This is a genomic window from Parahoeflea halophila, assembly GCF_900220985.1.
GTDB classification, from domain to species: domain Bacteria; phylum Pseudomonadota; class Alphaproteobacteria; order Rhizobiales; family Rhizobiaceae; genus Hoeflea; species Hoeflea halophila.
This window is the reverse complement of record NZ_OCPC01000002.1, coordinates 111138-226480: the sequence shown is the minus strand read 5'-3', so window position 1 is coordinate 226480 and position 115343 is coordinate 111138. Positions and strand designations below refer to the sequence as shown.

Sequence of the window (115343 nt, the reverse complement as noted above, 5' to 3'; positions counted from 1 at the left end):
AGGGCATTTGCCGGGCGCAACGCCTGAGGCGCCGCCTCTCCTGCCGGCTTTCCGGCGGCATTCCGATCAAGCATTCTTCCTTTATCCGAACGGACCACTTTCATGACCGCACCTCGCACACTCTACGACAAGATCTGGGACGACCACGTGGTCGACGAACAGGAGGACGGTACCTGCCTGCTCTATATCGACCGGCATCTGGTGCATGAAGTGACCAGCCCGCAGGCGTTCGAAGGCTTGCGCAGCATGAACCGCAAGGTACGTGCACCACAGAAAACGCTCGCCGTGGTCGATCACAACGTTCCGACCTCGCCGGACCGGGCGCTCGGCATCAAGAACGAGGAAAGCCGCATCCAGGTCGAGGCGCTGGCCAACAACTCGGCCGAGTTCGGCGTTGAGTATCTCAATGAGAACGACAAGCGCCAGGGCATCGTCCATATCGTCGGTCCGGAGCAGGGCTTCACCCTGCCGGGCACCACGATCGTCTGCGGCGACAGCCACACCTCGACCCATGGCGCATTCGGCGCGCTCGCGCACGGCATCGGTACCTCAGAGGTCGAGCACGTTCTGGCAACCCAGACGTTGATCCAGAAAAAAGCCAAGAACATGCTGGTCGAGGTCAATGGCGAACTGCCCGAGGGCGTGACCGCCAAGGATATCATCCTCGCCATCATCGGTGAGATCGGCACCGCCGGCGGAACCGGCTACGTGATCGAGTTTGCCGGTGAAGCCATCCGCGCGCTGTCGATGGAAGGCCGCATGACGGTCTGCAACATGACCATCGAGGGCGGCGCCCGCGCCGGCCTGATCGCGCCGGACGAAAAGACCTATGCCTATTTCAAGGACCGGCCGCGCGCGCCCAAGGGCAAGGCCTGGGATATGGCTGTCGAATACTGGAAGACGCTGCCGTCGGATGAAGGCGCGCACTACGACAAGGTTGTCCGCCTCGACGCCGCCGCGCTGCCGCCGATCGTCTCCTGGGGCTCGTCGCCCGAGGATGTGATCTCGGTCACCGGAGTGGTTCCGAACCCGGACGACATCAAAGATGAATCCAAGCGCAGCTCGAAATGGCGGGCGCTCGACTATATGGGCCTCAAGCCCGGCACGCCGATCACCGATATCAAGATCGACCGTGTGTTCATCGGCTCGTGCACCAATGGCCGCATCGAGGATCTGCGCGCCGCCGCCGCAGTCGTCGAAGGCAAGAAGGTTGCGTCCAGCGTCTCGGCGATGATCGTGCCGGGTTCGGGCTTGGTCAAGGAACAGGCGGAAGCCGAAGGCCTCGACGTGATCTTCAAGAATGCGGGCTTCGACTGGCGCGAGCCGGGCTGCTCGATGTGCCTGGCGATGAACGACGACCGGCTGAAGCCGGGCGAGCGCTGCGCCTCGACCTCGAACCGCAACTTCGAAGGCCGCCAGGGCTTCAAGGGCCGCACCCACCTGGTTTCGCCGGCGATGGCGGCCGCCGCGGCCGTGGCCGGCCACTTCGTCGATATCCGGGAGTGGAAATAGAGGTCAGACCGGCAGGCGGTTGCAAGCTCGGAGTAAGCTCCGCCTGTCTGTCCCCTTGGCTTCATCCCGGATTTCCTCATCCTCGGGCTTGACCCGAGGATCCACTCCGTGACGTCTCATTGTCCGCAAATCGTTGAAGCATCGCGGAATGGATCCTCGGCTCGGGGGCCGAGGATGACGAAGGAGAGCACGCCGCTTTTCATTGCCCTACCAGACACAGAAGAACCCGCCGGTCACCCGGCGGGTTCGTTCGTCTTGGGGGCTAGGGTGTGCTCGTCTCGTCAGCTCAGATGCAGATGTGCCTCGATGGCGGCTGCGATAAAGGCGTGGCGGGCCTTGCGGGGTTCCGCGCCACCATTGATGACTTCCTCGCAGGCGAGCTCCGCGTCGTGAAAGCGGCTGCCGTGGATGCCCGGCCAGTTGCGGTGCAGCAGCTTCTTCGCTTGCCGGGCGGTCCTCACCGTCCGGTGAAGGCCTGTCTCGGGGTCATCGATGGTGATCGGCGTGTTCCAGGCTGTTGATCGCATGAGACTACCTCCTTTGACGTGCAGGACCAGTGTCTGCCTATCCCGGACTGAGGTCACGTCAATCCGGCGGAGATGGTTACGCTGTCATTGCCGGATGGGCGCAAGCAGCTGCAACATGTGCCGGAACGGCACAGATCGGTGTCAATGGTAATGAATGGCGTTCAGGCCGAGGGCGGAATGGTGCCGGGGGGTGGCTGTTTGCCGGCGTTTGCCCGTGCGGACGTCTCCACACCAGGGCGGATGCCCGAACGCCGCTGCGCCATGCTCAAGATTGCATCAGTGCCGGATGACGCAGACACCGCTGCTGTCGCCGCAGCTGCTGGTGTTGCTGTCGACAATGATGACCTTGGGGCCGGACCGGACAAAGGTGCCGCCGCCGGAGCTGTCACGCTTGACGCGGATCTCCACGTGGTCGCCATCGCGCCTGATCTTCGTTGACGGCTGCTTGAGCGGCGACGATGCCGACTGCCCGGGCAGTCTGATCCGCGAACTCGACCTGCCGTCATCCCGGTCGATGATGATGACGGTGACGTCCTTGTCGCGCAGAAGCTTCGATGTGCCCGACGGGGGCTTGAGCTCGATGGCCAGTGCAGTCGTTGCAAGCCCGACACTTGCGGCGAAGATGATGGCCGCCTGGATCGGCCGGCGGCCTGGATTGAGCCCCGGCTTGCGCGAGAACAACTTGACGGTCATGGCGGTTTCCTTTCAGCAGGCTTCAGTGCATGCAGCATCGAGGCCGGTGGTGGTCCGTGAGCGGGTCAAAACAACCCTTGCAGCCAATCTGGCCAATATTGTGCACCAGCGGCAAAAGGGTGTCACGCTGCGCCAGCTTCTATCGCCGGTTAAGGTTAAGCCGGCTCGGGGGCGTCGCGAAGCGAGCCGCCCGCTGCGACCTTTGTCAGGCTTGACCGGAGCACGGCTTTGACCCAAACATTCAGCCCATGGACACGCCCAAGAACATCGACATCTCGCTGTTGCGCCTCAAGGATGCGCATCAATTCTCGCCGCTGCTGGCTGCTTATGTGCAGTCGCTCAAACGCGGTGCGCCGCGCAGGCCGGATGATTATTACGCCGAAACGCTGCTGCAGGACCGCGTTGCCCAGATCTTCGGCGCCCGGCTCGACGGCGAGCTGGTCGGGTTCGTGATCTTCTACGATCTGCCGGATCCGGTGACGGGAATGCGGTGCGGCCAGGTCGACCATCTCTATGTCAGCCATCTGCACCGCAAGATGGGCATTGCCCAGGCGATGATCGACATGCTGGCCGAGGAGAGCGACGCCCATGGCTGGTCGCGAATCATCCTCAATGCGCCGCGGCTGCCGGAAGAAGGGCGCAAGCTCTACGAGAAGCTCGCTACCAAGGCGGATTTTTCCAGCTGGGAACTGCGTTTCGACCATTCGAGCTGAATTTTTTGCATTGCAATCAAACCGGCGAAATCTGAAAGCGTGGCCTGATGCCGCGCTTTCTTGCGCTGTTAAGTATTTTGAATCGTTTGAAGCGCTATGGAGGGAAAAATCCCGTCTCGCTTTCGACCAAAGCCGTGCTGTCGAGCGCGATGGGGGCTTTGACGCGGTGCATATAACGCACTAAAACCTCCGCACAGCCGCCGTGCTCGGTATCGCACAGATGCGTGCGGCTCTCCTTGAGGGAAAGAAGGACAGGGTCCCGATGACCAATGTGACGCAGAACCGGCCTTTGTCGCCGCACCTGAGTATCTACAAGCAAATACCCACCATGGTGATGTCAATCATGCACCGGTTTACCGGTATGGCACTCTATGCAGGCACGCTGCTGGTGGCGTGGTGGCTGGTGGCGGCGGCTTCCGGCGAGGCGACGTTCGACTGGGTCAACGGCATTTTCGGCTCGCTGCTCGGGCGGCTGGTGCTGTTTGGCTACACCTGGGCGCTGATGCATCACATGCTGGGCGGCATCCGCCATTTCATCTGGGACACCGGCCGCGGCTTCGATCCGGCGACCTCGACCAAGATGGCCTGGGCAACCCTTGCCGGTTCGATCACGCTGACGATCCTGATCTGGATCGCCGGCTACGCAACCCGGCTGTAGGAGGCAGACATGGACAGCAAGAACATGCGCACGCCGCTTTCCCGGGTCCGCGGCCTTGGTTCGGCCAAGGAAGGCACCGATCACTTCTGGCGCCAGCGGCTGACCGCCGTTGCCAATGTGCCGCTTCTGATCTTCTTCGTGCTTTTCATCGTAGCCTATAATGGCGAGCCCTATGCCACGGTCGCAGGCGCACTGTCCAATCCGCTGGTGGCGGTGCTGATGGGGCTGGTGGTGATTTCCGGTGTCATTCACATGAAGCTCGGCATGCAGGTCATCATCGAGGACTACATTCATGCCGAGGGCATGAAGGTGAGCCTGCTGATCCTCAACACATTCTTTGCAATCGCAGTGGGCGCGGTGTCGCTGTTCGCGGTTCTCAAACTCGGCTTCGGAGGCTGACAGACCATGGTAATGACGTCGAGCGTCAACATTGGCGGACGCGCCTATTCGATTGTCGACCACGCCTATGACGTGGTCGTTGTGGGCGCCGGCGGCGCCGGGCTTCGCGCCACCCTGGGCATGGCCGAGCAGGGCTTCAGGACCGCCTGCATCTCCAAGGTGTTTCCGACCCGGTCGCACACGGTTGCTGCCCAGGGCGGCATTGCCGCTTCGCTGACCAACATGACGCCGGACTCGTGGCAGTGGCACATGTATGACACGGTGAAGGGCTCGGACTGGCTCGGCGATGTCGACGCCATGCAGTACCTGACCATGGAAGCGCCGAAGGCGGTCTATGAGCTCGAGCATTACGGCGTGCCGTTCTCGCGCACCGAGGATGGCCGCATCTATCAGCGACCGTTTGGCGGGCACATGCAGAACTACGGCGAAGGCCCTCCGGTGCAGCGCACCTGTGCTGCGGCTGACAGGACCGGCCACGCCATTCTGCACACGCTCTATGGCCAGTCGCTGAAAAACAACGCCGAATTCTTCATCGAGTATTTCGCGCTCGACCTGTTGATGGAAGAAGACGGCCGCTGCACCGGCGTGGTGGCCTGGAATCTCGATGACGGCACCATTCACCGCTTCTCGGCCAAGATGGTCGTGCTGGCCACCGGCGGTTATGGCCGGGCCTATTTCTCGGCCACGTCGGCGCATACCTGCACCGGTGACGGCGGCGGCATGGTTGCCCGTGCGGGTCTGCCGCTGCAGGACATGGAGTTCGTTCAATTCCACCCGACCGGGATCTATGGCGCAGGCTGCCTGATTACCGAGGGTGCGCGCGGCGAAGGCGGCTATCTGGTCAATTCCGAGGGCGAGCGCTTCATGGAACGCTATGCGCCGTCGGCCAAGGACCTGGCCTCGCGCGATGTTGTCTCGCGCTGCATGACCATGGAAATCCGTGAAGGCCGTGGCGTCGGCAAGGCCAAGGACCACATCTTCCTGCATCTCGATCACCTTGATCCGGCGGTGCTCGATGAGCGGCTTCCCGGCATTTCGGAAAGTGCGAAGATCTTCGCCGGTGTCGACGTGACCCGCGAGCCGATTCCGGTTCTGCCGACGGTGCACTACAATATGGGCGGCATCCCGACCAACTACTGGGGCGAGGTGCTGAACCCGACATCCGAGGATCCGGACCGCGTGGCGCCGGGCCTGATGGCGGTGGGTGAAGCCGGATGTGCGTCGGTGCACGGCGCCAACCGGCTTGGCTCCAACTCGCTGATCGACCTGGTGGTGTTCGGCCGCGCCGCAGCCATCCGCGCCGGCGAAGTCATCGACCGGGCCTCGAAGATCCCGCAGGTCAACGAAGCCTCGTTCGAAAAGATCATGACCCGCTTCGACAGGCTGCGTCATGCCAATGGCTCGCAGCCGACGGCAGATCTGCGCGAGAAGATGCAGCGCGCGATGCAGGAAGATGCCGCCGTGTTCCGCACCCAGGAATCGCTCGAGTCCGGCTGCAAGCGGATGAGCGCGATCTGGGCCGAGCTTCCCGACGTCAAGGTGACCGACCGGTCGATGATCTGGAATTCGGATCTGGTGGAGACGCTGGAACTTGAAAACCTGATGGCGAACGCGATCACAACGGTGGTTTCGGCCGAAGCGCGCAAGGAAAGCCGCGGCGCGCATGCCCGCGAGGACTACAAGGATGGTCCGATGGGTGGCCGCGACGACGAGAACTGGCGCAAGCACACGCTGTCCTGGGTCGATGACAAGGGCAAGGTCACGCTCGACTATCGCCCGGTTCACACCGAGCTGATCGCCGAGGGCATCGATCTGGCCAAGATCGCGCCCAAGGCCCGCGTGTACTAAGAGGGAACAGGGACCATGGTTGAACTCACACTCCCGAAGAATTCACAGCCGAAGCCGGGCAAGGTCTGGCCGAAGCCGGAAGGCGCCAAGAACACGCGTGAATTCAAGATCTATCGCTGGTCGCCGGATGATGCGGAAAACCCGCGCATCGACACATTTCATATAGACACCGACGACTGCGGACCGATGGTGCTCGACGGGTTGCTGTGGATCAAGAACAAGATCGACGCGACCCTGACCCTGCGCCGCTCCTGCCGCGAGGGCATCTGCGGCTCCTGCGCGATGAACATCGACGGCACCAATACGCTCGCCTGTACCAAGGGTCTCGACGAGATCGATGGCGCGGTGAAGGTCTATCCGCTGCCGCATCTGCCGGTGGTCAAGGATCTGGTGCCGGATCTAACCAATTTCTACGCCCAGCACCGCTCGATTGAGCCATGGCTGAAGACCGTCTCACCGACGCCGGCGAAGGAATGGAAGCAGAGCCGCGAGGACCGGGCCAAGCTCGACGGTCTGTACGAGTGCATCCTGTGCGCCTGCTGCTCGACCTCGTGTCCGAGCTACTGGTGGAACGGCGACCGCTATCTCGGTCCCGCGGTGCTGCTGCAAGCCTATCGCTGGCTGATCGACAGCCGCGATGAATCCACCGGAGAACGTCTCGATGATCTCGAGGATCCGTTCCGGCTCTATCGCTGCCACACCATCATGAATTGCGCGCAAACCTGCCCCAAGGGCCTCAACCCTGCCAAGGCGATCGCCGAGATCAAAAAGATGATGGTGGAACGCCGGGTGTAGGGGCAGGCCGCGTAAGATTCGATACCGAAAGGCCACCTTCACGGGTGGCCTTTTCAGTTTCAGCGGTGCAGGCCCTCAATTCATCGTCATCCTCGGTCTCCGAGCCGAGGATCCATTCCGTGCTGGTGCTGCGGGTCCGAATGGCGTCGTTCCATTGCGGGCTGGATCCCCGGGTCAGGCCCGAGGATGACGAAGGATGGAGTTGCCGGGCGTAGTCGTGTGGGCGGTATCGACACCTACCATCACCCCCCTCTGTCGGCTACGCCGACATTTCCCTCGCAAGGGGGGGTGGGGGGCCGAGTTTGGAACCTAGCCCAGCGCCTGTTCCAGATCCGCGATCAAATCGTCCGCATCCTCAATGCCGACCGAAACCCGGATCAGGCTTTCGGGGATGCCGGTGTGGGGTTCGATGGTGTGGCGGTGCTCGACCAGGCTTTCGACGCCGCCCAATGAGGTGGCGCGGTGGAAGAGCTTGAGTTTTCCGACCACCGCGAGCGCCTCGGGCGCGCCGCCCTGAACCAGGAAGGACAACAGGCAGCCGTAGCCGCCCTTCATCTGCGTTGCGGCGATCGCGTGGCCGGGATGGCTTTCAAGGCCGGGGTAATAAACGTCCGTCACCCCGGGGTGCGTATTGAGCCAGTTGGCGATCTTCAGCGCGTTGGCACTCATGCGCTCGACACGCAGCGGCAGGGTGCGCATGCCGCGCAGCAGGAGCCAGGCCTCGAACGGGCCGATGACGGCACCGGCGTCGTGGCGGTCGGCCTTGATGTCGGTCCAGACTTTGGCCGCGGGGGCGGATGTGGCGAGCAGGCCGGCGAGCACGTCGGAATGGCCGTTGATGCCCTTGGTGGCCGAATGCATGACGATGTCGGCGCCAAGCTCCAGCGGCTTCTGCAGCACCGGGGTGGCGGCGGTGGAATCGACTGCCAGCAGGGCGCCTGCCGCATGGGCGCATTCGGCGGCATGGGCGATGTCGACGGTTTTCAGCCAGGGATTGGAGGGTGTCTCGATGAACACGATACCCGGAGTATGGGTGCTGCAGGCTGCGGCGAGGGCGTCCGGGTCGGCGGCATCGACCTCATGCAGGGTGATCTCGCGGCGGGCGGAGAAATCCCTCAGCCACTTGGTGGTGCCCCAGTAGATGCCGGACTGAACCACCACGGTGGCGCCGTTCGGCAGGGTGCGGAACAGCGCTGCGATGGCCGCCATGCCGGAGGGAAACAGCAGCGCCTCCTCGGCGTTTTCGAGCCGCGCCAGCACGTCCTCGGCAATGCGGACAATGTCGGAATTGTCACGGGAGTAGATATTGTCGGGATTGACCAGCGCGTAGTCCGCATCGCGGACGAAGGTGGTTGAGGGCTGCACCGGCGGGACAACACCGCCGGAGGGCGTGTCGATGACCCCGCCGGCCTGGGCTGCGACGGTGGAGGCTTTGAGGTCGTTGGCGAGCGTCATGCGAGATCTGTCTTTCCCTGGTTTTCATGCCAGATTTCCGGACGCCTCGGCGTCCCTTAGTTCTGTCCGTGTCTATGCAGTCCGGCGGGGAAATTCAATGGCTTCTCGAAACCAGAACCGTGGCCGGTTCAATCGGTGTCGAGGGTGATGACAACGTTGCCCTTTCTGGCCGGGTTTTCAAGCCAGGCATGGGCCTCGGCAGCCTGGTCGAGCGGAAAGCGCCGGTCGATGAAGGGGGTGAACTGTCCGCGCCTGGCGAGACCGGCCAGAAAGCGTAGATCCCCGGTGCGTTCGGGGGCGTAGCCGGGGATGGCCTTGCGCCCGCCGGTCTTGCGCGCCGTGAGGGCTGCCAGCATCTGCCACAGGCTGGAAGAGGCGAGCAACAGCCGGCCGCCGGGCTTCAGGGCGGCGCCATACTCTGCGTATGTTGCTGCGCCACTGGTGTCGAGAATGATGTCGTAGGCGTCTTTCGCGCCGGAGGGGTCGCTGGCCGTGTAATCGAGCACCGCATCGGCGCCGAGTGCTGCGACCATGTTGCGCTTGCCGGTGGAAGCGGTGCCGGTGACATGCGCACCGAACGTCTTGGCGAGCTGCACCGCAGCGCTGCCGACGTTTCCCGACGCGCCGATGACGAGCACGCGGTCGCCGGGTTTGATGCTGCCCTTGGTGCGCAGGAAATCAAGCGCCGTCGCGCCGCCGAAGGAGAGTGCGACCGCTACATCCAAGCGGAGGTTGTCCGGCACATGGGCGATGGCGGCCTGTTGGCTGATTGCAGCATATTCGGCGTAGCCGCCGAATGTCGCGCCGGGATAGGCGAACACCCGGTCGCCGGGCCTGAAGCGGGTGACTTTGTTGCCCACCGCCTCGACAACACCGGCGAATTCGGTGCCGAGGATCTTGTGGCGCGGGCGGAACAGACCGAACACCAGCCGCCCGATCAGGCCGAAGCCCGCCGGCATGTCGAGACTGCGGGCACGGTAATCGCCGGAGGTGACGCTGGTGGCGTGGATCCGGACCAGCACTTCATCAGGTTTTGGCGCGGGCTTGGGCAGCGTGACGGGCTTGAGTACGCCGGGTGAACCGTAGCGGGAATAGGAAATGGCTTTCATCGGTCTGATCTCTGGTTGGTGATCCGGATATAGCCATGCACAGACGCAGATAAAATTGACCAAAACTGGCGAAATGATATGCAACAATGCATGGATTGGAAATCAGTGAACTTTGACTGGAACCGGGCGCGGGCGTTTCTGGTCACTGCGGAGGAAGGATCGTTGTCGGCGGCTGCGCGGGCGCTCGGGATGGCACAGCCGACGCTGGGGCGGCAGGTGGCCGCACTTGAGCAGGAACTGGGAGTTGCCCTGTTCGAGCGCGTCGGCCGAGGGCTGACGCTGACACCGGGCGGGCTGGAGCTGATGGACCATGTCCGCGCCATGGGCGAGGCGGCGGCGCGGATGTCGCTTTCCGCGTCGGGCAGGACCCAGGCGATCGAGGGGACGGTGTCGATCAGCGCCAGCGAGGTGGATGCGGCGTTCCGCATGCCGGCGATTCTCGCCAGGCTGCGGCAGGAGGCGCCGGGGATCGACGTGGAGCTTGTCGCCACCAATTCGGAAAGCGATCTCCGGCGGCGCGAGGCGGATATCGCCATCCGCAATTACCGGCCGACGCAGCCCAATCTGGTGGGCCGCAGGATCCGCGATCTCGAGGGCCGGATCTATGCGTCGCCGGCCTATCTCGACAGTATCAGCAATCCGGAGACGCCCGAGGCGGTGTCGAAAGCGCATTTCATCGGCTTCAACCGGTCAGGCGAGTTCATCACGGCAATGGCCCGTTTCGGGCTGACGCTCACGCAACGGAATTTTCCGCTCGTCTCGGAGAGCCATCTGGTGCAGTGGAACCACGTCAAACAGGGCCTTGGGATCGGCGTCATGGCGGCGGATATCGGCGATGCCGAGCCGGGCGTGGTGCGGGTGCTGCCCGATGCCGAGGCGCTCGTGGTTCCGGTCTGGCTGGTCACGCACCGGGAAGTGCATACCAGCCGCCGGGTGCGGCTGGTGTATGACCTGATGGCCGAGGAACTGGCGCGGCCCTATCGCGGGTGACATTGACCGGGACGGACCGGCTTGAGGCACAGGGCTTGCAGGCGGGCCTTGATGCTGGGGGTGCAGGACTTGCCAAGTCCGGCAGCAGGCGCGGCTTGAAGGATCAGTGGTGGATCCTTCGGGGAGCATCATCGGAACCATTGGGGCGCGCGGCGCATTGGGATGTATGAGAGACGGGCAGGCGACCGGCCAGGCCCGTCCAGTCGCGCGCAATTTCTGAAAGGCCCGCCATGACCGAACATGTCTATCCGACCGACCAACCCGTAATGGTAACCGGCGCCACCGGCTTTGTGGCCGGCTGGCTGGTGCGGAGGCTGCTCGAGGAGGGGCTCACCGTGCATGCCCCGGTGCGCGATCCTTCCAACAAGAACAAGACAGAGCATCTGACCAGGATGGCAGCGGAATTGCCCGGAAAGCTCAGGCTTTTCGAGGCTGACCTGCTTGACGAGGGAAGCTATGATCCGGCGATGGAAGGCTGCGCGGTGGTTTTTCATACGGCATCGCCGTTCACCAGCGATTTCGAGGATCCGCAGCGTGACCTGGTGGACCCGGCCGTCAAAGGCACCCGCAACGTGCTTGAGACCGCCAACCGGACGCCGAGTGTGACGCGTGTCGTGGTGACCAGTTCCTGTGCCGCGATCTACGGCGACAACAAGGACGTTCAAGAAGCGCCGGGCAAGGTGCTGACCGAAGAGATCTGGAACACGACATCGTCGCTCGAGCGCCAGCCCTATTCCTACTCCAAGGTGGAAGCGGAGAAGGCTGCCTGGGCGATTGCCGATGCGCAAAGCCGCTGGCGGCTGGTGATAATCAATCCGTCGCTGGTGATCGGAAAGACCATCTCCGGCAATTCGACGTCTGAATCGCACAACATTCTCAAGCAGTTCGGTGACGGCACCCTGAAGGCCGGCGCGCCGCCGATGGAAATCGGCATGGTGGATGTGCGTGACGTGGCCGAAGCGCATCTGCGGGCCGGGTTCCTGGCCGATGCCGAGGGCCGCCACATCACCTCGGCGCAGACCGTGTCGTTTCTCGAACTGGGCCGGATGCTACGGCAGCGTTTTGGCGACAAATGGCCGTTTCCAACCCGCGAACTGCCGAAATGGCTGCTCTGGCTGGTTGGACCGATGGTCAGCAAGCAATTGTCGCGTCAGATGATTGCAGACAATATGGGCTATCCGTGGCGGGCGGACAATTCCAAGTCAAAACGGGAACTCGGCATCGAATACCATCCGGTCAGCGACGCGGCGGCGGAAATGTTTCAGCAGCTGATCGACACCGGGGTGCTGAAAAAGGGCTAAAACCGTCCGGGTCTCGCGGAAAGGGTCGTGCCCTGTGAATCGAATGCCGCTATCGGCTGAGGCCTGCAGTTTGCTAGCATAGCCGACATGATCGAAGTGCTCCGACATCCTGACTATGCGCGGCTGTTTGCGGCGCAGGTGGTTGCCCTTATCGGCACCGGCCTTTTGACCGTGGCGCTGGGCCTGCTTGCCTATGACCTTGCCGGGGACCAGGCCGGGGCGGTGCTCGGGACGGTGTTCGCCATCAAAATGATTGCCTATGTGGCGCTGGCGCCAGTGGCCAATGCGCTGGCCGGGCGCTGGCCACGCAAGCAGGTGCTGATCGGCGCAGACATCGTGCGCGCCGCGGTGGCGCTGACGCTGCCCTTCATTGATTCTGTGTGGCAGATCTACGGCTTGATCTTCGTGCTGCAGGCGGCGTCTGCGACCTTCACCCCGGCGTTTCAGGCTGTCATTCCGGATATCCTCACCGAGGAGCGCGACTACACGCGGGCGCTGTCGCTGTCGCGGCTGGCCTATGATCTGGAAAACCTGCTGAGCCCGGCGCTGGCAGGGATCCTGCTTGTGTTCATCAGCTATCATGGACTGTTCGGCGGCACAGTGCTGGGTTTTCTGGGCTCGGCACTGCTGGTCTTGTCGGCCAAGGTGCCTGTGGCGGGGGAGAAAGCGACAGCACGACCGTTCGTCGATCGGCTGACACGCGGCATACGTATTTATGCAGCGACGCCGCGGCTGCATGGTCTGTTCCTGCTCAATCTTACCGCTGCGGCAGCCGGCGCCTTCGTGCTGGTTAACACGGTCGTGCTGGTGCAGGGTGGCTATGGCGCGGGCGAAAGCCAAGTGGCGCTGGCGCTGGCGGGTTTTGGCGGCGGCTCGATGCTGGCGGCGCTGGCGCTGCCGCGGCTGCTCGACCGGCTCGCCGACCGGACCGTCATGCTCAGCGCCGGCCTGTTGCTGACGGGCCTGACCCTTGGCCATGCGTTCTACTTGGTGAAGCAAGGGCTTCCGGCCTGGAGCGGCTTCCTGCTGGTCTGGGCGCTGAGCGGGGTGTTCTATTCGGCGATCCTGACGCCATCGGGCCGGTTGCTGCGCATCTCGGCGCATGCCGAGGACCGTCCGGCGCTGTTTGCGGCGCAGTTCACGCTGTCGCATCTGGGCTGGCTCGTTACCTATTCGGTCGCAGGCTGGGCCGGCAGCGCCTTGGGCCTGCCGCTGACGATGGCCATTCTCGGCATCATGGCGCTGGCTGGCGCGCTGCTGGCAATGTTGGTCTGGCCGGCGGATGATGCGCTGGAGGTGGAGCATGAGCATAGCGATCTGCCCCGGGATCATCCGCATCTGCGCGAACATCCGGTCCGGGGTGCGCGGCACAGGCATGTTTTCGTCATCGATGACGAACACAGGGCCTGGCCCACACATGGCTGACATCAGAACCGCGGCTTGACCGCGACTAAATCCCCCCCGGGAGGCTGCAACGACCGAAGCCTGGTTTCACGGCTTTGTGCGCCAGAGTGAGTTGTCTTGGCAGCGCGCTGGCCTAGGTTGGTGTGACAAAGGAGAATTTCATGCTCAGACTGCTCGTGACTTCCGCCCTGTTTGCCGCCGCTTTCACGGCAGCGCCCCTACGCGCCGAAGAGACCGGCACCGCGATCTTCGCCGGTGGTTGCTTCTGGTGCGTGGAGTCGGACTTCGATTACGTCAAGGGCGTTACCTCGACCGTCTCGGGCTATATCGGTGGCAAGGCCGACAACCCGACCTACAAGAGCCATGTCGCCAATGGCGACCGGGAAGCGGTCAAGATCACCTATGATCCGGCAGTCGTCAGCTACGCGGAATTGCTGAAGACGTTTTTCCGCACGGTCAATCCGACCGATGACGGCGGTCAGTTCTGCGATCGCGGCTACAGCTACACGACGGCGGTCTATACCCTGAATGATGAACAGGCGGCCCAGGCCGAGGCTGCCAAGGCGGAAGCGGAGAAGACACTGGACAAGCCTGTCGTCACCGAAATCGAGCCGCCGGCCAGATTCTGGCCTGCCGAAGACTATCATCAGGATTTCTACAAGAAGAGTCCCGTGCGCTACAATTACTACCGCAAGGCCTGCGGCCGTGACCAGGAGATCAAGTCGTTGTGGGGGGACGAGGCCAATTACGGGCTTGCCAAATAGCCAGTTCAGCCACCCGCGACGGGCGGCTGCCGGTTATGAGATGAGTGCTTCGACGGGCGCTCTGCCTGCAAATAGACGGGTGACAATCGTGGCATGGGTGGTGTATTGGCCTCAATATCATTGGATTATCGTCTTGCTAATATGCTTCTGAGGCCGGTTTGCCTTGCAATTTCCATTCTATGGTCATTTTATGCGGATTAGTGGACGAACAGCGAAGCACATGTTTCGCGTAACCGGAGCTTATCTATGAAGATGCAAACCTTGCTGGTCGCAGCAGCGGTCGCCGCGGTCCTTGGCGGTTGCCAGCGGACATCCTTCGGTGGTTTGAACACCCAGCAGCAGCCGGCTCCGTTGATGCCCGCACCCGTTGGTGGTGTTCAATCCGGCCAGCTGGCGCCGCCGGTGGCACCACAACCCGACGCATTCCCGGCAGCGCCCACGGCGCCGGCCGAGACCGCTGCGCCTGAGGTTGCAGCAGCAAATGCGCCGGAATTGACCCGAGAAGCGCTGATCGGGCGCTGGTCGGCCGGAACGGGCGGCTCCAGCTGTGACGTCTTCCTGTCGCTGACCAAGTGGACCGGCGGCTACCGTGCGGCGTCGCGCGGATGTGTCGGCAACGCTGCGGCGATCGCGGCCTGGGACGTTCAGGGCAAGCAGGTCATCCTGGCGGATTCCAGCGGCAACCAGATCGCACGGCTCTACCAGTCGGCCAGTGAGCGCTACGACGGCTCGACCACGTCCGGACAACCCATCTCTCTTTCCCGCTAAGACAGGGCACAGCGCTACACGATAGGTAGGCCCTGCCTGATGAGCTGGAAGAGACACGACACGGTTGCCAGTGCCTATGAGTCACGTGTGGCCAGTGGCGAGTTCTCGCCTGATCCGGCGCAGGTGCAGCTGGCGGCCCGCCTCGACGTGCTGCTGGAAGCCGTGTCCAACCAGAGACTGGCCACCAAATCGAGCGCGCTGGGCTGGATGTTCGGGCGCAAGAAGACCGCGAAGGTGCCTCGCGGCCTGTATGTCCATGGCGCGGTGGGCCGCGGCAAGACCATGCTGATGGACATGTTCTTCGAGCTGGTCCCGGCCAAACGCAAGCGGCGCGCGCATTTTCACGATTTCATGGCCGACGCCCATGCACGCATCCATGCCCATCGGCAGAAGCTGAAGAACGGCGAGACCAAGGAAACCGATCCGGTGCCGCCGGTGGCGGCACAGCTGTTCGACGAGGCGTGGGTGCTGTGCTTCGACGAGTTCTCGGTCACCGACATTGCCGACGCGATGCTGCTGTCGCGGCTGTTCGAGCAATTGTTCAAGCTCGGCTGCGTGCTGGTGGCAACCTCGAATGTCGAGCCGGACCAGCTTTATCGCGACGGCTTGAACCGGCAGCTGTTTCTGCCCTTCGTGGGACTGCTCAAGGACAATGTCGACATTCTCAATCTCGATGCACGCACCGATTACCGGATGGAGATGACCACCAAGCTTCCGGTCTATCACCGGCTCAGCGAGGGCGAGGGTGAGGCGGCGATGGACGGGGCATGGAAGCAGGTGACGGCGGGAAAGCAGACGGCGCCGGAAACGGTGCAAATGAAGGGCCGCGAGGTGGCGGTGCCCCAGGCCGGGGCCGGGGCGGCACGGTTCGGTTTCTCCGACCTGTGCGACAAGCCGCTCGGCGCTGCGGACTACGCGGCGGTGGCACAGCGCTACCACACGGTTTTCGTCGATCATGTGCCGCTGATGAAGGATGCCGGGCGCAATGCGACCAAGCGCTTCATTACCCTGGTCGACACGCTCTACGACCGCAAGAACCGGCTGTTTGTTTCGGCCGTTGCGGCGCCTGAGGAGCTGGCCGAGGGGACGACCGGAACCGAGCGTTTCGAGTTTGACCGTACCGCATCGCGGCTCAACGAGATGCAGAGCGAGGCATACCTTGAGGCAAGCCGGGCAAACGAGACCGGAAACGGCGCCGATCCGGCTTGAGAACTTTTACCTTTACGTAAGAGTTTTAAAAGCTAACCGATTGAAAAAACACATATCGAAAGTTTGAGTTGCCAGTTCCGGCCATTCAGTCTATGCGGGTTGTCGAAATCGGGGCCAGGCGTTCGGCGGGTTCCACACCACAACGACCTGCGGAGATATTCGATATGGCGCGTAACAAGATTGCTTTGATTGGCTCGGGAATGATCGGTGGCACGCTTGCCCACCTGGCCGGCTTGAAAGAACTGGGCGACATCGTCCTGTTCGACATTGCCGAAGGGACGCCGCAGGGCAAGGCACTCGACATTTCTCAGTCCGCGCCGTCGGAAGGTTTCGACTCCCGGCTGTCGGGGGCCAATGACTATTCGGCAATCGAAGGCGCCGATGTCTGCATTGTCACCGCCGGTGTGGCCCGCAAGCCGGGGATGAGCCGCGACGACCTTCTCGGCATCAACCTCAAGGTGATGGAACAGGTTGGCGCCGGTATCAAGAAATACGCGCCCAACGCCTTCGTGATCTGCATCACCAATCCGCTCGACGCGATGGTCTGGGCCCTGCAGAAGTTCTCCGGCCTGCCGAAGAACAAGGTCGTCGGCATGGCCGGCGTGCTCGACTCGGGCCGCTTCCGCCATTTCCTGGCCGAGGAATTCAACGTCTCGATCGAAGACGTCACCGCCTTCGTGCTCGGTGGTCATGGCGACACCATGGTGCCGCTGGCGCGCTACTCGACCGTTGCCGGCATCCCGCTGCCCGACCTGGTCAAGATGGGCTGGACGTCGAAGGATAAGCTCGAGGAAATCATCCAGCGCACCCGTGACGGCGGCGCGGAGATCGTCGGCCTGCTGAAGACCGGTTCGGCCTATTACGCGCCGGCGGCTTCGGCGATCCTGATGGCGGAAAGCTACCTCAAGGACAAGAAGCGGGTTCTGCCCTGCGCGGCACACCTGTCGGGCCAGTATGGCGTCAAGGACATGTATGTCGGCGTACCGTGCATCATCGGCGAAGGCGGTGTCGAGCGGGTAATCGAGATCGAGCTCAACAAGACCGAGCAGAAGGCCTTCGACAAGTCGGTGGAATCGGTAGCCGGCCTTTGCGAGGCCTGCATCGGCATTGCCCCGAACCTGAAGTAACCGGGTCGCGAGACCGGACGGGAAGCCGGAAACCGGCTTTCCGTTCAGACTTGCGTAAGAACATCGGGTTAGAGCGTTATCAGGCTTAACGAAACGTCAAGACGCACTCGAGCGTACACTCAATCCAGGAGTTCCCATGAACATCCATGAATACCAGGCCAAAGCCCTTCTGAAGGGTTTTGGCGCGCCGGTGGCCGAAGGGGTCGCCATCTTCTCCGCCGACGAAGCGGAAGCCGCCGCAAAGTCGCTGCCCGGCCCGCTTTACGTGGTCAAGAGCCAGATCCATGCTGGCGGACGCGGCAAGGGCAAGTTCAAGGAGCTGGGGCCGGACGCCAAGGGCGGTGTGCGGCTGGCGTTCTCGATCGACGAGGCCAAGGCACACGCCAAGGAAATGCTCGGCAACACGCTGGTGACCAAGCAGACCGGCGAGGCGGGCAAGCAGGTCAACCGCCTCTATATCGAGGACGGCGCCGACATCGAGCGCGAACTCTATCTCTCGCTGCTGGTCGATCGCACCGTCGGCCAGGTGGCCTTCGTGGTTTCGACCGAGGGCGGAATGGACATCGAGGCCGTGGCCGAGGCAACGCCGGAGAAGATCATCACCGTGGCGATCGACCCGGATGCCGGCGTCACTTCCGCCGATCTGGCCAAGCTTACCGCGGCGCTGAAGCTCGAGGGTGAGGCTGCGGCGGATGGCGAGAAGCTGTTTCCGATCCTCTACAAGGCGTTTGTCGAAAAGGACATGGCGCTGCTCGAGATCAACCCGCTGATCGTGATGAAGAACGGCCGCCTGCGGGTGCTCGACGCCAAGGTCTCGTTCGACAACAATGCGTTGTTCCGCCATGACGACATCATGGAACTTCGGGACCTGACCGAAGAGGACGAGAAGGAAATCGAGGCGTCGAAATACGACCTCGCCTATGTCGCGCTCGACGGCAATATCGGCTGCATGGTCAACGGCGCAGGCCTTGCCATGGCAACCATGGACATCATCAAGCTCTACGGACAGGAGCCGGCGAACTTCCTCGATGTCGGCGGCGGCGCGTCCAAGGAGAAGGTCACGGCAGCGTTCAAGATCATCACCGCCGACCCGGCCGTGAAGGGGATCCTCGTCAACATCTTCGGCGGCATCATGAAATGTGACGTCATCGCCGAGGGCGTGGTCGCCGCGGTCAAGGAAGTGGGCCTGAAGGTTCCGCTGGTAGTCCGTCTCGAGGGCACCAATGTGGCGCTCGGCAAGAAGATCATCAACGAAAGCGGCCTCGACGTGATCGCCGCCGACGATCTCGACGACGCAGCCCAGAAAATCGTGGCTGCCGTGAAGGGCTGACACAGTGTCGATTGTCCCGCGTATCTTGGCTGTAATAGCATTCGCCGGCACCAGCTGTGTCGGCAACGCTAGTTCGGTTGAGGCCTGCCCCATTCAAGATATTGCGGAGCTTTGCTTGGTGCAGAATTCGCTTAGTGAGATGGAGGCATGGGTGATCAATAGGGGCTGGACTTGGGTCGCCAATCCAAAAATCGAAAGTAAGGGTGGAGCTGCCATTATTACAGATACCGAAGGTGCACAGTACAGACTCTCGTACCGAAAGTACTCTGATATGATTTCAGTTCAATGTTCTCATGGAACATTGGATCAATTCGTGGCGGATGGGAACCTTCAGATTCCGGATTGCTCGAATGTCGTTGAGGCAGTGGAGAAAATTGTGCCAACCGGGACTTTAATCACCACAGTCTCCAGCGAAAAAATGATCGGTAAGAACTTTCACTTTGAACAGGGTAGCAAGCGTTTCGACGCCGATGTTGTTGTTCAAAGAGAATGGTTTGAAGGAATACCACTGCCCGCGATCATTCACACCAACATGATCCATCTTCTGGATGCTCATTAGGGCTGGAAGAAAATGGGAACAAACATGTCCATTCTGATCAGCATAGACACCTCGGTGCAGCTTCAGGACCGGACCGGCTAGACCTGCACCCTACAAGCGCAGACAAACGGCCTTGTGGCTTTGACTTCCCGGTGCCCACGTATTATGTGTAACACATAACCTGTGTAGAGCGATGACCAAGAACATCACACTCGCCATCGATGAGGACTTGCTGGACAAGGCAAGGGTTCTCGCTGCCATGCGGCGGACGAGCGTGAATGAGCTAGTGCGCGGTTTTCTTCAGCGCGAGGTCAACCGTGAAGCGCACCAGGCAAGCCGTGCGGAAGCTTGGGGCCGGGTCTTCGATGCGGCCGACGCCTCCGCCGAAGCCCGCGGCAAGGAGATTGACGATCAGGTACCTCTGGTCGACCGCGAGGAGTTGTACGGGGAGGTGATGCATGAACGCGGCCTTCTTTGACACCAACATCGTGGCCTATGCCGCCCATTCAACTGCGGCGGACGCAACCAAGCGGGATCTGGCGCGGCGGCTGATGCAGACCCGGGAGGTGACAACCTCGACCCAGGTGATGATGGAGCTCTATCAGGTGCTCCGGCGCAAGCTCGCCTATGGTGCGGAAGCGGCGATGCAGTGGATACAGACCCTGCAGAACGACAATGTGGTCGCGGTGTCGCCGGTCGATGTCGTGCGCGCCATGGAAATCTCACATCGTCATTCGATCTCTCACTGGGACGGTCTCATTCTGGTTGCGGCGCAGCGCGCCGATCTCGAGATCGTCTACAGCGAAGATCTCAATCACGGGCAGGCCTACGGAAGTGTCCGTGTCTGCAATCCTTTCCTCGAAGACTTTCTCGCTTAGACTTACAAGGCTGATGACATGTCCATTCTGATCAACAAAGACACCAAGGTCCTGGTTCAGGGTCTCACCGGCAAGACCGGCACCTTCCATACCGAGCAGGCGCTGGCCTATCACGGCACCAAGATGGTTGGCGGCATTCACCCGAAGAAGGGCGGTTCGACCTGGGAAGGTTCCGGCGGCGAGAAGCTGCCGATCTTCGCCTCGGTTGCCGAGGGCAAGGCCGAGACCGGCGCCAATGCCTCGGTGATCTACGTGCCGCCGGCAGGTGCCGCAGCTGCCATCATCGAAGCCGTCGAAGCCGAGATCGAACTGATCGTCTGCATCACCGAAGGCATTCCGGTGTCCGACATGATCCGCGCCAAGGCCGTGCTCGACAAGTCGAAGTCGCGGCTGATCGGCCCCAACTGCCCCGGCGTGATGACGCCGGACGAGTGCAAGATCGGCATCATGCCGGGCAACATCTTCAAGAAGGGCTCGGTTGGCATTCTGTCGCGTTCGGGCACGCTGACCTACGAGGCGGTGTTCCAGACCACCAATGAAGGCCTTGGCCAGTCGAGCGCCGTCGGCATCGGCGGCGACCCGGTCAAGGGCACCGAGTTCATCGACATTCTCGATCTCTATCTCGACGATCCGGAAACCGAATCGATCATCATGATCGGCGAAATCGGCGGATCGGCCGAGGAAGATGCGGCCGAATGGCTGATCGAGCAGGCCAAGAAGGGCCGCAAGAAGCCGATGGCCGGCTTCATCGCCGGCCGCACGGCACCTCCCGGACGCACCATGGGCCATGCCGGCGCGGTGATCTCGGGCGGCAAGGGCGGCGCCGAAGACAAGATCAAGGCGATGGAAGCCGCAGGCATCCGCGTCTCGCCATCGCCTGCACGTCTTGGCAAGACACTGGTTGAAGTCCTCAAGGGATAATCCCCGGGGCAAAACGAAGGCTGGACCAATGAGCGACGCCGTGCGCGAAACGCTGGACCGCTACTACGCCGCGCTGAAGGCGGGCGACAGGGCGGCCTTGCGCGGCGTCGTCTCCGACGAAATCGAGGTGCATTACCCGGCGCCGGAGGGGCTTCTGCCCTGGGCCGGGGACTGGGCCGGTTTCGACGGGTTCGAAAAATTCGTGGCGACCGTGGGCGATCACCTGGTGATCGACACGGTCGAACCGCTTGCGGTCCATGTCGCAGGCGACACCGTGATCACGGTGCTCAAGGGCGAATGGACTGTGAAGGAGACGGCGCGCACGGTGCGCACCGAAACGGTCAACTTGTTTACGTTACGCGACGGCAAGATCGTCCGCTACCAGGTCTTCACCGACACGGCGGCGTTGGGGATCGGGTTGGGTAAGCTTGCCGCGGCGTGAGTGCCGCGCAAGCCTTAGAGTCTAGGAAAAGGGCCCGGAAAACAGGCCCGCGGAAAAGGTGAGATCCATGGCACGCAAAGACGAAGCCAACGACATCATGGCAGAGACCTCGTTTCTGTATGGCGGCAATGCTGCCTATATCGAGCAGATGTACGCGCGGTTTCAGGACAATCCTGGCAGCGTGCCGGCCGAATGGCAGTCGTTCTTCGCGGAGCTGAAGGACGATCCGGAGCAGGTCCGCAAGTCCGCCGCAGGAGCCTCGTGGAAGAAGTCCCATTGGCCGGTCCAGGCCAATGGCGAACTGGTCTCGGCGCTCGACGGCAACTGGGGCGAAGTCGAGAAAAAGGTTTCCGACAAGCTCAAGGCCAAGGCAGCCACCGGGGCTGCGGAACCGGGCGATGTCACCCAGGCGACGCGCGATTCGGTCAAGGCGCTGATGATGATCCGCGCCTACCGGATGCGGGGCCACCTGCATGCCAAGCTCGATCCGCTCGATCTCGCGCAGCAGCCCGACAATGATTACAACGAGCTGTCGCCGGAAGCCTATGGCTTCACCGAAGCCGATTTCGAACGGCCGATCTTCATCGATCATGTTCTCGGCCTCGAATACGCGACGATTCCGCAGATGCTCGACATCCTCAGGCGGACCTATTGCTCGACGCTGGGCGTCGAGTTCATGCATATCTCCAACCCGGAAGAGAAGTCCTGGATCCAGGAGCGGATCGAGGGCCCGGACAAGGGCGTCGAGTTCACCGATCTGGGCAAGAAGGCGATCCTGCAGAAGCTGGTCGAGGCGGAAGGCTTCGAGCAGTTCATCGATGTCAAGTACAAGGGCACCAAGCGCTTCGGCCTCGACGGCGGGGAATCGCTGATCCCGGCACTGGAGCAGATCATCAAGCGCGGCGGCAATATGGGGCTGAAGGAAATCGTCTTCGGCATGGCCCACCGCGGCCGCCTCAACGTGCTGACCCAGGTGATGGCGAAGCCGCACCGGGCCGTCTTCCACGAGTTCAAGGGCGGATCGTTCAAGCCGGACGAGGTCGAGGGGTCTGGCGACGTGAAGTATCACCTCGGCGCCTCGTCGGACCGCGAGTTCGACGGCAACAAGGTGCATATGTCGCTGACCGCCAATCCGTCTCACCTGGAAATCGTCAACCCGGTGGTGATGGGCAAGGCGCGCGCCAAGCAGGACATGATCGCCACCGAATTCGACGGTGACATCATTCCGCTGAAAGAGCGGGTCAAGGTGATGCCGCTGCTCCTGCACGGTGACGCGGCCTTCGCCGGCCAGGGCGTGGTGGCAGAGATCCTCGGCCTGTCGGGCCTGCGCGGCCACCGGGTGGCGGGTACCGTCCATTTCATCATCAACAACCAGATCGGGTTCACCACCAATCCGGGCTTCTCGCGCTCCTCGCCCTATCCCTCCGATGTGGCCAAGATGATCGAGGCGCCGATCTTCCACGTCAATGGCGATGACCCGGAAGCTGTCGTGTATGCGGCGAAGGTTGCGACCGAGTTCCGCATGACCTTTCACAAGCCGGTGGTCATCGACATGTTCTGCTACCGCCGCTTCGGCCACAACGAGGGCGACGAGCCGGCGTTCACGCAGCCGAAGATGTACAAGAAGATCCGCAGCCACGAGACGGTCGTGACGCTCTATTCGCGCCGCCTGATCGAGGAAGGCGTGATCACCGAGGGTGAATTCGAAAAGATGAAGGCCGACTGGCGCGCCAATCTGGAAACCGAATTCGAGATCGGCCAGAGCTACAAGCCGAACAAGGCCGACTGGCTGGATGGTCAGTGGACCGGTCTCAGGACCGCCGACAACCAGGATGAGCAGCGCCGGGGCAAGACCGCCATGCCGCTCAAGCAGCTGCGCGAAATCGGCAAGAAGCTGTCGGAAGTGCCTGAAGGCTTCAAGGCGCACCGCACCATCCAGCGGTTCATGGACAACCGCGCCAAGATGGTTGAAACCGGCGAGGGCATCGACTGGGCCTTCGCCGAAGCGCTGGCCTTCGGCTCGCTGGTCACGGAAGGCACCAAGATCCGGCTTTCGGGCCAGGATGTCGAGCGCGGCACCTTCAGCCAGCGGCATTCCGTGCTCTACGACCAGGAAACCGAGGAACGCTACATCCCGCTCGCCAACCTGACGCCGAACCAGGCCCGCTACGAAGTCATCAATTCGATGCTGTCGGAAGAGGCGGTGCTCGGGTTCGAATATGGCTACTCGCTGGCCCGGCCGAATGCGCTGACGCTGTGGGAAGCCCAGTTCGGTGACTTCGCCAACGGCGCGCAGGTGCTGTTCGACCAGTTCATCTCCTCGGGCGAACGCAAGTGGCTTCGCATGTCGGGCCTGGTCTGCCTGCTGCCGCACGGCTATGAAGGGCAGGGACCGGAGCATTCCTCCGCCCGCCTCGAGCGCTTCCTGCAGATGTGCGCGGAAGACAACATGCAGGTTGCCAACTGCACCACGCCGTCGAACTATTTCCACATCCTCAGGCGGCAGATGAAGCGGGATTTCCGCAAGCCGCTGATCATGATGACGCCAAAATCGCTGCTCCGCCACAAGCGGGCGGTGTCGACCCTGAGCGAAATGGCCGGCGACAGTTCGTTCCACCGCCTGCTGTGGGACGATGCCGAAGTGCTCAAGAACGAGCCGATCAAGCTGGTCAAGGATAACAAGATCCGCCGCGTGGTGATGTGTTCGGGCAAGGTCTATTTCGATCTCTACGAAGAGCGCGAAAAGCGCGGCATCGACGACATCTACCTGCTGCGTCTGGAACAGCTCTATCCGTTCCCGGCCAAGGCGCTGATCAACGAGCTGTCGAGGTTCCGCAATGCCGAAATGGTGTGGTGCCAGGAAGAGCCCAAGAACATGGGCGCCTGGTCGTTCATCGATCCCTATCTCGAATGGGTGCTGGCGCATATCGACGCCAAGTTCCAGCGGGTACGCTACACCGGACGTCCGGCCTCGGCCTCGACGGCGACCGGCCTGATGTCGCGCCACCTTGCACAGCTTGAAGCCTTCCTCGAGGATGCGCTGGGCGGCTGATGCCGCCCAACGTTGCCGAACAATCGTCTGACTGACTGAAAAAGAACGGAAACAAATATCATGGCTACTGAAGTTCGCGTCCCGACCCTTGGTGAATCTGTCAGCGAAGCCACCATCGGCACCTGGCTCAAGCAGGTGGGCGACACCGTGAAGGTGGATGAACCGCTGGTGGAGCTGGAAACCGACAAGGTGTCGATCGAGGTCCCCTCTCCGGTTTCGGGCACCCTGAGCGAAATCCTCGCCAAGGACGGCGAGACGGTCGAGGTCAATGCGCTGCTGGCGCAGGTGACGGAAGGCGAGGGAGGTGCCGCGGCACCGGCCAAGGCCGAAAGCAAGCCCGAGGCAAGGAGCGAAGCGCAGGCTGCAAAGGCGGAGGCGCCCGCGGCTCCGGCGAAGAGCGGCTCGGACATGCCGGCGGCTCCGTCGGCACAGAAGCTCATGGCTGAAAACAAGATCGACGCCGCAGATGTCTCCGGCTCGGGCAAGCGCGGCCAGGTGCTCAAGGGCGACGTTCTCGACGCGATCGGCAAGGGCTCGGCGCCTGCAGCCGCACCGGCTGCCGCCCGTCCGGCCTCGTCGGCCGAGGATGCGCCGCGCGAGGAACGGGTGAAGATGACCCGTCTGCGCCAGACCATCGCCCGCCGCCTCAAGGAAGCCCAGAACACGGCCGCGATGCTGACCACCTATAACGAGGTGGACATGACGGCGGTGATGGATCTGCGCAAGAAATACAAGGACCTGTTCGAGAAGAAGCACGGCGTCAAGCTCGGTTTCATGGGCTTCTTTACCAAGGCCGTCTGCCATGCTCTGAAGGAAGTGCCGGGCGTCAATGCCGAACTGGACGGCACCGACATCATCTACAAGAACTATTGCCATGTCGGCGTCGCGGTGGGCACCGACAAGGGCCTCGTGGTTCCGGTGGTGCGCGATGCGGACCAGATGAGCATTGCCGGCATCGAGCAGGAAATCGGCCGTCTCGGCCGGGCCGCGCGGGACGGCGAACTGTCGATGGCCGACATGCAGGGCGGCACCTTCACCATTTCGAACGGTGGCGTCTACGGCTCGCTGATGTCGTCGCCGATCCTGAACTCGCCGCAGTCGGGCGTGCTCGGCATGCACAAGATCCAGGAACGGCCGATGGCCATCGGCGGCCAGGTCGTGATCCGGCCGATGATGTATCTCGCCCTTTCCTATGACCACCGGATTGTCGATGGCAAGGAAGCCGTGACCTTCCTGGTCCGGGTCAAGGAAAGCCTGGAAGATCCGGAACGTCTGGTTCTCGACCTGTAAGGAGCAAGGTGATGGCTTCGGCCCGTCTTACCCCATTGATGCTCGCGGCCATGATGCTGGCCGCAGGCAGCCACACGGCCAGTGCCGCCTGCCCGCAGGCGCTCGCGGTCTATGACGAGGCGGCATCCGGCGCCGAGATCGCGTTTTCGGGTCCGCTCGAGGATGTTGACGGAATGCAGCACCGGTTCCGCCTGAGTTTTGCCGGCAATGGTGTTACAATGGACGGCGTGGTGATGATGGCGGGAGAGCCGGACCGGCCCTGGGGCGTTATCCTGCATCAGTGCCCCGAAGGCGATGCAACGGGTGCGGAAATTGCCGCCTGCACGGTCTGGGAAGGCCCGATCTACGCGATCGGTACCGACGGCTCGGTCGACTGGCTGCCGGCGCGCGAAGCGATGCGGACAGCGGGCGACAAGTTGCTCTTGCCGGATTTCGGCGCCGCCGTGATGCGTTCGCAGGCCTGGCAGGCGCAGGACATCACAGCGGTGCCGGACGATGTCTTCCGGCTCAAAGCCTGCCAGGAATAAATTTCGGATCATAAGGATAAAACCATGAGCTACGACGTCATCATCATCGGTTCCGGACCTGGGGGCTATGTTTGCGCCATCAAGGCGGCACAGCTCGGGATGAAGGTGGCCGTGGTGGAAAAGAGCGCGACCTTCGGCGGCACGTGCCTGAATATCGGCTGCATTCCATCGAAGGCGCTGCTGCACGCGTCCGAAGTGTTCGCGCACGCCAATCACGGCATGGAGAGCCTTGGGGTCGAGGTCGGCAAGCCGAAACTCAACCTCGAAAAGATGATGGCGCACAAGGACGCGACCGTGAAGTCGAATGTCGACGGCGTCGCGTTCCTTTTCAAGAAGAACAAGATCGACAGCTTCATCGGCCACGGCAAGGTGCTCGGCGAAGGCAAGATCTCGGTGACCGACAATGACGGCAAGGAAACCGAACTGGAAGCCAAAAACATCGTCATTGCCACCGGCTCTGATGTCGCGGGCATTCCCGGCGTAAAAGTGGATATCGACGAGAAGGTGATCGTGTCCTCGACCGGTGCCATCGCGCTCGACAAGGTGCCCGAGCACATGGTCGTGGTCGGCGGCGGCGTGATCGGGCTGGAATTGGGCTCGGTATGGGCCCGGCTCGGTGCCAAGGTGACCGTTGTCGAGTATCTCGACAAGATCCTTGGTGGCATGGACGGCGAAGTTTCCAAGCAGTTCCAGCGGATTCTCTCCAAGCAGGGCATGGAATTCAAGCTCGGCGCGAAAGTGACCGGTGTCGAGAAAACCGGCAAGGACGGCAATGGCGGGGCCAAGGTCTCGTTCGAGCCGGTCAAGGGCGGTGATACCCAGACCATCGAGGCGGATATCGTGCTGATCGCCACCGGCCGCAAGCCGTTCACCGAAGGCCTTGGCCTTGAGGACGCCGGCGTGGTGCTTGACGAGAGCGGCCGGGTCCGTACCGACCATCACTACCAGACCAATGTGCCGGGTGTTTATGCCATCGGCGACGTGATCGCCGGGCCGATGCTGGCGCACAAGGCCGAGGATGAAGGCGTTGCGCTGGCCGAGATCATGGCCGGTCAGGCGGGTCACGTAAATTACGGCGTCATTCCGGGTGTGGTCTACACCCAGCCGGAAGTGGCCTCCGTTGGCAAGACCGAGGAAGAGCTGAAGGCAGACGGCGTCAAGTACAAGTCGGGCAAGTTTCCGTTCTCGGCCAATGGCCGGGCGCGGGCGATGGAGACGCCTGACGGTTTCGTCAAGGTGCTGGCCGATGCCGAGACCGACCGGGTGCTGGGCGTTCACATCATCGGCTTCGGTGCCGGCGACATGATCCATGAAGCCGCGGTGCTGATGGAATTTGGCGGATCATCGGAAGATCTGGGCCGCACCTGCCATGCGCATCCGACCATGTCGGAAGCGGTGAAGGAGGCGGCACTGGCGACCTTCTTCAAACCGATCCATATGTAAGTGCGATGTCCGATCTGGCGGGATGTGACCTTTGATGAAAGCTCGCGAGATTGCAACTAAAATGCCGCATCCGGCCTTGCCGGGTGCGGATTGGGCCGACTGCTTCGAGACGCGGGTGGCTCAGCCTCAATTGACAGCGGAGGCTGCGGCCCGGCGGGCGTTCGAGCGAATGCCGAAATGGGTCGATGGTCTGATGGCGCTGAGAAACCTGTTGGTCCGGCCATTCGGTCTTCAGGGCGATGCGGAAGTGGCAACAGCAGGCTCGCCGCGGGTTGGCATGTTTCCGTTGCTCAGCACGGAACCGGGCGAGACCGTGCTCGGCTTCGATGACCGGCATCTCGATTTCCGTATCGTGGTGCAGACCGAAGCGCTTGAGAACCAGCAGACAGCGGTTCGCATGATGACGCTGATCCGACGGCACAATATGCTTGGCCGGATGTATCTCGCAGTGATCACGCCGTTTCACAAACTGATCGTGAAAAGCACCCTGTCGCGGGTCTGAACTTCCCGAACATGCGAAACCGCCCGGTGTGGGGCCGGGCGGTTCGAGTGTTTCCGTCACTGGTGGAGGTCAGGGAGGGAGGTCTGAACAGTGGCGGAAAGGATCTGGCTTAGTCGCCGGTGGCGGGCGCCGGAGCGGTCTCGGCCGGCGCGGCGGCATCAGGGGCGATCAGCGGAGCATCGGGTGCCGGGGCCGGGCGAGACGCATCGGCGTCGGGTGCGACCTGTTCGTTGACCTGGGCCGCAGGGGCCGTGGTTTCGACCACCCGGGTCTCGTCGGCGGTCCAAAAGACAAAAGCTGCGACAGCGAGCAGGACAAACAGGACGACGGCTGCCATCACGCCGGTGTTGCCCGTCTTGACGACGGTGGTGTCGCGAACATGCTCGTAGGGACGACGACCTTCCTCGCTGGGGCGGTTATGCGGTGTATAATCGACCATTGGACATCTCCTTTCGTGTCACAGGGCAAAAACGCCCGGATCAGGAGATAGGTTCCGTCAGGATGACGCGATCCCGGTCACGCTTTGTTACCGGACTGCGGTCACCGTGTAGCCGGTATCCTGCAGCAGGGTAACAAGGCCCTCCTCGCCGGGCAGATGCAGCGCCCCAACGGCGATGAAGGCATTGCCGGCCTCAAGGATGGGGACGGCGCGTTCGGCCATGACATGGTTGCGCATGGTCACGATCCGCTCCTCGAAGGCGGCATAGCCGCTGGCATCATCCTTCAGCTGATCGGGCCCTGCAGCCAGGATAACCGGCATGATCTGCGCGATCTCGCCTTCCAGATACAGGTCGGTCATGGTGGCCATGATGTCAGGCATCAGGTCGGCCAGCCGAATGGTTTCCACAAGTCCACGGACATGGAATTCGATCGGCAGATCGGTGAGTGCGGCCAGCTGTTCGCCGAGGCTTTCAAGCCCGAGCAGTTGCTTGCCCTGATCGCGCGCGGTGTTGGCAATCTTGATGTCGAGAAATTCTATGCCTTCGGCCTTGCGGGCCATTTCGCAGGCAGGCAGGGTCACAAGGCCTGCGATCATCCAAGGCTTCATGCGCGAGACCAGCGCCAGCGGAATGCCGCGACGGTCAAGCTCGGCCTTGATGATGCCTGTTTCCTCTTCGTCGAGGAACGTGTCGAGCGTGGTGCCGTCGGTGAACATTGTCAGTTCCGGCTTTGTCATCAGTGCCGCCTGGGCCTTGGCCGGGTCAAGCACATCGATGGTTTCGATGACAACGGTTCCCGCCGTGTCAAACGCCGCCTGGGCGGCTTCCGGCATCCTGGTCACCCGGGGGTCGGTCACATGCATGGTGCCGAAGAGCCAGGACGGTTCGGTGCCGGATTTTTCGACCTTCCACAGAAGGCCGCTGCCATTGGGCACTGCGGCTGCTTCGGCCCGCGCTTGGGCCAGCCTCTGCGGATGCGAGATTTCGAGTTGTTCGACCAGGCTGGTGCCGTCACAGGCAGCGGTTTCGGAGGCGCGGGCGCCTGTTCCCCAAACCAGTCCCAGAGCCAGCAGGATCAACAACACGAATGGCAGCGACAAGGCCACGGCGAAGACCAGGCTCGGGAACTGCGCGCAGGAGGTCCTCACGCGGGACAAGACTGGCTGGTGATGCATGGCGGGCCGTTCCTTCTGGATCTGACCTGTCATCATAGCCCGTCAAGGCTGACAAACCGGTTAACCGTCAGCCAAGTTCCATCGGTGGTAAACAGCGTGTTAAGCGGCCGGTTGGCCGACTTTCGAGGCGCCTGCGTCTAGCATTACCCCCTGTCGGCAAGGCTTTGACAAAGGCAGCGATCAGACCGGCCGTGCGGTCGTCTGAGATGATGGCGAGATGGGACTTGCCGTCGAGCAGTTCATAGGTGCCGTTCGGGTTAACCTGTTGCATCGTCGGCTCATAGGCCTGAGCGTTGAAGGATTCGTCTTCTGCACCGGCAAGCAGCAGAAAGGGCGGCAGGGCAGCGATGTCGGAAAGATAGTCGCTGCGCGGCGCGTAGGCGGTGTTGAGGCGGTAACTGTAGTGTGCGGTCGCGGTTTCGCCCTGAGCGCCGTTGAGCACCTCGCCGGGGAAATTGAACTGGATCGCGGTGAGCCCGTTCAGGCCGGTGATGCCGACGGTATTGAGCATGGACAGGCCGATGATCCGCCGGGTCAATGGCCGCGCCCAGCCCCCGGAATTGGGCCGTGTCGTCGGGGCGTCGTATTTCAAGAAGGGCGCCAGCAGCACCGCGCCGTCAAGGGTCTGTCCATACTTGCCACCGGCATAGCGGATGACCAGGCCGCCGCCGCTGGAGTGGCCGCCGAGTATCAGTGGCTGGCCGGGCTTGCGCAAAGTGTCGACGAGATCGGCGATGTCATCCTCGAACTGGCCGATATAGGCAATGTCACCACGGGTTTGCGGAGACGGGCCATGCCCGCGCAGATCCGGCAGCGCGACCTCAACCCCAGCCTCCTCAGCGATGTTACGCGCCAGCCCGTCATAGGCGCCGCCGTGCCAGCCGGAGCCGTGCAGGAAGACCAAAAGCGGCGCGTCGGCCTTGCCGCTGCGGTAATGGCGGTAGCCCAGAGAGGAGCCGTCGCGGGTCTGGTAGGTTTCAAGCGGTACAGGCTTTGCGGTTGCGGATACGGCCTGGCCGGAAAAATCGATGGTCTCGCCGGCGACCGTCTCCGAAGGGCTCTGAGAGAGGATCAGACCGACGGCAATTGCGAAGTAGATCAGAACGGAAATGACCGCAAAGCGCAGGACAATCATGAAAATTTCTTGGGCGGACATGGCTCGATCGTGGCTTGCTGGATTTCGAACAAAACGGACGGGCCAAGGTTTCCGACAGAACGGCCGTGCCATGCAAGAGGCGTGCGCAAAGTTTCCGGCTCACGCCCGGGGATGGGCGCGGTCGTAAATGTCGATCAGACGGCTGGCATCGACCCCGGTATAGACCTGTGTGGTCGAGAGGCTGGCATGGCCGAGCAGTTCCTGAATGGTGCGAAGGTCTCCGCCGCCGGCCAGAAGATGGGTGGCAAAGGAGTGTCTCAGCGCATGCGGGGTGGCCGTTTCGGGGAGATCGAGTGCCGAGCGCAGACGCCGCATTTCCTTCTGCACGATGGCCGGCTGCAAGGGTCCGCCGCGGGCGCCGCGGAACATCGGCGCGTCGGGGCCGGGCGAATAGGGGCAAAGCCTGCGGTAGTCTGCAATCGCCTGCCTGGCGACGGGCAAAAGCGGGACGATCCTTGTCTTTCCGCCCTTGCCGGTGATGCGCAGGGTTTCACCATCCCGCGGCAGATCGTTGACGGTCAGCGAGAGTGCCTCGGAAATGCGCAAGCCGCAGCCGTAAAGCAGGGTCAGGACAGCAGCAGTGCGGGCGGCGATCCAGGGTTCGTTGGACAGCTGCAGATCGGCGTCGACCACCCGCCGCGCATCGCGGGCGCTCAGGGGCTTGGGCAATGACTTGGGCTGGCGCGGCGCTCTTGTGGCTGACGCCCCGGCGGCATTGGCCAGGCCCTTGCGCTCGAGATGGCGGAGAAACGAGCGGATGCCGGCAAGGCCGCGTCCGAGGGTTCGCGCACCCGCGCCGTCGCGCCGTCGTTCGGCCATGAAGGCCCGCAGGTCCAGCGGCCGCAGATCTGCGAGATCGGCAAGCCGCGGCGGCCCGCCCAGATGGGTGGTGAGAAAGCTCAGGAACTGGCGCAGATCCCGCTCATAGGCGTCGGCGGTCTTGGGCGACAATCGCCGCTCCTCCGTCAGCTGGTCGAGCCAGCGCTGCCGCTCTGCAATGACATCGGGGGCTGCGGTGACAAGGGGCTGCTGCATGGGGTCCGTTGGTTCATGCCGGGACAAATCCGGATACGCAGGTTGCTGTGCCAGTGCGACTGCGCGGCCACACTTCCGGTCAATCTGAGGGATACTATTGCATAGTGGGCTTAGCGGGGAGTAAACGAATGCGGTTGAACGATGTCACAAGGGCATCACAATCTGTTGGCATAGGTTTTTTCAGCGCTGTTTCACGGAAGGTCGGATCCATTGGCATATGTGGCTGAGATTTCAGACCGACTGCAGGTGTTGGCGCACGGCCGACCCGGGCATATCATCGACCGGCTGATTGCCGAGCGCGGTGGCCGGCTGGTCGAGCACGCGGCATGGCCTTTGATGCGGCCGTTCCTATACGCAACCTTGAAATATGGCGCGGCCGTGCGGATGGCCGACGCGATGGCGCAGATGTCGGGCCACGAGGCGATGCAGCATCTAAGCGATCTGCTGCAACTCGACATCCAGACCCGGCGGGAAGAGCGCATCCCGGAAAAAGGCGGCTTCCTGCTCGTCGCCAACCACCCGACCGGCATTGCCGACGGGGTGGCGATGTTCGATTTCCTCAACCGCCGCCGCTCCGACATGATGGTGTTTGCCAACCGCGATGCGGTGCGGGTCAATCCGCGCTTCAACGAAGTCATCATTCCGGTGGAATGGCGCGATGAATTCAAAAGCCGCGACAAGACCCGGGAGACGCTGCAGCTGACCAACCGCGCGGTACAGGAAGGCAAGGCCACGGTGCTGTTCCCCTCCGGCCGGATCGCGTTCTGGCACGAGGGCAAGCTGACCGAACGGCCGTGGAAGGCAACTGCGGTGACGCTGGCCAAACGGCACGAGTTGCCGGTGATTCCGGTCAATATCTCGGCACGCAATTCCGGGCTGTTTTACTGGCTGTCAAAGCATTCGACCGAACTCAGGGACATGACCGTGTTCCACGAGCTACTGAACAAGAAGCACCACACGTTCCGCTTTACAGTCGGTGAGCCGATCATGCCCGATGCGCTGGATGGCGATCCGGCGGAAGCGGTGCGGGCGCTCGAGTACCACACCGTGCACGGTCTCGCCAAAGACCCGGACCGGGCCTTCGAGCCTGCGCCCGCAGGATGGACGCAGGCGGCCTGAAGCCCGTCCGCACGAGGACCTTTTCCATTGAAGTTCGGCAACCCGGTCAATGAACCCGGTTGTGTGCCGGTTCTCGCAAGAACGGCCCGGAATGCCCGGGCCGTTTGCAATTGCCGGGATGTTGCTCGCCTCAGGCGATGGTCTGGCCGGTCTTCTTCCAGTCGGCGAGGAAGGCATCCAGGCCCTTGTCGGTCAGCGGGTGCTTGACCAGAGACTTGATGGTGGATGCCGGAATGGTTGCGACATCGGCGCCGATCAGGGCTGCTTCCTTGACATGGTTGACGGTGCGGATCGAGGCCGCGAGAATCTCCGTCTCGAAGCCGTAATTGTCGTAAATCTGGCGGATTTCGCGGATCAGGTCCATCCCGTCGATGCCCATGTCGTCGAGCCGGCCGATAAAGGGCGAGATGAAGGTCGCGCCTGCCTTGGCGGCAAGCAGCGCCTGGTTGGCGGAAAAGCACAGCGTGACGTTGGTCTTGTGGCCGTCGGAGGTCAGCGCCCGGCAGGCCTTGAGACCATCGAGCGTCAGCGGCAGCTTGATGCAGATGTTGTCGGCGATCTTGGCCAGGACGGCGGCTTCCTTCATCATCGCGTCATAATCGGTGGCGGCAACTTCGGCGGAGACCGGGCCATCGACGATACCGCAGATTTCCTTGGTCACTTCGCGGATGTCACGGCCGGATTTCATGATCAGCGACGGGTTGGTGGTGACGCCATCGATCAGGCCGAGATCGTTGAGTTCCCGGATCTCGTTGACGTCCGCGGTGTCGACAAAGAATTTCATTTCAGACTCCCAAGCTGCGTAAGCCGGAGTGTTCCGGCGCCAATCTGTAATTCCGGGTTTCCTTTAGCCCAAAGCGGGGGCAAGGTCACGCCACATGGCCAAAGATTCGCGACAAATTGAAGGCGGGCTGTTTCCCCGCAAGGTGGTTCCCGTGCTCATTCCGATGCCGGCGGAGCGCGCCTATTCCTATGCGCTGCCCGAAGGCGTGGATGCCGGGCCGGGGCAGATCGTGCAGGTGCCGCTGGGGCCGCGACTGGTCTCGGGCATTGTCTGGGACGGCGAGGCGGATGTGATCAACCCGGACAAGCTGCGCGAAATCACCCAGGTGTTCGACTGCCCGCCGATCGTCGAGCCGATGCGGCGTTTCATCGACTGGGTCTCGGCCTATACGCTGTCGCCGCCCGGGCTGGTGGCGCGGATGGCCTTGCGCGCACCGGCAGCGTTTGACCCGGAGCCGATGATCGAGGCGCTGCGGCTGACCGACGTCCGGCCGGAACGGCTGACGGCGGCGCGTGAGCGGGTGCTCGAACATGCCGGCAACGGGCTGGCCTGGAGCAAGAGCGGACTGGCGCATGCTGCAGGCGTGACACCGAGCGTGATCGACGGTCTCGCCAAGCAGGGGGTGTTCGAACCGGTGAAGCTGCCGCCGCCGCCGGTGGTGGCGGCCCCCGATCCGGATTTCAGCCCGCCGGCGCTGCAGGCCGGGCAGAGGGAAGCGGCGGAAGCGCTGCGGGAGACGGTGGCGAAAGCCGGGTTCAGCGCAACGCTGCTGGATGGCGTCACCGGTTCGGGCAAGACCGAGGTCTATTTCGAGGCGATTGCGGAGGCCGTCCAGGCCGGGCGGCAGGTGCTGATCCTGCTGCCGGAAATCTCGCTGACGGCCCAGTTTCTCGACCGGTTTCACGCCCGCTTCGGAACACGGCCGGCGGAGTGGCACTCGGAGCTGGCGCCGCGCATGCGCGAAAAGGTCTGGCGCCAGACGGCGGAGGGCCAGGTCAAGGTGGTGGCCGGCGCGCGCTCGGCACTGTTCCTGCCCTTTGCCGATCTCGGCCTGATCATCGTCGACGAGGAGCACGACCCGGCCTACAAGCAGGAAGACCGGGTGTTCTACAATGCCCGCGACATGGCGGTGGTGCGTGCAAGACTGGCGAATATCCCGGTGGTGCTGGCCTCGGCGACGCCTTCGATCGAGTCCCGGGTCAATGCGGCGCAGGGGCGCTACCAGCATCTGCTGCTCGAGAGCCGCTATGCCGAGGCCGAACTGCCGGACCTGAAGCTGGTGGATCTGAGGCGGCACGCGCCGGCGCGGGGCGGGTTCCTGTCGCCGGTGCTTCTCAAGGCGATCGAAGAAACGCTTGCGCGCAAGGAGCAGTCGCTCTTGTTCCTGAACCGGCGGGGCTATGCGCCGCTGACGCTCTGCCGGGTCTGCGGCCATCGCTTCGAATGTCCGCAATGCTCCAGCTGGCTGGTCGAGCACCGGTTCCGCGAGCAGCTGCAATGCCACCATTGCGGCCATACCGAACGGACACCGAATGCCTGCCCCTCCTGCGGCACGCTGGATCACCTGGCGGCCTGCGGCCCGGGGATCGAAAGGATTGCCGAAGAAGCCGACCGGCATTTCCCCGATGCGCGGGTCATCGTGCTGTCATCCGACATGATGGGCGGCACAAAGCGGCTCAGGATCGAGCTCGAAGCCATTGCAAAAGGCGAGGCGGATATCGTCATCGGCACGCAGCTGGTGGCCAAGGGGCACAATTTTCCGCTGATGACGCTGGTCGGTGTCGTCGATGCCGATCTCGGGCTGTCAAACGGCGATCCGCGGGCCGCCGAACGGACCTATCAGCTGCTCTCGCAGGTGACCGGCCGGGCCGGGCGCACCGGGCGCAAGAGCCACGGGTTGATCCAGACCTACCAGCCGCAGCATCCAGTGATGCAGGCGCTGGCTTCGGGCGATCCGCAGGCGTTTTACGAGCGCGAGACCGACGAACGCAACCGCGCCGCGCTGCCGCCCTTCGGACGGCTGGCCTCGGTGATCATCTCGGCGGCAACAAGGCCCGAAGCCGAAACCCATGCACGGGGCCTGCGCGCCGCAGCTCCGGTCATGCCCGGCATCATGGTGCTCGGCCCGGCGGAAGCGCCGCTGGCCCTGATCCGCGGCCGCCATCGCTTTCGCCTGCTGGTGCACGGCGAGCGCGGCCGTGACATGCAGGGTTTTATCCGCCAGATGCTGAGCCGGGGCCCGAAACTGCGCGGCTCGGTGCAGGTACAGGTGGACATTGATCCGCAGAGCTTCTTGTAAGCGGCAGGTGGCTGTGAAGCTCGGATGATTCTCCTCGGATCTACTGATGGACCGCGAACCGGAGAGATGCTGAGTGGAACTGTGTAAAGTCCGACGGTTATCACCCATTGGGACTTCGGGCAAAGAAACGCAATTTTTCCCGGGGCAGGATGGCTCTTACGTGCCGATTTAATCCTGTATCGCTACAGAGCGACCACTCGGAATAGCCCATTCCAGAGGTAACTACTCTGAATTTAAGAAACAAGGTAACGTTCAATTCGATTGTAAAAAATAAGTATCCTTACAGGATCAATGGGATAAATGTCTGATATATATAAGTTTTTCAAAGCATGTTTTTCTAGAGAATTGATATGTAGAATGGCTGTTTACGTATAAAAGCAACACAGAAATCTGCGCACTATTGAATAATGGTTCATTTTAGAACAGAATTATATTTCATTAAAACATGGTGAATTGAATTGATAATAAAAATGCAACTTGCGTTTGCATAATTCTGGGGAGGGTGGCGTGAAAAGTCTAGTCTTGAAGGTGCCGGATGTCGTCAAGCTGCAGGTTTCTCAAGTGATAAAACTGCAGCAAAAGAACACGACGTCAAATCCGATGACGATCGATATTGTGGAGAGTGATGAAACAAAATTCAATTCATCTGAATCGATCGAGAATATTCGCGAGGCAACAAAAAGCCACAAGTTCAGCTCGTCGGTGAATGCTTCGGGTACAATTTTCGGAATAAAATCATCGTCCAGCGCCGGCTATGAATTTGAAGAACTGGTCAAGACCTATTACCGGGCTTCCGGAAAGGTCGAAAAATTTCAGACCAAAACATCAGAAACCAAATTCAGCGTGACCCTGAGTCCCGGCGACGAAATTACTATCTATACCAATACGCTTTCCGGCGGTGGCTACGAGCACGTATGGGACACGACAGAGAAATTGACGGATGCAACGCAAACCATCGTCTCGATCACCGTGGGTTATGACCTCACGCATATTTTTGACGAGCTGATGATGAAGGTGATCGATCTGAATCCGGGTATCCATGTCGATTCAGGCGAATGGAGTGCCTACTCGCAAGTCTGCCAAAAAGGCAAGATCGGGGGCATCGAGACCTATATATCAGAAGCTTTGAAGGTCTTGTGGACGACAGGTCTCGACCAGAGCAGCTGGGCCGATGTGAAGGCGGCGGCGCGGTCTGCGCAAAAAATGGATGGCGATGACGCGCTCCAGACCATTCTGCTGGGGTTCTTCAATATCAAGTCTCCTTCCCATAATGCGGGACAATGGAACGACCTGATGGACATTGGCCGGAAGTACCTAGCCTGAAACCCGTTGGTTTGCGCTTCAAGAGTTTGCCACTAAAGACCTCCTGATATTCCAGGCGTATAAGACAGTTTTGACGGTAGATGTCTGCGGAATGACCGCGACATACACGGCGGCTGCAAGAGATGAGAATCCGCACGCTCACGCATGCCGTTCAACGACCCCCCATCTCACTCTTGCCCAGATCCGTTCATGCACGAAAAAGAACGCCAGGCCGCTTGCCGCCGTCGACAGGGCAAAACTCAGCGCCGTCACCATGTTGCCGGTGTGGAACCAGGCCAGGGCGCCGGTGACGGCCAGGCCGAGTGCCTGCCAGGTGATGGCTTTGGCGATGGTTCTCAGTTTCGATTCCATGGTCTGCGGCGACTCCCTGTGCTGATTTGGACAGGGGTGTTCTAGGTGTTTCGGTGGGGCGCGGAAATTTGGTATCTTCGCAGCAGAAACTCATGTTTGTTGTGAAATATCACCAAGTGTGAAAATATTCAGCGATGCACAAGAATGACCGGGCAGAGCTGTTTCGCGTCCGGCTGGCCGCACGGCTGGCGCTTGCCGGCATAAGCCGCAGTGCGCTGGCGCGGAAAGCGGGGGTGGACAGGTCGACGATTGCGCAATTGCTCGCGCCGGATGAGGTGCGGCTGCCGAACGCGCATCTGGCTGCGGAGTGTGCCGCGGCGCTCGGGGTGAGTGCGGACTGGCTGCTCGGCCTGTCGGACCGGCCGGAGCCGGCGGCGGAAGTGCTCTCGGCAAATTTCCGCATGGCAACGGCGCAGCGGACGCCCGCCGACGAGCAGATCATTGCCTGGCACCAAGAGGCGGCGGGGCACAAGATCCGCCACGTACCGGCGACCTTGCCGGATATCCTGAAGACCGAAGCCGTGCTCGAGTGGGAATATGCCGCCTTTCTCGACAAGACCCCGGAGCAGGCGCGCGGCGCGATGCGCGAAACGGTCGAATGGCTGCACGCACCGGGCTCGGATTACGAGATCTGCGTCCCGATCGACAAGGTCCGCGCGCTGGCCCGTGGCGAGGGCTACTGGCAGGGGCTCGATCGCGCGGCCCGTGCCGAACAGGTCGACTTCATGGCCGAGCGCTGTGCCCGGCTCTACCCCTCGCTAAGGCTCTATCTCTATGATGCGAAGAAGGTGTTTTCGGCGCCGGTGTCGATCTTCGGGCGGCTCCTGGCGGCGGTCTATGTCGGGCAGTTCTACCTGGTCTACCGCGACAGCCGCCAGGTCTCGGCACTGACCGAGCATTTCGACACGCTGGTGCGCGAATCGGAGGTCGAGGCGCGCAATGCGGGGCGGGCGATCCGCGAGATGTTCGACGGGGACGGGTCGTGATGCTGCCCACCCCGATCTTCCGGCAGGCGTGGCAGGTTTTGACACGAGCGGAGATGCGGTGCATGTCTTGAGGGTCGCGGATGCGCCGGTTCCGGCGCCCTACTCTTTGGAAAGCCTCAGCTTGGACCACATCCCCAATCACCGCCCGGCGCGGCACGATGTTGACCGTGAGGCCATGCCGCCTGCGGCGATGATCATCGCGCTGTGTACTTTCATGTGTTTCGCGGTGCTCGACACCGGGGCCAAATACCTGGTCACCGCCGGTTATGCGGCAATCTTCGTGGTCTGGTGCCGGTTCCTGAGCCATGCGGTGATTTCCTTCGTCGCGTTCCAGGGCTGGCGGCGGGCCGACATGTACCGGATGAACAGCGCGCCGCTGCAGATCCTGCGCGGGTTGCTGCTGCCGGCCACCACGCTGTTCAACTTCCTCGCGCTGCGCGAATTGCAGTTGGCGCAGACCATCAGCATCTTCCTAAGCGTGCCGATGCTGGTGACGGCAATGGCCGGGCCGCTGTTGGGTGAATGGGCCGGGCCACGGCGCTGGGCGGCCATCATGGTCGGTTTCGTCGGCGTGCTGATCGTGGTGCGGCCGGGAACCGATGTGTTCTCGCTGTCGATCGTGTGGTCGATCCTGGCGACGCTCACCTATTCGCTCTACTCGATCCTGACCCGCCACCTGGCGATGGTGGAAAGCCAGTCCAGCCTGGTGTTCTATTCCTGCATCTTTGCCGCCATCCTGATGGCACCGCCGGCGCTGATCTATGGCCAGATGCCCGGCTCGGTGTTCGATTTCGCATTGCTGGCAAGTCTCGGCGTGCTCGGCATGGGCGGTCACGCGCTGCTGGTCAAGGCCAGCCGGCTGGCCAGCGCGTCGAAGGTGGCGCCGTTTGTCTACAGCCAGCTGTTGTGGATGACGGCGCTCGGCTACATCGTGTTTGGCGACGTGCCGGATGGCTGGACCATGCTGGGGGCGGCGATCATCTGCCTGAGCGGCATCTACATCATGAACCGGGAACGGCTGATCGCGCGCCGGGACGGACAGAAGACCGGTTCGAGCTGACACCGTCCGGGGCTTTGGCGCGTGCGCGCTTAATGCTATGCCTGCATGGAGGATTACGGATCCCGACCGATGTGGCGGTTTGGCGATGTGGCGGATGCCCCGGGGCGATAAATCACGGTGTCGCGCCATAGGCGGATCAGAAATGGAGATACCGGGATGATTGAGTTTTACTGGCCGACAAGTCAGGGCGAGTGGCTGGCCTGGTCGGCCGCACTGGTGACGATCCTGTTTGGCCTGATGCTGCTGTTCGCGCCGCGGATCTCGCTAAAGATCCTCAGGCTGCAGACGGCACCGGACCATCCCGAGGCGGTGTCGGAAGCACGCGCTACCATGGCCGGGTTCTACCTCGGGATCGGAATCTGCGCGATGCTGTTTGCCCAGCCGCTGATCTATCTGGCGCTGGGCTCCGGGTGGGCCTTTACGGCATTTGGGCGAATCATCTCGATGCTCTCGGACAGGGGTGTGACAGGTTTCAATCTGGTCTCGGTGGTGATGGAGGTGCTGCTGGCGGCGGGGCCGCTGCTCTACGCGCTGGGCTGGATTTGACGATTCCGGCTGCGATTTGAAGCTGGCCAACACCGGCAGAGCCGGTTTCTCATCCTAAAGCAGGTGCGGAATGGCACTCCCGGCGTGTTGCGAGTCCCGGCGCTCTATGCTAGACGGACCGCGCATTTCGGGAAAAACAAACTTTCGAGCTTGGACGACCTGAAATTTACCGTAACAAATTCAGAGACTTGCCTTTCCGGCTTTCGGTCATGCGCAGGGGTCTGAATGGCAATGAGAGACAATCCCGCCCGTGGCAGATAACTCCCATCAAATTTCCGGTGTCGCTGAACGGTATGCTTCGTCGCTTTATGAGCTGGCGGCGGAAACCAAGTCGGTCGATGCTGTCGCCAAGGATCTGAACCAGTTTCAGGCAATGATCGACGGTAGCCCTGATCTGCAGCGCCTTGTTACCAGCCCGGTATTTTCGGCTGAAGACCAATCGCGCGCGATTATGGCGCTGATCGACAAGGCCGGCATTTCCGGCCTGGTCGGCAACTTCCTCAAGGTCGTCGCCAGCAACCGCCGGGTGTTTGCCGTGCCCGCGATTGTCCAGTCCTACAATGAGACCGTTGCGCGGGAGCGCGGCGAAGTCACTGCCGACGTCAAGACAGCGCATGCGCTGTCGGCCGCGCAGGAAAAGGAACTCAAGGCTGCGCTGTCGGGCGTAACCGGGAAAACCGTGACGCTCAACGTCACAGTCGATGCGTCGCTGCTGGGCGGGCTGATCGTCAAGATCGGATCGCGCCAGGTCGACACATCACTTCGCACTAAACTTTCCACCCTTAAGCATGCACTGAAAGAGGTTGGCTGATGGATATCCGCGCCGCGGAAATTTCCGCAATTCTCAAGGACCAAATCAAGAATTTCGGCAAGGAAGCCGAAGTTTCCGAAGTTGGTCAGGTTCTGTCCGTCGGTGACGGTATCGCCCGCGTTTACGGCCTCGACAATGTTCAGGCCGGTGAAATGGTCGAATTCCCCGGTGGAATTCGCGGCATGGCGCTCAACCTTGAAGCCGACAATGTCGGCGTCGTGATTTTCGGTTCCGACCGGGACATCAAGGAAGGCGACATCGTCAAGCGGACCGGCGCCATCGTGGACGTGCCGGTTGGTCCGGAGCTGCTTGGCCGCGTCGTCGACGCGCTCGGCAATCCGATCGACGGCAAGGGCCCGATCAAGTCCAAGACCCGCGCCCGCGTGGACGTCAAGGCTCCGGGCATCATGCCGCGCAAGTCGGTGCACGAGCCGATGGCGACCGGCCTGAAGGCGATCGACGCGCTCATCCCGGTTGGCCGCGGCCAGCGCGAGCTGATCATTGGCGACCGCCAGACCGGCAAGACCGCGATCATTCTCGACACCTTCCTCAACCAGAAGCCGATCCACGAGAGCGGCGCAGAGGCCGAAAAGCTGTTCTGCGTGTATGTCGCGGTTGGCCAGAAGCGTTCGACGGTTGCCCAGTTCGTCAAGATCCTTGAAGATCGCGGCGCCATGAAGTACTCGATCGTTATCGCCGCTACGGCGTCCGATCCGGCTCCGATGCAGTTCCTTGCGCCTTTCGCCGGCTGTGCAATGGGCGAATATTTCCGCGACAACGGCAAACATGCCCTGATCGCCTATGACGATCTGTCCAAGCAGGCCGTTGCCTATCGCCAGATGTCGCTCCTGCTGCGTCGTCCTCCGGGCCGTGAAGCTTACCCGGGCGACGTGTTCTATCTTCACTCGCGCCTGCTCGAGCGCGCTGCGAAGCTCAACGAAGACAATGGTTCCGGCTCGCTGACCGCCCTGCCGGTGATCGAAACCCAGGCCAACGACGTGTCGGCCTATATTCCGACCAACGTGATTTCGATCACCGACGGCCAGATCTTCCTTGAAACCGATCTGTTCTTCCAGGGTATCCGCCCTGCTGTGAACGTCGGCCTGTCGGTGTCCCGCGTGGGATCGTCGGCCCAGATCAAGGCGATGAAGCAGGTTGCCGGCTCGATCAAGGGCGAACTCGCGCAATACCGTGAAATGGCGGCCTTCGCGCAGTTCGGTTCCGACCTCGATGCAGCGACGCAGCGGCTTCTCAACCGTGGTGCGCGCCTGACCGAGCTGCTCAAGCAGCCCCAGTTCTCGCCGCTCAAGACGGAAGAGCAGGTTGCGGTGATCTTTGCCGGCGTGAACGGTTATCTCGACAAGATCGCGGTTCGCGAAGTGGGCAAGTTCGAGCAGGGTCTGCTCGCCTACATGCGCAGCGAAGGCAAGGACGTGCTGGAGACCATCCGCAAGGAGAAGGCCATCAGCGACGACACCAAGTCACAGTTGAAGTCGGCACTCGACACTTACGCCAAAACCTTTGCCTGACGGCAACAGACCGAGGACGGATAACGGATGCCTTCACTCAAGGATCTGAAAAACCGGATCGCCTCCGTCAAGGCGACGCAGAAGATCACCAAGGCGATGCAGATGGTCGCCGCGGCGAAGCTTCGGCGCGCGCAGGAGGCGGCCGAGGCCGCACGACCGTATTCGCAGCGGATGGCAGCGGTGATGTCGAACATCGCCGAAGCCGTCGGCGATGGTGATGATGCACCGAAGCTGATGACCGGTACCGGCAAGGACGATACGCATCTGCTGGTGGTCTGCACGGCCGAGCGCGGCATGTGCGGCGGCTTCAACAGCCAGATTGCACGCCATGCGCGTGTTCACGTGCGCAAGCTTCTGGCTGACGGCAAGTCAGTCAAGATCCTGTGCGTGGGCAAGAAGGGCTATGACATTCTGCGCCGCGAATACGCATCGCTCATCATCGAGCGTATCGATTTCCGGGACGTCAAGCAGATGAGCTTCGCGCAGGCCGAACTGGTTGCCGAAAAGGTTATGGGTCTGTTTGATCAGGGCGGCTTCGATGTCTGCACTCTGTTCTATTCGGAGTTCAAATCGGTCATCAGCCAGGTTCCGACGGCGCAGCAGCTGATCCCGGCGACAACCGGTGCGGCTGATGCAGACGCAAGCACTTCGGCAATCTACGACTACGAGCCGAGTGCGGAGGAAATCCTCGAGGATCTGGCGCCGCGTTCGATCAAGGTACAGATCTTCAGAGCGCTGCTTGAGAATGTTGCAGGTGAGATGGGCGCGAAAATGTCCGCAATGGACAACGCCACCCGCAATGCTGGCGAGATGATCGACAAGTTGTCGATGAGCTACAACCGCCAGCGGCAGGCACAGATCACCAAGGAACTCATTGAAATCATTTCGGGCGCGGAAGCGCTCTAAGGTACACGGAAGAGGGTAAGATACATGGCTAAGGCAGCTACCCCGGCAACCAAGACCGCAGCGGCAAAGAAAACCGCAGCGGCCAAGAAGCCCGCAGCAGCAGCGACGAAGGCGAGCGCAGACAAGAGCGCAGAAGCCAAGTCAGGCGCAATCGGCCGCGTGACGCAGGTCATCGGCGCAGTTGTGGACGTGACGTTCGATGAAGGCGCTCTGCCGACCATCCTGAACGCGCTCGAAACAGACAACATGGGCAACCGCCTGGTGTTGGAAGTGGCGCAGCACGTGGGCGAAAACACAGTTCGCACCATCGCCATGGACTCGACCGAAGGTCTCGTCCGCGGCCAGCAAGTGGTCGATACTGGTGGTTCGATTTCTGTGCCGGTCGGTGACGAGACACTTGGCCGCATCATGAACGTGATCGGCGAACCGATCGATGACGCCGGTCCCATCAAGTCAGCAGTTCGCCGCGGCATCCATCAGGATGCTCCAGAATTCAGTGAACAGTCTACAGAAGCCGAAATTCTGGTCACCGGCATCAAGGTCGTAGACCTGCTGGCTCCTTACGCACGTGGCGGCAAGATCGGCCTGTTCGGCGGCGCCGGTGTGGGCAAGACCGTTCTCATTCAGGAACTGATCAACAACATCGCGAAAGCCCATGGTGGTTACTCGGTGTTTGCCGGTGTGGGCGAGCGGACCCGCGAAGGCAACGACCTTTACCACGAGATGGTCGAGTCCGGTGTGAACAAGGAAGGCGGCGGTGAGGGTTCCAAAGCCGCGCTCGTCTTCGGCCAGATGAACGAGCCTCCGGGCGCGCGTGCCCGAGTTGCTTTGACCGGGCTGACGATTGCGGAGCATTTCCGTGACCAGGGCCAGGACGTGCTGTTCTTCGTCGACAACATCTTCCGCTTCACCCAGGCCGGTTCGGAAATGTCGGCGCTTCTGGGTCGTATTCCTTCGGCTGTGGGCTATCAGCCTACGCTCAGCACCGACATGGGTGCGATGCAGGAGCGCATCACCACCACCAACAAGGGTTCTATCACCTCGGTGCAGGCCGTTTACGTGCCGGCCGACGACCTGACCGACCCGGCACCGGCTTCGACCTTTGCCCACCTTGACGCGACGACGGTGTTGAACCGCTCGATCGCCGAAAAGGGCATCTACCCGGCCGTTGACCCGCTCGACTCCAACTCCCGCATGCTCGACCCGATGATCATCGGCGAAGAGCACTACGAAGTTGCCCGTGGCGTGCAGGAGATCCTGCAGCGCTACAAGTCGCTCCAGGACATCATCGCCATTCTCGGCATGGACGAGCTGTCGGAAGAGGACAAGGTCACCGTGGCCCGTGCCCGCAAGGTCGAGCGCTTCCTGTCGCAGCCATTCTTCGTGGCTGAAGTGTTCACCGGTTCGCCAGGCAAGCTGGTTGATCTGGCTGACACCATCAAGGGCTTCAAGGGCCTGGTGAACGGCGATTACGACCATCTTCCGGAGCCGGCCTTCTACATGGTCGGAACCATCGAAGAGGCCGTCGAAAAGGCACAGCGCCTGGCTGCTGAAGTCGCCTAATCATGTAACTGCCCGCGCAAACCGGTCTGGACCGGCTTGCGCGGCGCACCCGAACAGCACTGCGATAAAGTGAACGTCATGGCTGACAGCTTCAATTTCGAACTCGTATCTCCCGAGCGGCTGCTCTTGTCGGCATCCGTGACCGAAGTCGTGCTTCCGGGCATGGACGGTGAAATGACGGTGATGGCACATCACGCGCCGACCATGACCACGATCAAGCCCGGTGTCGTCACCGTGGTGACGGCCGAAGGCAAGAGCGACCGGTTTGTGGTGTTTGGCGGCTTTGCCGACATCCTGCCAGAAGGCTGCACCCTGCTGGCAGAATCAGCCGTGGCGGTGTCCGACATCGACCGGGACGACCTTGCTCAGCGGCTGCAGGATGCGCGCGAAGACGTCGCCGATGCTACGACCGATGCGGACAAGCAGAAGGCTCAGGAATATCTCGATCAGCTCACCACGCTGAACGGTGCCATCCTGCCGGCCTGATTAGATCAGCCGGTTCAACGACAAGGCGGTCTTCGGGCCGCCTTTTTTTGTTTGATACGACGGGCCTCCTGCGACAGCGGTGGCATCGCGTGAGTGCCGCGTCTTCGGGAGTCGCGACAGGCCCGCTGTCAGACTGACTGAGCAGGGTTACCGAGCTGGCCAAAGCCCTCTGGAAACTCGAGCTCGCCACTCCAGCCCGAAAGCGAGTCCTCGCTGAGTTCCAGTGCAAGCAGCCTGGCGCCCTGCAGGTTTGTCACTGCGCCATCTGCGGTTCCGGATCGGAAGCCGAACCGGCCATAGTAATCCGGCTGGCCTTGCACGAACACCGATTGCCAGCCCTGCCGGCGGGCGAGGTCAAGGGCATGCCGGACGAGCTCTGTGCCGATCTGCATTTCCCTCCATTCGGGCAATACTGCCAACGGCGCCAGAGCGAGCGCCCCGGCGGGGCCCGACATTGCGACCATAAGGATGTGGCCAATTACCTTGCCGTCAATTTCAGCGACAAGGGAGAGGGTATCCGTGTCCGCGGAGTTCAGCCGTATTTCCGATGATACCGGGTTTGCAGCGCGATAGCTGCGGGCTTCGATCTCGCGGATTGCCGCGTCATCCGCCGGCGTGCTGCGGCGGTAGGTGGCCCTTGTCGCGATACACCTTGTTTCAGGCATAGGAGACCTCCAATGCGCGATGAACAGCTGCCTGGGCGTGCAGCCTGGTGGTATCGTAGTACTGGACGGCGCCGGGTGCGGGCGAGATGATCGTCGTCAGTTCCGAGCAGCCCAGAACGATGGCCTCGGCACCCTTCCTGCAAAGGTCGTCGATCAGCCGAGCCGTGAATTCACGGGATCCGTTGCGCATGATGCCGCGGTCAAGCTCGTCAAAAATGATACGGTCGACCTCAATACGGTCCCTCGGTCCGGGGCAAATCACCTTCGCGCCGGAACTGGCTCCCAGGTGGCGGGAATAGAAATCGCTTTCCATGGTCGCGCGGGTTCCAAGCAGGCCTACGACGCGATGACCGGCCTGGCGGACCTGCGCGCTGGTGACGTCGGAGATGTGCAACAGCTCTATGCCGGCGGCCTCTTCGATCTGTTCGGCGTATCGGTGCATCGAATTGGTCGCAAGGACAAGGAAATCGGCTCCGCCCGCCTTCAGGCTGCGACCTGCTTCGCAAAGGATGGAGACAACGCCACTGCTATCGCCCTTGCTTCCGGCTTCCCTGATGGCGCCGTTGTTGACGGAATGGAGCAGGATCCGCGCAGCGTGATCGCCACCCAGTTCCTTGCGGGTTAATTCGTTGAGCATGCGGTAGTAAAGGGATGTGGATTCCCAGCCGAGGCCACCCAACAACCCGATCAGCTTCATGGCGTCACACCCGCCAGGTGCTCGAAGGCACTGACAACCTTTTCGTAGGCCTTGCGCTTGAAGGGCACGATCAGGCCGGGGAGCTCGTGCATCGACTTCCACTCCCAGGCGTCAAATTCCGGCTGATGGCCGCCTGGGGGCGGGTCGATGCGGATCTCGCTCTCATCGCCGGTAAAGCGCATGGCGAACCAGCGTTGTCTCTGGCCCCGGTATTTGCCTTTCAGGCCGATGCCGATGAGATGACCGGGAAGGTCGTAATCAATCCAGTCGGGCGCTTCTGCAAGCAGGTCCACCGAGCGCATGCCGGTTTCCTCGTAGAGCTCGCGGAGGGCCGCCTGCTGGGGAACTTCATCGGCATCTATGCCACCCTGGGGCATCTGCCAAAGCTGTGGCGAGCCGTCATACTCAGTGTTGCCCTGTGAGATGCGGCGGCCGGTCCAGACCAGGCCATCCTTGTTGAGCACCATGACCCCGACGCACAGACGATAGGGAAGGCTGTCTGCGTCCACAAAGCGTGCATTCTTGCCGGCCATGGCTGTCCCTGCCTATCTCTCCGGGTCGTCGGCCACGGCCGATGCGGAGACTATCTCAATCCCCCGCGCCTTGGCTTCCTCGGCCCAGTTGGCGATAGCGTCGACGCTCACCTCGAAGGCCGAGGCCACCCCCATCGCGGTTCCATTTCGCCTGGCGATGCGTTCCAGCTCGTCCAGCTTGGAAAGAATGTAGCCCCGCTCCTGGGTGGCGTCGAGTACCAGGTCGGAGGCAGCGAAGGGTATTCCCAGCGTTTTGGCGAATTGGCCGGTCAGCGATTGGGCGGACGTCCCGTCATCGACGAACATGAGGCCACGCTCGGCAAGGTCACGCATTACTGGTTCCAGCGCATCGGGATCGGCCAGAAAACGCCCTCCCATGAAATTGGTGATGCCGGTGTAATTGGTGATCCGCGCCATGGCCGTGTGCAGATCGGCGAGATTGCCGCTGGCACCGGCTGCGACGGTGAGGGTTCCCGCACCGGGGTCATTATTGGGGTAATCGAAAGGTTCGAACGGGATCTGAAGCAGGATCTCGTGGCCCTGCCTGCGGGCCTCCTGCATCCAGCGTTGCAGGCTGTTGCCATTGGAGGCGAAGGCCAAGGTGATTTCTTCGGGCAGGGTCCGGATCGCATATTGCGAGCCGGTCTGGCTCAGGCCGAGCCCGCCGACGATGATCACCACGCGGGCGCCACGGGCGCCGGACCAGGGCCGGGCGTAGATGTCAAAGGCACGCTCGCCATTGGCGCCACGCACTGGCAAGGGGCCCTGCGGCGTGTCTTCAAGGATTGTGGGATCCGGCAAGTGGGCCAGATGGGAGCTCTGGCCGACCCGGCCGGGCGGGGTGAGCAGGACCGGACGGTTGTCGGGCCGCTTGACCGGGGTGATCTTGTTGATCTCGTCGCCATCATTGCCCAGTGTCGTCGCAACCTCAGCACCCGACTGGCCATGAAGCGATTTCATGCTGCCTTCGGTCCCGGCTTGGGGAGGGTCAGCACTGGAATGTTCGCTGGAAATCTCAGGATCGGAGGGCGGGTCTGCCGCGGCCGGCGTCGTGGCTTCGGACCGCTCAAGCATCACCACGGTGTCTCCGGTCTCGATGTGAGAACCGGAATAGGCAATCCAGGCGGCTCCACCAATCAAGGTGGAAACCGCAATCGTGGCGAGCACTGCAATTGGCCAGCGCCGGCCTGATCCGCGGCCCGGCTTTTTCCCCGGCTTCAGGTGCTGTCCCAGCGGTTGATGGATCTTGTCGCCCACGATTTCTAGTCCGAACCCCGATACGGCCTGATTGAATCAGTCCGCCGCCCCGCATGCAAGCCAGCAGAGCTGGTACAGGCCGGGCGGCGGAACCAAGCAGCGGTCAGTTCTTGATGGCGGCCTGGTCGGGGCTGGGCGGGAAGGCCGGATCGGTCTTGTTGCCGCGCAGCAGATCCAGCGCATAGCCGAGCTGGACATCGTCTTCCGGATCCGGCGGCACATAGGCGATCGAACCCGAGCCCTCGTCATCCTCGTTCTCGCCCTGGATATGGCCGCGAAGTTCGCTTTCGCCGGATGGCTTCACCCGCCCGCGCAACTCCTCAGGCACCGGCTCCTCGACACGGATATCGGGCTTGATGCCGGTGCCCTGGATCGAGGTGCCTGACGGCGTGTAGTAGAGTGCCGTGGTCAGGCGGAGAGCGGTTTTCGCATCCAGCGGGATGATGGTCTGGACCGATCCCTTGCCGAAAGAGCGTGTGCCCAGGATGGTGGCGCGCTTGTGATCCTGCAGCGCCCCGGCGACGATTTCCGAGGCAGAGGCGGAGCCGCCATTGATCAGCACGATGACCGGTTTGCCGCCGACCAGGTCTCCGGGGCGGGAGTTGAAGCGGCGGGTTTCTTCCGGATTGCGGCCGCGGGTGGAAACGATCTCGCCACGGTCGAGGAAGGCGTCGGAGACGCTGATTGCCTGATCGAGCAGGCCGCCGGGATTGAGGCGGAGGTCAAGCACAAAGCCCTTGAGCTTTTTCTTGCCGACTTCATCGGTGATCTTCTCGATCGCATCGGCGAGATCGTCGTAGGTCTTCTCGGTGAAGGAAATCACCCGCAGGTAACCGACGTCCTCCTCGACCCGGTAGCGCACGGCCTTGACCGAGATGATGTCGCGGACGACCTTGATCTTGATCGGCTGGTCGGCGCCCTCGCGCAGCACCGTCAGTTCGATGGCGGTGTTGACCGGGCCGCGCATCCTGTCGACCGCTTCGCCGAGCGACAGTCCGCGCACGGCCTCGCCGTCAATTTCGGAGATCAGGTCGCCGGCCAGAACGCCCGCGCGCGCAGCGGGTGTGTCGTCGATCGGGGTGATGACCTTGACCAGCTCGTCCTCCATCGTGACCTCGATGCCGAGACCGCCGAATTCGCCACGGGTCTGGGTCCGCATGTCATCGGCGGCTTCCTGGTTGAGGTAGCTCGAATGCGGATCGAGCGAGGTCAGCATGCCGTTGATGGCGTTTTCGATCAGCTTGTCCTCTTCAGGCGGCGTCACATATTGCGCGCGCACGCGTTCGAACACGTTGCCGAAGATGGCAAGCTGCCGGTAGGTCTCGGTTCCGGCCGCATTGGCGGAGCCATCATAGGAGTTGATCGCGCTCACTGCAGTTGCGCCCATCAATGCGCCAACCGCGAGAAGTGTCACCTTACGTATCATTGCTTGCCTTTCTCGAAGACATATCGTCTTTCCACCACGATCGCGGGTCCACCGGTTGACCGTTTTTTCTGATCTCAATGTAGAGCGTCGGACGCTCCGATGCCAGCGACAAAGCCGCCGAACCTGCAAATCTCGTCTGTCCCATCGCCGCCAAAGGTTCTCCGGCGACGACGAAGCTGCCGGCCGCGACCTTGATGGTTTCCATTCCGGCCAACACCAGATGGTGATTTTCGCCGGTGTCGATGATTACCATCTGGCCATAGCTGCGGAACGGTCCGGCATAGGCGATCCAACCGTCAGCTGGAGCCACAACCGTCGCGCCCTTGTCTGTGGCGAGGACTTGGCCGGCCAGCATGTGCCCGGTGCCGTCGTCGGTCCCGAAATGGCGTACCGTCTCGCCCTCAACCGGGAGCGGCAGGCTCCGGGTCAGCTTCGAGAATGCATATGCGGGCATAATGCGGTTTTTGTCGGGCACGGCCACCGCGGCAAAGGCGCGGGCCCGCTCCAGGCGCTCTGCCAGTTGCCGCTGCCGCTCTTCTTCGGCCTTGCGGGCAGCCTCCGCCGCCTCCCTGAGCGAGACGATCTCTCCGGCCAAAGTGGCTATGACCGCTTCGAGTTCGCTCGAGCGGACCGAAAGCGCTTCGGCGCGTTGGCGTTCACGCTCGAGCCGCCGCCGGCTCTGCTCGTGAAGCGCCGCCTTTTCCGAGGCAAGGCGGGCGAGCCGCTCTTCCTCCTCGGAATTTTCGGCAAGTGCGGCAGCGAGCGACACCCGTTCGGAAGCAATCGCCTGACGCAGGGCTGTCAGTTCCTTCAGGTCGGCCGCCAGTGCCTGGGTCTCGGCCCGGATTTCCGGCACCACGGCGCCCAGCAGGATGGCGCTGCGAACTGAAGACAACGCGTCCTCGGGATTGACCAACAGGGCAGGTGGCGGATCCCGCCCGATCCGCTGGAGTGCGGCAAGAACCTCGGCCAGCACCGACCTGCGCGCGACGAGAGAAAGCCGCACGGCTTCCTGACGTTCGGACAGGCCGGTCATGGTCTGCTCGCCGGCGGCAATCCGCTGGTCGAGTTCAGCCCTGCGCGCAGCGGTTTCGGCGATCTTGCGATCAAGCTCCTGCTGGTCGGCGCGAAGCGCTGCAATGTCGGCCTCCAGAGCCGAGAGCGCCCTGGCTGCAAGAGCTGCCTGTTCGGCGACCGAACGCAGTTCCAGCTGGCTTGCTTGCTGTTCCTGTTCCAGTTCAGCGGCGACGCCGCTCGAGTCGGGCTCGCTCGCATCGGTCGCGCGAGCGGGTACCGCGTTGCAGGTCAGCAAGGGAAAGGCAATCGCCAGAGCCAGAACAGACACTCGAATGATCCGATCGAGGCGCATGCGGACGGCTGCCATTGCCGCGCCGGAGCAGGGGTGCACGATTCGGGAGCTCTTCATCGAATCACCCTATCGAATTCCGCGTTAAAGCTCCATGATCCATATTGTCGCCGAAGGTCAATTCTCCGCGAGCGCGGGAGCCGGACCGGCCGCTTGCAAGGCCTGAGTCTGCGGCGCTCAGGCGCGATGATAGGGGTGACCGGAGAGGATCGTTGCCGCGCGGTAGAGCTGTTCTGCGGCCATGATCCGGACCAGCTGGTGCGGCCAGGTCATGCGGCCGAAACAGATGACCGCGTCGGCTTTTGCGTGAAGCTCCGGATCCAGCCCGTCGGCGCCGCCGATGGCGATGACGAGATCGCGGCGGCCATCATCGCGCAGCCGTGCGAGCATGTCGGCGAAACCGGGCGAATCGGGGGTCTTGCCGCGCTCATCGAGAAGGATCAGCGCCGCGCCATCGGGAATTGAGCGGATCAGCTGGGCGGCCTCTTCCTTCTTGCGCAAATCCGCGGTGGCGGCACGGCTTTCGGCGATTTCGGTGGTTCTCGCGAAATCGAGGCCGAGCGCGCCACCCGATTTGGCGAAACGGTCCAGATAGCGGCTCGACAGCTCGCTTTCGGGACCGGATTTGAGCCGTCCGACGGCAAACAGTGTGATGCGCATTGGAACCGTGTCTTTTGTCTTCAGATCAGCGCGACAGACACCCTGCCGCCCCGCCTGAAAGCACCGGGCGGCGTCCAACCTGATCGTCAAAACCAGCCGGCCTGAGACCCGGGCGGGCGATCAGGCCGAGTTGGTCAGTGCAGCTTTCCGTCGTCGATGTCGGGGGTCTGCCACATCTTTTCGATGTTGTAGAACTCCCTGATTTCGGGACGGAAAACATGGATGATGACATCGCCAGCATCAATCAGCACCCAATCGCCGGTCGCCAGACCCTCGACCCGCGGAGCGCCGAAATCGGCATCCTTGAGTTCGCTGATCAGCCGATCGCAGATCGAGGCAACATGGCGGCTCGAGCGGCCGGAGGCCACAACCATGTGGTCGCCCAGCGCCGACTTGCCTGCAATGTCGATGGCTACGATGTCTTCTGCCTTGGAGTCCGCCAAGCTGTCGCGGACCAGTGTAAGCTGACGCAGAGCGGAAGGTTCACCGCGTCCCGTCGCCCGGGAGAAACCGTCCTTGACGTTTCTCTTCGTGTGTTCTGTTCTCAGAGTGGTTCCTTTCCGTGTCCTGAACAGTCCAGCAAGCGCGCCAAATCATCAAGCGGATTGCGGCGCAACATGAAGATAGTCACGGAGCATGCGGTTTTTCAAGATCTGGCAGGTTTATTCGTGGCGCGGGCGCTGCGGATGGCGCTTGACGAGAGCGAGGAGCGGGGGCCGTGAATGAAGGTCCAGGCCGGCGCTCGGAGAAACGGCAGCAGTGCCGCATGGTTTTCATCGACGCGGGCATGGCTGAAGGCCTTGGCCATCTTCGATGACAGGTAGGCAAGGGTGGAACCAGGCCTGTCGATCACCGCGATCGGGAAGGTTTCGGCGATGGCGCGCCAGTCCTGCCACTTGTGGAACTGGCGCAGATTGTCCGCCCCCATGATCCAGACGAAATGAATGCCGGGATTGCGCAGCTTGACGAAGGCCAAGGTCTGGGCGGTGTAGTGCAGGTCATGCGCCGCCTCGAAGGCGGTGATCTTGACCTTCGGACCCGGCGCCATCCGGCGGCTCAGCTCGACACGCTCGCCCAGGCCTGCGAGGTCATTGTGACTCTTGAGCGGGTTGCCCGGCGTGACCATCCACCAGAGCTGATCAAGGCCGAGGCGGCGCAGCGCAATCTCCGCGACCAGCTGATGACCCTGGTGCGGCGGGTTGAAGGACCCGCCAAACAGGCCGACCGTCATGCCCCGCTCGACATGGGGCATCTTCAGGTAGGATGGGGTTAGGGATGGCTTTTCGCTCAAGGCCGGATCTGGCCCGTGCCGTGCACCTGGTACTTGAACGAGGTCAGCTGCTCGACACCGACGGGTCCGCGTGCATGCATCTTGCCGGTGGCGATGCCGATCTCGGCACCCATGCCGAATTCACCGCCATCGGCAAACTGGGTCGACGCGTTGTGCAACAGGATGGCGGAATCAACTTGCGTGAAGAAGCGTTCGACGACGGCCGGGTCCTCGGCAATCACAGCTTCGGTGTGGCTCGACGACCACTGGGCAATATGTGCAATGGCACCGTCGATGCCGTCAACAAAGCGTGCGGCGATGATGGCGTCGAGATATTCGGTGCGCCAGTCGTCTTCGCTGGCAAGCGTGGCCTCGGGCAAAAGCGCCATTACCGCGTTGTCGCCGTGAACGGCGCAGCCGGCTGCCGCCAGATCGGCAAGGATAGCGGCTGCCACCATGCGGTCCATGGCACTGTCGAGCAGCAGGGTTTCGGCGGCGCCGCAGATGCCGGTGCGGCGCATCTTGGCGTTGACCACGATGCGCCGCGCCATCGCGGCATCGGCGGACTTGTCGACATAGATGTGGCACAGGCCTTCGAGATGGGCGAAGACCGGCACCCGGGCATCGGCCTGCACGCGTGCGACCAGGCTCTTGCCTCCGCGCGGAACGATAACGTCGACGGTGCCGTTCAGGCCGCTGAGCAGTTCGCCGACGGCGGCACGGTCAGAGACCGGGATCATCTGGATGGCGTCGGCGGGCAGGCCGGCGCTTTCCAGTCCTTCGGTGAGGCAGGCATGGATGGCGCGGGAGGAATGAAACGAATCCGACCCGCCGCGCAGGATGACGGCATTGCCGGCCTTCAGGCACAAGGCGCCGGCGTCGGCGGTGACATTGGGACGGCTTTCATAGATGACGCCGATGACGCCCAGGGGCGTGCGGACGCGTTCGATCTTGAGACCATTTGGACGGTCCCAAGCGGCAATCACATCGCCGACGGGATCAGCCAGGGCGGCGATGGCGCGGATGCCTTCGACGATACCGTCGATGCGGCTGTCATCGAGCTTGAGACGATCCACGAAGGATGCCGCCATGCTGCTTTTCAGCGCGGCGTCGACATCAAGCGCATTGGCGTCGAGGATGTCCTTGCGGCGCGCGGAAATCGCATCGGCCATGGCGTTCAGCGCCGCGTTCTTCCGATCGGTTGACGCAATCGCAAGCGGTCGCGCGGCAGCTTTCGCCCGGCGGCCGATCTCGGCCATCAACGTTGCGATGTCTGCTTTGCTCTCGGTCTTGTCGAGCATGGTGGTACTCCGGGCTTGCGATCAGGCAGGTTTCTTACGCAATCGGGGTGACGCCGTAAAGCGGCGACGCGTTTGTGGCGTTCTCAACCAATCACCATGTCGTCGCGGTGGATCATGGCGGCACGGCCGGAATACCCCAGGATGGCCTCGATTTCGGCCGATTTGCGCCCGGCAATGCGCCGGGCTTCATCGGAATCATAGCCGGACAGGCCACGGGCGATTTCACGGCCCGATGGATCGCAGACCGCTACCGGGTCGCCGCGATGAAACTCGCCACTGACGGTCCTGACGCCGGCCGGCAGCAGGCTCTTGCCGGAGCGCAACGCCTTTTCAGCGCCGGCATCGATGGTCAGCCTGCCGGCAGGGTCGAGTTGCCCCGCGATCCAGATCTTGCGCGCCGATTGCGGTGTGCCCGAAGGCTGGAACCAGCTTGAACGCGCGCCCCTGTCGATGGCCGACAGCGGGTGATCGGTCTTGCCCGATGCGATGATCATGGCGCAGCCCGCGCCGGTGGCGATCTTGCCGGCTTCGATCTTGGTCTTCATGCCGCCGCGTGACAGCTCGGAACCGGCATCGCCGGCCATCGCCTCGATTTCCGGGGTGATGGCATCGATGGTTTCGAGAAAACGCGCATCGGGGTCGAGATGTGGCGGGGCGGTGTAGAGCCCGTCGATGTCGGACATCAGCACCAGGAGGTCGGCGCCTGCCATGGTGGCGACGCGGGCAGCCAGCCGGTCATTGTCGCCATAGCGGATCTCGCTGGTGGCGACGGTGTCGTTTTCGTTGATGATCGGCACCGCGCCGTGCCGCATCAGCTCGGCCATGGTGGCGCGCGCATTAAGGTAGCGGCGGCGCTCTTCGGTGTCTCCGAGGGTGAGAAGAATCTGTCCGGCAACGATACCATGCGTGGAGAGGCTGGCCGACCAGGCCCGCGCCAGTGCAATCTGGCCGACGGCTGCAGCGGCCTGGCTTTCCTCCAGGCGCAGTGCGCCGCCGGGCAGGCCGAGCACGGTGCGGCCCATGGCGATGGCGCCGGAAGACACCGCCAGAACTTCCGCTCCGGTTTGTTTCAGTTCGGCGATGTCGCTGCAGAGTGATTCGAGCCAGGCGGCCTTCAACCCGCTGTTGCGGTCGACCAGCAGCGCCGAGCCAATCTTGATGACAATGCGCTTGTGCGCGGAAACAGGCTTGCGGTGCGCGGACATGGTCAGTCTTTCTTGCCGTCCGCCCCGTCCGCCTCGGCGTCTTCGGCTTTCGAGCCTACGATAATGTCGCGCAATGCCCGAAGCCCGCCGGTCATGCCTTCACCGGTGATGGCGGAGATCTCGTAAGGCGCACGGCCGGCGGCCTTCTTGAGGGCCCGGACCTTGTTGGCGCGCTCTTCGGCGTCGACCACATCAACCTGGCTCAGCGCTACGATCTCGGGTTTTTCGGCGATGCCATGGCCATAAGCCTCGAGTTCGTGACGGACGGTCCTGTAGGCCTGGGCGACATCTTCCTCAAGCGCGGAGACCAGGTGCAAGAGCACCCGTGTGCGCTCGACATGGCCAAGAAAGCGGTCGCCGATGCCGACGCCTTCATGGGCGCCCTCGATCAGGCCGGGAATGTCGGCAAGCACGAATTCGCGACCATCAATGGTGGCCACACCGAGATTGGGGTGCAACGTGGTGAATGGGTAATTGGCGATCTTCGGCCGCGCCCGGGTAACGGAAGCAAGAAAGGTCGACTTGCCGGCGTTGGGCAGGCCGACGAGGCCGGCGTCGGCAATCAGCTTGAGCCGCAGCCAGATGGTCTTTTCCTGACCCGCAAGGCCGGGATTGGCATGGCGCGGCGCCTGGTTGGTGGCAGATTTGAAATGTGCGTTGCCGAAGCCGCCATTGCCGCCGACGGCAATGCGGTAGCGCTGGCCGACCTCTGTCAGGTCGCAGATCAGGGTCTCGTTGTCTTCCTCGAAGACCTGGGTGCCCGCGGGCACTTTCAAGGTGACACTGTCGCCGCCCGCACCGGTGCGGTTGCGGCCCATGCCATGGCCGCCGGTCTTGGCCTTGAAATGCTGCTGGAAGCGGTAGTCGATCAGCGTGTTGAGCCCGTCGACGGCCTCGACCCAGACGTCGCCGCCGCGGCCGCCGTCGCCGCCGTCGGGCCCGCCGAACTCGATGTACTTCTCACGCCGGAACGAGACGCTGCCTGCGCCGCCGTCGCCGGAGCGGATATAGACCTTGGTTTCGTCGAGGAACTTCATCTCAGTACCGATCCGGGCTTGTAACGCGTTCAGCCGGACTGGCGGAGCCTCCGGCTTTGGCCGCATCGATAAACGCCCTGCGACGTAAGGTCAAAGCCTATTGCGGTCATTGTTGAAGGTTCCGGCCCGTGTCTGTCAGGGTTTGATGGCCTTGGCGCCCTCAAGCGTCGGCGCGAAATTGACCCGGACACGGGCGATCGGCAGGGCGAACTTGGTCACCAGGGCGGTGTTGCGCAAGGTGCCGTCGTCCTTGAGCACCAGCTTGTCGTGGAAGCGGACAATGTTGGGCTCGCCACCGGGATTGAGATCCACCCGGTAGGTGAAGCGAGCGGTGTTGCCCGACAGGCGCACCGTGGTTTCGCCGAGCACATCTTCTCGGGTGCCGGAATAGGTGTGGGGTCCGGTGCGGGTGAAGATCCAGGTCTTGGTGTCGCGCTCGCCGTCGTCGTAGCGGAAATCCTCCCGCAATGTCAGCACCTTGCCGCGCACTTTGCCGGTCAGATCGACACGGAAGCTGCGGCTCAGCCCGGTGATGGCGCCGAAAGAACCATAAGCATAGGTCTTGCCTTCGAAGAAGTCCTCGAGCCGGAGATCGGCTGCGTGGGCTGGCGCCGATACAAGTGCGGCAAAAACTGTGAGTGCAAGAGGGCGCAGAAGGGTCATGGCTCATTCCTTTTGGGAAACATGACCCTTCTACGCCGCCCGGAGGCTTGCGGATTGCTCCGGCAGGCCGGTTTTCTACGGCCCCGCGGATCCAATCGTATGCGCGGCGCTGTAGCACTCTGAAATGACGCGTGTAGGTTCTCGTTCAAATGACTCCATCTGAACGCGACATGCATGAGTCAGCTTCGGCCAGACCGGTGCTCGTTTGACCAGCTGATCAGCGAGACCCAGGTCTTGCGGTCGAGCCGGAACCATTCGACCGCGGCACTGGCATTGATGGCCAGCACGTTGATCATGCCGGTGCCCTGAAACTGGAAGCCGCTTTTCTGCAGCACCCGCCGCGATGCCGGGTTGATGACCCGGCAACGGGCGTCGATATGTTCGATGTCGCGGGTGCGGAAGGCCATGTCGACGAGCGCATGCACGGCTTGCGTGGCGATGCCCTGGCCCCAGAACGGCTCTCCGACCCAGTAGCCCAGTTCCAGCGCCTTGCCATCCGCCGATCTCTCCAGCGAACAGCAGCCCTGCAGTTTGCCGGTTTCGGCTTCGGTAATCGCGTAGACGCAATTGCCATTCCCGCGTTTGGCGGCGTTTCGCACAAAGGTCTCGGCGTCCGCGCGGGTATAGGGATGCGGGATGCGGGACACCATTGTGGCGATGGCCGGGTTATCGGCGAGAATGGCAATTGCGTCGATGTCCTCGGCATGGGGTGCGCGCAGGACCAGGTTTTCGGTCAGGAGAACGGGGCAATCGAATCTCGATGCTGCCTCTTCGAACCGTTCAGTGTCGCTCGCGCTTATACAGTCGCTGAGATTGTCTCTGGGGGCCCAAGCACTGTCGCTGGGGCTCAAACTTGTGTCCTGTCTCATGATCGTTCTCCGGTTTGGAACAAAGAAAAAGGGGAGATGGCGCCCCATCTCCCCTTTTTGTCCGGTTTCCCGGAGGATGCCTGCAAGGGCCGGGTCGATGAGACGCCGGCCTGCAAAACGCGATCCGGCTTACTCCGCTGCTTCGGCTTTCGCCACAACGGACACATAGGTTCGGCCGTTGGCTGTCTTGCGAAAGTCAACATTGCCCGGCTGTACGGCGAAAATGGTGTGATCCTTGCCAATGCCGACGCCGGTGCCCGGATGCCACTTGGTTCCGCGCTGACGAATGATGATGTTGCCTGCAATCACAGCTTCGCCGCCGAACTTCTTGACGCCGAGGCGCTTGGAGTTCGAATCGCGACCGTTACGTGTGGAACCGCCAGCTTTTTTGTGTGCCATGGGTCTGCTCCTGTTTCCGCCTCAAGGGCGATTGTCTGTTTGCGGCCTGGTGCCGCCAGGGCCCGAACGGGCGGTTGATTACTTCGCGAGTGCCTTGGCCTGCTCACGCCAGTCAGAGATCTGGTCGGCGCTGAACGGCATGGCTTCCTCCATGCGGGTGATGTCCTTGTCGCTCAGCTTGGCGACTTGGGCAAAGGTGGTGATGCCCTGCTCGTTGAGCTGACCGGCTGCGACCGGGCCGATGCCCTTGATCTTGGTCAGGTTGTCGCCCTTGCCTTCCGGCGCGGTGAACAGCGGCGCTGCGGATGCGGCGGCTTCGGCCTTGGCAGGAGCTTCTGCCTTGGGTGCAGCTTCCTTCTTCGGAGCGGCCTTCTTCGACGGCTTGGCGCCACCGGTCAGGATGTCGGTGATCTTGACGACAGTCTGGTGCTGACGGTGACCGCGAATGCGCTTGGAGTTCTGACGGCGGCGCTTCTTGAACGCGAACACCTTGCGTGCACGGCCCTGCTCGACAACCTCGGCAACAACCATGGCGCCTTCGACGAAAGGTGCGCCAACGGATGCGCCGGCGCCTTCGCCGACCATGAGAACTTCGGTGAACTCGACGGAATCGCCGGCGGCGCCCTCGAGCTTCTCGATTGTCAGAACGTCATTGGCAGCGACGCGGTACTGCTTGCCACCGGTTTTAATGACTGCGAACATCTTTTGTCCTTTCGTGTTCGTCCGGCTCTCACCATTCTGGTGGGCCGTCTTTTTGCCAGTCGGAGTGATCGGACGGTCCGTTTCCGGATGACCGGGTGAAGCCCGAAGCGGGGCCGGCTGTTTCCGGATTTCCCATTCAAAGGCCAACGGCGCAGGAAGCCCCACGCCGCATTCGGCTCGCGGGATACGTCAGACAGGTCGATGAGTCAAGCCAAATTGGCTGTCCGGCGCGGTTTCCGGGCCAGAAGGCAAACTTACCCCTTGTGCAAGCCGCTCTCCTTGGTTATGGAGGCGACCGCGCACTGATGATGCGCCGACCAAAGACGCGGAGAGGTGGCTGAGTGGTCGAAAGTACCGCACTCGAAATGCGGCGTGGGGGCAACTCCACCGTGGGTTCGAATCCCACCCTCTCCGCCATTCTTGCCAGCGCCTTGCCTGCCATCCAATCAAACAGCCTTCGCCCCGTGGCCGTGTATGCGGCTGTTCCCGGCGCGTGAACATGTTCAAGCCGTTGTCGTGTGTGTGCCATGGGCAAGGTGCGTGATGCTCCGAGGTGCCGGTGCGCAGAATCGAGAACCTGCATTTCGATGAGGCCTGGCTGCCGCATGCGGCGTTCCATCCTTTCGATGCGAGTTCCCATTCGATGGGACGCAAGCCCGCGCTGCTGCTGATGAATTCGGCGGCCCATGCGGCGCTCACTTTCCACAAGCTCTTTGTCGGCATCCTGATAGCGGCCGGCTCACTCGTGTGAAATTCGGCACCGGTGGCGCTGTTTTTCGGCACTGTCGGGGCGAACTCCGTGGTCACCGCAATCCACATCGAAGACCGCGAGCTCAGATGCGCCGGTGTCGGCGGAGGCTCGAATGTGCCGCTCGGCCTTGTTTCGCTAACCGAAAACCTGATGATGGTGCTGATGGGAATCTGGATGCTGGCCAGGGCGGCCCTGCGGTGATCACGCCATCTCCGCGCCCGGATGCGATCGGACCCCGTGGCGCGAATAACCGTTGCTCTCCAACCCTTACGCAACCGGCAGGACCTGTTCCGTCGGGCCTGTGCCCTCAAACTCGCCGGCCCATGAGGCGGACAGCCGCGGCTGATCACCGTGTGCAGAGCTTGCGCGATCCCCTGTAGGGCTGGAATGTGCAGTCGGAAGCGCGGAACGAGCGGTAGTGGCGCCTGCAGGCTTCGACATTGCAGACCTGACCAGTGGCAGCGGAACTGTCGCCAGTACTCCCGGCGACCACGGATTGGCCCGGATACTCCTCGTCTCCGGGTTCCGGCACCGCCGCCCCCCCCCGTCTGTGGGTCGGCGCGCAGCATGAAGTCGCGCCAGATCCGGGCTGGCAAGTCGCCGCCGGCAATGGCGTCGAGCGGCGCGTTGTCGTCGCGCCCGATCCAGACCCCGGCCACGAGGCTGCCTGTCCAGCCGATGAACAGCGCGTCGCGGAAGTCCTGACTGGTGCCGGTCTTGCCGAGCGCGCCACCGGGCAGCGCGGCCGCCTGGCCGGTACCCGCGTTCACGACACCCGCCAGGAGCATGGCCATGTCCATCGCGCGCGGCGAGCAGCGCGGCGGTGCGGTCGGTCACGGGCGGTTCGGGCCAGCGGAAGGCCAGCAACGTACCGTCGCCCCGTGGGTCGACGCCGGAGATCCCACGCGCTTTGACGGGCATCATACCGCTGGCGATCGAAGCATAGGCCTCCACCATATCGAGCAGCGCCACGCCGGACGCGCCCAGCGCCAGTGCCGGGGTTTCGCTCAGTTCCGCCTCGATGCCCAGCGCGCGGGCGGTCTCCGCGACCTCGTTCAGCCCGACAGTGAGCGCAAGGCGCACCGCCGCGGTGTTTAGCGATCGCGCGAAGGCTTCCGCTGCGGTAACGCGGCCGCGATAGCGATCGTCAAAGTTGCGCGGCGCGTAGCCGTCGATTTCCAGCGGCGCATCCTCGATAACATCTTCCGGCGCAAGGCCCTGCGCCAGTGCGGCGAAGTAGACAAATGTCTTGAAGGTCGAGCCCGGCGACCGCAGTGCCTTCGTCGCGCGGTTGTACTGGCTTTCCGCGTAGTCGCGTCCGCCGACCATCGAAACCACCTGACCATTCGGACGCATCGCGACGAGCGCAACTTCCGCATCGGGTCCCGCCTCGCCAATCAGTCCGGCGACAGCCTCCTCGGCTGCCTTCTGCAGCTCCGCGTCCAGCGAGGTGCGCAGCGTCACAACCCCGTCGAAACCGATGGCCAGGCGATCCGCCTCTTCCACCAGCCAGTCGGCGAACCAGCCGCCATAGCCGTCCCGCTCGTTCGCCTCGGGCGCCAGCGTGGCCAGCTCTGCGCTCGCCGCATCGGCTTCCGCGGGAGAAATCCGTTCCTGTGCCCCATCAGGTCGAGGACGAGCGCCGCCCGCTCACGCAGTGCGGCGGGATTGGAGCGCGGATTGACAGTGGAGGGCGTCCGGATCGTCGCTGCCAGGGCAGCCGCCTGCGCAGTGCTTACTTCGGAAAGCTCCACATCAAAATAGATGCGGGCCGCGGCGGGCATGCCGGTGGCCCCCGAGCCCATATAGACGGCATTCAGGTAGCGGGTGAGGATCTGGTCCTTGGTCTGCGCCCGTTCGAGCTGCAGCGCCAGCGCGATCTCCTGCAGTTTGCGGCTGAATGTCCGCTCCGGTTCGAGGTAGCTGATCTTGACCAGCTGCTGTGTGAGCGTCGACCCGCCCTCCACCACCTCGCCTGCGAGCAGGTTGCGCCAGCCTGCCCTGAGGATATCCCGCAGGTCGAAACCGGAATGCTCGCGGAACCGCTGGTCTTCGACGGCGAGCACCGCCTGCCGGACCACGTCAGGGATGGCCTCGCTGGCCGCATATTCGGACGGGACGCCGCCGCGCACCAGAAGCGGTCCGCCATCGGCGTCGGTGAAGACGATCCGCCGGTCGGCCGTTTCCTGAACGGCGTCGAGATCGGGCAGTTGTGACAGCACGGAGACCAAGAGCACGATCACCGCCAGGAGCGGCAGGCCAAGACCGGCGATCAAGGCCCAGCGCGCAGGGCGCCAGGTCGGTGCCTCGGGCGCGGGACCGGCGGCGTTGCGGGCGCGCCGCATCCGCCAGGCTCGCGCCACGACTTTTGCCCGGCCGGCCGCTTCTCCGCTCCACCACTGCAGCCGGCACGCGCCCTGCCTCGCCTCTCGCATCAGGGTGGACCCACGGTCGGCGGCCAGTCGTCCCGCCCTATCCGCGAGCCGCGACGCCTCGCGGGCGAGCGCAGCCGCGACGCCTCGCGGGCGAGCGCAGCCGCGAAGGCGCGCGACGCATCACGCAGCTCCGGTTCCCCGGAGGAGCGATTGGCGTCGTCCGGTCGCTCCTTCATGCGCAGCTCCTTCGTCGCATCACCTGTCGGGGCGACAGTTCTGCCGGTTCGACCCGGTGTGTAAAGCGCCATGTCGTCCGGATAAGGCTGTTCCCGGCACGTGATCATCTTCAAGCCATTGTCGTGTGTGCTATAGGCATAGGACTTGATGCCGATACGCCGTGTTCGCGAAGTCTCGCGGGTGCCGGTGCGCTGCATCCTGCATGTTCCCGCCCTGGTCTTCCCGTTAGGACATTGCCATGAAGTTCCGCTTTCCCATCATCATCATCGATGAAGATTTCCGCTCCGAGAATTCCTCGGGGCTTGGCATTCGTGCCATGGCCCAGGCGATCGAGAACGAGGGGTTCGAGGTTCTCGGCGTGACGGGCTATGGCGATCTTTCCCAGTTTGCCCAGCAGCAGTCGCGCGCCAGCGCCTTCGTGCTGTCGATCGACGACGAAGAATTCAGCCCCGGACCGGATCTGGATCCGGCGGTGCTCAACCTGCGCAATTTCATTGAGGAAGTGCGCTGGAAGAATGCCGATGTGCCGATCTACATCTATGGCGAAACCAAGACCAGCCGGCACCTGCCCAACGACATCCTGCGCGAGCTGCACGGCTTCATCCACATGTTCGAGGACACGCCGGAATTTGTCGCCCGGCACATCATCCGCGAGGCCAGAAAGTATCTCGAGGGAATCCAGCCGCCGTTCTTCAAGGCGCTGCTCGACTATGCCGAGGACGGGTCCTATTCCTGGCACTGCCCCGGCCACTCCGGCGGCGTGGCGTTCCTGAAAAGTCCGATCGGCCAGATGTATCACCAGTTTTATGGCGAGAACATGCTGCGCGCCGATGTCTGCAACTCGGTGGAAGAGCTGGGCCAGCTCTTGGATCACAACGGCGCCATCGGGGCGTCGGAGCGCAATGCGGCGCGAATCTTCAATGCCGACCATTGCTTTTTCGTCACCAACGGCACCTCGACCTCGAACAAGATGGTCTGGCACCACACGGTGGCGCCAGGCGATGTGGTGGTGGTCGACCGCAACTGCCACAAATCGATCCTGCATTCGATCATCATGACCGGGGCGGTGCCGGTGTTCCTGAAGCCGACCCGCAATCACTACGGCATCATCGGACCGATCCCGCAGAGTGAGTTCGAGGTGGGTTCGATCAAGGCCAAGATCCGCGCCAACCCGCTGCTCGACGGGATCGATGCCGAGACGGTCAAGCCGCGCGTCATGACGCTGACGCAGTCGACCTATGACGGGGTGCTCTACAACACGGAGACGGTCAAGGGTCTGCTCGACGGCTATGTCGAGAACCTGCATTTCGACGAGGCCTGGTTGCCGCATGCGGCGTTCCATCCCTTCTACGGGAGTTATCATTCGATGGGACGCAAGCGGGCGCGGCCGATGCATTCGATGACCTATGCGACGCAATCAATCCACAAGCTCCTGGCCGGCATCAGTCAAGCCAGCCACGTGCTGGTGCAGGACAGCCAGGACACCAAGCTGGACCGGCACCTGTTCAACGAATCCTACCTGATGCACACCTCGACCAGCCCACAATACTCGATCATCGCCAGCTGTGACGTGGCAGCCGCCATGATGGAGCCGCCGGGCGGTACCGCGCTGGTGGAAGAAAGCATTGCCGAGGCGCTCGATTTCCGGCGCGCGATGCGCAAGGTCGACGACGAATTTGGCGAGGGTGATTGGTGGTTCCAGGTCTGGGGTCCGCCGGTGGAGCTCGAGGAGGAGGGGATCGGTCAGACAAAGGACTGGGTGCTTAAGCGCACCGATGCGGACGGCGTGCAATCATCCGACGGCGAGGAGTCCTGGCACGGCTTCGGCGACATGGCGCCGGGGTTCAACATGCTCGACCCGATCAAGGCGACGATCATCACGCCGGGCCTCAATCTCGATGGCCGGTTCGAGGAGACCGGCATTCCCGCCTCGATCGTGACCAAGTACCTTGCCGAGCATGGTGTGGTGGTGGAGAAGACCGGCCTCTACAGCTTCTTCATCATGTTTACCATCGGCATTACCAAGGGGCGCTGGAACTCGCTGCTGACCGAATTGCAGCAATTCAAGGACGATTATGACCAGAACCAGCCGATGTGGCGGGTGATGCCCGAGTTCTGCGCCAAGCAGCCACGCTACGAGAGGATGGGTCTGCGCGATCTCTGCCAGCACGTGCACACGCTCTATGCCAAATACGACGTGGCGATCCTGTCGACAGAGATGTATCTGAGCAACCTGACGCCGGCGATGAAGCCGAGCGACGCCTTTGCCCATATCGCCCAGCGGACCACGCAGCGGGTGCCGATCGACGAGCTCGAGGGACGGATCACCACGAGCCTGGTGACGCCCTACCCGCCGGGCATCCCGCTGTTGATCCCGGGCGAGGTGTTCAACACCAAGATCGTCGAGTACCTGAAGTTCAACCGGGCGTTTGCCCGCGAATGTCCGGGCTTCGAGACCGATATCCATGGCCTGGTGCAGGAGCTTGGCAGCGATGGCCAGACGGCTTATTTTGCCGATTGCGTCGCCATCTAGCCGATTGACATCAGCCTTCGAGTCAATTGCGTTCATATCACCGGAGTTGTAGTGGGTCGCTGTAGGAGGCGGAGATCTGGAGCGAATCATGAGCCTTGAAGAGCCGGTGCCGGCACAATTGCCCGAGGTCAAGCGCAAGCGCGGACAGGGCGTCGGTGCGGTCTTCGAAACGCTCAAGCATGAAATCCTGAACCTGACGCTCGAGCCCGGCAGTCCGATCGACGAGGTCAAGCTGGCCGAGCGGTTCGGGATTTCGCGCACGCCGATCCGCGAGGCGATGGTGAAGCTGGCCGGGGAAGGGCTGGTGGTCACGCTGCCCAACCGGTTCACTATTGTTGCGCCGATCGATTTTGCCAATCTGCCGCAGTTCTTCGATGCGCTGTCGCTGATGTACCGCGTCACCACCCGGCTGGCAGCGGCAAACCGGACAGAGAATGAATTGGCGGCGATCCGGGAGCTGCAGCATACGTATACCGCGGCGGTGGAAGCCAGCGACGTGCCGGCGATGATCGAGGTCAATCGCAATTTCCATGCGGCGATCGCGCGGGCCGGCAAGAACCGCTACTACACCGATCTGTTTGTCCGGCTTCTGGACGAGGGCCGCCGCCTGCTGCGGCTCTATTACTCCTCCTATAATGACAAGCTGCCACGGATCTATCTGCAGGAACATGAGGTCATGCTGGCGGCCATCGAGGCGCAAGACATCGAGGCTGCTGACCGCATCGCAGAGGCGCATGCGGAACAGATTGTGCGGCAGATCCAGAACGCGATGACCGAAGACCGCCGTCTGAATGCGGGCATAAGCCTATAAATTTGTTAGCATATTTTCGAAGCATGCTGTCGTTGCAGCAGGATTCTGCTGACTCGGCGCAAGTGAATATTTCGTGTCGACAATGAAAATACAATAAATTATGGTTGCCGTGTCTCCGGAGAGAGGCGCATGCGACGGGCGTTGCGGAAGCAAGGCCTGGCGCTGGTCAGAACACCACCAACCGTCCGCGTGGCTGCGCGGCCAAACCACAGAGGGTTTCATGTTCAAGAAAATCAGAAACTGGGCGCTGCTATCAATGCTGTCTGTCGCAGCCGTGCCGGCCGTGGCGCAGGAAGTTACCTGGCAGGTGCCGACCTCGGTACCGGAAGGTTCGCCCTTCTATGTCAATTTCCTCGAGCGCTTTGCCGAGAATGTCGATGTGCTCACCAATGGCCGGGTGCTGATCGAGCCGTTCGGCGCCGGTGTTCTCGTGCCAGCGCTGCAAGTCTATGACGGAGTTCGCGACGGTATCGTCGAGGCCGGCCACTCGACCCCGAGCTATCTGGTCAATCAGGACCCGACCAATGCAATCTTTGCAGGGTTCCCCGGCGGCATGGGGCCCGAAGCCTATGTCACCTGGATCTACGAGAAGGGCGGCAAGGAAAAGCTTGCTGAGCTTCGCGCCAAGGACGGTTTCAAGAACCTGATCGTCGGCATCGGTTCGTCCGAAGTCATGGCCCATTCCAACGTGCCGATCACCAAGGCGGAGGATCTCAAGGGCATGAAGTACCGCACCTCGGGTCCATGGGCCAAGGTGATGGAAGAGTATTTCGGTGCGGTTCCGACCGTGGTCCCGCCGGGCGAGATCTACACGCTGCTGCAGCGCAAGGGTGTCGACCTGATCGAATGGGGCCCGCCGTCGGCCAATCTGCCGGAAGGCTTCCATGAAGCGGCGAAATACATCATCGTTCCGGGCGTGCACCAACCGACCTTCCTGTGGGAAGTCGTGCTCAAGCAGGAAACCTGGGATGCGCTTCCCGACGATCTGAAGCCGCTTCTGGAAAAGGCTGCGGAACTGACCACCATGCAGGCGCTGATTCATTTCTATGGCGGCGATGTCGAGGCAATGGACAAATACCGCAATGGCAAGAACGAGGTGATCACGCTGTCGCCCGAGTTCATCAAGCAGCTGTCGGATGCCGGCGCTGACTGGATCGGCAAGACCGCCGAAGCCCAGAAGGCTGACGGCAAGGCGGAGATGGCCGATATCCTCGCCGACTACATGGCCTTCAAGGCCCTGTGGTCAGCCGAAAGCAGCTACCTGGTTCGCAACCAGGACTGACCGAGACAACGGAACCACCGTCATGACCAGGCTGTTCAATAGTGTCGACGCATTTTCCCGTCTGCTGTCGTGGATTGCCCAAGCCGTGACGGTGGTTCTGGTGATCTCGATGATCTACGAAGTGGTGGCGCGCTATGTCTTTGGCGCGCCGACCATCTGGGCCTTCGATATTTCCTACATGTCCACAGGCACGCTGTTTGTTCTGGGTGCCGCCTACGCCCTGAAACAGGATGCGCATGTGCGGATCGATTTCCTCGCACAGAAAATGCCGGTTGGCATCCGGCGCAGCATCGAGGGCTTCGTGTTCGTGTTTCTGATCACGCCGATCTTCGCGGGCCTGTCGAAATTTGCCATCGAGAGAGCCTGGCGTGCCTTTGAAACCGGCGAAGTCGAGAATGTCAGCCCCTGGGCGCCGCTGATGTGGCCGTTCTTCGCTATCCTGGCCATCGGGCTGGTGGCGCTGACGCTGCAGCAGCTGGTTCACGGCTTGCGGGTGTTCCGCGGCGATAAAGACCAGCCGTTCAAAATGGAAGCCTGATCCGATGACCATTGCCGCCCTGATGTTTCCCGCGCTGTTCGTGCTGGTGTTGACCGGCATCCCGATCGCGTTTTCGCTAGCGATCGTCTCGGCCGCCGCCGGCATTGCCAAGTTCGGTCCAAATGCCTTTGCCCAGCTCTATGGCGCGTTCTATTCTGCCTCGACCAATTTCATTCTCGCCGCCATTCCGATGTTCGTGCTGATGGGCGCTATTCTTGAGCGTTCGGGCATTGCGGAGCGGCTGTTCAAGGTGATGCAGATCTGGATGTCGCGGCTGCCCGGCGGGCTTGCCGTCGCCACCATCGCAATGGGTGCCGTGTTTGCCGCCGCTGCCGGTGTGGTCGGTGCGGTCGAGGTGATGATCGGGATGATGGCAATCCCGGCGATGCAGCGCGGCGGTTACCGCAACAGCCAGATTGCCGGCACGATCTGCGCGGGCGGCTCGCTCGGCACCATGATACCACCTTCGGTGATTGCGGTGATGTATGCTTCGCTGGCGCAGATGTCGGTCGGCGAACTGCTTGCCGGCATGATGCTGCCTGGTCTTCTGATGGTGGGTCTGTTCATCATCTACCTGATCATCCAGGGCGTGCTGGTACCGCCGCAACCGGCGCAGGACTTTGCCGAGCCGGACATGCCGCTGGGTGAAAAGCTGCGCATCACTGTGACCTCGCTGCTACCGATCTGCGCCCTGATCTTCGCGGTGCTCGGCTCGCTGCTGGCAGGCATTGCCTCACCGACGGAAGCCGCTTCCGTGGGCGCGGTCGGGGCAACGCTGCTCAGCATATTCTATCGCCGCTTCAATCTCGCCATGCTGTTCGAGTCGCTGAGGATCACGGTGCGGATCTCGGCGATGATCCTGCTGATCGTTGCCGCCGGCACGATGTTCATGGGCACATTTGCGGCCAATGGCGGCTCGCGGATGATCCGCTCCTTCATCGACACCGCCGGGTTCGGCGACACCGGCATGATCATCTTCTTCCTGTTGATCGTGCTGCTTCTGGGCTTTGTGCTCGACTGGACCGCAAATGTGCTGATCGCCGTACCGCTCTTCACGCCGTTCATCCGCTCCGCCGGCATCGATCCGGTCTGGTTCGGAACCATGATGATCATCGTCATCCAGACCAGTTATCTGACCCCGCCGATGGCGTCGTCGATCTTCTATCTCAAGTCGATCGCGCCGCCCGGGATGACCTATGGCCAGATGTGCCGTGGCGTGGTGCCGTTCATTCTCCTGCAAATCGCAACGTTGCTCGCGGTTGCTCTGTTTCCGGCCTTGTCGACCTGGCTCCCGTCCCAGATCGTCGGCTTCTGATTCCGTTCATTGAAAGAAGGACTATCCTGATGGACAACTCGATTTTCACCGGCTGCATGCCGGCCTTGATGACGCCTTGCAAAGCCGACCGGACCCCTGACTTCGACGCGCTGGTACGGATGGGGCAGGAACTGATCGATGCGGGCATGTCGGCGGTGGTCTATTGCGGGTCGATGGGTGACTGGCCGCTTCTGACCGACGAGCAGCGGATGGAGGGTGTCGAACGGCTGGTGGCGGCGGGAATCCCGACCGTGGTCGGGACCGGCGCGATCAACAGCGCTTCGGCGGTTGCCCATGCGGCGCATGCGGCCAAAGTCGGTGCGCGAGGGCTGATGGTGATCCCGCGGGTTCTGTCGCGCGGGACCTCGGTGAGCGCACAGGCAGCGCACTTCAAGGCTATCCTGTCAGCAGCGCCTGATCTGCCGGCGGTGATCTACAACAGCCCCTATTACGGGTTTGCCACCCGTGCCGACCTGTTCTTCGCGCTGCGCAAGGAGCATCCGAACCTGGTCGGCTTCAAGGAATTCGGCGGAGCGGCAGACCTGCGCTATGCGGCCGAATACATCACCTCGGCAGACGAGGGCGTCACGCTGATGGTTGGCGTCGACACCAATGTCTATCACGGCTTCGTCAATTGCGGCGCCACCGGGGCTATCACCGGCATCGGCAACGCGTTGCCCAGGGAAGTGCTGCAGCTGGTGGATCTGTGCACCAAGGCGGCGGAAGGCGATGTTGTGGCCCGGCTCAAGGCCAAGGAACTGGAGGAAGCGCTGGGCGTGCTGTCATCGTTTGACGAGGGCGCCGATCTGGTTCTCTATTACAAGCACCTGATGGTGCTCAATGGCCACAAGGAATACACGCTGCATTTCAACGAGACGGACGCACTCTCGGCCTCGCAGAAGCAATATATCGAAACCCAGTTCAAGCTGTTCAAGGACTGGTACGCCAACTGGTCCGCCTGAACTCCGCCCTTCGGGTGCCCCCGGCCGCGAACCGCGGTACCCCATGCTCTGTCCCCAAGGACTTGACCGCCGGAAGCCACGTGCTTCTGGCGGTCTTTTTCATGGGCGGTACGTAATGCGGATTCGCTATCGCAGGTTGTCAGATGGCGCAACATTGATAAAGCTGGAACGGGGAAGGCTGCGACAGGAGGACGAAATGCCATTTTTTGCCGCAAATCTTTCGATGATGTTTACCGAGCACGGATTTCTCGACCGGTTCCGGGCAGCGGCCGATGCCGGGTTCGATGCGGTGGAATTCCTTTTTCCCTATGATTACCCGGCAGCTGAAGTTGCCGCGCGGCTGGCTGATGCGGAGCTGGAGCAGGTGCTGTTCAACCTGCCGGCGGGCGACTGGGCGGATGGCGAACGCGGACTGGCGGCACTGCCTGGCCGGGAGGACGAGTTTCGGCGATCCGTGGCCACCGCGCTGAGCTATGCCAAGGCTCTGGGCACGCGCCGGCTGCACATGATGGCGGGGATTGCCGATGCTGCGGACCCGGGGCGCCGGGCCGCCTATGCAGACGCGCTTGCCTTTGCCGCCGATGCGGCAGGCGAGAAAGATATCACCTTGCTGATCGAGCCGCTCAATCCCCGCGATATGCCCGGCTATTTCCTCAACAGTTTCGATCAGGCGGCAGCCATGATTACGGATCTAGGCCGCCCGAACGTGAAGCTGCAATTCGATATCTATCACCGCCAGATCCTGCACGGGGACGTGCTCAAGGCACTGGAGCAGATGATGCCGATCATTGGCCACGTGCAGATTGCTTCGGTGCCGGGGCGCAACGAACCCGGAACTGGTGAACTGGATGATTTCCGGGTGCTCGAGGCGCTGGACGAGCTCGGCTATCGCGGTTTCGTGGGATGCGAGTACCGGCCAAAGGCCGCCACGCTGGAAGGCCTCGATTGGCTCGACTGGTTCGAGGAATGCTGAGTGCGAGCTTCGCTTCTATCCCGGCTGCCTGTCGGCATGCCGCATCAGACCGGAAAAGAAGAGCGGAAGGGTCACGAACACCGGCAAGGCCATGTAGACCGCGGCAAAGCCGGTGTGTTCGGCGATGAAGCCAATCACCGAGGGCGCGAACAGGATTCCCGAATAGCCCATGAAGGTGACCACCGAGATTGCCAGTCCCTGGGGTAGCCCGGGCAGATTGCCGGCAGCGGAAAACGCGATCGGCACGGTGTTGGCAAAACCAAGACCGGCAATGGCGAAGCCGGCGATGGCGAGTTGCGGCGACGTCGCCAGTCCCGCGGTGCCCAGGCCGGCCATGGCGAGCATGCAGGAGACCCGGAATGTCCTGACCGCGCCGAACCGGTCGCGGACCACATCGCCGAGGAACCGCATCAGCGCCATGGCTGCTGAAAATGCACCAAAGGCAAGGCCGGAAAGGGCGGCGTTGGCACCGAGTTCCTGACGCAGATAGAGCGCACTCCAGTCCAGAATGGCCCCCTCGGGCGTCATCATGATCAGGCAGATGATGCCGGTGAGCCAGACAACGGCGCCGGCACCGATGAGGCTGGGGCGGCGGCTGGCCGCACCAGCTTGGCCTGTCGTATCCGGTTCAACATGGGGTGGGTCGACAAGCACCCGCGGCCAGGCGATCAAGACCATAACCAGGGTGACGAGTGAAGCGGTGATGGCATGCGCAAGCACGCCGTGATGCGCGATCAGCACACCGCCGAGTGCTGCGCCGGCAACGCCGCCAAGGCTCCAGCAGCCGTGGCAGGAAGACATGATCGCCCGGCCCTGACGCTTTTCCACCTCGACCGCGTTGGCATTCATGGCGACATCCATGCCACCGACGAGTGCGCCAATGAGAAACAGCGCCAGCGCCGCAGTCCAGATCGAGGGTGCGATGGTGACGAAGAGCAGGCAGGGGACGGTCAGTGCGGCGAGGATGCGGGTGACGGCGTGAGAGCCTCTTCCGGAAATCAGCACGCCCACCGCGGGCATGGCGCAGAGCGAGCCGATACCGAAACACATGATCATCAGGCCGAGATCGCTTTCGTCGAGGCTGAGCCGGGCGGCGAATTCCGGGATCTTGGGCGCCCAGCTGCCGACGACAAATCCATTGGCGAGAAACATGAGCGAGACGGCAAGGCGTTGGGGCGAAAGCAACGCGGGAGCAACAATGGCGGTGGCAGACATGAAGAGATCCGTCCTAAAACGATTGAAAATCGGTACATCCGTTTTCGCGCAAGGTAAATCTGGGCACTGGTAACACTCGGAGTGACGATGTGACACATCGTGATCTGGGGACGTGGGGAGAAAAAGATGCCGTTTTGGGAATCGGCGTGTTAAGCCCCCGCAGATGTGTGCCGAGAGCAGCAACAATTGCCCGGCCGGTGAGGAAACAGGATCTTAGGAGAAATTCGCATGGCAACAGGATCAGCGCGGGAGTGGGTGGGCCGCCTGCAACCCTACAGGTTGCCGAGTGACGGGCGAAGCGCATTCGAAACGGTCCTGACCTTCGGCCTCCTGGTTGCCTTCTGGGCTCTTATGTGGGCAGCTCTCTCCTACAGCATCATTCTCACTCTCGTGCTTTCGATCCCGGCCGCGCTGCTCATGGTGCGCCTGTTCATCATCCAGCATGATTGCGGCCATGGCTCGATGTTCTCCACGGCCAAGTGGAACGACCGGGTCGGCCGGGTTCTGGGGGTGATCACGCTGACACCCTATGATTACTGGCGCCGGTCGCATGCGATCCATCACGCCGGATCGGGCAATCTCGACCGCCGTGGGATCGGCGATATCGACACGCTGACGGTCGAGGAATACCTGGCGCTGTCGGCGGTCGGGCGCTGGAAATACCGTCTCTACCGCCACCCGCTGGTGATGTTTGGCCTCGGACCTGCCTTCATCTTCATGCTGCAGCACCGTCTGCCGGTGACGGCGCTGAAGGACGGGATCATGTCCTGGAAGAGCGTCATGGTGACAAACCTTGCGATTCTGGTGATGTGGGTAGCGCTCGGCATGCTCGTGGGCTTCAAGGCATTCCTGATCATTCACCTGCCGATCATGCTGATCGGCGCCTCGATCGGGGTCTGGATGTTCTATGTCCAGCACCAGTTTGACCCGACCCATTGGGACCATGCGCCGGAGTGGGAGCGGGAATATGCGGCACTGCACGGCAGCTCGTTCTATGATCTGCCCAAGCCGCTGATGTGGGTAACCGGCAATATCGGCATCCACCATGTTCATCATCTGTCGAGCCGGATCCCGTTCTACCGTCTGCCGCAGGTGCTCAAGGATTTCCCCGAGCTGGCCGAGATCGGGCGGCTGACCTTCTGGCAGAGCCTTCGCTGCGTGCCGCTGGCGCTGTGGGATGAAGAACGCCGCCGGCTGGTGCCGTTCCGTTCGGTCCGGGGGCGGAGTGCGGGCGTTGCCGCAGCGGCTTGATGTGCGGTGAAAAGGCAGACTAGGCAAGAATAGCGGGCCGGGTATCCGGTCGGCTATTCTGCGCTGCTTGCAAGGTGAACGCGCTTTTGCTTGTGCTGGCGCGAAAAACCGTGTACCACCAGCCTATCGATTTTTGGACCGGACGACTTGGTCGCTCACCGCCTTGGGGCGGAGACACGCTCAACACTTCACTTAAACTCGATGACGAACGCCTGCGCCGAGCGCTTTCAGGAGCGCTGGCGCCGGAAATTACATTCATGGACATAAAGGACTTCCCCCATGAAAACCGGTACCGTTAAATTCTACAATGATCAAAAGGGCTTCGGCTTCATCGCACCTGACGACGGCAGCAAGGACGTTTTCGTCCATGCAACTGCACTTGAGCGTGCTGGCATGCGCGGTCTGGCCGAAGGCCAGAAAGTGTCATTCGACACCGCTGAAGACCGCCGCACAGGCAAGATGGCCGTTTCGACCATCGAAGCTGCCTGAAAAGCTCCGGCAGGGACCGGCTGGCTAGGCTGGTCACTCTGAGTTGAATTCGCCCGGGTGCTTCCGCTCCCGGGCGTTTTTTTGGCTGTTGCAAGCGGTCAATCGCGATGCATGTACGTTATCGTTCAAATGAATCCATTTGAACGCAATGCGATTCAGGCGTGCTGTGGTGCCGGATGTCGGACCAAGTTGTCCGGGGAGCAGACCGCTAACGCAGAAAAGCCGGCCCCGCTAGGAACCGGCTTTCAAAACTTCAGCAGGTTTGAAAAGCTTATGCGCTTTCCTTCGGCGTCAGAACCTGACGGCCGCGGTACATGCCTGTCTTCAGGTCGATGTGGTGCGGGCGGCGCAGTTCGCCGGAATTCTTGTCCTCGACATAGGTCGGGGCCTTGAGAGCATCAGCCGAGCGGCGCATGCCGCGCTTGGATGGGGTGGTTTTGCGCTTCGGAACAGCCATTATAAACTCCTATTGAGCGTACAGGCATGTCCAACGGTCGACCCAAGGGCCGAAACTGACACATGCCGATTTCGGAAATTTGCCGGGCTTATACATGGCATTTGCAGCTTTGACCAGCGGTTGCCGCGTTTTTTTGACTCATTGGCCAGCGGATGACGCCTCGTGGGGCGGTGGAAAGTGTCAGGCCTCGTCCTCGTCGACGATCCACGGCTCGGCGCGGCCTGCTGTTTCCCATTCACGCCAGGCCGGCAGCTCCTTCATCCTGGCCATGTAGCCGGACACGATGGGTGTGGTCTCGAAGGCATAGACATCGAGGCGATTGATCACCGGCGCATACATCGCATCGGCAATCGAGAACGTGCCGAAGAGGAACGGTCCACCGCTCTTTTCGAGGCACTGGCTCCACAGGGCCTGGATGCGGGCCACGTCGGCGAGGACCGCCCGTGAGGTCTCGATCTGCTTGCGCTCGCGGCGCATGTTCATCGGGCAGGCCGAGCGCAAGGCCAGGAAGGAGGACATCATCTCAGAACTCATGGCCATGGCCATGGTCCGGTCGGCCGGTTTCTCCGGCCAAAGAGCGGATTCGGGATGCCTACGAGCGACGTGATCAAGGATTGCCAGGGACTCCCAGACAGTCACATCGCCATCAACCAGAACCGGGACCTTGCCGGTGGGTGAGAACGTCTTGAAGGCCGGGTTGCCGGCAGCCATGTCGAAGGGCACCAGCTTCTCCTCGAATGCGATGCCTGCGGTGCGCATGCCGATCCAGGGCCGGAACGACCAGGAGGAATAGTTCTTGTTGCCAATGTAAAGTACCGGATCGGCCATATCGCGCCCCTCAGCTTGAATGAAGGTGACTGTCTCGCACGGAGCCGGGCGCTGGAAAAGCCAATTTGGTTGAACTCAATCATAAAGGCATTTGATGTAGGCGCCGGACTGGCTGGCGCGTTTCTCGATGATGCCGGCCAGTCGCTTCATGCCGCTTGAGGGATTGGCGGCGTTGCGCATGATCGGGTTGGGCAACGTAACCGCGAGCAGGGCAGCCTGGCGGGCCGACAGCTTGGCGGCAGGAACGCCGAAATAGGCCTGAGAAGCGGCTTCGATACCGTAGATGCCGGGCGCCCACTCGGCAATATTGAGATAGATCTCCATCTGCCGTTTCTTCGTCCACACCACATCCATCCACATGGCCAGCGGAATCTCCAGCGCCTTGCGCAGGATCGAGCGGTGGGGCGGCAGAAAAAGGTTTTTTGCCGTCTGCATCGGGATCGTGCTGGCACCGCGCGTGGCCTCGCCTTCCAACGCGTCATCGATCACCAGATTGAGCGCTTCCCAATCGATGCCGTCATGGGCGCAAAACTGGCCGTCCTCCGACATCATCACCGACTGCACAAGAACCGGGGCGATGGCGTCGAAATCGACCCATTGCCGCTCATAGGCCCGGCCGTTGAAGGTTTCACCGAGCATCAGGGTCGAGATCGGCTGAACCTGCGGCGACGCATAGATCAAGATCAGAACATAGGGGGCAAGCAGGATCAGAAAGACGAGCGCCAGGCTCCATGCCAAGAGCCGCCCGAGAAATGACCGGCGTCTGGGTTTGCCCGAACTCTGTCGTGACCGGGAAGTCCCGTTGTCTGTCTGTCTGGCCACCTGGCTGTTCCCGAATTGATTGCCGCCGTCCGACACGGGGCTGGTTGCGTGCATAACGGTCTTGCCGCCCGATTGCCAGACTCAAGCGGCGGATGTGCACCGGAGGGGCGAAGGTCTCCCGCATCGATAGCTGCAAACAAACCGTTGCCCACCGGATTGCGACATGGCAAGAGACCGGCATGGACAGGCAGATGGCAGATATTTTCACCGCGAGACTCGATGCGACCGCAGGGCAGGTGGTGACACTGCTCAAGTCCTTGTTGTCGGGTTCGCCTCTGGAGGGCGAAATCGTGCGTCCGGACGAGCTGATGGCGGCAATGCGCCACGGCGTTCTCAATGGCGGCAAGCGGCTGCGGCCGTTCCTGGTGATCGAGACTGCACGGTTGCTCGGCGCGCCGGATGCAGCAGCGGCCCGCGTGGCCGCGGCGCTGGAGTGCATTCACTGTTATTCGCTTGTCCATGATGACTTGCCGGCAATGGATGATGATGATCTCCGGCGCGGGCAGCCGACTGTTCATGTCGCCTTCGACGAGGCAACGGCCATCCTGGCCGGTGACGCGCTGCTGACCCTGGCGTTCGACATTCTCTCCGCGCCGGAGACCGAACTGCCTGCTGAGACAAGGCTCAGACTGGTCAACCAGCTCGCCAGAGCCGCGGGCGTTGGCGGCATGGTGGGTGGCCAGTCGCTCGATCTCCGCGCCGAAAGGGTGGCTCCGGATGAAGCCGGGATCGTAGAGCTGCAGGCGATGAAGACCGGCGCGCTGCTGCGCTATGCCTGTGCCGCGGGCGCCGTTGCTGCCGGGGCCGATGACCAGGTGCTGGCGCGGATGACCCGGTTCGGCGAAATCGTCGGCCTTGCCTTCCAACTCGCCGATGATCTGCTCGATGTCACATCGGATGCTGCGACGCTGGGCAAGGCGGCAGGCAAGGATGCCGGGCGCGGCAAGGCGACATGGGTCTCTCTTCACGGTGTCGCCGCGGCCCGACAGCGGCTGGAACAGCTGGTCGAAGAGGCTTCGGAGCTGCTCGAACCGTTTGGCAGCGAGGCGGAGATATTGCGGCAGACTGCCGGCTTCATCGCCAGCCGGGAACGCTGAGCAGTATCATTTCCGACGACAAGCCTGGGGCCTGACCCTGGAACAGTGAGTTAGGGCGTTTTCTGCCGCTCGTGGTGCAGAAGACGCTGATTTGTATGTCTTTAATTAACCTACTCACGGCAATATCCGGGGCAAACGGGTGCTGCCAGGAACATGACCAAAGAACGCAAACATCAGGACGAAACAGCGGTCGCGCGACGATCGGTTATCTCGCTGAGGATCGGGTATATCGCTGCGCTCAGCGCTCTTGCCGTGATCTGTACGTTCTTCTTCTCCGAGCAGAGCGAGCGTACTCGTACGATTCAGCAGATCGGGGCTGTGTCCGCGGAGTTTGCTGAAGTCGACCATACCTTGCGTGCCATAGCCGAGCGCACCGAGCGTCTGGCGCAGAACTACGTCGACTATCAGGCTGCCGTCGACACCCGGCTTGATGGGGCGACGCTGGCGGAAAAGCGCAGGATCCGGGAAAATCTGACTGTCGACCCGGATATCATTTCTGCCATCACCAGCCTGCGCTTTCGCTTTGAAAGAGCCCGTTGGAAGATCAAGCACCTGAGTGACAAATGGGATAAACTGCCGGCCGACCTGAAGAAAACGATTCAGCTGCAATCGCGCTACATGACCGGCGAAGACGCATTTCTCAACCACAAGCAGATGGTTGAGGCGTCGCGCCTGGACAACGCACGCACGAAAAAGGACATGTACTGGGCCGGCCGCGAAATCAGCGCCCTGTTCGACGGGATCATCCAGCCCTCCAACCTTTTTGTACATGAGCAATTCCGGGATTACCTCGCCAAGCAGTCGCTGGAGCTGGGGGATCTGCTGCAGCGCTACCTGCTTTCCACGATCGGTATTCTGCTTGTTCTGGGTCTTGGAGTCTTCGTCCCGATCGACATCATCATCCGCCAAATGATCAAGCGGTTGCAGGCCAAGACTCGCGAGATTGATGCCGCGCTGACCAAGGCCAAGCTCGGCGACAAGGCGAAATCGGAATTCCTCGCCACCATGAGCCATGAAATCCGGACGCCGATGAACGGGGTGCTGGGGATGGCTGAGCTGCTGACGCGGACCGAACTCGACACCCGGCAGCGGACCTTTACCGATGTTATCCTGAAATCCGGCAACGCGCTGCTCGAGATCATCAACGACATTCTCGATTTCTCCAAGATCGACGCCGGCCAGCTGACGTTGAGTCCAAAGCCGTTCAATCTGGTCGATACGACCGAGGACGTGGCAACGTTGATGTCGTCACGGGTTGTCGAAAAAGACATCGAACTGGTGGTGCGCATCGCGCCGGGCCTGCCGGACAAGCTTATCGGCGATGCCGGCAGGATCCGGCAGATCCTGACCAACCTGGTCGGCAATGCGGTCAAGTTCACCGAGCATGGCCACGTCATGGTCGACATCAATTGGCGCAAGGTCGACTCGGTCAATGCAGCCGACCGGCTGGCAATCTCGGTCGCGGTGCGGGACACCGGCATCGGTATTCCCGCCGACAAGCAGGAGGCGATCTTCGAGAAATTCAGTCAGGTTGACGGATCATCGACCCGGAAACACGAAGGTACCGGGCTTGGCTTGGCTATCGCCACCCGGCTGGTGGAGATGATGGGCGGCAAGATCGTGCTGGACAGCCAGGTCGGGGTCGGCTCGACCTTCAGCTTCACCATCGAAATGGATGTCGACGGACAAGGCAGTTCCACAAACGAGGCCCCGTCGGAGCTGTTGCCGGGGCGGCGAGTGCTGGTGGTGGACGACAATGCCATCAACCGGATGATCCTGACCGAGCAGATCCGCGACTGGGGTTTCGACTGCGTGGCGGTCGAAGGCGGAGAAATCGGCCTCGATCTGCTGCGGCATGCGAAATCCCACCTTGGAATCGGTATCGATCTGGTCGTGCTCGACTTCCAGATGCCTGGCATGTCGGGAGCTGAAGTCGCCCAAGCGATCCGCAGCGATCCGCTGATCGCCGATACGCCGATCCTCGTACTGTCCTCCGTCGACCAGTCGGACCAGCTGGCGGCCCTCAATCATCTCGAAATCTTCGCGCAGCTGACGAAACCTGTTCGGACCGCGCAACTGCGCAAGACCGTCGAAGCGGCCTTGCGTCAACCCGGTATCGCGCCGAGAAGATCTGACGCGGTGGCTGCGGCGTCACCCGGGCAGGCATCCGCGCCAGCGGCTGAGTCAACGCTGGTCCAGCCGGCGGACACGGCACCGGCCAGCGCAGAGCCATGGTCAGCGCCCACCGCATCCAAGCCGGCGACGGCCGTACGGTCCGAACCGCTGGTGCTGGTGGCCGAGGACAATGCCATCAACCAGATCGTGTTCCAGCAAACGCTGGACGGGCTGGGACTGATCCACGATCTTGCCCTCAACGGCCGCGAAGCCGTTCGGATGTGGGAGGAACTCAGGCCGTCCCTGGTGCTGATGGATGTATCGATGCCGGAAATGAACGGGCTGGAAGCGACCGCCGCAATCCGCGAGATCGAAGCCCGCGACGGGCTGGCGCCGACACCGATCATCGCCGTGACCGCGCATTCGCTCAAGGGTGACGAGGATCGCTGCCTGGCGGCCGGGATGGATGATTACCTTTCCAAGCCGATCTCACCGGAAAAACTCGGGGCCATGATCGAACGCTGGCTGCCGCAGTACGCAGAGCTGGCACGTTCGGCCTGAACCGGTCGGGTATCGCAGCTGCCTCAACCTGCCTTGCCGAAGCGCTTCTCGATGTAATCGGCGACCATGACCTGGAAATCCTCGGCGATGTTCGGACCCCGCAGGGTTGCGGCCTTCTTGCCATCGATGAAGACCGGTGCTGCCGGGCTTTCGCCCGTTCCGGGCAGGGAGATGCCGATATCGGCATGTTTTGATTCGCCGGGTCCGTTGACGATGCAGCCCATGACCGCGACCTGCAGGCCTTCGACCCCGGGGTATTTGTCGCGCCAGAGCGGCATGTTGTGCCTCAAGTCATCCTCGATGGTGCGGGCGAGTTGCTGAAACACGGTGGAGGTGGTGCGGCCGCAACCGGGACAGGCGGCAACCACAGGCACGAATTGACGAAACCCCATGACCTGTAGCAGTTCCTGGGCAACGACCACCTCACGGGTGCGGTCTCCGCCGGGCTCCGGCGTCAGGGAAACGCGGATAGTGTCGCCGATCCCGGCCTGCAGCACGATGCCCATGGCGGCTGACGAGGCGACGATGCCTTTCGACCCCATGCCGGCCTCGGTCAGGCCCAGATGCAGGGCATGGTCGGAACGGCGGGCAAGCTCGGAGTAGACGGCAACCAGATCCTGCACCTGGCTGACCTTGGCCGAAAGGATGATGCGGTTGCGTTCGAGCCCGGTTTCCTCGGCGAGGGCTGCGGAATGCAGCGCCGACTGGATGATGGCCTCGCGGGTGACGTCGCGGGCCGACAGCGGCGCGCCGTTGGCGGCGTTCTCGTCCATCAGCCGGGTCAGCAGGACCTGGTCGAGCGAGCCCCAGTTGACACCGATGCGCACCGGCTTGGAGTGGAGGATCGCCTTTTCGATAATCTCGATGAACTGGCGGTCCTTCTTGTCCTTGAAACCGACATTGCCGGGATTGATCCGGTACTTGGCCAGTGCCTCGGCGCAGGCCGGATGATTGGCGAGCAGGGTGTGGCCGATATAATGGAAATCGCCGACCAGCGGCACGTCGAGACCGAGACGCTCGAGGCGCTCGCGGATCTTCGGCACGGCGGCGGCACTTTCATCGCGGTCGACGGTAATGCGCACGATTTCAGACCCTGCCTTGTGAAGGGCTGCGACCTGGGCCACGGTGGCGTCGATGTCGGCGGTATCGGTATTGGTCATCGACTGCACCACGACGGGCGCACCGCCGCCGACAATGACGCCGCCGACTTCGACAGCGACGCTGGCTCGGCGGGCTTGCGGTTCAACGAAGGGAGACATGGACATCGGGGCCTCGGATTGCTGTGTGCGAAACGCAGGGAGCCTTCAGGATGGCCACTACCTAGTGCCGTTCATCCTTAAATGAAAGCAGTTTGATGATGGCGGTCGGTTTGGAGCCCTTGATGGTTCAATTCGATGGTGACGCGTTGGCGTCCTTGTTGAGCCGCCAGACCGCCCGGTTGAGCGCAGCTGCGAGAACGACCCAGGCGGCATAGGGGACGAACAGCAGGGCCGCGAGCGGAGATATTGAGCCGGCAACGGCGATATAGGCGACGATGGCCAGCAGCAGCAGGCAGATATCGGCAAATGCGAGATCCATGCGGTGACGGCCAAAGAACAGCCACGACCAGGCCGCGTTGAGAACCAGCTGGATGAGCCAGAGCGCCATAGCGAAGCCCGCGCCCTGATCCTGCCAGACCAGCCAACCCGATACTCCGATGGCGATATAGAGGATTGTCCAGACCACGGGAAAGGCCCGGTCGGGTGGTGTCCAGGGTGGGCGCACAAGACCGCGATACCATTCACCGGGCTTGAACATGGCGCCGGTCGAGGCAACGGCCAGCACGAGCAGGGCAATGATGATGGCGGACATGGCAATCTCCCGGTCAGGATCTGGGCGTTTCCGGACAAGCCCAATGAGCGCTATTCCCGGCTGTTCACAGGTAGTGGCGGGACGCGCATTTACCAGAGCCGGAGCCGATGTTGCATTGTCGGGCGGAGCACGGGTACTGCGAGGACCGTGTTGCGTTATCGGGTTGATCAGGATCATTGCCGAGGCCGTGCTGTCGGGCAACAATGACAGCCTGTTTCGCGGGGGATGGAGGAAATCATGACCAACAAGACGGACGGACTGCCCGCAAGCACCGGGATCGGTGCGCCGCAGATTCGGGTGCTGACATTCAGCGATGTACGCGCGAGCCTGGGGGACGGGTGGGCCGACTTCAAGGCGTATCCCGGTTACGGGTTGTATTTCGGTGCTATCTACATGCTCGGCGGCTTGCTGATCCTGGGGTTTCTGACACGCATCGGCTCGCCCTGGATGATCATTCCGCTGGCCATCGGGTTTCCGTTGCTGGGCCCGTTCGTGGCTGTCGGCCTCTACGAGGTCAGCCGGCGGCGGCGGATGGGCGAGCCAATCACGCCGAAAGGCGTACTGGCGCAGGTGTTTTACCAGCGTGAACGCCAGCTCGGCTGGATGGCCTTTGTCGTCATGTTCATCTTCTGGATCTGGGTCTACCAGGTACGGCTGCTGCTGGCGCTGTTTCTGGGCTTCAAATCGTTTTCGAGCTGGGACCGTTTCGTCGCGATCGTGCTGTCGACGCCGGAGGGCTGGGGGTTCCTGATGGTCGGTACGCTGGTCGGCGCATTCCTGGCGACGGTGCTGTTTTCAACCACGGTGATCGCACTGCCGATGCTGGCCGAGCGCGAAGTGGATTTCGTGACCGCGATGATCGGCAGCATTGCCACGGTGGTGAAAAATCCCATGCCCATGCTGGGATTCGGCTTCATCGTCGGCACGTGTACCCTGGTGGCGTTGCTGCCAGCCTTTGCAGGGCTGTTGCTTGTGCTGCCGGTGATGGGGCATGCAACCTGGCACCTGTACCGCCGGGCAACTTCTCCGTCAGGCTGAATTCACGTGCAGGACAGCTGGCGGATGATCGGCTGGCAGAGTTCGGGATTGCCGCCGCAGCAGTCTTCCAGCAGAAAACCGAGCAGGCCGCTGATGCCGGCGTGATCGGCATGGTAGCGGACATTGCGTCCATCACGCTCGCGCCGGACCAGGCCGGCCTTGAGCAGGATGCCGAGATTGGTCGACATGGTGTTCTGGCGGACATTCAGGCGCTCACCGATATCCCCCGAAGCCATGCCGTCCGGGCCGGCGGCGACCAGGAGGCGGAACACGGCAAGCCGGGTTTCCTGACTGAGGGCCGAAAATGCGTCCAATGCGGCTTGCTGATCCATATCCGATGGGTAGTGGATAGCGCCGGTTTGCGCAAGCATGGGACGTCTTCGTGATCGCTGTCCTGCCGCCACCGGACAAATGCGCATCAACGACCGGGCAGGTTGTTCCAGTGGATGTCCTCAAGGGTCTGCATGCGCGCGCGGGCGCTTTCGGACAGGGAACGGGAAACCCGGTCAATCAGCGCTTCGGCCAGCGCCATCAGCGCGATGCTCGAATCCCAGGTGCGGTTGGCATCGACCACGCAGGGCAATACCACCCGCGCCGAGCGGGCAATCGGCGACAGCCAGGGATCGGTAATCAACACGATGCGGGCTTTGCGCTCAACCATGAGTTCGCCGAGCCTGACCAGGTCGGACTGGTAACGGCGAATATCGAAGAACACCACCACATCACCGGGTCGCACATCGAGCAGCTGATCGCGCCAGGTCGAGGTTTGTCCACCGAAATGCCGGACATTGGGGCGAATGATCCGAAGATGGGCTGCCATGTAGCTGGCGATGGTGTCGGTAAAGCGCCCGCCGATGAGGTGACAGGCGGATTTCTGGTCGGACAGCAGCTCGCAGGCGGCCTCAAACTCACTTTCGGGAACCGCCTTCAGGGTGGCGTCGAGATTGGCGGCGATGCTGGCGAAACTGGCCTTGAGCGCCGGGTTTTCTGTCGCCGGGCCAGTGCTGCGGGCGCGTTCGAGCGGGGACATCAATTGCGCCTGAACGTCGTTGCGCAGGACCCGCTGGAACTCCGGATAGGACTCAAAGCCGAGCCGGGCAACGAAGCGCAGTACGGTCGGTGCGCTGGTGCCGGCAAGGGCCGCAAGTTCGGCGATCGTCGACAGGCCGATGCTGGGATAGTTGGCGAGGAAAGCGTGGGCGATCTTCTTTTCCGCGCCGGGCAATGTGCCCAACGCTGCCTGAACCTGTTCGCGTATGGCCATGGCTTCCCTCGGTTCGGCTTGGCGGTTTGTGTAATAAAAATTACAGGATTGACAACATGGAGGCAATCCTAATCAATGTTACGAGCGTGAAATCGCTGCTTCCGCTCGCAGGGACCCGTTACCGAAATGCATGATGACAGGCTGATCGCACCATCAGAAGGACCGGCTTTTGCTGTACGCCGTCCCGAGGGGACCAGCAGTATCGTGCTGATCTGCGAGCATGCGTCGAGGACGATGCCCAAGGCCCTTGGAACCATGGGTCTCGATGAGGCCGCACTCGAAAGCCACATCGCCTGGGACATCGGTGCGCAGCGTGTCGCCGAAATGTTGTCGGACAGGCTCGATGCGTCACTGGTCTCACAACGGTTCTCGCGGCTGGCCTATGACTGCAACCGCCCGCCGGAAGCCGCCGGCGCCTATCCCGAGCGCTCCGAAATCTACGACGTGCCGGGCAATGCCGGGCTCAGCGCCGAAGACAAGGCGCGTCGTGCCGAGGCGCTGTATCATCCGTTTCACCAAGCCATCGACACGCTGGTCGACGGGCGGCTGTCGGAAGGGCGCGACGTTGTGCTGGTGACGGTTCATTCGTTCACGCCGATCTATTTCGGCACGCCGCGCGACGGGCATCTGGGCATCCTGCATGATGAGGATAGCCGGTTGGCCGACGCCATGCTGGACGCGGCTCAAGCGCTGAAGCTCGATCAGGTCTTGCGCAACTACCCCTATGGGCCGCAGGATGGCGTGACCCACACGCTCAAACGCCACGGATTGACCAGGCAAATTGCCAACGTCATGCTTGAGATCCGCAACGATCTCATCTTCGACGAGACCGGCCAGGCTGCCTGGGCCGCGCGGGTCGCGGAACTTCTTGAAATGTCGCTGGAGCGGCTGATCCCGGAAGGGGGGCGTGATGATACATAAGTGTGCCAGTCCGGCCGGCCTGTTGGGTCAGCCCGGCTGTCCGGGAGACGTTCCGGCATGAGGTTCCTTGAAAGCTACATCCGCAGGGTCGACGCCTTCAACCGGCGCGTCGGACGTTTTGTGATGTATCTTATCTTCGCGCTGATGGGGGTGCTGTTCTGGTCTTCGGTGTCCAAATACGCCGGGACTCCGGCCTTGTGGACGCTCGAGTTCGCGCAGTTCATCATGGTCGGCTACTACCTTCTCGGCGGCGCCTATTCGATGCAGATGGGGGACCATGTGCGGATGGATCTGATCTACGGTTCCTGGTCGCCGCGGCGCAAGGCGGCGGTGGATTCGGTCACCGTGCTGTTTCTGATCTTCTATCTCTGCGTGCTGCTCTATGGCGGCATTTCGAGCACCACCTATGCCATCGAGTGGGGCGAGCGGGCGCATTCGGTGTGGCGGCCTTACATGTGGCCGGTCAAGCTCGTCGCAGTCATCGGGGTCCTGCTGATGCTGTTGCAGGCCACGGCCGAACTGTTCCGGGACATACTTTTTCTGCGTGGCGTCAGCGTCAACCATCCAAGCGAGGCTGGCCTGTGAGCTACGAACTTATCGCCCTTTTCATGTTCGCCGCGATGATGATGCTGCTTTTGACCGGACAGCGGGTGTTCGGCGTCATTGGCGCGGTTGCGGTGATCGCAGCGCTTCCTTTGTGGGGCACCGGTGGCGTCGAGATCGCATTCGCGCAGTCGATCAAGCTGATGAAATGGTATCCGCTGCTGACGCTGCCGATGTTCATCTTCATGGGCTACATGCTGTCGGAAAGCCGGATCGCCGACGACCTTTACCGCATGTTCCATGTCTGGTTCGGCCCCGTGCCGGGAGGGCTGGCGATCGGCACGATCTTCCTGATGGTGGTGATCTCGGCCATGAACGGGCTGTCGGTGGCGGGAATGGCGATCGGCGCCACAATCGCGCTGCCGGAACTGCTTCGGCGCAATTACGACAAGATAATGATCACCGGGGTGATCCAAGGCGGCTCGTCGCTAGGGATCCTGATCCCGCCCTCGGTGGTGCTGGTGCTATACGGCATGATTGCCCGGCAGCCGGTGAGCCAGTTGTGGCTTGCGGGCGTGTTTCCGGGCCTGTTGATGGCCGGGCTGTTCATTCTCTACATTTTCGTGCGCTGCCAGCTGCAGCCGCATCTCGGCCCGCCGCTGCCCAAGGACGAGCGCGACGCGATCAGCTGGAAAGAGCGGATCGGCCTGCTGCGCGCCGGGTTCCTGCCATTCATGATCTTCTTCCTGATGAACGGGCTGTTCCTGATGGGCTACACCAGCCTGGTGGAAAGTTCCGCCGTCGGCGCGCTGGCTTCGATGGCGGCGGCCTTCATCAAGGGCCGGCTGAACCGCGAAGTGATGGAAAATGTCATGCGCAAGACGCTTGGCATCTCCTGCATGTTCATGTGGATCATCCTGGCTGCGCTGTGCTTTGGCGCAGTGTTCGACGGGTTGGGCGCGGTGCGGGCGATCGAGAATTTCTTCCTCGGACAGCTCGGTCTCGATCCATGGCATGTGCTGATCCTGATGCAACTCAGCTTCCTGCTGATGGGCACATTTCTCGATGACACGGCGATGCTGGTGATCGTCGCGCCGCTCTATGTGCCGCTGGTCAAGATCCTCGGCTTTGATCTGGTCTGGTACGGTATTCTCTATACGATCACCTGCCAGATCGCCTACATGACGCCGCCGTTCGGCTACAATCTATTCCTGATGCGGGCCATGGCCCCGCCGGAAATCAAGCTGCGTCACATATATCAGTCCGTCATTCCTTTCGTCGCGGTCATGTTGCTCACATTGGTGATCGTGATGATGTTCCCGGAAATCGCATTGTGGCTGCCGGAGCAATTCCGCGGCAAACTCCGGGGCTGACGTGAGCAGATACGAAGAAGACGAAACCAAAAAGGAGAACAGCATGAGCAATCTCAAGAGGCGTCAATTTCTCACCAAGGCCGGTGGTGTTGCAGCCGGTGCAGCAGCAGGGACGACCCTGGCAGCTCCGGCGGCCATCGCGCAGGAACCGATCCGCTGGCGCATGCAGACCTATGCGGGAGCCACGCTCGGCCAGTATGTGACCCAGCCTTTCGTCGATGCCTTCAACAAGGCAGCCAATGGCGAAATGGTGATCGAGCTGTTCTTTGCCGACCAGATCGTTCCCACCGGCGAGTTGTTCCGCGCCATGCAGGCGGGCACAATCGATGCGGTGCATTCCGACGATGATTCGATGGCTTCTCCGGTCGAGGTGGGTCTGTTCGGGGGCTACTTCCCGTTTGCCACCCGCTCGATCCTCGATGTGCCGGTGCTGTTCCAGCAATACGGCCTGGCCGACATCTGGCGCGACGCCTATTCCGGCACCGGCGTTGTCTGGCTCTCGGCAGCGGGTCAGGATCCGTGCAACTTCAACACCAAGAAGGAAATCACCAGCGTCGCCGATCTCGACGGCCTGAAGCTCTACACCTTCCCGACCGCTGGTCGCTTCCTGACACAGTTCGGCGTGGTTCCGGTGTCGATTCCTTACGAAGATGCCGAAGTTGCGGTGCAGACCGGCGAGCTCGACGGCATGTCGTGGTCGGGAATTACCGAAGACTACACCGTGGGCTGGGCCGATGTGACCGACTACTTCCTGACCAACAACATCTCGGGCGCCTGGATCGGTTCCTGGTTTGCCAATGAGGAAAAGTGGAACGCGCTGCCGGAGCATCTAAAGCAGCTCTATATCTCCTGCATGGAAGCAACCCACACCTATCGCAACCAGTGGTACTGGGGCGGCGAAGCCAAGCTCCGTGCCACCGGCGACAAGCTCAAGCTGCGGTCGGTTCCGGCATCGGACTGGAAGCAGGTCGAGGACGCTGCGGTGAAGTTCTGGGATGAAGTGGCCGCGGAAAGCGAAACCAAGGCCAAGGTCATCTCGATCTTCAAGGAGTACAACAAGGTGATCAACGCGGCCGGCTTCCCCTACGGCGAAAGCTGAGCCGCAACCGCTTGAGACTGCCGCCTCCCGGCTTGCGCCGGGGGGCGAATTGGCGCTACAGCGCCTGACGAAATCCAGGCCCCCCGGGGCATCACATCAGGATCAGAACACATGGCCGGTAACCTTTCCTTCGACGCGTTGAAATCAGCTGCCAAGTCGGGCGACATCGACACCATTCTGGTGTGCTGCGTCGACATGCAGGGCCGGTTGATGGGCAAGCGGTTCCATGTTCAGAACTTCATCGATTCGAGCCATGAGGAAACCCATTGCTGCAACTACATGCTGGCAACCGACCTCGAAATGGCGACGCCGGATGGCTATGCCACCACCAGCTGGCGGGCGGGCTACGGCGACTACGTGATGAAGCCGGATCTGTCGACGCTGCGCCGCGTGCCCTGGCTCGAAGGTACGGCGATGGTGCTGTGTGACCTGCTCGACCATAACAGTCACGAGCCGGTGCCGCAGTCGCCGCGCCAGATCCTGAAAACCCAGATCGCCCGGCTGAAGGCGCTCGGTTACGACGCGATGATGGCCACCGAGCTGGAATTCTTCCTGTTCGAGCAGAGCTTCCGTGATCTGGCCCGGTCAGGCTACCGCGAGCTGACGCCAATCAGCGCCTATAACGAGGATTACCATATCCTGCAGACGACCAAGGAAGAGGGCATCATGCGCCCGGTGCGCAACCACCTCTTTGCGGCCGGCATTCCGGTCGAGAATTCGAAGGGCGAGGCCGAAACCGGCCAGGAAGAGCTCAACATCCGCTATGCGGAAGCGCTTGATTGTGCCGACCATCACACCATTGCCAAGCATGCGGTCAAGGAGATCGCCTGGGCGCATGGCCGTTCGGTGACGTTCCTGCCGAAATGGAACCCGAAGAAGGTCGGCTCCTCGTCGCATGTGCACATGTCGCTGTGGCAGGGCAAGACCCCGGCGTTCCGCGATGAAAACGGCGAGCACGGAATGTCGCAGCTGATGCGGCATTTCATGGCCGGGCTGATCACCTATGCGTCGGATTACACCTGGTTCATGGCGCCCTATGTCAACAGCTACAAGCGCTTCATGAAGGGCAGCTTCGCACCCACCCGTACGGTCTGGTCGGTCGACAACCGCACTGCCGGCTTCCGTCTCTGCGGCGAAGGCACCAAGGCGGTTCGCGTCGAGTGCCGCATCGGTGGCTCGGACATGAACCCCTATCTCGCACAGGCGGCCCTGCTGGCTGCCGGCATCAAGGGCATCGAGGACAAGCTCGAACTGGCGCCGCCGACCACCGGCGACATCTACGAGAGCGAGAGTGCCAAGCACATTCCCTCGACGCTAAGGGCCTCGACCGAGACCCTGCGCAAGTCCAAGATGCTGCGTGAAGCGATGGGTGACGCTGTCATCGATCACTATGTCCGCTGCGCCGAATGGGAACAGGAAGAATTCGACAAGGCCGTGACCGACTGGGAAATAGCCCGCGGGTTCGAGCGCGCCTGACGGGAGACGACATCAATAGGAGTGACGGCCGGCGCTGCAGGACACTTGCGGGCCGCCAGATGGAGACCAAGCAATGAGCAGTTTGAAACTGATATCGCCGGTTGACGGGTCGGTCTACGCCGAACGCCCGGTCATGGGCGTCGATGACGCCGCAGCGGCTGTCGCCCGGTCGCGCAAGGCGCAGAAGGGCTGGGCCCGGCGGCCGCTGGAAGAGCGCATCAAGCTGGTCCGCGCAGGCGTTGCCCGGCTCAACGAGATGAGTGACGAAGTGGTGCCGGAACTGGCCTGGATGATGGGCCGTCCGGTCCGCTATGGCGGCGAGTTCGGCGGCGTCAACGAGCGCAGCAACTACATGGCCGAAATCGCCCAGCGGGCACTGGCGCCGATCGAGATCGAGAACTCGGCGCAGTTCGAGCGCCGAATCGAACGCGCCCCGCACGGCGTGGTGTTTGTGGTGGCGCCGTGGAACTATCCCTACATGACTGCGATCAACACGGTTGTTCCCGCGCTGATCGCCGGCAACACCGTGGTGCTCAAACACGCGACGCAGACGCTGCTGGTCGGTGAGCGCATGGTTCGTGCCTTCACCGAGGCCGGGCTGCCGGAGGACGTGTTCATCAACCTGTTCCTGGATCACCCGGGCACCGAAAAACTGATTTCCTCGGGAAGCTTCGACTTCATCAACTTTACCGGTTCGGTGGGCGGCGGCAAGGCGATCGAGCGGGCTGCTGCCGGGACCTTCACCGGTCTCGGGCTGGAGCTCGGCGGCAAGGACCCCGGTTATGTGATGGAGGACGCCGATCTCGACTGGGCCGTCGACACGCTGATGGATGGGGCCATGTTCAATGCCGGCCAGTGCTGCTGCGGCATCGAGCGGCTCTACATCGCGCGCCCGCTTTACGATGCCTTCGTCGAGAAGGCGGCGGCCTGGGTCTCTTCCGGTCTCAAGCTCGGCAATCCACTCGATCCCGAAACCACCATCGGGCCTATGGCGAATGTACGGTTTGCCAAGGAAGTCCGTACCCAGACCGAAGAGGCGATTGCCCAGGGCGCACGTGGCCTGATCGATCCGAAAGACTATCCGGCCGATGACGGCGGTGCCTATCTGATGCCGCAGGTGCTGGTCGATGTGACCCACGACATGCGGGTGATGCGCGACGAGAGTTTCGGTCCGGTTGTCGGCATCATGCCGGTCGACAGTGATGAGCAGGCGCTGGCGCTGATGAATGATTGCCAGTTCGGCCTCACCGCCTCGCTGTGGACCAATGATGCAGGGCGCGCCGCGCGCATCGGCGACGAGATCGAGACCGGCACCGTGTTCATGAACCGGGCCGACTATCTCGACCCGGCGCTGTGCTGGACCGGCTGCAAGGCCACCGGCCGCGGCGGCTCGCTGTCGGAAATCGGCTTCCACAATCTCACCCGTCCCAAATCCTACCATCTGAGAAAGAAATCCGCATGAGCCCCCGCGCCAACTGGTCCTATCCCACCGCAATCCGTTTCGGTGCCGGTCGCATTTCCGAACTTGCCGAAGCCTGCGCTGCGGCGGGCATGAAGAGGCCGCTGCTGGTGACAGACCGCGGGCTCGCTTCGCTGCCGATCACGATCAATGCGCTTGAACTGCTTGAAGCTGCCGGTCTGGGCCGTGCGATGTTCTCGGAAGTCGATCCCAATCCGAACGAGAAGAACCTGGAAGCCGGCGTCGCCATGTTCAAGAGCGGCGGCCATGACGGCGTGATCGCTTTCGGCGGCGGCTCGGGCCTCGATCTCGGCAAGCTGATCGCGTTCCAAGCCGGGCAGGCCCGTCCGGTGTGGGACTTCGAGGATATCGGTGACTGGTGGACCCGGGCCGACGCCAGCGCCATTGCTCCGATCATTGCCGTGCCGACAACAGCCGGGACGGGATCCGAGGTCGGCCGGGCCGGCGTGCTGACCAACTCGGTTACCCATGTCAAGAAGATCATCTTCCACCCGAAGCTGCTTCCGGCGGTCACAATCTGCGACCCGGAACTGACGGTCGGCATGCCGAAGATCATCACGGTGGGCACCGGCATGGATGCGTTCGCGCATTGCCTGGAAGCCTATTCCTCGCCCTTCTATCACCCGATGAGCCAGGGCATCGCGCTCGAAGGCATGCGGCTGGTCAAGGAAAACCTGCCACTCGTCATTGCCGACGGCTCGAATCTCGATGCCCGCGCGGAAATGATGAGCGCCGCTGCCATGGGTGCGGTCGCGTTTCAGAAAGGCCTCGGCGCCATTCATGCGCTGTCGCATCCAATCGGCGCTGTCTACAACACCCACCACGGCATGACCAATGCGGTGGTGATGCCCCCGGTTCTCAAGATGAACCGCCCGGCGATCGAGGACCGTATCGCCCGCGCGGCATCCTATATGGGAATCGACGGCGGTTTTGACGGGTTTTACGATTACGTGATGAAGCTCAGGGCCGACCTCGGTGTGCCCGACAAACTGGCCGAACTGGGCGTCGGTCGCGACCGTATTGACGAGATGACCGCGATGGCACTGGAAGACCCGAGTGCCGGCGGTAACCCGGTTACGCTGACGAGCGAAAACACCAAGGAGCTGTTCGAAGCCTGCATCTAGATCCCGGAACCGCTTTGGTCACTCAAGTCAAGCCGGCCCACACCACTTGTGCGGGCCGGCTTTTTGCTGTGCGAGTTTCTCTCGTGGGAGGATTGCAAAGAAAATGTGGCGCAACTGCAAGATTTAGGATTACAATATCAAGGTGAACCTGTTTTTGCTGCTCAATACTTTTTTGATTTCGAATGCTGAATTAGATCTTTTGGAGGGAACCACGATGATGAACGCCGTTCTGCAGTTTCTTGAAACGAAGAGAAACGAAGAGGAAGGCGCAGAGAGCATCCGCAACCGAATCAGCAATGTCATCAACGAGCTCGGGTTTGACTATTTCACACTTGTCAGGCAGCCCGGACCCGAGAGCCAGGCATGGGATATCATGCTTGAAGGGAAATGGCCGAAGGGCTGGCCCGAACTGTATGTCAAACGCAAATATGCGGCCGTAGACCCCATTGTTCGCTATCTCGGTCACAGCCAGCGCGGCTACCGCTGGCGCGACGCGATGGAGGCTTTCCAGGAGGATTCGCACTACAAGCGCATGGAACGGATGATGGTTGATGCGCGGCGATTCGGGCTTGAGGACGGCTATGTGTTTCCCGTCCACGGGCGTCGCGGGCTCGTCGGAGTGTTGACGGTCGCCGGCCGCCCGGTCGAGCTTTCTCCTTCGCAGATGGCGATGATGGATGCGCTGTCCAAGAAGGCTTTCTGGGAGCTGCTCGAAGCCCTTGATCCGGACGCGCACGAGCGCCTGAGCCGCCCGGTTTCGGTGGCGTTGACCCGCCGCGAAATGGAAACACTGGAATATCTGGGATACGGCATGACCTCGAACGAGATGGGAGCCACGCTCGGGCTCTCGGCGCATACCGTCGACTGGTACATGAACGGCATCCAGGACAAACTGAATGCGAAAAACCGCCATCATGTGGTGGCAATCGCTTTCCGGCTTGGCCTCATTTCCTAATTTGCACTGCAACAAAACAGGCGCTAATGAGTGAAGACAGGACATTTTCTTGTCCTGTCTTCTTCGCTCAAACCGGGAGCCTGCCAGTGCCGATTTCCAAAATCCTTGTTGCCAACCGTTCGGAAATTGCAATTCGCGTGTTTCGCGCAGCCAACGAGCTGGGCATGAAGACCGTCGCAATCTGGGCCGAGGAAGACAAGCTTGCATTGCACCGGTTCAAGGCTGACGAATCCTATCAGGTCGGACGCGGGCCGCATCTGGCTCGCGATCTGGGCCCGATCGAAAGCTATCTGTCGATCGAGGAAGTGATCCGGGTCGCCAAGCTGTCAGGCGCGGACGCCATTCACCCAGGCTACGGTTTGCTGTCGGAAAGCCCGGAATTTGCCGATGCCTGCGCCGAGAACGGCATCATATTCATCGGTCCGAAGCCGGAAACCATGCGGCGGCTGGGCAACAAGGTGGCGGCGCGCAACCTGGCCATCGAAATCGGTGTCCCGGTGGTGCCGGCGACTGATCCGCTGCCCGACGACATGGATGAAGTGGCCCGGATGGCCGACGGGATCGGCTATCCAATCATGCTCAAGGCTTCCTGGGGAGGTGGGGGGCGCGGCATGCGCGCAATCCGCGACCCGAAGGACCTGGCCCGCGAAGTAACGGAAGCCAAGCGCGAAGCCAAGGCAGCATTCGGCAAGGATGAGGTCTATCTCGAGAAGCTGGTCGAGAGGGCGCGCCATGTCGAAAGCCAGATCCTGGGTGACACCCATGGCAATGCTGTGCATCTTTTTGAGCGCGACTGCTCGGTGCAGCGCCGCAACCAAAAGGTCGTGGAACGCGCGCCAGCCCCCTATCTGAGCGAAGAACAGCGTCAACAACTGGCGGATTACTCGCTCAAGATCGCCAACGCGACCGGCTATGTCGGTGCCGGCACGATCGAGTATCTGATGGATATCGATACCGGCGCGTTTTACTTCATCGAGGTCAATCCGCGTATCCAGGTCGAGCACACTGTGACCGAGGAAGTCACTGGCATCGATATCGTCAAGGCGCAGATCCGCATTCTGGAAGGCGAGGTCATAGGCACGCCGGAGTCGGGCGTGCCGCCGCAGTCCGAGATCCGGCTCAACGGACATGCGTTGCAGTGCCGCATCACCACCGAGGATCCGGAGCAGAATTTCATTCCGGATTACGGTCGCATCACCGCCTATCGCGGTGCGACCGGTTTTGGCATAAGGCTCGATGGCGGCACGGCCTATTCGGGCGCGGTGATCACCCGGTTCTATGATCCGCTGCTCGAGAAGGTGACCGCCTGGGCGCCAACACCGGAAGAGACAATCCACCGGATGGACCGGGCGCTGCGGGAATTCCGTATCCGAGGTGTCGCCACCAACCTGACATTTCTCGAGGCGATCATTGGTCACCCCGAATTCCGCAACAACACCTACACAACGCGCTTTATCGACAGCACGCCCGAGCTGTTCGAACAGGTCAAGCGACAGGACCGTGCGACCAAGCTGCTGACCTATCTCGCCGATGTGACGGTGAACGGCCACCCGGAGACAAAGGGCCGCCCGTTGCCGCTGGCTGACGCCGCCCCGCCCCGGGTTCCGCATGTCGAAGGCGATGTGAAGCCAGGCACACGGCAGCTGCTCGAAGAGCTGGGGCCGACAAAATTCGGGAGCTGGATGCGCGAGCAGAAGCGCGTGTTGATGACCGACACGACCATGCGTGACGGCCACCAGTCGCTGCTCGCGACGCGGATGCGGACCTATGATATTGCCGCCATTGCGGGGACCTATGCACGAGCCCTGCCGGACCTGCTGTCGCTGGAATGCTGGGGCGGGGCAACCTTTGATGTCTCCATGCGGTTCCTGACCGAAGACCCGTGGGAGCGGCTCGAAAGGGTGCGGGAAGGGGCGCCGAACCTCTTGCTGCAGATGTTGCTGCGCGGCGCCAACGGCGTTGGCTACAAGAACTATCCCGACAATGTGGTCAAACATTTTGTCCGCCAGGCAGCACAGGGCGGTGTCGATCTGTTCCGTGTGTTCGACTGCCTCAACTGGGTCGAAAACATGCGTGTCTCGATGGATGCGGTGGGCGAGGAAAACAAGCTGTGTGAAGCGACGATCTGCTACACCGGCGATATCCTCAATTCCGCACGGCCGAAATATGACCTGAAATACTACACCGGCCTTGCCGCTGAACTGGAAAAGGGCGGCGCCCACATCATCGCGGTCAAGGATATGGCCGGCTTGCTGAAACCGGCAGCGGCAAGACAGCTGTTTACGGCGCTGCGCGAGGCCACCGACCTGCCGATTCATTTCCACACCCATGACACTTCGGGCATTTCGGCGGCGACGGTGCTGGCTGCGGTCGACAGCGGTGTCGACGCTGTCGATGCGGCGATGGATGCGCTGTCGGGCAACACCTCGCAGCCGTGCCTTGGTTCGATAGTCGAAGCCCTGAAGGGCCATGAGCGCGATCCGGGTCTCGATACCGAGTGGATCCGGCGGATCTCGTTCTACTGGGAAGCCGTGCGCAACCAGTATGCGGCGTTCGAGAGTGACCTCAAGGGGCCGGCCTCGGAAGTCTATCTGCACGAGATGCCGGGCGGTCAGTTCACCAATCTTAAGGAACAGGCGCGCTCGCTGGGGCTCGAGACCCGCTGGCACGAGGTGGCGCAGGCCTATGCCGACGCCAATGAGATGTTCGGTGACATCGTCAAGGTGACGCCGTCTTCGAAGGTGGTGGGCGACATGGCGCTGATGATGGTGAGCCAGGACCTCAGCGTCGCTGATGTCGAAAATCCGGCCAAGGATGTCTCGTTCCCCGATTCGGTGGTGTCGATGATGCGCGGTGACCTCGGACAACCGCCGGCCGGCTGGCCGAAAGCCTTGCAGAAGAAGGTGCTCAAGGGCGAAGATGCCTACACGGCGCGCCCGGGTTCCTTGCTTCCAGATGCGGATCTCGACGTCGAGCGCAAGGCGATCGAGACCAAGCTCGAGCGCGAGGTCAGCGAGAACGAGTTTGCCTCCTACCTGATGTATCCGAAGGTGTTTACTGATTTCGCACTGGCGAGCGAGACCTATGGACCGGTGTCGATGCTGCCGACGCCGGCCTATTTCTACGGTATCCCGGTGGGAGACGAGCTGTTCGTCGAGATCGAAAAGGGCAAGACGCTGGTGGTGCAGAACCTGGCCCAGGGCGAACCGGACGACAAGGGCATGGTCACCGTGTTCTTCGAGCTCAACGGCCAGCCGCGGCGGGTCAAGGTGCCTGACCGGGCCCACGGCGCGTCCGGATCAGCCGCGCGGCGCAAGGCAGAGGCAGGCAATGAAGCCCATGTCGGCGCGCCGATGCCGGGTGTCGTCTCGACCGTTGCGGTGGCTGCGGGGCAGGAGGTGACCGCAGGCGACGTGCTGGTGTCTATCGAGGCAATGAAGATGGAAACGGCGATTCACGCCGAGCGCAACGGTGTTGTGGCGGAAGTGCTGGTCAAGGCCGGCGACCAGATCGACGCCAAAGATCTTCTTGTTGTCTATGCATCGGAAGATTGAGCGGAACCGGATCGCCTGACTAAACAGCGTTTGCAGGCCTTGCGCCTGGCGCATTGATTTCGCATGGTCTCTGGCGGTCGCTCCGCCAGAGACAGCGCAGCCGGTGCGTGTTCCGCAAGGCTGCGCTGCCCCTTCCATCCACGAGGAACTTGCCATGCTCGCCGCCCTGCCGCTGATGATCGTCCCGCTGATTGCCTACAATCTGGTCCTGATCGGATTGTTTGGCGGTGGCGTTTCCGGACTCGGGTTGACGGTCATATCGCTGTCGATGATGTCGGGGGCGACATGGACCATGAGTCTCGGCGACCTGCTGATCGTGGTGTCGCTGGTGCTGCTGTTCATTGAAGTTCTGAAAGCCACCCGCACCGGTCCCTGGTCGGTGATCGATCACATGTTCTCGTTGCTGGTGTTCGTGGCCTTCCTGGTGGAATTCCTGCTGGTCCGCGATGCCGCGACACAGGTGTTCTTCATCCTGATGGTGATCGCGTTTGTCGATGTGATCGCCGGTTTTTCGGTCTCGATCCGCTCGGCTGGCCGGGATGTGTCGATCGGGCTCTGAACCCCGCGATCAGAGAGGCGCCGAAAGCGCCGCGCATCCAATCGGATGAGCAAGGTCGCTGTAACACGTTGAAAATGATGCATGTACGTTATCGTTCAGTTCAATCCATTTGAACGCGACATGCATTAGGCCTGTTCAGCCCGCGTCCGCTGTAAAGCCGGCAGCCTCGATTCCGGCAATTGCCGCAAGCTCGTCATTGTCGGAAGTATCGCCAGTGATGCCGACAGCGCCGATGATGGCGCCCTTGCGGTCCTTGACCAGCACGCCTCCGGGGACTGGGACGATCTTACCGCCGGAAACAGCCGAAAGGCCTTCGAGGAAATGCGGCCGGCTTTCGGCCTGGGCGTTGAGCCAGCGGGATCCGACGCCGACGGCAAGCGCGCCATAGGCCTTGCCGCTGGCAATTTCGAACCGCATCATCGATGCACCATCCTGACGCTGGAAGGCTTTGACGTGGCCACCGGCATCGAGCACGACCACCGCCAGGGGCTTTAGGCCGAGTTCCTTGCCCTTCGCGAGCGCGGAGGTGATGATCTTGAGAGCCTTGGACAGGGTTAGATCGGTCATGCTGAGTGCCTTTCAGGTCGATATCAGAAACGTATCGGATCCTTATAGGCCCACAACCGCGCACCGCACCACAGGCTTCAGCGTGGTTGCACGCGGCAAGCTGTTTTTCCAAAATGGAAACAATCAGGCTGCATTCATGCCGTTTGTGTCGAGACAGAGCTTTTCACACCAGTTACACAGTTTTACTGTCCGCGGCGCGTGCGGGGATTACGGCGCAGTCAGCGGCTGGCTGGTGAAGGCCGGGCTGCTCAGCTGTCGATCGAGTTGATCTTGTCCTGCAGCTGCTTCAACTGGGTCTTGAGCTCGTCGATATCCTTGGAATTGTCCTGCTTCCTGGGGGCTTCCTCCGTCGTGGTGGAATGCCCCAGCGCAAAAGGCGAGAACATCTGCATCGCCTTCTGAAACATCTCGGTGTTGCGACGGACCTGCTCCTCCACCAGCTGCATCGGCAGCTGCATGTTGCGTGTAACCGGGTTGTCGCCGAAGGATTTTGTGATTTGTGCGCGCAGCTCTTCCTGCTGTCCGGTCAAGGCCGCCATCGAGTGCTCAAGGTAGCTGGGAACCACCATCTGCAGTTGGTCGCCGTAAATCGCGATCAGTTGCCTCAGGAAGGAAACCGGCAGAAGCGTGTTGCCGGTCTTGGATTCCTGCTCGAAAATGATCTGGGTGAGAACCGAGTGGGTGATGTCGTCGCCGCTCTTGGCGTCGAGAACGACAAAGTCTTCACCTTTCTTTACCATGACTGCCAGATCGTCCAGCGTCACATAGGTGCTGGTGCCGGTATTGTAGAGTCGGCGATTGGCGTATTTCTTGATGGTGATGGTGCCGCTGTTTTTCGCCATTCTTCACTCTCCTCAATTGGTCTCCCCCGACCACAGCCTCGCCTTGATGTTGCAGACTGTAGGCGAAAACCGCTGATAAAGACAAATCCTTTGTGCATTGCGGCGAAGAGGGGCCGAAATCCTCAGATTATGGGGCCGATTAAACCGATTGCACCGATAATTCCGTCTTCCGGGATTTGACAGGAACAGCAAGCTCCGTCACGTTCACAGCAACTCATCACATCGTAACATGACAGGGAAATCCATCATGAACTCAATTGTTATCGCCAGCGCTGCCCGTACTCCCGTCGGCTCATTCAACGGTGCTCTGTCCTCCCTTCCGGCCCATGATCTGGGTGCGGTCGCCATCAAGGCTGCGCTCGAGCGCGCCGGTGTTGCACCGCAAGAGGTTGACGAAGTCATTCTTGGCCAGATCCTGTCGGCAGGCCAGGGCCAGAACCCTGCGCGCCAGGCGGCAATGAAGGCCGGCATTCCACAGGAAGCCACGGCCTGGGGCCTGAACCAGCTCTGCGGATCGGGTCTGCGCGCCGTCGCACTCGGCATGCAGCAGATCACTTCGGGCGACGCGAACATCATCGTCGCCGGCGGCCAGGAATCCATGTCGATGGCGCCGCATGCGATGCATCTGCGCAATGGCGTGAAAATGGGACCGGCCGGAATGGTCGACACCATGATGCTCGATGCGCTAACCGACGCCTTTTACAACTACCTGATGGGCAACACTGCGGAGAACGTCGCCAGGCAGTGGCAACTTTCGCGCGATGAGCAGGACGCCTTTGCGGTCAATTCGCAGAACAAGGCGGAAGCGGCGCAGAAGGCCGGCAAGTTCAAGGACGAGATCGCAGCCGTGACCGTCAAGGGTCGCAAGGGCGACACGGTGGTCGAGGAAGACGAATACATCAAGCACGGCGTGACCATCGAAGGCATCTCGAAACTGCGCCCGGCCTTCGACAAGGAAGGCACGGTGACCGCCGCCAACGCGTCCGGGATCAATGACGGGGCTGCCGCCACCGTGCTGATGAGCGAAGCCGAAGCTTCCAGGCGCGGCATTACCCCGATGGCGCGGATTGTCTCCTGGGCGACTGCCGGCGTCGATCCACAGATCATGGGCACCGGTCCAATCCCGGCCTCGCGCAAGGCGCTGGAAAAGGCCGGCTGGAGCGTCGGTGATCTCGACCTGGTGGAAGCCAACGAGGCATTTGCCGCACAGGCCTGCGCGGTCAACAAGGACATGGGCTGGGATCCGTCGATCGTCAACGTCAATGGCGGAGCGATTGCCATTGGTCACCCGGTCGGCGCATCGGGTGCACGCATTCTCAACACGCTGCTGTTCGAAATGGCCCGCCGCGACGCCAAGAAGGGGCTTGCGACGCTGTGCATCGGCGGTGGCATGGGCGTGGCGCTCTGCGTCGAGCGCGACTGACAACAAAAGAGAAGAGGGCGCGCTGGTCCCGGATGAATCAGCGCGCCGGTTGATCTAGTCTGCTCAAGACGGACGGCAACGTATGAAAAGTGTTCTTTGAGGAGGAGCAGCATGAGCAAGGTAGCAATCGTGACGGGAGGATCCCGCGGGATCGGTGCAGCGATCTCGATCGCGTTGAAGGAGGCGGGCTACACGGTCGCCGCCAACTATGCGGGCAATGACGAGGCGGCGGCGAAGTTTACCGATGAAACCGGGATCAAGACCTACAAATGGTCGGTGGCCGATTACGATGTCTGCGTAGCCGGGATCAAGCAGGTGGAGGAAGAGCTTGGACCGGTGGATGTGCTGGTCAACAATGCCGGCATTACCCGCGATGGCATGTTCCACAAGATGACGCCGCAGATGTGGAGCGAGGTGATCAACACCAACCTCACCGGCCTGTTCAACATGACCAATCCGGTGTGGAGCGGCATGCGGACACGCAAATACGGCCGCATCATCAACATCTCCTCGATCAACGGCCAGAAGGGCCAGGCGGGGCAGGTCAACTATTCAGCCGCAAAGGCCGGCGATATCGGCTTTACCAAGGCGCTGGCGCAGGAAGGCGCGCGTGCGGGCATCACCGTCAATGCGATCTGCCCGGGCTATATCGGCACTGACATGGTCAAGGCGATCGACGAGAAGGTGCTCAACGAGCGCATCATTCCGCAGATCCCGGTCGGGCGCCTTGGGGAGCCTGAGGAAATTGCCCGCTGCGTGGTGTTTCTTGCGTCGGAAGATGCGGGTTTCATCACCGGCTCGACGATCTCGGCCAATGGTGGTCAGTATTTCAGCTGATCACGGTGGCTGAACCGAAGGATCTACGCCCGGCGGATAACTGCCGGGCGTTATCATTTGGGCATCATTGTTCCGGCCGGCCGCATCTACTGCCGAGGATACGGCATCGGGGCAGGCGCGATGCAGGGAGATATCCGCAGTGACTGATTACACACTGTATTATTGGCCCATCCAGTTCCGTGGCCAGTTCGTCAGGTCTGCGCTTGCGCACATCGGCTGTGCCTGGGAAGAGGCAGGATACGAAGCCACACTTGTCCAAAAATCCTCGCCCCCGAACAAACAGCTGATTGCGCATATGGGGCCGCCGGTACTTACGGATCACCAGGGCAATATCCACATTTCCCAGATGCCAGCGATTCTGACCTATCTCGGTGACAAGCACGGACTGACGGGAGGCAAGCCGGGGGCACGCGCGATGTGTCTCAAACTGATCTGTGACGCCAATGACGTGCTCTACGAGATGACCCGGTACAACGGCGCCCAGATGTGGACCGCTGCGGCCTGGTCGGAGTTCGAGCCGCGGCTGCATCGCTGGATGGCGGTTTTCGAGGAGACAGCGTTGCGCCACGGCGTGACGGCTGACGCCGGGTTCATGCTCGGTGGCGATGCGCCCGGGATGGCCGATCTGGTGACGTCGACGCTTTGGGGCACGATGACCGCAAAGCTGCCGGCGCTCAGACCCGTGCTTGAGCGTCAGGCGCCGGTCATCACCGGGCTATCGGACAGGATCGCTGCGCTTCCGTGCCAGAGCGGCCTCAGGGTCTGGAGCGATGAGGCCTTTGGCGACGCCTGGTGCGGCGGACAGATCGAGGCATCGTTACGGCAAGTGCTGTAAAGGTTGTAGCGCGGTTGAGGCTTGTTTGGGCCGAACTGGTTAACGAAACCGGCTGTCAACCTGTCATTTCAGGCCCTTGCGCACAGAAGTTTAGGTGGCGATGCGGCTCGCGGCACAAGATCTTGTGGGGAACAAACCGGGAAATTTTGCCTGAAGCTGATTCGTCGCCGATTCGTTCCAGCGCTGTTCCGGAAGTTAACAGGAACCGTAAAAAGCCTCTGATTTCGTTGGCAATTTGTTCGGGTCACAAGCTGATTTCTGGGCCCCTGAAAATCGCGTTTGACGGGTCCGGCATCAACATCGATTAACGCGGCTGGACCGGGAAGGTTAATTTGTGCGCTCTCACGTCTCGATCCAGTGCGTTTCGTCAGCCGTTTCTAGTGGCACCGGGGCGGTCCTAAATCCATATATAGTGGTGAACAAAAGGCCAACCGGGTGAGGTCGGTGATTCGTCGCCGATTCGTTCCGCCGCTGTTCCGAAGGTTAACCGGAACGCTCTAATGGCGCCGAATGCGTTTACGAAGTCTTTGGAATTATTGACAAACTATTACCATAGACGCTCTGCACGAGCATCCCGGACAGGTGAACCCTTCAAAGGTTAACGGGCAAGCGCAAACCGCCTGTGACCATTACGGGATCGATTCAGCATCTGGTGCCGGCGATGGCGTATCGGAATAGATGTTGCGGTGAACAAAGCCGGAATCAGGGCGAGTCATTGATTCGTCGCTGATTCGTTCCGCCACTGTTCCAATCGTTAAAATGCAAGCTATCGGATGGCTCGATATTTGCCCCTGTTTCGCCAGGCTTGATGTGTTAGGTAACACCGGTCTTGACCTGTATACGGACACCGATGCCCGCTTCCCCTAGCCATTCTCCAAAGCCCCTGATCCTGTCCGGACGCGGTGTCACCGCCGTGCTGGGGCCGACCAATACCGGAAAGACCCATTTCGCCATCGAGCGGATGGCGGCACACTCCTCCGGTGTCATCGGGCTTCCGCTCAGGCTTCTGGCGCGCGAGGTCTATGGCCGGATGGTGGAGAAGGTCGGGGTGAGCCACGTGTCGCTGATTACCGGCGAAGAGAAGATCACGCCGCCGGGCGCGCGCTATTCGGTCTGCACCGTGGAAGCGATGCCGCAGGAAACCAGCGCCGCTTTCGTCGCCATCGACGAGGTCCAGATCGCCGGAGATCTCGAGCGCGGGCATGTGTTCACGGACCGGATCCTGTCGCTGCGCGGGCGGGAGGAAACCCTGCTTTTGGGATCGGCGACGGTGCGGGGCATCCTCGAACAATTGCTGCCCGGACTCACCATTGTCGAGCGCCCGCGCTTGTCGGAGCTGCATTATGCCGGATCAAAGAAGATTACCCGGCTGCCGAGGCGCTCTGCGATCGTGGCCTTTTCGGCCGACGAGGTTTACGCGATTGCCGAGCTGGTGAGGCGGCAGCGCGGCGGTGCTGCGGTGGTGCTGGGCGCGCTGAGCCCGCGCACCCGCAATGCCCAGGTCGCGCTCTACCAGAACGGCGATGTCGATTACCTGGTGGCCACCGACGCCATCGGCATGGGACTCAATCTCGATGTCGATCACGTGGCATTTGCCCAGGACCGGAAGTTCGACGGCTATTCCTACCGGCAGTTGACGGCCTCCGAGTTCGGCCAGATCGCCGGACGGGCAGGGCGGCATTTGCGGGACGGAACCTTCGGCGTCACCGGACAGGTCCAGCCCTTGCCGGAAGAGCTGGTGCAGCGGCTTGAAAGCCATGTGTTCGAGCCGGTGAAGATCCTGCAGTGGCGCTCCAAGCAGCTGGACTTTTCAACGCTGAGAAACCTGCAGGCCAGTCTGGATCAGGTTCCAGCGGTCCAGGGGCTGACAAGGGCGGTGCCGGCGGTGGATCAGCGCGCGCTCGAGCACCTGGTCAATGATTTCGAAGTTCGTGACCTGGCCAGCACGCCGAAAAATGTTGCCACACTGTGGGATGTCTGCTCTTTGCCTGATTACCGGCGAATTGCGCCTGCGCAACATGCCGATCTGATTGCCACAATTTACCGCGACCTGATCCGGAAAGGCGAAGTCAACGAGGATTTTCTGGCAGAACAGGTTCGCAGAACCGATTCCACGCATGGAGAAATCGACACCTTGTCCGCCCGGATTTCACAGATCCGGACCTGGACTTACATTTCCAACAGACCTGAATGGCTTGCCGATCCGACACACTGGCAGGAAAAGACGCGCGAAATTGAGGACCGATTGTCCGATGCGTTGCATGAAAGGTTGACGAAACGCTTTGTTGACCGCAGGACATCTGTGCTCATGAGGCGCCTGAGAGAGAACGCGATGCTCGAAGCTGAAATCAGTGTAAACGGTGATGTCTTTGTCGAAGGACATCACATTGGACAATTGGCCGGATTCCGATTCATGGCGGATACATCGGCTGACGGGCCGGATGCCAAGGCCGTGCTAGCGGCTGCGCAAAAGGCACTGGCGCTGGAATTCGAAGCGCGCGCAGCGCGGCTGCATGCGTCCGGCAATTCCGATTTCGCCATCGGCACGGACGGAACCGTGCGCTGGCTCGGCGATCCGGTGGCCAAGCTTGCCAGCGGCGATCACATTCTAAAGCCGCGGACGATCCTGCTGGCCGACGAACAGCTGACCGGCGGCGCAAGGGATCTCGTCGCGGCGCGCGTCGACCGATTCGTCAATCATCATATCGCCACCGTGCTCAAGCCGCTCGACGACCTGACACGGGCCGAGGATCTCGACGGTCTGGCGCGTGGCCTCGCGTTCCGGCTTGCGGAAAATCTCGGCGTGCTGTTCCGGCGTGACGTTGCCGAGATGATCAAGGATCTCGACCAGTCGGCGCGCGCAAGCCTGCGCAAATACGGCATTCGCTTCGGCGCCTACCATATTTTCATGCCGGCGCTGCTCAAGCCGGCACCGGCGGAACTGGTGACCCTGCTCTGGGCGCTTGCCAATGACGGCTTCTCGAAACCGGGCTATGGCGACGTGACGCCATTGCTGGCGGCTGGCCGAACATCGGTGGCCACCGACCCGGCAATCGACCGCGAATTCTATCGCCTCGCCGGGTTCAGGTTCCTCGGCAAGCGCGCGGTCCGGATCGATATTCTCGAGCGGCTGGCCGACCTGATCCGGCCCGCGCTGCAGTGGAAGCCCGGCACGCAGGGCGCGCGTCCCGAGGCGGCCTATGACGGCCGGCGCTTCATCACCACGACCGGAATGCTCTCCATCCTCGGCGCCACCCAGGACGACATCGAGGAGATTCTCAAGGGTCTCGGCTACCGTGCCGACTCGGTACCTGCAGAGGAAGCGCAGGCGCATATTGCCGGTCTGGATGCGTTGCAGCCGGATGCGGGCAGCAAGGATGGGAACGGGCCGGTGGTCGAGGTCGTGGTCTCGCGCACTGCCGCCGACCGGCCGCACAAGCCTGCCGCCGCCGCCGACGGAGACCAGGCTGCCGTGCCGGCAGGCAATGCCGCATCTTCGGCCGCTAGCGAAACGCCGACAGCGAGCGAACTGCCCGTGACGGCCGAGGAAGCGGGCGCCGCGCCTGCTGAGGCTGCTGAGCATTCCGAGGCCACCGAGGCGGGTGCCGCAGGATCCAGCGAGAGCACCGGCATCGAGGCGCCCGAGACGGATGCTGCCGCGGAAAGCACGGAAGAGACGGAAGCACCGCGTCCGGTACTGCTGTGGCGTCCCGGCGGACGTCAGGATGCGCAGCGCGGGCCGCGCAATGCGCCCGGCGAGGGCCGGGGACGCCGCGATGGCGGACAACGCAATGCCCGCTCCGGCGAACAGCAGGAGGGCGAGGGCCGGCAAGGCAGGGGACATCGCGGAAAGCCGGGGCATCCCGGCAAGGGCGGCGCCGGCAAGGGTGCACCGGGACGCGGCGGCAAGGGCGGTCAGGGTGAGGCCAATCGCGGTGGTCGCAACGAGCGGCCACAGCGCAAGGAAAAGCCGCTAGATCCGGATTCGCCTTTCGCAGCGCTTGCGGCCCTTCGTGACCAGCTGAAGAAATAGGCTTCTGTCTGGTGGAACCGACGGCGCGACAACGGATCGACAAATGGCTGTTCTTTGCGCGGATCATCAAGTCACGGACCCTGGCGGGGAAGTTCGCGGCTGCCGGCAATGTCAGGGTCAACAGCGAAAAGATCGACCAGGCCAGCGTTCAGATCAAGCCGGGGGACGTTCTCACCCTTACCCAGGAGCGGCGCATCCTGGTGCTCAGGGTGCTGGGATGCGGGAATCGGCGTGGGCCGGCGCCTGAAGCCCAGTTGCTTTATGAGGACATCACGCCCAAGCCGGTGGCAGCCGGCGAGGCCAAGCCCGTCGCAGCACGAAGAGAGCCCGGGTCGGGGCGGCCGACCAAGCGGGACAGGCGAAAAATAGATCAGTTCCGCCATCCCGATGACGATGCATGAAAATCCCTTGACCCCGGGCGGTCTTGAGAAGCTCATTCGCCGAAACCGGATGTGGCCGCGAGGTTTGCCCAGCCCTGTACGGCTGCGGCGCTTTGGCAAAATCTGAAGTCTTGCAATGCGCGGTCAAAGCCGGTACCTCAGCGCCGTTGTTTGCTATTGCACGTGGCGTCTTGCACCGGTCGTCACGGACGCTGTAACGCTCTGAAGTGATGCACAACCGGCCGGCACGAGACAAGTGCTGTACGTGGCATGCATGGAGCCCCAGGAGAGACGTATGACCTATGTGGTGACTGATAATTGCATTCGCTGCAAATACATGGATTGCGTTGAAGTCTGCCCGGTAGATTGTTTCTACGAGGGCGAAAACATGCTGGTCATCCATCCTGACGAGTGCATCGATTGCGGTGTTTGCGAGCCGGAATGCCCGGCAGAAGCGATCAAGCCGGATACCGAGCCGGGGCTCGAGAAATGGCTCGAAGTCAACACAGAGTTTGCCGACAAGTGGCCCAATATCACCATCAAGCGTGATGCCCCTGCCGACGCCAAGGAGTATGACGGCAAGGACAACAAGTTCGAGCTGTACTTCTCTGCCGAGCCCGGCGAAGGCGACTGAGCGGAGCCAATTCCAGATTGATATTGCTGCAATGCGGTGGATTCAACTGTGCGCTGCCGCATGATTAACCAAATCGTAACTTGTTGCGACTCGCCACTTTTCGCCGCTCGCGCAAATCATTGATTTACACCATTTTTTGTGATACACATTATATTACTGACATCTTCAAGGCGCCGTCAGGGCGAAACAAGAAGCAAAAAACGGAAGCAAACGTCCCTCATAGCGGTAGCCCTCTCCTTGCAGCTCCACGCTGTCGGTTTGACATTCTCCGCGCGATGATTGCCTCTGGTTTTGCCTTGTCCAGCTCTCGAAAGCGTTGTCAGCGCGATGCGCCTGTCGGCAGTCGCAGGACCGGTCCGGGCAACCCATGTCCGGCTCCCAGTGTCCGTTTCCGTAACAGGGAGTTTTGAGAACGCATGACAACCCAGCAGAAAAAGCCTTCACAGAGACAGGGTTTCAAGACCGGTGAATCGATTGTTTATCCAGCCCATGGCGTTGGACAGATCGTTGCCATCGAAGAACAGGAAGTCGCAGGCCACAAACTCGAACTGTTTGTGATTGATTTTGAAAAAGACAAGATGCGCCTCAAGGTGCCAGTTGCAAAGGCTCTGTCCATCGGCATGCGCAAACTGTCGGAGACAGACTTCGTCGAGCGCGCCCTGAAGGTCGTCCAGGGCCGGGCCCGGGTCAAGCGGACCATGTGGTCGCGCCGTGCGCAGGAATACGATGCGAAGATCAATTCCGGCGATCTGATTTCGATCGCGGAAGTGGTTCGGGATCTCTATCGCGCCGAAAACCAGCCCGAGCAGTCCTATTCGGAGCGTCAGCTTTACGAAGCGGCACTTGACCGGATGGCCCGCGAACTGGGTGCCGTTAACAAGATGTCCGACACTGAAGCGGTGCGCCTGATCGAGGTCAACCTCAACAAGGGGCCCAAGCGCGGCAAAGCCAATGATGAAGATGGTGCCCAGGAAGAAGCTGCCTGATCTTCTGCCATCGTCACCCTGACATTTGAGCCCGGGCCGTCTGACGCGCCCGGGCTTTTTCGTTGTGCGGGCTCCTGACTGCCGGAGCCGTCGCGGTGTCGGGGAAGCGATCACTCCGGTTCGGCACGATGGCCTGCAGGACCCACCGGCGCGCATAGCGCTTCCCTCGCTGCGATGACCTGGAGCGGACTTCGATACTTTTGCTGCATACTTGAAGTATGCTGGTATTCGCAGGCTATTGCAGTCTTTTCACGTTTTTTCGGAACCATTCCGGCTCTCGCAACTTTTGTCTTCAGGGCTGTGCCTAGTCTTATTGTGTGTGGCGCTGTCAAAGCTTCTCGTCGGGCGTGGTGATCTGTTCTCGTTTGGCGCGCGTAGAACTAAGCGAAGAGCAAATTAGGCCGGAGGATGTGATGAAAGCGATATCCGCAAACAGGCAGATGGTTCGCGCAGCAATGGCCGCGCCCTATCTTGAACGCGATGAAGAGCACGATCTGGCTGTTCGCTGGAAAGACAAGAAGGACCAGGATGCGCTTCACCGCATTACCATGGCGCATATGCGGCTGGTGATCTCCATGGCGGCCAAGTTCCGGAACTTCGCCCTGCCGATGAACGATCTGATCCAGGAAGGCCATGTCGGGCTGCTGGAAGCCGCCGCCCGGTTTGATCCGGAACGCGACGTACGGTTTTCGACCTATGCAACATGGTGGATTCGGGCGTCAATCCAGGACTACGTTCTGCGGAACTGGTCCATCGTGCGTGGGGGTACCAGTTCGGCGCAGAAAAGCCTGTTTTTCAATCTGCGGCGGTTGCGGGCGAAGATTGCCCAAGATGACCCATCCCTCTCCGAGAGTGCGATCCAGTCCCAGATTGCCAATTCTCTTGGCGTCCACGCCAAGGACGTTGCAGTGATGGATGCGCGCCTGTCAGGATCGGATTCCTCTCTTAACGCGCCGATGTCGGCCGGCGATGATGGATCGTCGTCAGACCGCATGGACTTTCTCAAGAGCGAGGATCCCCTGCCTGACGAGCAAGTCTCGATGATGATCGACGAAGAGCGCCGGAATGTCTGGCTCGACGATGCACTCAACACGCTCAACCCACGCGAACTGCGGATTATCCGTGAACGACGGTTGAGCGAGGAGGGGGCGACGCTCGAATCGCTGGGGTCGGAACTCGGGATTTCCAAGGAACGGGTGCGGCAGATCGAAAACCGGGCGCTCGAGAAGCTCCGGACCGTGCTCACCGCGGAGACGCCGGAGATTGCCAGTCTGTAAGGCTCAGCGGTTTCGCGCCAACACCAGATGCCTATCGCGTTCAAACGGTTTCATTTGAACGCGATAGGCATTGCTTCACGATGTTAAGCCGACTTTTGCGCATCCCAATGGATGCGCGGCGCCGCAGCGGCGGTGGCCGGCGGGTGGTCACCTGTCGCTGACGATCTTGACCTTCTGGCCCGGTGACAGGGCCGTTCCCGGCGCAATCGCGTTCAGCAGCCTGAACAGGTCGTCCCGGCGTTCGACGCCACTCATCTGTGCGGCCAGAGAAGCGACGGTGTCGCCGGGTGCGACCGTGACTATGCGGATGCGCAAAGGCTGAATCTCGCGGATCTCCCGAGCCGACATCCGCTTGAACCCGGCGCGCACCACCGAGGCCGTTGCGTCGAGCTGGCTGCTACCCCTCTCGGCTGCCGTCAGGAACCGGTAAATACGGTCCTTCACCCGAATTACGGTGATGTCAAAGTCCCAACGGTCCGCGCTGGCGCGGGCCGTGGCCGCGGGCAGGTCGTCAATGCGGGTTTCCCGAATGGAATTGGGGTCGAGGCCTGTTACCCAGCCGGATGCTATGTAATCGGCAAGCGACTGGCGGCTGTCATCGGTCACTCCATCAAAGCGGATGGCGAGGTCGTTCGGTCCTGTGGCAAGCACGGCGTCGGCATTGTTGTCGATGCGGAAACCTGACGGCACCCGGAATTTTATACCCAGAACCGGATGCAGGAACTCTGTTCCTCGGACATACCCCTCGTTCGGGCTGTCGCCGAACAGCAAGCCATCAATGCCTTCAAGATAGTAATCGCGACCGCGGTCGCCGACACCTTCCTGACCGAATGCCCTGGCGTGGTTCCTGGCGAGCTCGACCCGTTGTGGAGCATTGGGGTGACTGGCAAGAAAGTCGAGGCTGGCGTCGGATTCCGGATCGTCCGAACTGAATCGCTGGTTGGCACTCATCGATTCGAGAAAACGTGGTGCCGCATAGGGGTCGTAGCCGGCTTCACCGAGCATTCTCACGCCAATGACATCGGCCTGCAGTTCCTGGTTGCGGGAAAAGGCAGCCAGCGACAGCTTTCCGCGCGCCACCGCCCGGCGACCGTCGATGGAATTGGCGAACAGCTCTTCCGCGACCTGGCCTGCAAGCTCGACTTCCTGTTCGCGGCGCTGCCGCTCGAGGCCATGGTTGGCGGTGACGTGGGCCATCTCGTGCGACAGCACGGCTGCGACTTCCGAGGCGTCATTGGCCAGGGCCAGCAGACCGCGGGTGACGTAGAGATAGCCGCCTGGCAGGGCGAAAGCATTGACGGCGGGGGAGTTGAGCACCGTGATGCGATAGGCCTGGCTCGGGTTTTCTGACACCAGCGTCAACGCGCCGACAATGCGCGCCACCAGGCGTTCGGTCTTGGCATCGCGGAATTCACCGCCATAGCTGGCGATGATGCGGGGATGCTCATTGGCGCCTATGCGCGTGCGCGGATCGGAAGCGGCGGCCTTTTCTGCGGTCTGCGGTGTGGATGACGGCTTGACCGAAGGCTCGTAGACATCGACGCCCAGTGTCTGGCAACCGGAGAGCAACGCTGCGCCACCAGCGGCAATCAACGCGATGCGAAGCTTGCTGCGGATGGAGATAGTCATATTAGTATGTGGCGCTGCTGTCTTGGCCATGATCCGGTCTATTGTTCTGTCATAATGATGCCGGGAGGAAAGCTGAAAACAAGCCGAAGCATGTGGCACCGGTCTATCCCAATTCGCGCCACTTCTCCAGTGACAAACACTCACGTCGAAATTGTGGCGCTGTGCAGATTTCTGCCCGTACCGCCAAGGGGTCAGGCCCTGTCGAACTCATAGGGAAGGGAAGACCTAAACAGGTCCCGAACCCAGATAGGCCTGCAGATCCGGCAGGTCTCGACGCTCAAAAAAACCGTCTGCAGGCGCATCTGCGGCTATGCGCCCCTTGGCGATGAACAGGATCTGGTCGGAGGCAGCCCGGGCTTCATCGGGGTCATGGGTGACCATCAGCACGGTTGCGCCGACCTCGGCCCGGATCTCCAGCATCAGTCCAAGCATATCGGCGGCCAGGCCGGGGCCGAGACCATCGAAGGGTTCGTCGAGCAGGAGAAGCGGACGCCGGCGGGCGAAGGCACGGGCGAGCGCCACACGCTGCCTTTCGCCGCCCGACAGAGTGGCTGGCATGCGCTTGCCGAAGCCTGCGAGGCCGACGCGCTCGAGCGCCTTGTCGACCTGCGTCCAGGCGGCTCTGTCCAGTTTCAGTGCGGGATCGAGGCCAAGGCCGATATTGGTCCGGATGTCGAGATGGGCAAACAGGTTGTTATCCTGAAACACCATGGAAATGCCGCGTTCGGACGGCGCGAGACCGGTGACGTCGCGTCCATCGAGGATTATCCTGCCGCTGGCCGGTGTCAGGAAGCCGGCGGCGAGATTTAGAAGGGTCGACTTTCCGGCGCCAGACGGGCCGAGTATGGCTGTCACCGTTCCCGACTGCCGGCGGAAGTCGAATGCAGCGCTCAGCTCTCCCATGCCATAGGCGACGCCGTCAAACGCGATTGCACGGTGTTGCCTCATCGGTCCACGCTTCCATTCCGGGTGCCAAGTTTCTCGGCGACAATCATCAGCGCCATGGTGATTGCGCCCAGCAACAATGCAAGGCCAGCAGCATCGGCCGTGCGGTAGCTTCCCAGTTTCTGGTACAAGAGCCAGGGCAGGGTCACAATACGATCGCTGCCAAACAGCGCGATGGCGCCCAGATCACCGAGCGACAGGGCCACTGCAAAGACAAAGCCGGTGGCAAAGGCTGGCAGCATGGCCGGAATGTCGATCTGTGATAGTCGGTGTCTGCCGACCACGCCGAGCGACACGGCCAGCCGCCCGTTGCGTTCAAGCGTATTCTGGTGCGCGGGCTCGAGAACCCGCATGACGAAGGGCAGCGCCATCAGCGCGTTGATCAGCACGATGACCATCAGCGGGGCGAGCAGCTGGCCTGCGCCGCCGCCGAGCAGGAGGAACCATCCTGCGCCAAGCACGACCGGGGGAACCAGCAAGGTCAGAGAGCCTGCAGCGCCGGACAGTCCGGCCAGCAGCCCCAGCGGAACGGAACGGGGCCGGTGTCCGGCAGAGTAACGGGCACGTACCAGACATGCTGCAAGCAACACTGACAGGGCCGCAGCAGAAATGCCGATCGAAAGGCTTGTGCCGGCCGCGCGCCAGAACAGCGCGTCGGTGAGCAAACGGGAGAGGTCGGCGCTCAACCCGGAGACGACCACGGCTGCCATGGGTGCACCGACGAATAGCCCGCCCAGACCAATCAACACCGCGTCAGGCAGAAGGTGCAGCCCGCCCTGGACGTCGGGGCGGTTGGTGCCGCCGCCCTTGGTCTCGCCCTCCTCTGCCGGTGTGCCGAGGAATTTGAGAACCAGCATCACAATCAGTGTCATGCTGATCTGGATGAGAGACAATAGCACGGCGCGGCCGGGATCAAAGTCAAAGCGCAGCGCCTGGTAGATCGCGACTTCGAGCGTGGTGGCCGCCGGTCCGCCGCCAAGCACCAGTACCAGCGTGAACGAGGTGGCGCAGAGCATGAAGACCAGCCCGGCGGCACTTGCTGCGGACCGGCGCATCGCCGGCCATTCGACCCGCCGGAACAGCGAGAGCCCGCTCATGCCCAGGTTGGCGGCGGTCTTCCAGTATTCCGGCGGCAGGCGTTCGAGCGCCGGCAGAATCAGCCGGACGGCAAGCGGCAGGTTGAAGAAGACATGGGCGAGAAGAATTCCGCTCAGGCCGTAGATCGAGAAAGGGGTTTCGGCGCCCATGAGCCCAAGCCCCTTGTTGGCAACACCATTGCGGCCCCAGACCTCAATCAGGCCAAGTGCGGCAACCAGCGGCGGCAAGCCGAGCGGGACGGCAAAGAGTTTGATCAGCCAGCGCCGCCCGGCAAAGTCTGGGCGGCGGGCAAGAGCGCGGGCGAGCGGCACCGCGAAGACAAGGCTGAGCAGTGTCGACAGGCCTGCCTGCATCAGCGTGAAGCGGGTGATCCTGATGAGATAATCACCCTGGTTAGAAGTCACTCCGGTAGACTCGCCATGGGTGAGGAGAACTGCGATCGGCACAGCGAGAGCCAGGCCAATCGCCATCAGCGCGGCAAGTCCTGCCGCGCGTGATGCGCGATGCTCGCCCCGGGTCAGCATGGTGGCGAGATCCGGATCAGCGGCTCATGGCGCCGAGCCATTCGTCGATCCAGGCTGCCCGGTTTTCCGCGACTTCTTCCGGTGTGTAGAGGAAGGTCTTCTTGGGCTCGACCAGTTTGCCGAAAGCTTCGGGAAGCTCCATGGTGATGGCCGCAGCTGGCAGCATCCAGTTGTTGGTGGGAATCACGTTCTGGAAGCCTGGCGTCATCACGAAGTCGAGGAATTCCCGTGCCAGATCCTTGTCCGGCGCATTGGCCAGCAGGCCGGCAACCTCGATCTGTAGATAGTGGCCCTCGGAGAACTCGGCTGCCTGGTAACGGTCGGTTTCTTCCGCCACCATATGGTAGGCGGGCGAGGTGGTATAGGACAGAACCATCGGCGCCTCGCCCGAAGTGAACAGGCCATAGGCTTCCGACCAGCCCGGTGTCACTGTCAGCACGCGGCTGGCGAGCTTCTCCCAAGCCTCGGGCGCATCGTCGCCATAGACCGACTTCACCCAGAGCAGCAGGCCCAGGCCCGGTGTCGAGGTGCGTGGATCCTGAATAACGATCTTCTGCTCCGGCTCACCATCGACCAGGTCCTTGAGGCTTGCGGGTGGATTGGCAACCGTCTCGGTGTCGTAGACGACGGCGAAATGGCCGTAGTCATAGGGGATGAAGGTGTCATCGCTGAAGCCGCCCGGAACAGTGACAGCCTTGGTGTCGAGGCCATGGGCCTCAAAAAGACCGGTGGCCTTGGCTTCTGCGACGAGATTTGTGTCGAGGCCGAGCACCACGCCGGCCTCGGCGTTGTCGCCTTCCAGCTTGAGACGATTGAGCAGCGCCACGCCATCGGCGACGCCGACCCAGGTGAGATCGCAACCACACTCGGCCTCAAAGGCGGCCTCGATTTTCGGGCCGGGGCCCCACTCGGCGATGAAGCTTTCATAGGTGAAGACCGTCAACGCCCTGTCGGCGCTGCTGGCGGGACCTGCGATAAACGGGACAACAGCTGCAAGAGCAGCGGGAATGAAACGAGATATGCGCATGGATTGCGCCTCCTTTTCTCAGAAATGACAGGAATAGGCGCGATGGGCACGTCTAATCCCTCCGCCGGTACAAACCGGATCAGGTTCTTCGGGTTGACCATGCGGTCTCTCAGCCTGGCGCAGACACCCGGCACCCCGTTAGAGCAGGATCAGACATAGAATTTCTTCCAGACGCTGGCAAGTGCGGCCAAAACTGCTATTGGCTTGCGCCATGAGATCCAATTCAACATTCGCAGTCCTGCTTGGCGGGACGCTCGAGATCGATGACCGTGTTCTGGAATTGATACAGGGGGCACGGGTGATCGCTGCCGATGGCGGTATGCGCCATGCCCAGGCTCTCGGCGTACTGCCAGAAGTGTGGGTCGGGGATTTCGATTCGACGCCCGACGGGCTGTCCGAGTTTCATGCCGCTACGCCGCGGATGCCGTTCCCGGCCGAGAAGAACTTCACCGACGGTGAACTGGCAATCGAACAGGCAATCGAGCGCGGGGCCACCCGGCTGGTGCTGATCGGCTCCTTCGGCGGTGAACGCACCGACCATGCGCTGTCTCACCTGCTGCTGGCAGTAACGCTGGCCGAGCGTGGCTTTGAGGTGGTGCTGACATCCGGGCAGGAAGAGGCGGTACCGCTGCTGCCGGGCTTG

At 61.9% G+C, this 115343-nt stretch carries 111 protein-coding genes, 1 tRNA gene and 1 riboswitch (1 of these 113 only partly in view); of the genes, 69 read left to right on the top strand and 43 right to left on the bottom strand.

The window, feature by feature from the left end; all coding sequences use genetic code 11:
* Positions 1–102: 102 nt before the first annotated feature.
* Positions 103–1512, top strand: a complete 1410-nt coding sequence (gene leuC, locus CRO46_RS08430; protein ID WP_097106941.1) for a 3-isopropylmalate dehydratase large subunit — start codon at positions 103–105, stop codon at positions 1510–1512.
* 281 nt (positions 1513–1793) lie between these two features.
* Here leuC and CRO46_RS08425 read toward each other — a convergent pair whose 3' ends face one another.
* Positions 1794–2039 (bottom strand): DUF982 domain-containing protein, encoded by a 246-nt coding sequence (locus CRO46_RS08425; RefSeq protein ID WP_097106939.1) that lies wholly within the window; start codon positions 2037–2039, stop codon positions 1794–1796.
* Between the two features lie 276 nt (positions 2040–2315).
* Positions 2316–2732, bottom strand: coding sequence for a hypothetical protein (locus CRO46_RS08420; RefSeq protein ID WP_097106937.1), 417 nt, complete (start codon positions 2730–2732; stop codon positions 2316–2318).
* 248 nt (positions 2733–2980) lie between these two features.
* On the opposite strand from CRO46_RS08420, the gene CRO46_RS08415 reads away from it, so the two are divergent.
* From CRO46_RS08415 to CRO46_RS08395, 5 genes are all read left to right on the top strand, one after another.
* Positions 2981–3445: a GNAT family N-acetyltransferase gene (locus tag CRO46_RS08415; protein ID WP_097106935.1), complete on the top strand. Its 465-nt coding sequence runs from the start codon at positions 2981–2983 to the stop codon at positions 3443–3445.
* Between the two features lie 262 nt (positions 3446–3707).
* Positions 3708–4103, top strand: coding sequence for a succinate dehydrogenase, cytochrome b556 subunit (gene sdhC / locus CRO46_RS08410; protein ID WP_097106932.1), 396 nt, complete (start codon positions 3708–3710; stop codon positions 4101–4103).
* Positions 4104–4112: 9 nt separating this feature from the next.
* On the top strand, positions 4113–4502 hold the full coding sequence (gene sdhD, locus CRO46_RS08405) for a succinate dehydrogenase, hydrophobic membrane anchor protein (protein WP_179758996.1): 390 nt from the start codon (positions 4113–4115) through the stop codon (positions 4500–4502).
* Between the two features lie 12 nt (positions 4503–4514).
* Positions 4515–6350, top strand: a complete 1836-nt coding sequence (sdhA, locus tag CRO46_RS08400; protein ID WP_179759022.1) for a succinate dehydrogenase flavoprotein subunit — start codon at positions 4515–4517, stop codon at positions 6348–6350.
* 15 nt (positions 6351–6365) lie between these two features.
* Positions 6366–7145, top strand: coding sequence for a succinate dehydrogenase iron-sulfur subunit (locus CRO46_RS08395; protein WP_097106928.1), 780 nt, complete (start codon positions 6366–6368; stop codon positions 7143–7145).
* 309 nt (positions 7146–7454) lie between these two features.
* Here the strand turns inward: CRO46_RS08395 and CRO46_RS08390 are convergent, their stop codons facing one another.
* Together CRO46_RS08390 and CRO46_RS08385 are read right to left on the bottom strand one after the other, a co-directional pair.
* Positions 7455–8600, bottom strand: coding sequence for a trans-sulfuration enzyme family protein (locus CRO46_RS08390; protein ID WP_097106927.1), 1146 nt, complete (start codon positions 8598–8600; stop codon positions 7455–7457).
* A 128-nt stretch (positions 8601–8728) separates the two neighbouring features.
* The gene (locus tag CRO46_RS08385) at positions 8729–9709 is read right to left on the bottom strand and encodes an NAD(P)-dependent alcohol dehydrogenase (protein ID WP_097106926.1); all 981 of its coding nucleotides are present in this window, start codon (positions 9707–9709) and stop codon (positions 8729–8731) included.
* A gap of 105 nt (positions 9710–9814) precedes the next feature.
* Between CRO46_RS08385 and CRO46_RS08380 the strand changes: the two genes are divergently transcribed.
* From CRO46_RS08380 to CRO46_RS08295, 18 genes are all read left to right on the top strand, one after another.
* A complete protein-coding gene (locus CRO46_RS08380; RefSeq protein ID WP_244577824.1) occupies positions 9815–10699 on the top strand; it encodes a LysR family transcriptional regulator in 885 nt (294 codons plus the stop codon).
* Positions 10700–10929: 230 nt separating this feature from the next.
* Positions 10930–12000 carry an SDR family oxidoreductase gene (locus CRO46_RS08375; RefSeq protein WP_097106922.1) on the top strand — a complete coding sequence of 357 codons (1071 nt, stop codon included), beginning with the start codon at positions 10930–10932 and terminating at the stop codon, positions 11998–12000.
* Between the two features lie 87 nt (positions 12001–12087).
* Complete coding sequence (locus CRO46_RS08370; RefSeq protein WP_097106920.1) at positions 12088–13425, top strand: MFS transporter; 1338 nt, start codon at positions 12088–12090, stop codon at positions 13423–13425.
* Positions 13426–13565: 140 nt separating this feature from the next.
* Positions 13566–14168, top strand: a complete 603-nt coding sequence (msrA, locus tag CRO46_RS08365) for a peptide-methionine (S)-S-oxide reductase MsrA (RefSeq protein WP_097106917.1) — start codon at positions 13566–13568, stop codon at positions 14166–14168.
* A 246-nt stretch (positions 14169–14414) separates the two neighbouring features.
* On the top strand, positions 14415–14936 hold the full coding sequence (locus tag CRO46_RS08360) for a protease inhibitor Inh/omp19 family protein (RefSeq protein WP_097106915.1): 522 nt from the start codon (positions 14415–14417) through the stop codon (positions 14934–14936).
* Positions 14937–14975: 39 nt separating this feature from the next.
* Positions 14976–16145, top strand: a complete 1170-nt coding sequence (gene zapE / locus CRO46_RS08355) for a cell division protein ZapE (protein WP_097106913.1) — start codon at positions 14976–14978, stop codon at positions 16143–16145.
* Positions 16146–16309: 164 nt separating this feature from the next.
* Positions 16310–17272: a malate dehydrogenase gene (mdh, locus tag CRO46_RS08350; protein ID WP_097106911.1), complete on the top strand. Its 963-nt coding sequence runs from the start codon at positions 16310–16312 to the stop codon at positions 17270–17272.
* A gap of 136 nt (positions 17273–17408) precedes the next feature.
* On the top strand, positions 17409–18602 hold the full coding sequence (sucC, locus tag CRO46_RS08345) for an ADP-forming succinate--CoA ligase subunit beta (RefSeq protein ID WP_097106910.1): 1194 nt from the start codon (positions 17409–17411) through the stop codon (positions 18600–18602).
* Positions 18603–18606: 4 nt separating this feature from the next.
* Positions 18607–19161 (top strand): hypothetical protein, encoded by a 555-nt coding sequence (locus CRO46_RS08340; protein ID WP_097106908.1) that lies wholly within the window; start codon positions 18607–18609, stop codon positions 19159–19161.
* 172 nt (positions 19162–19333) lie between these two features.
* The gene (locus CRO46_RS08335) at positions 19334–19618 is read left to right on the top strand and encodes a DUF6364 family protein (RefSeq protein WP_097106906.1); all 285 of its coding nucleotides are present in this window, start codon (positions 19334–19336) and stop codon (positions 19616–19618) included.
* On the top strand, positions 19599–20018 hold the full coding sequence (locus CRO46_RS08330; RefSeq protein ID WP_097106904.1) for a PIN domain-containing protein: 420 nt from the start codon (positions 19599–19601) through the stop codon (positions 20016–20018). Before CRO46_RS08335 ends, CRO46_RS08330 begins: the two co-directional genes overlap by 20 nt.
* 18 nt (positions 20019–20036) lie before the next feature.
* On the top strand, positions 20037–20939 hold the full coding sequence (sucD, locus tag CRO46_RS08325) for a succinate--CoA ligase subunit alpha (protein WP_097106902.1): 903 nt from the start codon (positions 20037–20039) through the stop codon (positions 20937–20939).
* 28 nt (positions 20940–20967) lie between these two features.
* A complete protein-coding gene (locus CRO46_RS08320) occupies positions 20968–21381 on the top strand; it encodes a nuclear transport factor 2 family protein (RefSeq protein ID WP_097106900.1) in 414 nt (137 codons plus the stop codon).
* Positions 21382–21448: 67 nt separating this feature from the next.
* Positions 21449–24433 (top strand): 2-oxoglutarate dehydrogenase E1 component, encoded by a 2985-nt coding sequence (locus CRO46_RS08315; RefSeq protein WP_097106896.1) that lies wholly within the window; start codon positions 21449–21451, stop codon positions 24431–24433.
* 60 nt (positions 24434–24493) lie between these two features.
* Positions 24494–25723, top strand: a complete 1230-nt coding sequence (gene odhB, locus CRO46_RS08310) for a 2-oxoglutarate dehydrogenase complex dihydrolipoyllysine-residue succinyltransferase (RefSeq protein WP_097106893.1) — start codon at positions 24494–24496, stop codon at positions 25721–25723.
* Positions 25724–25734: 11 nt separating this feature from the next.
* Positions 25735–26250, top strand: coding sequence for a hypothetical protein (locus CRO46_RS08305; protein WP_143438978.1), 516 nt, complete (start codon positions 25735–25737; stop codon positions 26248–26250).
* Between the two features lie 24 nt (positions 26251–26274).
* Positions 26275–27693, top strand: coding sequence for a dihydrolipoyl dehydrogenase (gene lpdA, locus CRO46_RS08300; protein ID WP_097106890.1), 1419 nt, complete (start codon positions 26275–26277; stop codon positions 27691–27693).
* A gap of 34 nt (positions 27694–27727) precedes the next feature.
* Entirely contained in the window at positions 27728–28195 is a 468-nt protein-coding gene (locus tag CRO46_RS08295) for a DUF2867 domain-containing protein (RefSeq protein ID WP_097106888.1), read from the top strand.
* A gap of 109 nt (positions 28196–28304) precedes the next feature.
* Here CRO46_RS08295 and CRO46_RS19945 read toward each other — a convergent pair whose 3' ends face one another.
* The 4 genes from CRO46_RS19945 to CRO46_RS08275 form a co-directional block, all read right to left on the bottom strand.
* Positions 28305–28634: a hypothetical protein gene (locus CRO46_RS19945; protein ID WP_097106887.1), complete on the bottom strand. Its 330-nt coding sequence runs from the start codon at positions 28632–28634 to the stop codon at positions 28305–28307.
* A gap of 87 nt (positions 28635–28721) precedes the next feature.
* A complete protein-coding gene (locus CRO46_RS08285; protein WP_179758994.1) occupies positions 28722–29810 on the bottom strand; it encodes a TraB/GumN family protein in 1089 nt (362 codons plus the stop codon).
* 67 nt (positions 29811–29877) lie between these two features.
* Positions 29878–30945, bottom strand: coding sequence for an alpha/beta hydrolase (locus CRO46_RS08280; RefSeq protein WP_097107638.1), 1068 nt, complete (start codon positions 30943–30945; stop codon positions 29878–29880).
* A gap of 120 nt (positions 30946–31065) precedes the next feature.
* On the bottom strand, positions 31066–32001 hold the full coding sequence (locus CRO46_RS08275) for a tyrosine recombinase XerC (RefSeq protein ID WP_097106885.1): 936 nt from the start codon (positions 31999–32001) through the stop codon (positions 31066–31068).
* 210 nt (positions 32002–32211) lie between these two features.
* Here CRO46_RS08275 and CRO46_RS08270 point away from each other — a divergent pair, with 210 nt between their 5' ends.
* Positions 32212–33120, top strand: a complete 909-nt coding sequence (locus tag CRO46_RS08270; RefSeq protein WP_097106884.1) for a GNAT family N-acetyltransferase — start codon at positions 32212–32214, stop codon at positions 33118–33120.
* 130 nt (positions 33121–33250) lie between these two features.
* On the opposite strand, the gene fsa is transcribed toward CRO46_RS08270, so the two are convergent.
* Positions 33251–33904: a fructose-6-phosphate aldolase gene (gene fsa, locus CRO46_RS08265; protein WP_097106883.1), complete on the bottom strand. Its 654-nt coding sequence runs from the start codon at positions 33902–33904 to the stop codon at positions 33251–33253.
* Positions 33905–33998: 94 nt separating this feature from the next.
* Between fsa and CRO46_RS08260 the strand changes: the two genes are divergently transcribed.
* Complete coding sequence (locus tag CRO46_RS08260) at positions 33999–36203, top strand: primosomal protein N' (protein ID WP_097106881.1); 2205 nt, start codon at positions 33999–34001, stop codon at positions 36201–36203.
* A gap of 507 nt (positions 36204–36710) precedes the next feature.
* Positions 36711–37526: a hypothetical protein gene (locus CRO46_RS08255; RefSeq protein WP_143438976.1), complete on the top strand. Its 816-nt coding sequence runs from the start codon at positions 36711–36713 to the stop codon at positions 37524–37526.
* Positions 37527–37664: 138 nt separating this feature from the next.
* Here the strand turns inward: CRO46_RS08255 and CRO46_RS08250 are convergent, their stop codons facing one another.
* Positions 37665–37877, bottom strand: a complete 213-nt coding sequence (locus CRO46_RS08250) for a DUF2061 domain-containing protein (RefSeq protein WP_097106878.1) — start codon at positions 37875–37877, stop codon at positions 37665–37667.
* Positions 37878–38011: 134 nt separating this feature from the next.
* Here CRO46_RS08250 and CRO46_RS08245 point away from each other — a divergent pair, with 134 nt between their 5' ends.
* From CRO46_RS08245 to CRO46_RS08210, 8 genes are all read left to right on the top strand, one after another.
* Entirely contained in the window at positions 38012–38863 is an 852-nt protein-coding gene (locus tag CRO46_RS08245; RefSeq protein WP_097106877.1) for a helix-turn-helix domain-containing protein, read from the top strand.
* Positions 38864–38984: 121 nt separating this feature from the next.
* Positions 38985–39923 carry a DMT family transporter gene (locus CRO46_RS08240; RefSeq protein ID WP_244577823.1) on the top strand — a complete coding sequence of 313 codons (939 nt, stop codon included), beginning with the start codon at positions 38985–38987 and terminating at the stop codon, positions 39921–39923.
* 156 nt (positions 39924–40079) lie between these two features.
* Positions 40080–40469 carry an AGROH133_08824 family phage infection protein gene (locus CRO46_RS08235; protein ID WP_097106875.1) on the top strand — a complete coding sequence of 130 codons (390 nt, stop codon included), beginning with the start codon at positions 40080–40082 and terminating at the stop codon, positions 40467–40469.
* A 250-nt stretch (positions 40470–40719) separates the two neighbouring features.
* Complete coding sequence (locus CRO46_RS08230; protein ID WP_097106874.1) at positions 40720–41280, top strand: F0F1 ATP synthase subunit delta; 561 nt, start codon at positions 40720–40722, stop codon at positions 41278–41280.
* Positions 41280–42809, top strand: a complete 1530-nt coding sequence (gene atpA / locus CRO46_RS08225) for a F0F1 ATP synthase subunit alpha (RefSeq protein WP_097106873.1) — start codon at positions 41280–41282, stop codon at positions 42807–42809. Before CRO46_RS08230 ends, atpA begins: the two co-directional genes overlap by 1 nt.
* 27 nt (positions 42810–42836) lie before the next feature.
* Complete coding sequence (locus CRO46_RS08220; RefSeq protein WP_097106871.1) at positions 42837–43715, top strand: F0F1 ATP synthase subunit gamma; 879 nt, start codon at positions 42837–42839, stop codon at positions 43713–43715.
* Positions 43716–43739: 24 nt separating this feature from the next.
* On the top strand, positions 43740–45278 hold the full coding sequence (gene atpD, locus CRO46_RS08215; RefSeq protein WP_097106869.1) for a F0F1 ATP synthase subunit beta: 1539 nt from the start codon (positions 43740–43742) through the stop codon (positions 45276–45278).
* Positions 45279–45356: 78 nt separating this feature from the next.
* Positions 45357–45764 carry a F0F1 ATP synthase subunit epsilon gene (locus CRO46_RS08210; protein WP_097106868.1) on the top strand — a complete coding sequence of 136 codons (408 nt, stop codon included), beginning with the start codon at positions 45357–45359 and terminating at the stop codon, positions 45762–45764.
* A gap of 128 nt (positions 45765–45892) precedes the next feature.
* On the opposite strand, the gene CRO46_RS08205 is transcribed toward CRO46_RS08210, so the two are convergent.
* From CRO46_RS08205 to CRO46_RS08130, 16 genes are all read right to left on the bottom strand, one after another.
* The gene (locus tag CRO46_RS08205; protein ID WP_097106867.1) at positions 45893–46429 is read right to left on the bottom strand and encodes a GNAT family N-acetyltransferase; all 537 of its coding nucleotides are present in this window, start codon (positions 46427–46429) and stop codon (positions 45893–45895) included.
* Positions 46422–47126: an aspartate/glutamate racemase family protein gene (locus CRO46_RS08200; protein ID WP_097106865.1), complete on the bottom strand. Its 705-nt coding sequence runs from the start codon at positions 47124–47126 to the stop codon at positions 46422–46424. Before CRO46_RS08200 ends, CRO46_RS08205 begins: the two co-directional genes overlap by 8 nt.
* A complete protein-coding gene (locus CRO46_RS08195) occupies positions 47123–47659 on the bottom strand; it encodes an RNA pyrophosphohydrolase (protein ID WP_097106864.1) in 537 nt (178 codons plus the stop codon). Before CRO46_RS08195 ends, CRO46_RS08200 begins: the two co-directional genes overlap by 4 nt.
* Before the next feature lie 12 nt (positions 47660–47671).
* Positions 47672–48916: a divergent polysaccharide deacetylase family protein gene (locus CRO46_RS08190; protein ID WP_097106863.1), complete on the bottom strand. Its 1245-nt coding sequence runs from the start codon at positions 48914–48916 to the stop codon at positions 47672–47674.
* A 103-nt stretch (positions 48917–49019) separates the two neighbouring features.
* The gene (locus CRO46_RS08185) at positions 49020–50342 is read right to left on the bottom strand and encodes a S41 family peptidase (RefSeq protein WP_097106861.1); all 1323 of its coding nucleotides are present in this window, start codon (positions 50340–50342) and stop codon (positions 49020–49022) included.
* On the bottom strand, positions 50332–51768 hold the full coding sequence (locus CRO46_RS08180) for a murein hydrolase activator EnvC family protein (RefSeq protein ID WP_244577822.1): 1437 nt from the start codon (positions 51766–51768) through the stop codon (positions 50332–50334). Before CRO46_RS08180 ends, CRO46_RS08185 begins: the two co-directional genes overlap by 11 nt.
* A 117-nt stretch (positions 51769–51885) precedes the next feature.
* Positions 51886–52368 carry a 23S rRNA (pseudouridine(1915)-N(3))-methyltransferase RlmH gene (gene rlmH, locus CRO46_RS08175; protein ID WP_097106857.1) on the bottom strand — a complete coding sequence of 161 codons (483 nt, stop codon included), beginning with the start codon at positions 52366–52368 and terminating at the stop codon, positions 51886–51888.
* A gap of 134 nt (positions 52369–52502) precedes the next feature.
* Positions 52503–52943, bottom strand: coding sequence for a ribosome silencing factor (gene rsfS / locus CRO46_RS08170; RefSeq protein WP_179759020.1), 441 nt, complete (start codon positions 52941–52943; stop codon positions 52503–52505).
* A 71-nt stretch (positions 52944–53014) separates the two neighbouring features.
* The gene (locus CRO46_RS08165) at positions 53015–53620 is read right to left on the bottom strand and encodes a nicotinate-nucleotide adenylyltransferase (protein WP_097106855.1); all 606 of its coding nucleotides are present in this window, start codon (positions 53618–53620) and stop codon (positions 53015–53017) included.
* A 35-nt stretch (positions 53621–53655) separates the two neighbouring features.
* On the bottom strand, positions 53656–54939 hold the full coding sequence (locus CRO46_RS08160; protein WP_097106853.1) for a glutamate-5-semialdehyde dehydrogenase: 1284 nt from the start codon (positions 54937–54939) through the stop codon (positions 53656–53658).
* An 83-nt stretch (positions 54940–55022) separates the two neighbouring features.
* Complete coding sequence (gene proB, locus CRO46_RS08155) at positions 55023–56144, bottom strand: glutamate 5-kinase (protein ID WP_097106852.1); 1122 nt, start codon at positions 56142–56144, stop codon at positions 55023–55025.
* Between the two features lie 2 nt (positions 56145–56146).
* A complete protein-coding gene (gene obgE, locus CRO46_RS08150; protein WP_097106850.1) occupies positions 56147–57181 on the bottom strand; it encodes a GTPase ObgE in 1035 nt (344 codons plus the stop codon).
* A gap of 135 nt (positions 57182–57316) precedes the next feature.
* Positions 57317–57844 (bottom strand): DUF3833 family protein, encoded by a 528-nt coding sequence (locus tag CRO46_RS08145; protein WP_097106848.1) that lies wholly within the window; start codon positions 57842–57844, stop codon positions 57317–57319.
* 179 nt (positions 57845–58023) lie between these two features.
* Positions 58024–58713 carry a GNAT family N-acetyltransferase gene (locus CRO46_RS08140; RefSeq protein ID WP_097106847.1) on the bottom strand — a complete coding sequence of 230 codons (690 nt, stop codon included), beginning with the start codon at positions 58711–58713 and terminating at the stop codon, positions 58024–58026.
* A 129-nt stretch (positions 58714–58842) separates the two neighbouring features.
* On the bottom strand, positions 58843–59112 hold the full coding sequence (gene rpmA, locus CRO46_RS08135; protein ID WP_097106845.1) for a 50S ribosomal protein L27: 270 nt from the start codon (positions 59110–59112) through the stop codon (positions 58843–58845).
* A 78-nt stretch (positions 59113–59190) separates the two neighbouring features.
* Positions 59191–59814: a 50S ribosomal protein L21 gene (locus CRO46_RS08130; RefSeq protein ID WP_097106843.1), complete on the bottom strand. Its 624-nt coding sequence runs from the start codon at positions 59812–59814 to the stop codon at positions 59191–59193.
* Between the two features lie 327 nt (positions 59815–60141).
* Here CRO46_RS08130 and CRO46_RS08125 point away from each other — a divergent pair.
* From CRO46_RS08125 to CRO46_RS08120, 3 genes are all read left to right on the top strand, one after another.
* A tRNA-Ser gene (locus CRO46_RS08125) sits at positions 60142–60231 on the top strand.
* 136 nt (positions 60232–60367) lie between these two features.
* On the top strand, positions 60368–60565 hold the full coding sequence (locus tag CRO46_RS20335) for a hypothetical protein (protein ID WP_179758993.1): 198 nt from the start codon (positions 60368–60370) through the stop codon (positions 60563–60565).
* Between the two features lie 12 nt (positions 60566–60577).
* The gene (locus CRO46_RS08120) at positions 60578–60766 is read left to right on the top strand and encodes a hypothetical protein (RefSeq protein WP_179758992.1); all 189 of its coding nucleotides are present in this window, start codon (positions 60578–60580) and stop codon (positions 60764–60766) included.
* Between the two features lie 66 nt (positions 60767–60832).
* On the opposite strand, the gene CRO46_RS08115 is transcribed toward CRO46_RS08120, so the two are convergent.
* The 3 genes from CRO46_RS08115 to CRO46_RS08105 form a co-directional block, all read right to left on the bottom strand.
* The gene (locus CRO46_RS08115; RefSeq protein WP_097106842.1) at positions 60833–62071 is read right to left on the bottom strand and encodes a penicillin-binding transpeptidase domain-containing protein; all 1239 of its coding nucleotides are present in this window, start codon (positions 62069–62071) and stop codon (positions 60833–60835) included.
* On the bottom strand, positions 62026–62928 hold the full coding sequence (locus CRO46_RS08110; RefSeq protein ID WP_143438974.1) for a biosynthetic peptidoglycan transglycosylase: 903 nt from the start codon (positions 62926–62928) through the stop codon (positions 62026–62028). The genes CRO46_RS08115 and CRO46_RS08110 overlap by 46 nt, the downstream gene beginning before the upstream one ends.
* A 71-nt stretch (positions 62929–62999) precedes the next feature.
* Positions 63000–63374, bottom strand: coding sequence for a hypothetical protein (locus CRO46_RS08105; RefSeq protein ID WP_097106838.1), 375 nt, complete (start codon positions 63372–63374; stop codon positions 63000–63002).
* A gap of 41 nt (positions 63375–63415) precedes the next feature.
* On the opposite strand from CRO46_RS08105, the gene CRO46_RS08100 reads away from it, so the two are divergent.
* From CRO46_RS08100 to otnI, 7 genes are all read left to right on the top strand, one after another.
* Positions 63416–65710, top strand: a complete 2295-nt coding sequence (locus tag CRO46_RS08100) for an arginine/lysine/ornithine decarboxylase (protein ID WP_097106837.1) — start codon at positions 63416–63418, stop codon at positions 65708–65710.
* Positions 65711–65798: 88 nt separating this feature from the next.
* Positions 65799–66521: a GntR family transcriptional regulator gene (locus tag CRO46_RS08095; RefSeq protein WP_097106836.1), complete on the top strand. Its 723-nt coding sequence runs from the start codon at positions 65799–65801 to the stop codon at positions 66519–66521.
* 220 nt (positions 66522–66741) lie between these two features.
* Positions 66742–67803, top strand: a complete 1062-nt coding sequence (gene dctP / locus CRO46_RS08090) for a TRAP transporter substrate-binding protein DctP (RefSeq protein WP_097107633.1) — start codon at positions 66742–66744, stop codon at positions 67801–67803.
* Positions 67804–67825: 22 nt separating this feature from the next.
* Positions 67826–68341 carry a TRAP transporter small permease subunit gene (locus tag CRO46_RS08085; RefSeq protein ID WP_097106834.1) on the top strand — a complete coding sequence of 172 codons (516 nt, stop codon included), beginning with the start codon at positions 67826–67828 and terminating at the stop codon, positions 68339–68341.
* A gap of 4 nt (positions 68342–68345) precedes the next feature.
* Positions 68346–69656 carry a TRAP transporter large permease gene (locus CRO46_RS08080; RefSeq protein ID WP_097106833.1) on the top strand — a complete coding sequence of 437 codons (1311 nt, stop codon included), beginning with the start codon at positions 68346–68348 and terminating at the stop codon, positions 69654–69656.
* A gap of 29 nt (positions 69657–69685) precedes the next feature.
* Entirely contained in the window at positions 69686–70618 is a 933-nt protein-coding gene (locus CRO46_RS08075; RefSeq protein ID WP_097106831.1) for a dihydrodipicolinate synthase family protein, read from the top strand.
* Positions 70619–70814: 196 nt separating this feature from the next.
* A complete protein-coding gene (gene otnI / locus CRO46_RS08070) occupies positions 70815–71591 on the top strand; it encodes a 2-oxo-tetronate isomerase (protein WP_097106829.1) in 777 nt (258 codons plus the stop codon).
* Positions 71592–71606: 15 nt separating this feature from the next.
* Here otnI and CRO46_RS08065 read toward each other — a convergent pair whose 3' ends face one another.
* Positions 71607–72806 (bottom strand): MFS transporter, encoded by a 1200-nt coding sequence (locus CRO46_RS08065; RefSeq protein ID WP_097106827.1) that lies wholly within the window; start codon positions 72804–72806, stop codon positions 71607–71609.
* Between the two features lie 228 nt (positions 72807–73034).
* Between CRO46_RS08065 and CRO46_RS08060 the strand changes: the two genes are divergently transcribed.
* Together CRO46_RS08060 and CRO46_RS08055 are read left to right on the top strand one after the other, a co-directional pair.
* Entirely contained in the window at positions 73035–74057 is a 1023-nt protein-coding gene (locus tag CRO46_RS08060) for a fatty acid desaturase (RefSeq protein WP_097106825.1), read from the top strand.
* Between the two features lie 279 nt (positions 74058–74336).
* Complete coding sequence (locus CRO46_RS08055) at positions 74337–74546, top strand: cold-shock protein (protein ID WP_097106822.1); 210 nt, start codon at positions 74337–74339, stop codon at positions 74544–74546.
* Positions 74547–74817: 271 nt separating this feature from the next.
* Here the strand turns inward: CRO46_RS08055 and rpmF are convergent, their stop codons facing one another.
* From rpmF to mtgA, 3 genes are all read right to left on the bottom strand, one after another.
* The gene (gene rpmF, locus CRO46_RS08050; protein ID WP_097106820.1) at positions 74818–75003 is read right to left on the bottom strand and encodes a 50S ribosomal protein L32; all 186 of its coding nucleotides are present in this window, start codon (positions 75001–75003) and stop codon (positions 74818–74820) included.
* A 180-nt stretch (positions 75004–75183) separates the two neighbouring features.
* A complete protein-coding gene (locus tag CRO46_RS08045) occupies positions 75184–75831 on the bottom strand; it encodes a glutathione S-transferase family protein (RefSeq protein WP_097106819.1) in 648 nt (215 codons plus the stop codon).
* 75 nt (positions 75832–75906) lie between these two features.
* Positions 75907–76707, bottom strand: a complete 801-nt coding sequence (mtgA, locus tag CRO46_RS08040; RefSeq protein WP_097106817.1) for a monofunctional biosynthetic peptidoglycan transglycosylase — start codon at positions 76705–76707, stop codon at positions 75907–75909.
* A gap of 137 nt (positions 76708–76844) precedes the next feature.
* Here mtgA and CRO46_RS08035 point away from each other — a divergent pair, with 137 nt between their 5' ends.
* Entirely contained in the window at positions 76845–77750 is a 906-nt protein-coding gene (locus CRO46_RS08035) for a polyprenyl synthetase family protein (RefSeq protein ID WP_425479249.1), read from the top strand.
* A gap of 153 nt (positions 77751–77903) precedes the next feature.
* On the top strand, positions 77904–80426 hold the full coding sequence (locus CRO46_RS08030) for a hybrid sensor histidine kinase/response regulator (protein WP_097106813.1): 2523 nt from the start codon (positions 77904–77906) through the stop codon (positions 80424–80426).
* Between the two features lie 23 nt (positions 80427–80449).
* Here CRO46_RS08030 and ispG read toward each other — a convergent pair whose 3' ends face one another.
* Both ispG and CRO46_RS08020 read right to left on the bottom strand, forming a co-directional pair.
* Positions 80450–81691 carry a flavodoxin-dependent (E)-4-hydroxy-3-methylbut-2-enyl-diphosphate synthase gene (gene ispG, locus CRO46_RS08025; protein WP_097106811.1) on the bottom strand — a complete coding sequence of 414 codons (1242 nt, stop codon included), beginning with the start codon at positions 81689–81691 and terminating at the stop codon, positions 80450–80452.
* A 121-nt stretch (positions 81692–81812) separates the two neighbouring features.
* The gene (locus CRO46_RS08020) at positions 81813–82277 is read right to left on the bottom strand and encodes a TspO/MBR family protein (RefSeq protein ID WP_097106810.1); all 465 of its coding nucleotides are present in this window, start codon (positions 82275–82277) and stop codon (positions 81813–81815) included.
* A gap of 237 nt (positions 82278–82514) precedes the next feature.
* Between CRO46_RS08020 and CRO46_RS08015 the strand changes: the two genes are divergently transcribed.
* Positions 82515–83315 (top strand): DUF2189 domain-containing protein, encoded by an 801-nt coding sequence (locus tag CRO46_RS08015; RefSeq protein WP_244577821.1) that lies wholly within the window; start codon positions 82515–82517, stop codon positions 83313–83315.
* Positions 83316–83317: 2 nt separating this feature from the next.
* On the opposite strand, the gene CRO46_RS08010 is transcribed toward CRO46_RS08015, so the two are convergent.
* Entirely contained in the window at positions 83318–83647 is a 330-nt protein-coding gene (locus tag CRO46_RS08010; RefSeq protein WP_097107631.1) for an ArsR/SmtB family transcription factor, read from the bottom strand.
* Between the two features lie 86 nt (positions 83648–83733).
* On the bottom strand, positions 83734–84579 hold the full coding sequence (locus tag CRO46_RS08005) for a MurR/RpiR family transcriptional regulator (RefSeq protein ID WP_097106806.1): 846 nt from the start codon (positions 84577–84579) through the stop codon (positions 83734–83736).
* 126 nt (positions 84580–84705) lie between these two features.
* Here CRO46_RS08005 and CRO46_RS08000 point away from each other — a divergent pair, with 126 nt between their 5' ends.
* The 10 genes from CRO46_RS08000 (at position 84706) to CRO46_RS07955 (ending at position 97663) form a co-directional block, all read left to right on the top strand.
* Positions 84706–85500, top strand: a complete 795-nt coding sequence (locus tag CRO46_RS08000) for an N-formylglutamate amidohydrolase (RefSeq protein ID WP_097106804.1) — start codon at positions 84706–84708, stop codon at positions 85498–85500.
* Positions 85501–85557: 57 nt separating this feature from the next.
* Positions 85558–86085, top strand: a complete 528-nt coding sequence (locus tag CRO46_RS07995; protein WP_097106802.1) for a TRAP transporter small permease subunit — start codon at positions 85558–85560, stop codon at positions 86083–86085.
* Positions 86082–87416: a TRAP transporter large permease gene (locus tag CRO46_RS07990; protein ID WP_097106801.1), complete on the top strand. Its 1335-nt coding sequence runs from the start codon at positions 86082–86084 to the stop codon at positions 87414–87416. The genes CRO46_RS07995 and CRO46_RS07990 overlap by 4 nt, the downstream gene beginning before the upstream one ends.
* Positions 87417–87459: 43 nt before the next feature.
* A complete protein-coding gene (locus CRO46_RS07985) occupies positions 87460–88515 on the top strand; it encodes a TRAP transporter substrate-binding protein (RefSeq protein ID WP_179758991.1) in 1056 nt (351 codons plus the stop codon).
* A 111-nt stretch (positions 88516–88626) separates the two neighbouring features.
* Complete coding sequence (locus CRO46_RS07980) at positions 88627–89991, top strand: glutamine synthetase family protein (RefSeq protein ID WP_097106799.1); 1365 nt, start codon at positions 88627–88629, stop codon at positions 89989–89991.
* Positions 89992–90064: 73 nt separating this feature from the next.
* Positions 90065–91453: an aldehyde dehydrogenase family protein gene (locus CRO46_RS07975; RefSeq protein ID WP_097106797.1), complete on the top strand. Its 1389-nt coding sequence runs from the start codon at positions 90065–90067 to the stop codon at positions 91451–91453.
* A complete protein-coding gene (locus CRO46_RS07970) occupies positions 91450–92595 on the top strand; it encodes an iron-containing alcohol dehydrogenase (RefSeq protein WP_097106795.1) in 1146 nt (381 codons plus the stop codon). The genes CRO46_RS07975 and CRO46_RS07970 overlap by 4 nt, the downstream gene beginning before the upstream one ends.
* A gap of 214 nt (positions 92596–92809) precedes the next feature.
* A complete protein-coding gene (locus CRO46_RS07965) occupies positions 92810–93550 on the top strand; it encodes a helix-turn-helix transcriptional regulator (RefSeq protein WP_097107628.1) in 741 nt (246 codons plus the stop codon).
* Positions 93551–93636: 86 nt separating this feature from the next.
* A complete protein-coding gene (pyc, locus tag CRO46_RS07960; protein WP_097106793.1) occupies positions 93637–97104 on the top strand; it encodes a pyruvate carboxylase in 3468 nt (1155 codons plus the stop codon).
* 154 nt (positions 97105–97258) lie between these two features.
* Positions 97259–97663: a hypothetical protein gene (locus CRO46_RS07955; RefSeq protein WP_097106791.1), complete on the top strand. Its 405-nt coding sequence runs from the start codon at positions 97259–97261 to the stop codon at positions 97661–97663.
* A gap of 135 nt (positions 97664–97798) precedes the next feature.
* On the opposite strand, the gene CRO46_RS07950 is transcribed toward CRO46_RS07955, so the two are convergent.
* Together CRO46_RS07950 and phaR are read right to left on the bottom strand one after the other, a co-directional pair.
* Positions 97799–98230, bottom strand: coding sequence for a GlcG/HbpS family heme-binding protein (locus CRO46_RS07950; protein WP_097106789.1), 432 nt, complete (start codon positions 98228–98230; stop codon positions 97799–97801).
* 248 nt (positions 98231–98478) lie between these two features.
* Positions 98479–99072: a polyhydroxyalkanoate synthesis repressor PhaR gene (gene phaR / locus CRO46_RS07945; protein WP_097106787.1), complete on the bottom strand. Its 594-nt coding sequence runs from the start codon at positions 99070–99072 to the stop codon at positions 98479–98481.
* A 247-nt stretch (positions 99073–99319) separates the two neighbouring features.
* Between phaR and CRO46_RS07940 the strand changes: the two genes are divergently transcribed.
* The 8 genes from CRO46_RS07940 to CRO46_RS07905 all read left to right on the top strand — a co-directional run bounded on the left by CRO46_RS07940 (position 99320) and on the right by CRO46_RS07905 (position 109477).
* Positions 99320–100495: an acetyl-CoA C-acetyltransferase gene (locus tag CRO46_RS07940; protein ID WP_097106785.1), complete on the top strand. Its 1176-nt coding sequence runs from the start codon at positions 99320–99322 to the stop codon at positions 100493–100495.
* A gap of 111 nt (positions 100496–100606) precedes the next feature.
* A complete protein-coding gene (gene phbB, locus CRO46_RS07935; RefSeq protein WP_097106783.1) occupies positions 100607–101332 on the top strand; it encodes an acetoacetyl-CoA reductase in 726 nt (241 codons plus the stop codon).
* Between the two features lie 139 nt (positions 101333–101471).
* Positions 101472–102167 (top strand): glutathione S-transferase, encoded by a 696-nt coding sequence (locus CRO46_RS07930; RefSeq protein ID WP_097106782.1) that lies wholly within the window; start codon positions 101472–101474, stop codon positions 102165–102167.
* Positions 102168–103017: 850 nt separating this feature from the next.
* A complete protein-coding gene (locus CRO46_RS07925; RefSeq protein ID WP_097106781.1) occupies positions 103018–106200 on the top strand; it encodes a helicase-related protein in 3183 nt (1060 codons plus the stop codon).
* Positions 106201–106211: 11 nt separating this feature from the next.
* Positions 106212–106601 carry an RNA-binding S4 domain-containing protein gene (locus CRO46_RS07920; RefSeq protein ID WP_097106779.1) on the top strand — a complete coding sequence of 130 codons (390 nt, stop codon included), beginning with the start codon at positions 106212–106214 and terminating at the stop codon, positions 106599–106601.
* Positions 106602–106875: 274 nt separating this feature from the next.
* Positions 106876–107214 carry a ferredoxin FdxA gene (gene fdxA, locus CRO46_RS07915; RefSeq protein ID WP_097106777.1) on the top strand — a complete coding sequence of 113 codons (339 nt, stop codon included), beginning with the start codon at positions 106876–106878 and terminating at the stop codon, positions 107212–107214.
* A 416-nt stretch (positions 107215–107630) separates the two neighbouring features.
* Positions 107631–108200, top strand: coding sequence for a CarD family transcriptional regulator (locus CRO46_RS07910; RefSeq protein WP_097106775.1), 570 nt, complete (start codon positions 107631–107633; stop codon positions 108198–108200).
* A 413-nt stretch (positions 108201–108613) separates the two neighbouring features.
* Positions 108614–109477, top strand: a complete 864-nt coding sequence (locus tag CRO46_RS07905; RefSeq protein WP_097106772.1) for an RNA polymerase factor sigma-32 — start codon at positions 108614–108616, stop codon at positions 109475–109477.
* A gap of 147 nt (positions 109478–109624) precedes the next feature.
* On the opposite strand, the gene CRO46_RS07900 is transcribed toward CRO46_RS07905, so the two are convergent.
* The 4 genes from CRO46_RS07900 to thiB form a co-directional block, all read right to left on the bottom strand.
* Positions 109625–111106, bottom strand: coding sequence for a M48 family metalloprotease (locus tag CRO46_RS07900; protein ID WP_244577820.1), 1482 nt, complete (start codon positions 111104–111106; stop codon positions 109625–109627).
* A 225-nt stretch (positions 111107–111331) separates the two neighbouring features.
* On the bottom strand, positions 111332–112054 hold the full coding sequence (locus CRO46_RS07895; RefSeq protein WP_097106770.1) for a thiamine ABC transporter ATP-binding protein: 723 nt from the start codon (positions 112052–112054) through the stop codon (positions 111332–111334).
* Positions 112051–113673, bottom strand: coding sequence for a thiamine/thiamine pyrophosphate ABC transporter permease (gene thiP, locus CRO46_RS07890; RefSeq protein WP_097106768.1), 1623 nt, complete (start codon positions 113671–113673; stop codon positions 112051–112053). The genes CRO46_RS07895 and thiP overlap by 4 nt, the downstream gene beginning before the upstream one ends.
* A gap of 16 nt (positions 113674–113689) precedes the next feature.
* Positions 113690–114700, bottom strand: coding sequence for a thiamine ABC transporter substrate binding subunit (gene thiB / locus CRO46_RS07885; protein WP_097106767.1), 1011 nt, complete (start codon positions 114698–114700; stop codon positions 113690–113692).
* Positions 114701–114739: 39 nt separating this feature from the next.
* Positions 114740–114848, bottom strand: a riboswitch (TPP riboswitch).
* A 63-nt stretch (positions 114849–114911) separates the two neighbouring features.
* Here thiB and CRO46_RS07880 point away from each other — a divergent pair.
* Positions 114912–115343 carry the 5' portion of a thiamine diphosphokinase gene (locus CRO46_RS07880; protein ID WP_097106765.1) on the top strand. 222 nt of this gene lie beyond the right edge of the window, so the window shows 432 of its 654 coding nt (coding positions 1–432); the start codon lies at positions 114912–114914; its stop codon lies off the right edge, out of view.

Coding starts and splice junctions, on each gene's coding strand:
- CRO46_RS07970 (WP_097106795.1), top strand. CDS start 91,450: ATGAGCCCCCGCGCCAACTGGTCCTATCCCACCGCAATCCGTTTCGGT.
- thiP (WP_097106768.1), bottom strand. CDS start 113,673: ATGCTGACCCGGGGCGAGCATCGCGCATCACGCGCGGCAGGACTTGCC.
- CRO46_RS08100 (WP_097106837.1), top strand. CDS start 63,416: ATGAAGTTCCGCTTTCCCATCATCATCATCGATGAAGATTTCCGCTCC.
- CRO46_RS08005 (WP_097106806.1), bottom strand. CDS start 84,579: ATGGCCATACGCGAACAGGTTCAGGCAGCGTTGGGCACATTGCCCGGC.
- dctP (WP_097107633.1), top strand. CDS start 66,742: ATGTTCAAGAAAATCAGAAACTGGGCGCTGCTATCAATGCTGTCTGTC.
- CRO46_RS08180 (WP_244577822.1), bottom strand. CDS start 51,768: ATGAAGAGCTCCCGAATCGTGCACCCCTGCTCCGGCGCGGCAATGGCA.
- CRO46_RS08295 (WP_097106888.1), top strand. CDS start 27,728: ATGAAAGCTCGCGAGATTGCAACTAAAATGCCGCATCCGGCCTTGCCG.
- CRO46_RS07965 (WP_097107628.1), top strand. CDS start 92,810: ATGATGAACGCCGTTCTGCAGTTTCTTGAAACGAAGAGAAACGAAGAG.
- CRO46_RS19945 (WP_097106887.1), bottom strand. CDS start 28,634: ATGGTCGATTATACACCGCATAACCGCCCCAGCGAGGAAGGTCGTCGT.
- odhB (WP_097106893.1), top strand. CDS start 24,494: ATGGCTACTGAAGTTCGCGTCCCGACCCTTGGTGAATCTGTCAGCGAA.
- CRO46_RS08415 (WP_097106935.1), top strand. CDS start 2,981: ATGGACACGCCCAAGAACATCGACATCTCGCTGTTGCGCCTCAAGGAT.
- CRO46_RS08320 (WP_097106900.1), top strand. CDS start 20,968: ATGAGCGACGCCGTGCGCGAAACGCTGGACCGCTACTACGCCGCGCTG.
- thiB (WP_097106767.1), bottom strand. CDS start 114,700: ATGCGCATATCTCGTTTCATTCCCGCTGCTCTTGCAGCTGTTGTCCCG.
- CRO46_RS08210 (WP_097106868.1), top strand. CDS start 45,357: ATGGCTGACAGCTTCAATTTCGAACTCGTATCTCCCGAGCGGCTGCTC.
- CRO46_RS08315 (WP_097106896.1), top strand. CDS start 21,449: ATGGCACGCAAAGACGAAGCCAACGACATCATGGCAGAGACCTCGTTT.
- CRO46_RS08045 (WP_097106819.1), bottom strand. CDS start 75,831: ATGGCCGATCCGGTACTTTACATTGGCAACAAGAACTATTCCTCCTGG.
- CRO46_RS07950 (WP_097106789.1), bottom strand. CDS start 98,230: ATGACCGATCTAACCCTGTCCAAGGCTCTCAAGATCATCACCTCCGCG.
- CRO46_RS08220 (WP_097106871.1), top strand. CDS start 42,837: ATGCCTTCACTCAAGGATCTGAAAAACCGGATCGCCTCCGTCAAGGCG.
- CRO46_RS08250 (WP_097106878.1), bottom strand. CDS start 37,877: ATGGAATCGAAACTGAGAACCATCGCCAAAGCCATCACCTGGCAGGCA.
- CRO46_RS07895 (WP_097106770.1), bottom strand. CDS start 112,054: ATGAGGCAACACCGTGCAATCGCGTTTGACGGCGTCGCCTATGGCATG.
- CRO46_RS08330 (WP_097106904.1), top strand. CDS start 19,599: ATGAACGCGGCCTTCTTTGACACCAACATCGTGGCCTATGCCGCCCAT.
- sdhD (WP_179758996.1), top strand. CDS start 4,113: ATGGACAGCAAGAACATGCGCACGCCGCTTTCCCGGGTCCGCGGCCTT.
- CRO46_RS08245 (WP_097106877.1), top strand. CDS start 38,012: ATGCACAAGAATGACCGGGCAGAGCTGTTTCGCGTCCGGCTGGCCGCA.
- CRO46_RS08360 (WP_097106915.1), top strand. CDS start 14,415: ATGAAGATGCAAACCTTGCTGGTCGCAGCAGCGGTCGCCGCGGTCCTT.
- CRO46_RS08395 (WP_097106928.1), top strand. CDS start 6,366: ATGGTTGAACTCACACTCCCGAAGAATTCACAGCCGAAGCCGGGCAAG.
- lpdA (WP_097106890.1), top strand. CDS start 26,275: ATGAGCTACGACGTCATCATCATCGGTTCCGGACCTGGGGGCTATGTT.
- phaR (WP_097106787.1), bottom strand. CDS start 99,072: ATGGCGAAAAACAGCGGCACCATCACCATCAAGAAATACGCCAATCGC.
- leuC (WP_097106941.1), top strand. CDS start 103: ATGACCGCACCTCGCACACTCTACGACAAGATCTGGGACGACCACGTG.
- CRO46_RS08280 (WP_097107638.1), bottom strand. CDS start 30,945: ATGATTGTCCTGCGCTTTGCGGTCATTTCCGTTCTGATCTACTTCGCA.
- CRO46_RS07995 (WP_097106802.1), top strand. CDS start 85,558: ATGAGGTTCCTTGAAAGCTACATCCGCAGGGTCGACGCCTTCAACCGG.
- CRO46_RS08075 (WP_097106831.1), top strand. CDS start 69,686: ATGGACAACTCGATTTTCACCGGCTGCATGCCGGCCTTGATGACGCCT.
- zapE (WP_097106913.1), top strand. CDS start 14,976: ATGAGCTGGAAGAGACACGACACGGTTGCCAGTGCCTATGAGTCACGT.
- sucD (WP_097106902.1), top strand. CDS start 20,037: ATGTCCATTCTGATCAACAAAGACACCAAGGTCCTGGTTCAGGGTCTC.
- CRO46_RS08035 (WP_425479249.1), top strand. CDS start 76,845: ATGGCAGATATTTTCACCGCGAGACTCGATGCGACCGCAGGGCAGGTG.
- rpmF (WP_097106820.1), bottom strand. CDS start 75,003: ATGGCTGTTCCGAAGCGCAAAACCACCCCATCCAAGCGCGGCATGCGC.
- CRO46_RS08095 (WP_097106836.1), top strand. CDS start 65,799: ATGAGCCTTGAAGAGCCGGTGCCGGCACAATTGCCCGAGGTCAAGCGC.
- CRO46_RS08080 (WP_097106833.1), top strand. CDS start 68,346: ATGACCATTGCCGCCCTGATGTTTCCCGCGCTGTTCGTGCTGGTGTTG.
- CRO46_RS08260 (WP_097106881.1), top strand. CDS start 33,999: ATGGCCAAAGATTCGCGACAAATTGAAGGCGGGCTGTTTCCCCGCAAG.
- CRO46_RS08235 (WP_097106875.1), top strand. CDS start 40,080: ATGATTGAGTTTTACTGGCCGACAAGTCAGGGCGAGTGGCTGGCCTGG.
- CRO46_RS08195 (WP_097106864.1), bottom strand. CDS start 47,659: ATGGCCGGCAAGAATGCACGCTTTGTGGACGCAGACAGCCTTCCCTAT.
- mdh (WP_097106911.1), top strand. CDS start 16,310: ATGGCGCGTAACAAGATTGCTTTGATTGGCTCGGGAATGATCGGTGGC.
- obgE (WP_097106850.1), bottom strand. CDS start 57,181: ATGAAGTTCCTCGACGAAACCAAGGTCTATATCCGCTCCGGCGACGGC.
- CRO46_RS08020 (WP_097106810.1), bottom strand. CDS start 82,277: ATGTCCGCCATCATCATTGCCCTGCTCGTGCTGGCCGTTGCCTCGACC.
- CRO46_RS08200 (WP_097106865.1), bottom strand. CDS start 47,126: ATGAAGCTGATCGGGTTGTTGGGTGGCCTCGGCTGGGAATCCACATCC.
- CRO46_RS08140 (WP_097106847.1), bottom strand. CDS start 58,713: ATGAGACAGGACACAAGTTTGAGCCCCAGCGACAGTGCTTGGGCCCCC.
- atpA (WP_097106873.1), top strand. CDS start 41,280: ATGGATATCCGCGCCGCGGAAATTTCCGCAATTCTCAAGGACCAAATC.
- CRO46_RS08105 (WP_097106838.1), bottom strand. CDS start 63,374: ATGCAGCGCACCGGCACCCGCGAGACTTCGCGAACACGGCGTATCGGC.
- CRO46_RS08385 (WP_097106926.1), bottom strand. CDS start 9,709: ATGAAAGCCATTTCCTATTCCCGCTACGGTTCACCCGGCGTACTCAAG.
- sdhA (WP_179759022.1), top strand. CDS start 4,515: ATGACGTCGAGCGTCAACATTGGCGGACGCGCCTATTCGATTGTCGAC.
- msrA (WP_097106917.1), top strand. CDS start 13,566: ATGCTCAGACTGCTCGTGACTTCCGCCCTGTTTGCCGCCGCTTTCACG.
- fsa (WP_097106883.1), bottom strand. CDS start 33,904: ATGAAATTCTTTGTCGACACCGCGGACGTCAACGAGATCCGGGAACTC.
- rpmA (WP_097106845.1), bottom strand. CDS start 59,112: ATGGCACACAAAAAAGCTGGCGGTTCCACACGTAACGGTCGCGATTCG.
- mtgA (WP_097106817.1), bottom strand. CDS start 76,707: ATGCACGCAACCAGCCCCGTGTCGGACGGCGGCAATCAATTCGGGAAC.
- proB (WP_097106852.1), bottom strand. CDS start 56,144: ATGTCCGCGCACCGCAAGCCTGTTTCCGCGCACAAGCGCATTGTCATC.
- CRO46_RS08010 (WP_097107631.1), bottom strand. CDS start 83,647: ATGGATCAGCAAGCCGCATTGGACGCATTTTCGGCCCTCAGTCAGGAA.
- CRO46_RS07900 (WP_244577820.1), bottom strand. CDS start 111,106: ATGACTATCTCCATCCGCAGCAAGCTTCGCATCGCGTTGATTGCCGCT.
- CRO46_RS08160 (WP_097106853.1), bottom strand. CDS start 54,939: ATGCTCGACAAGACCGAGAGCAAAGCAGACATCGCAACGTTGATGGCC.
- atpD (WP_097106869.1), top strand. CDS start 43,740: ATGGCTAAGGCAGCTACCCCGGCAACCAAGACCGCAGCGGCAAAGAAA.
- CRO46_RS08185 (WP_097106861.1), bottom strand. CDS start 50,342: ATGATACGTAAGGTGACACTTCTCGCGGTTGGCGCATTGATGGGCGCA.
- CRO46_RS07925 (WP_097106781.1), top strand. CDS start 103,018: ATGCCCGCTTCCCCTAGCCATTCTCCAAAGCCCCTGATCCTGTCCGGA.
- CRO46_RS07980 (WP_097106799.1), top strand. CDS start 88,627: ATGGCCGGTAACCTTTCCTTCGACGCGTTGAAATCAGCTGCCAAGTCG.
- CRO46_RS08130 (WP_097106843.1), bottom strand. CDS start 59,814: ATGTTCGCAGTCATTAAAACCGGTGGCAAGCAGTACCGCGTCGCTGCC.
- CRO46_RS08305 (WP_143438978.1), top strand. CDS start 25,735: ATGGCTTCGGCCCGTCTTACCCCATTGATGCTCGCGGCCATGATGCTG.
- CRO46_RS08165 (WP_097106855.1), bottom strand. CDS start 53,620: ATGCCCCATGTCGAGCGGGGCATGACGGTCGGCCTGTTTGGCGGGTCC.
- rlmH (WP_097106857.1), bottom strand. CDS start 52,368: ATGCGCATCACACTGTTTGCCGTCGGACGGCTCAAATCCGGTCCCGAA.
- CRO46_RS07975 (WP_097106797.1), top strand. CDS start 90,065: ATGAGCAGTTTGAAACTGATATCGCCGGTTGACGGGTCGGTCTACGCC.
- CRO46_RS08420 (WP_097106937.1), bottom strand. CDS start 2,732: ATGACCGTCAAGTTGTTCTCGCGCAAGCCGGGGCTCAATCCAGGCCGC.
- CRO46_RS08205 (WP_097106867.1), bottom strand. CDS start 46,429: ATGCCTGAAACAAGGTGTATCGCGACAAGGGCCACCTACCGCCGCAGC.
- CRO46_RS08065 (WP_097106827.1), bottom strand. CDS start 72,806: ATGTCTGCCACCGCCATTGTTGCTCCCGCGTTGCTTTCGCCCCAACGC.
- CRO46_RS08275 (WP_097106885.1), bottom strand. CDS start 32,001: ATGCAGCAGCCCCTTGTCACCGCAGCCCCCGATGTCATTGCAGAGCGG.
- CRO46_RS08055 (WP_097106822.1), top strand. CDS start 74,337: ATGAAAACCGGTACCGTTAAATTCTACAATGATCAAAAGGGCTTCGGC.
- CRO46_RS08145 (WP_097106848.1), bottom strand. CDS start 57,844: ATGACCCTTCTGCGCCCTCTTGCACTCACAGTTTTTGCCGCACTTGTA.
- CRO46_RS08285 (WP_179758994.1), bottom strand. CDS start 29,810: ATGCATCACCAGCCAGTCTTGTCCCGCGTGAGGACCTCCTGCGCGCAG.
- CRO46_RS07955 (WP_097106791.1), top strand. CDS start 97,259: ATGCTCGCCGCCCTGCCGCTGATGATCGTCCCGCTGATTGCCTACAAT.
- CRO46_RS08060 (WP_097106825.1), top strand. CDS start 73,035: ATGGCAACAGGATCAGCGCGGGAGTGGGTGGGCCGCCTGCAACCCTAC.
- CRO46_RS08425 (WP_097106939.1), bottom strand. CDS start 2,039: ATGCGATCAACAGCCTGGAACACGCCGATCACCATCGATGACCCCGAG.
- phbB (WP_097106783.1), top strand. CDS start 100,607: ATGAGCAAGGTAGCAATCGTGACGGGAGGATCCCGCGGGATCGGTGCA.
- ispG (WP_097106811.1), bottom strand. CDS start 81,691: ATGTCCATGTCTCCCTTCGTTGAACCGCAAGCCCGCCGAGCCAGCGTC.
- CRO46_RS08335 (WP_097106906.1), top strand. CDS start 19,334: ATGACCAAGAACATCACACTCGCCATCGATGAGGACTTGCTGGACAAG.
- CRO46_RS08030 (WP_097106813.1), top strand. CDS start 77,904: ATGACCAAAGAACGCAAACATCAGGACGAAACAGCGGTCGCGCGACGA.
- sucC (WP_097106910.1), top strand. CDS start 17,409: ATGAACATCCATGAATACCAGGCCAAAGCCCTTCTGAAGGGTTTTGGC.
- CRO46_RS08085 (WP_097106834.1), top strand. CDS start 67,826: ATGACCAGGCTGTTCAATAGTGTCGACGCATTTTCCCGTCTGCTGTCG.
- sdhC (WP_097106932.1), top strand. CDS start 3,708: ATGACCAATGTGACGCAGAACCGGCCTTTGTCGCCGCACCTGAGTATC.
- CRO46_RS07985 (WP_179758991.1), top strand. CDS start 87,460: ATGAGCAATCTCAAGAGGCGTCAATTTCTCACCAAGGCCGGTGGTGTT.
- CRO46_RS08390 (WP_097106927.1), bottom strand. CDS start 8,600: ATGACGCTCGCCAACGACCTCAAAGCCTCCACCGTCGCAGCCCAGGCC.
- CRO46_RS08370 (WP_097106920.1), top strand. CDS start 12,088: ATGATCGAAGTGCTCCGACATCCTGACTATGCGCGGCTGTTTGCGGCG.
- CRO46_RS08375 (WP_097106922.1), top strand. CDS start 10,930: ATGACCGAACATGTCTATCCGACCGACCAACCCGTAATGGTAACCGGC.
- CRO46_RS07910 (WP_097106775.1), top strand. CDS start 107,631: ATGACAACCCAGCAGAAAAAGCCTTCACAGAGACAGGGTTTCAAGACC.
- CRO46_RS08015 (WP_244577821.1), top strand. CDS start 82,515: ATGACCAACAAGACGGACGGACTGCCCGCAAGCACCGGGATCGGTGCG.
- otnI (WP_097106829.1), top strand. CDS start 70,815: ATGCCATTTTTTGCCGCAAATCTTTCGATGATGTTTACCGAGCACGGA.
- CRO46_RS07905 (WP_097106772.1), top strand. CDS start 108,614: ATGAAAGCGATATCCGCAAACAGGCAGATGGTTCGCGCAGCAATGGCC.
- fdxA (WP_097106777.1), top strand. CDS start 106,876: ATGACCTATGTGGTGACTGATAATTGCATTCGCTGCAAATACATGGAT.
- CRO46_RS08000 (WP_097106804.1), top strand. CDS start 84,706: ATGCATGATGACAGGCTGATCGCACCATCAGAAGGACCGGCTTTTGCT.
- CRO46_RS07940 (WP_097106785.1), top strand. CDS start 99,320: ATGAACTCAATTGTTATCGCCAGCGCTGCCCGTACTCCCGTCGGCTCA.